The organism is Pantoea sp. X-Soil-TKNS-1280 (assembly GCF_059730475.1).
In genome coordinates, this window is sequence record NZ_AP035965.1 from 173,015 (window position 1) to 288,357 (window position 115,343).

Sequence of the window (115,343 nt, forward strand, 5' to 3'; positions counted from 1 at the left end):
GCGACCCGACCGGAGCGTTTTGCCCACGCGGCTGCAAGTGGTGTCGATATTGCCATCATTGATCTGGAAGATTCCGTATCACCCGCAGACAAAGTAGCGGCGAGACACACTGCGGTGACATTCATTAAATCCCACCGCCCGGCTGAGTTACCACTGGCGCTACGAATTAATGGCCTGGATACGCCGGCCGGAATTGAGGACCTCTGTGCGTTGTTCGACCACGGAGCACAGCCGGATTATCTGATCCTGCCGAAAACGGAGTCTGCAAGCCATTTACAGATACTGGACCGCCTGCTGACGTCTACCGGCTCACAAACCTCGCTGATTGGTCTGATCGAGTCTTTACGTGGTCTGAACGCAGTAGAAACCATAGCAACAGCCACGACCAGACTGACCGGACTGATGTTTGGCGCTGCAGACATGGCTGCCGATATCGGTGCAGCGACGAGCTGGGAACCGCTGGCGCACGCCCGGAGCCGGATCATCAGCGCCTGTTCTGCCAGTGGCATCGTCGCGATCGATGCGCCTTTCTTTGATATTCACGACCAGGAAGGACTTGAAGCTGAAGTCCTCAAAGCAACGGTGTTTGGCTTTACCGCAAAGGCTGCCATCCATCCGGCTCAGATAAGCGTCATCAATACGCTTTTCACCCCCACAGAAGCAGAAATCACGCGGGCACGTTCAGTCCTTGCCGAGAACGCCAAAGGTGTTGGCACCCTGAACGGCATGATGATTGATGAGGCTGTTGCCCGCCAGGCGCGACGCATTCTTACCCGCGCTGGCCTGTCAGCCTGATTTCAACAACCCGGAGAACAATATGGACTCTTTACTACCTGCTTATAAGGCGGTGGGCGAACGTCGCTTCCGCGAAACTTCTGGCCTCTACTGGGAAGATTTTATTCCTGGCGACGTGTTTGAGCATCGACCCGGCAGGACGGTGCTGGATACGGATAATGTGTGGTTTACCCTTCTCACGCTCAATATTCAGCAGGTCCATTTTGATGCGGCTTACGCCAGCAAAACGGAATGGCAAAAGCTGCTGGTTGATTCAACCTTCACGCTCGCATTGCTGACCGGAATGAGTGTGCGCACGGTGAGTGCCAAAGTGGTCGCTAATCTTGGCTGGAACAACGTCAAAGCCACCCATCCTGTCTTCGCCGGTGACACGCTTTATGCAGAAAGTACGGTGCTGGATAAACGTGTCTCAAAAAGCCGCCCCGGACAGGGGATCGTGACAGTCAGTACCCGCGGAATTAACCAGGAAGGTACTGAGGTCATGAGTTTTGAACGCACCATGCTGGTTTATCGCCGCGGGCATTCACCTGAAGAAGCAACCGGATACTGAGGAGTTCATTCATGGACATCAACGCTCTTTATGCAGAGAAACTCACCACACCTGATGATGCTGTCTCTGGTATTCCGTCAGGCTCGCGCCTGTCGATGGGAATGTATGCCGGAGAACCCCCAGCCTTGCTGAACGCCCTGGCGCAACGGGCAGAACGGGGAGAAGTCGGTGATCTCCGGGTGTATTACTACGAAACGGCTAAGATCGCTGGTGACACGATCCTCCGTTATGAATTGAACGATCGGATAAAGCCCTACAGTATGTTTGTCACTGGCGTGGAACGTGCCCTTATTCGTCGTGGTCTGGAGGATGGCGGACGTAAGGTCATTAACTATGTGCCTTCAAATTTCCACCAGGCTCCCCGCCTGTTGGCTGATGAAATTGGGATCGACACGTTCGTGCACACGGTATCTCCAATGGACCAGCATGGTTACTTCAGTTTAGGTACGGGTAATGACTACTCTTCACGCATCGCCCGTTCCGCGCGCAGGCTTATCCTCGAGGTCAACAGCCACATGCCGCGCGTGCAGGGAGATGGCGCAGAGATTCATATTTCCGAAGTTGATGCAATCGTTGAAAACAACGTCCCGCTTATCGAGTTGCCGATACGCGCCGCCAGTCCTGTAGATGAAGCGATCAGCAGCATTATCGCCGGGCTGGTCCCGGATGGAGCTTGCCTGCAAATGGGGGTAGGCGCGTTGCCTAACCTTGTCTGCGCTGCTTTGCGGGAAAGAAATGATCTCGGTATCCATACTGAAGCGCTGAATCCTGGACTGGTTGAACTGGTCAGGGCTGGGGTGGTGACAAACCGGCGAAAAAGTATTGACCGGGGCAAGTCAGTATTCACTTTTGCCATGGGGCAAAAGGCTATGTATGACTATCTGGACGGTAACCCTTCCGTGTTCAGCCGGCCGGTTGATTACGTTAATGATCCCCGCATCATCGCCCGGAACGACAATGTCGTCTCGATTAATGCCACCCTGCAAATTGATCTGACCGGTGCCTGTAATTCGGAACATATGCTCGGCCATCAGTACAGCGCGTCAGGCGGTCAGCTTGATTTTGTCCGAGGGGCATACGCTTCGAAAGGTGGCCGTTCCATCATTGCGGCTCGTTCGACGGCGGCAAAAGGTGTCGTTTCCCGCATCGTTCCCCGACTGGATGGTCCGGTTACGACTCCGCGTATCGATACGCATTTCATCGTGACTGAATATGGCAGCGCTAACCTTAAGGGTTTGTCATCCACGGAACGCGCCCTGCGTATCATCGAACTGGCCCATCCCGACTTCAGGGATGAGCTGACTCTTGCTGCCAGAAAAATGCATCTGATTTAAGGAGTTCATCATGGCCAGAACTGTCGCTGACCAGATGGTCAGAACCCTTCATGACGCAGGTGTTAAACGTATCTATGGCATTGTCGGAGACAGCCTGAACGGTTTTACCGATGCCATCAGGCGTCACGGAGAAATCAGTTGGCTTCATGTCCGACATGAAGAAGTTGCCGCATTTGCAGCAGGTGCTGATGCCCAGGTCACTGGTGAACTCGCGGTCTGTGCGGGAAGCTGCGGCCCGGGTAATCTCCATCTGATTAACGGGCTGTTTGATTGCCACCGATCCGGGGTTCCGGTTGTTGCCATCGCGGCACATATCCCATCACCGGAAATCGGCACCGGATACTTCCAGGAAACCCATCCTGAACAGTTATTCAGGGAGTGTTCAGGATACTGTGAACTGGTCTCGACACCGGAACAGATGCCCCGGGTATTTGAAATTGCTGTGCGTCGTGCCCTCTCAGAACGCTGCGTAAGTGTCATTGTTATCCCCGGAGATGTTGCGCTGAAACAGGCAAGCTTAGCGCCTGCGGCACCACCCGCAGGACTTTTGCCTTCGGCCTCGCTAACCGTGCCACAGGATTCCTCACTCAGAGCACTCGCATCCATGCTCAACGATGCCAGACGCATAACATTACTCTGCGGTAGTGGCTGTGCCGGTGCTCACGATCAGCTTATGCAGCTTGCTGAAACCCTGAAAGCGCCAGTGGTTCACTCCATGCGCGGTAAAGAACATGTTGAATGGGAGAACCCCTTTGACGTTGGCATGACCGGGCTGATCGGCTTCTCTTCTGGTTATCATGCAATGGAGAGTTGTGATTTGCTGGTTATGCTCGGTACGGATTTTCCCTACAGACAGTTCCTGCCGCAAAAAGCGAAGGTTGCCCAGATTGATATTGATGCTGCAGCAGTAGGCAGGCGGATTGCGGTAGACATCGGATTGATTAGTCACATCAGCCCGACCCTGACTGCACTGCTACCTTTGCTGCATGAAAAGCAGGACACAAGTCATCTTGATACCGCACTGAAGCATTACATGCAGGCACGTAAAGGACTGGATGCGCTGGCTAAAGAGAACGAAGGAGGGAGACTTCATCCTCAACTCATTGCACGCCTGGTCGATGACGCTGCAGATGATAATGCGATTTTCACCTGCGATGTCGGTCTTCCTACTGTTTGGGCGGCGCGTTATCTGACCATGAATGGTCGTCGGCGTTTACTTGGTTCCTTCTGGCATGGTTCGATGGCGAACGCCCTGGCTCAGGCCATTGGCGCACAAGCCTCCAGCCCTGATCGGCAGGTCATCGCGCTGGCTGGTGATGGTGGTTTTTCTATGCTGATGGGTGACCTGCTCAGTCTGTCCCAGCTCAATCTTCCGGTCAAAGTTATCGTGTTTAACAACAGTGCACTGGGTTTTATTGAGCTAGAGCAGAAAGCATCGGGTTTTCTTGATACCGGTACCGGGCTGAAAAATCCTGACTTTGCCGCTATGGCGCAGGCTGCCGGAATCAAAGGGATTCGCATCGAGAACCCCGAAGAAGCTGAAGGGAAAATAGCCGAAGCGCTTAATTACCCTGGTCCGGTCGTGGTGGATGCGGTGGTAAGTCGAATGGAGCTGGCGATGCCGCCAAAAATCACGACTGAGATGGCAAAAGGATTCACTTTGTACATGGTCAAAGCCGTACTTAACGGCCGGGCAGATGAAGTCGTTGAGCTGGCGAAAACAAACCTTTTACGATGACATTGTCACAAGCAAGCTCCGATTCCCGACCAGAACCGGAGCTTTTTTTATGCGCTAAACCCGCCATCAATGCGCAAAGCAGAACCATTGACGTATGCAGGTGCCTCTCCTGCCAGCCAGCTCACCATCGCAGCAATCTCTTCCGGCTCACCCAGTCGCTTCTGGGGATGCATGCTGCGAAGACGCTGCGCCAGGTCGCCCTCTGCCGGCGTCATATCTGTGGCTACCGGTCCGGGCTGCACATCATTAATGGTGATACCCCGCGAGGCAAGGTCCCATGCCAGTCCCCGGACCATGCGTTCTACGGCCGCTTTCGTCATGCCATAGACAGTCGAACCCGGACCTCTCGCGGCATCTCCCGCAATACTGCCAATGGTAATAATACGCCCGCCAGAGCGGATATAGGGTAAAGCCGCTTTGATGGCGACGAATGGCCCACGGACGTTCACAGCCAGCATCTGATCAAGGTCAGCAACACTGAAATCATCAATGATGCCGGTGACCAGTATCCCGGCGTTGTAAACCAGAATATCGATCCCCCCTGATTTTTCACCCGCCTGGTTTACAGCCTGCATCAACGCCTCAGCATTTCCGCTGTCGGCAGGGATAAAAAAGGGTGCGGCGTCTCCGGGAAAGGGTTCGCTGGCCGGATGCCTCGAGGTGTAGATTACGCTTGCCCCCAGGTCACTCAGCTGGCTGACAATACGGTGACCAATCCCTCTTGATCCACCAATCACCAGCGCGGTTTTACCTTCCAGTTTTCTGCTCACATATCACCTTACCGGAATGAACATTCCAGAATTAAACGCAGTTAATCTTGCAGAAACCTTTGTTTATCTCAGCGCCCGCAAGGCCATTGTTTTCATAAAACGCAGTTCTTCCCGGCTGGTACCTGCCCGACTGGCGATCCGCAACCCATTGAGCAGGACAGCAAGATAAGCCGCCATTTGCGGTGCCGTTTGCTCTGTTGTGAACTCACCACTTGCCTGACCACGCAGGATGGTCCCCTCAAACACACGCATCAACCGTTGCCCGGCCACCCTGTTTATCTGCGTAATCTCATCATCCTGAGTGCCAAATTCACAGATGGAGAGAATACCGAGACATCCCTGAGCAGCCGGACGTGCGATAAACTGTTCGATAGTGTCCTCAATTGCCTGCCCCGGTGAATCGGTGTGAATCAGCGTCGTGATGATTCCACTGACACTGTCATTCACATACATTGCCAGAGCCGCATCAAACAGCTGCTTTTTATCCCCGAAAGTATCGTAAATGCTCTGCCTGCTTAGCCCCATTGCTGACAAAAGCATTTCCATTGAGGTGCCGGCAAAACCATGTTCAGAGAACACGCTGATGGCATGATGCAGAACGTCTTCACGGTCGAATGCTTTACTACGGGCCATTACTCTTTCTCCGGGATGATGATTGAGAATCTACGCGGGTTTGCCCTTAGCAAGTTTTACCGTCAGTGCTTTCTGGAATGATCAGTCCGAAATTTTACACTTTAATCTCTTTCAGATGCTTGTAGACAGTTGCGCGCCCCATCGACAGCACATTGGCTATGTAGTCAGCCGAATTACGCACGTTAAATGCCCCCTGGTGGTAAAGCTCGGTGACCAGCGCTTTTTTCTCAACACGCGTCAGGGTAGAAAGCGAGGTTCGATGTTCAGCAAGCCACTGATGCAGGAAGGTATTTATTTTTTCCTGCCAGTCATGCTTAAACAGTTGCGCAGGTTGGGGTTGCAGGCGATTTACAGACAAAAACAGTTCCAGCGCGTTTTTCGCGTCGTCCAGCAGTGAGGTACTGAAATTAATGCAAAAGATGTAACCCGGATCGCCAGAGAGATTGGCCCTGATGCTGACCGAACGCATCGTCTTGCCATCCCAGTTAAGTTTTTCATACGGCCCTGTCAGCCGGTCCAGGTCATGCAGACTGAGTTCTTCCAGCCCGGCATCATCACCGATACTGCGTTTAGACAGGTTATTGGCCAGATAGGCAATTTTTCCGTCTCTGACATCATGGACAGCGACTTCAACCGAGGGGAAAAAAAGCGCAGCGATACCGTCAGCGATCGAACACAGAGTATTGAACTGCTCCGTCTTCATCTCAGACGTAAGGTCCTGTGATTTCACATGTTACTCCCGATACGTGTTATGCCGTCTACTGTAGCCGAAACCGCGACGGGTTTCCCTGATTAATGCAGACACTTCGTCTATTTGCAATCACCACGCCTGTATTACTTTCTGGTCAGATCAAAACCGTATATTCCGCTTAAATTTTATTAACTCCTTAATAATCATGAATATGATTATTGTTTCATGCCAGTTCTGCACCATACCTTCCTTTTAAAGCAATATACAAAAAGTACATAATGGAATATAAGTCCAGTAATCGATATATTTGAGACAAAAAGTCCATAGATGATTACCTGAACTGGCGCACACCCACACCGGAGGCCCTTATGCGCGCACTACCTGTTGTTTCTTCCCTTCTGTTACTGCTGTCCCTGTCAGCGCATGCCGCTGAACTCCCTGCCACGCTGCGGATTGGCACCGATCCTGGTTACGCTCCTTTTGAAAGCAAGGCAGCTGACGGTCGGGTAACCGGATTCGATATTGATTTGATGGATGCGTTGTGCGAACGAATGAAAACGCATTGTGTGGTGGTCGAGTCACCCTTTGACGCGCTGATCCCGTCGCTGAAGGCGAGGAAAATCGATGCCATTATGTCATCAATGTCTATCACCCCGGCCCGCCTTCAGGAAATCGATTTCACCGAAAAACTCTATTCCGCCAAAGCCCGCCTGATTGCCGTCAGAAATTCTGCCATTCAACCTACGGCAGCTGCGTTGAAAGGTAAAAATATTGGCGTGCTTCAGGGATCGATACAGGAAACCTATGCCAACAAATACTGGCGGACCGCAGGTGCTAACGTGGTGTCCTACCCGTCACAGGAAGATATCTATGCCGACCTGATCGCCGGACGTCTCGATGCGGCGTTTCAGGATGAGGTGGCCGGCAGTTTCGGCTTTCTGAAACAGCCATCAGGTCGCAACTTTGCTTTCGCCGGGCCGGCAGTTACAGATGACCAGATTTTCGGTGTGGGTGTCGGCATGGGTCTGCGAAAAGGCGATGAGGTGCTAAAACAGGCAATCGATAACGCCTTTAACCAACTGAGGCAGGACGGCACCTGGCAAAAACTCAATGCCCGTTATTTCCCTTTTGATATTTACTAAGGAGCCTGTATGGCCATTGATACCCGTGTGCTGTTCAGCGCCCCAACCGGCACTGGCATGCAGACAGAAACGCTGATGCATGTGTTTACCGGAGGTAAGAGTGAGCGTGCGGTCTATATCCAGGCCGGGTTGCATGCCGATGAACATCCGGGAATGCTGGTAATTCAACACCTGCTGACTCAGCTCAGTGAACTCCATAATCTTGATGCTTTAGACGGGAAGGTAACGCTGGTTCCTTATGCCAATCCCATCGGGATGATGCAAAACGTACTGGGCTGCTGGACCGGTCGGTTCAACCTGGCGAACGGGGAGAATTTCAACCGCAATTTTCCTGATGTCGTCGCCGGACTTGAGGCGCTGTCGCCTCCTTATGCTCAGCCTGAAGCGCTGTTCGCACAGATTCTGGCGGAAAAAGATCATGATGATGTCATCTTTGCGGCGAAAAAGGCGCTGTTACGTGAGGCCATCACACACGATGTCATTCTCGATCTGCACTGTGATACCGCAGGCATTCTGCATCTGTACACACATGAACGTTATCCGCAACGTGCCGTGACGCTGGCGGCAGCCATTGGCGCACCCGTGGTGTTACTGGAAAGCTTTGCCGGTGGGGGTGCATTTGATGAAGCCTGCACGCTTGGCTGGAAGTGGCTGGCTGAAAAAGGACTTTCCCCCGCTGCCCGCATCCCCTTTTCCGCCTCGCTGGAGCTACGGGGACAGGCTGATGTCAGCGATGAATTAGCGGCAGAGGATGCACGCCGGATCATCCGTTTTCTGAAAGCAGAGGGGATCATCACCAGTGGTGCTGAAGGTGTCGATGATCAGTCCAGGGAAAAGGTCAGCAGTTTTCCACTCGAAGGCGCAACACATCTCCCTGCTCCGGGTAATGGTCTGGTCGTCTGGAAAAAACAACCCGGTGAATGGGTTTCCCGGAATGAAATCATCGGTGAAGTGGTGGTTATGCAGGGAACTACCCGTGGGCATCGCCTGCCGATCGTCAGCCCCATTGACGGGATCATTCTGGTTCAGCCGTTAATGAAACTGGTCAGAACCGGACAGCGGGTAGCGCTCATCGCCGGAAGCACACCGCTGCCCGATCGGCGACAGGGAAAGCTGCTGATGCATTTCTGAGTTAATAATAAGCCCGGCTAAATTCAGCCGGGCCTTTTTCAGGCGCTCATCTGTTCCAGAATACTGAGTGCTATCTGAAGATCCTGCACTCCCAACCCGGTCAAATCTGCAATCGTGATGTCTGCTTCGTTCCGTTGATACAGTTCAGGTTGGTCCAGCAATGTCCCGATTTCATGCACCCTTAACTTCACCGTACTTTCTACCCGACTCAGTTCACCGTAGGCACGGCACTGGCTGGCAGAATCGACCATGATGCACTGGGCCATCTTCACCAGCGACGGATCCAGCTCCTGCTTACCTGGTGCATCGGCTCCGACAGCAGTGATGTGTGTTCCGGGGGCAATCCACGCTTTCTGTATCAGTGGCAGCGTCGAAGGCGTTGCCGTTACAACCAGCTGTGAATCCCGTGCAGCGATTTCTGCGTCCTGTGTGACCTGAATGTTCGCGTCCAGGTCAGACACCTTTTGCAGAAAACACTCAAGAGATGCAGCACTGCGCCCCCATACCATGACACTGCGACAGGATGTGACGTTCAGCAGTTGCCTGAGTTGTAATTCTGCCTGTAACCCGGTGCCGAAGATACCTATCCGTTCCACACGCGCAGGCATCAGAATTTCTGCGGCAATACGGCCTGCCAGCGCAGTACGCATTGCGGTCAGCCAGCCATGATCGTTCAGCAATACCCGGGGCTGACCGGTCACTGCCGAAAGCAGCATGATCAGTCCATCGTTACTGGCTAAACCCAGCTGTGGGTTGCGGTAGAATCCGGTCGATATCTTCACGCTGAAGCTGTCACCGCCGGTAACCCAGGCTGATTTGACACAGCAGTCTCCACCTGCCTCATCAAACAGAAATTGCTGCACTGGCGGCATCTGTACCCGTCCTTCAGACCAGGCGATAAAACCCGCTTTCAGTTTTTCCAGCGCGGGGTTTTCCTGATACAGCGCGCGGATTTCCGGCTCACTGAGGACTTTCATTGCACAGCTCCGATGAATTTCTCCAGGGAAATATTTCTCCCGCAAAGAACCACCGCTACGCGCTTACCACGCCAGATATCGGCCTGTTGCATAAATGCCGCCATCGCCACCCCCGCAGCGCCTTCAACCATACAGCGCTCGTGGCGCGCCAGGAGTTGCATGGCTCCACGGATTTCACTTTCACTCACCAGCACGCCTTCATCTATCACCCGCTGGCACAGCGGAAACGTAATGGTGCCGGGCTCCAGCCCGCCCGCCGTTCCGTCAGAGAGGGTATCGTGCTCCTCTGGTTCGACAATTTCACCTGCGCGCAATGAGGCGTACATCGCCGTTGATGCCGCTGGCCAGCAGCCAATAATACGGGTGGCAGGTGACAGTTGTTTCATCACTGAACCGATACCGGATATCAGTCCACCGCCCCCCACTGCCACGAACACGGCATCGAGCTTTGTTTCCTGTTCCAGCATCTCACAGGCAATGGTTCCCTGACCGGCAATGACAGCGACATCGTTATAGGGAGAAACAAAGGTGATCCCGGCGCGTTCAGCTGCACGCGCAGCCTCAAGCTCCACACTGAGCGCATCAGTTTCCAGCGTGATGACCTTTGCGCCATAAGCGCGAATCGCATCCAGTTTCAGCGGCGAAGCACTGGCTGCTGCATAGACAGTGACTGGGACGCCAGCCAGAGCTCCAGCGAGAGCCATACCCTGCCCGTGATTACCGGATGAAGCCGTAATCACGCCCTGCTCCTGCTGAGTCCGGGTCAGCAGGCGTATTTTGTTACTTGCACCCCGAAATTTGAATGAACCGGTATGTTGCAGGTGTTCGGCTTTCAGGAACAGCTCGCAACCATACTGCTCAGAGAGGCGGTGGCTTTTGTCGAACGGGGTCATACGCACCTGCGGACGCAATGCGATGTGGGCCTGTTTGCTGGACTGGCAGACGTCGGTTGGAAGTGACATGAGAACTCCTTGATATGTATTTATTGTCCAATATAGACATTTAGTACATTATGTCTACCAGCAATTTTTTCATCGCTTTTCAGGCAAAGGAGAACCCATGAGTCATTACACCCAGCCGGACTATCGTCGTTCGGCTCTGATCACCATTGACACACAGCGAGACACACTGGACGGGCAATTCCCGGCACCAGCGCTGCATTGCCTAATATCGTGAAACTGGCTCAGGCATGGCGTGAAGCCGGTTTACCCGTCGTGCATATCGTGCGCATCTATCAGAGTAATGGCAGCAATGTGGATCTCTGCCGACGCGAGGCGGTAGAAAGCGGCGCAGCTATCCTGCTGGAAGGTTCAGAAGGATGTGAACTTGCGCAACCCCTGTTGCCGGAGCCCGATATTCGCTTCGATAATGAGACGCTGCTGAGTGGCGGTATCCAGCATATCGGACCGGGTGAGGTGATTATCTATAAACCCCGCTGGGGCGCGTTCTATCAAACTCCGTTGCAGGAATGGCTGGCGGGGCAGCAGATCGATACCCTGATCTTTGCCGGGTGCAACTATCCAAACTGCCCACGCACCTCGATTTATCAGGCCAGCGAACGTGACTATCGCGTCGTGCTGGCAGAGGACGCACTGTCCGGGCTATATGAACAGGGACAACGCGAACTGACCAGGATCGGGGTGCAGTTGCTGAATACGGATACCATCGTTGAGGCACTGAAGCAGGCTTTAATCAGCTGATACGTCCTCTGGCTGCGCGCTGCGGCTAAATTGCCGGTACTGACCCGGGCTGTAACCCGTAGCGCGTTTAAACGCGATACTGAATGCGGTATCAGACTGATAGCCAATTCGCCAGGCCAGTTCGCTCAGACTTTCGCTGCTGTGGCGCAGTGCTGTTTTTGCCAGTAACAACCGCCAGCGAAACAGATAGTCGAGCGGTGTGTAACCAACCACCTTGCGAAAATGACTGGCAAACGCAGTTCTGGACATGCTGACCTCCGTTGCCAGTCCCTGTAGCGTCCACTTATTAGCGGGATGGGCGTGCATCATCGTCAGTGCACGCCCAATTTTGGCATCCGATAATGCGCCAAGCCAGCCAGTCGGTGATGTCGTACTCGCGATCCATGCGCGCAGAACATTCACCAGAATCAGCGCAGCCAGACTGCTGCGAGCAACTTCTCCGCCAATGCTTTCCCGGCTGACCTCCTGTCTCAGCAGATTCATCAGCAGAGACAACGCAGACGTATCTGACTCACTGGCTTTCAGATGGATCAGAGGCGGGAGATTATCCAGTAGCAGATCTGCCGCATCATGCTCAAAGGTAAAGCGCCCGCTGGCGAGACTGACGGGTGAGCAGGCCGCATCCTCGCTGCCGCTAAAACGCACCACCCCATCTTCATTTCGATAACGCCGATAGTTTTCTGGTCCATCGATAGGACGTGCCGAGGGATCGCTGGCGGAATAAAACGGGTTCCCGCTGGCCAGCAGATAGATATCACCGGACTGTATCCGCACCGGTTCAGCGCCAGTAATCCCCAGCCAGAACTCCCCGGACAGCACGCAGCCGAACTTGATGTGCTTATAAGCCGGAAAACGTAGCGCCCAACGCCCCGCTCCTTCAAAGCGCGAGGAGAACATGCTGTTAACCCGCAATGTTGAAAGTACGTCAGAAAGTGCATCCATTGTACTGTTGATAACCTTTTACGAGATTTATATTATTTAAAATACACCTCGCAGGCGAAATAATCCACAGCACTGACAATCAATCCGGAGCGGTTTCCCTGCTCCAGCCTGTGGAGAGTCCCATGAAAGCCTGGCAGCTCGATTATCTCGGTGGCCCGTTTAGATTAAACGATGTCCCTGTTCCCGAAGCCCGTAGCGGCAGTGTTGTTATCCGGATGCATGCCTCATCCCTGATGTCCTATATGCGCGATTATGTTGAAGGACGCCTGCCGGTCTATCGGGCACCCGACAAACCTTTTATTCCCGGCGGTAATGGCACGGGGACGATTCATACGGTAGGTGATAACGTCTGGCATCTGAAAGCCGGTCAGCGTGTCGTCATTTCCCCGCATCTGGTGGCGCATGAAAACGTAAGCTCCCCCGGACAAATTCTGCTCGGCGTAACCGGACAGGGAGACGTCGCTGGCAGGATGCTCAACGACTGGCCAGACGGCACCCTGGCAGAGTATGCGGTACTCCCGGCCAGTCTGGTCACCCCGGCTGATGGTCTCGATTTTATGAGCGATGCGCAGCTGGCGATGAGTATGCGTTACACGGTGCCTTATGGTGGTCTGCTGCGTGGACAGTTTGCAGCGGGAGAATCTCTGGTGGTATCTGGCGCAACCGGAGCTTATGGCGCTGCTGCCGTATTACTGGCTCTGGCAATGGGTGCCCGGCGGGTGATAGCCGTGGGTCGTCATGCTGCCAAACTGGATGCGCTGATTAAAGTGACAGGTTCCCGCGTAGTGCCCGTCATTGTCACGGGCCATCCGGAGACAGACACTCAACTTATCCGCGACCATGCTGACGGCGATGTGGATATGGCTTTTGATATGGTCGGGAATGCCGGGGACCCGGCGATGACGCTGGCCTGTCTCCGCAGCCTGCGCCACGGTGGACGTATCGTCCTGATGGGTAGCATGTCGGTCCCGCTTCCCCTCTCTTATACCGAACTGATGCTCAACAGCTGGGCCATCATTGGCAACTTTATGTATCCGCCAGCAGCTTATCGGCAGGTACTGAACTTCTTTCGTGCCGGGCTGCTCCCGCCCGACGCCATCACTTCCCTTAATTACAGTCTGGCGGATGTGCCTGTGGCGATGGACGCCGCACGGCAGGCGACCGGTCTGCAATCCGTTGTTATCAATCACCAGGAGTAACTCTATGCGTCTCGTTCACCATGCATTCCGACTATACCTTCCATCCGCTGAACTGGATGGAACTGTCGCGTTCTATGAAACCCTGCAGGGTATCCGCTGCGATAAACGCCTGAGTTTCCCGGAACGCGGCATTGAGGTTGCCATTGTCGGGGCATTTATTCTGCTTGCCGGCAGTAACGCTGCGCTGGAAGAGGTGCGCGACCCCCAGGCACTGCTGGTCGTTGATGACCTGGATGCAGCTCTGGACTGGCTTTCTTCTCAGGGGGCAACGCTGTTGCATGATCCTCAGGTGGCACCTGGCGGTCGAAACGCCACTGTCGCCCACCCGGATGGTCTGATCGCCGAATACTATCAGCCCGAGTTCTGATAAACGACGTCCGGGGTTGTTCACCCCGGCCCCGCATCAATAAAGAGGTCAAATCATGTCTCAGACCGTCCTGATAACCGGTTGTTCTTCCGGATTCGGCCTGGCAACGGCACAACTGCTCGCCAGCCGGGGCTGGAATGTCATCGCCACCATGCGAAAACCCGATATCACCCTTTTCCCACCGTCAGACAATTTTCAGGTGACACGACTGGATGTGGAAGATCCACACTCGATTACCACCGCCATCACAGAGGGAATCCGGCAGTTCGGCACCATTGATGCCGTGATCAACAACGCCGGATGGGGAATCAACGCAGTATTTGAAGAGATTCCCCGGACCAGTATTGAGGAAATTTTTGCGGTGAACCTGTTTGGCGTTATGGATGTTACCCGAGCCATTCTTCCCCACTTTCGCGCTAACAGAAAAGGCACCATTGTGAATGTCAGCTCCGGGGTGGGCGTTTTTGGTTTACCTCTCGCCACGCTGTACAACGCATCAAAGTTTGCTCTGGAAGGGTTTTCAGAATCCCTGTCTTACGAATTGGATGGACTGGGCATCAGGGTAAAAATCGTTGAGCCCGGCGCAGTCCCGGAAACCGCTTTTTCCCGCAAGAGCCGCGCGCGTTCCGCAGAATATATTGCAATTGGTGACTACGATCGTTTCCGCGCGGATATGGCACGCCTCTATCAGGGATTCCGCTCCCGAGCTGATGCCGATGCTGTTAATAAAGTCGCCACCGGTATCTGTGAGGCACTGATGGATGACAGTAACCAGTTGCGGTATGTGCTCACAGATGACATCAAGCCTTTCGTGAATGCACGGCGTGGTTCATCCGAAGAAGAATATATGGCTTTTATGCGCAGCGTATTCACGCCCGGTTCGGATGACTCACAGGATAAGTGATAAAATCCCGCGCCCTCAACGGCGCGGTGGTTAGCCTCACTCAAATGCTATCTGTAGCTTCCCGGGCTGGCGCGAGTGATACATCGCGCTGATGGCACAGGGAAGCGCATCGAAGCCCTGAACCGCATGGCTGTGTGGTTTCAACTGACCGGAAATCAACAACTGAGACAAGGCATCCTCAGCCTGAAGTCGCTGATGGTAAAACTGATCCACCGTCCAGACATGTGAGCGGATATGTCTTTCGGCGATACGCTTCTCCACTTCATCACTGAGGCCAAAGTTCTGGCGCATGGTCGGTCGTACCGCAGGAGCGCTGCCAATTGACGGTGCATAGTAGGACGCAGCCGAACCGTAAGAAAACAGGCGACTATGGCGATTCATCCGGCGGGTTACGCGTTCAGTCAGCTCTCCCCCGACACCGTCTGAGAACAGGTCGATCCCTTCAGGAAATGCCCGTTGCAGCAACCTGTCCAGCTCAGGTGAGGTGTAATCGATACAGTCATCAATCCCAAGCACTGATGTCACCCAGGTGCAGCGCTCTGCGCCTCCGGCAAAGCCCACCACCCGACATCCGGCAGCCCGGGCGATTTGTGCCACGATGGAGCCTACTGAGCCGGTAGTCGCTGCAACAGCAACAGTATCCCGCGCCAGCAGCGGTCCATTCTGCTGGAGGCCAAACCATGCGGTCATGCCAGAGGTGCCAAAAATCTCCATCAGGGTTGAGACAGGCCACATCCGTACCATCGCGGGTCTGAAAACGTAGACCCAGGGAGAATGGGTTCCGTTCAACGCCTGCACCAGCTGGTTCGCTTCAGAGAATCCCACCGGAGTATCTCGACTACTGATCACCTGGTACTCCTGCCATCCGGCCTGGCAGGCGATGATATCACCGACACAGAAAGCGGCATCGCGAGAGGCAACAACTTCCGCACAGGCGTAATTGTTCAAATCCGTCTCGCCAGGTTTAATCATGCCGCGCAGGATACGCAGACGTGTAGCAGAGTGGATATTAATCAATTTCACACGAATCAACGCTTCACCGTCTTTCAAAAACGGCATATCGCACTCTTTCATGCGGAAATGTTGCTCGTTCAGATCAGAACTATCAGTGATCCCGTCAACCACCCATTTACGGTAGGTGGCGGGCAGGAATGTGGGTGATGATATAGAGTCAGATGGCATAAGACAGGTTCTCCGCTGGCTGGAAAACCTTATGCTAACGTGCTCTGATATTAATTCGGATAACCAAAAGGCTGCATTTATTATTTGAGAGTACAGAAATGCAAACAGACCTGCTCACAGCTCATTATTTATTATTTGCTCAGAGATACGCCATAACTCACCGGCCAGCTCTGAGTCATTGAGTAAAGGATTTCCCTTTGCTACACGGCAATCCGCCCAGTATTCGCCCGATACCGATTCGGCAACCGGTGACGCAGCCAGCAGGCACTGCGTTGCCGCGCCCTGCCCGGGCGACTTCATAAAATGTTGTGCAATCATCATCACGGCTTTCAGCGGAAAGGCGAGGTTAGCGTTAAGCTTTGTGCCCGCCGTTGCGCCCGGATGGACCGAATTCACACTGATACCACGTGCACTGACCCGCCGGGACAGTTCTTTTGCAAACAACGCTGTGGCAAATTTGGACTGGCCGTAAAACGTGAAAGGTTTATAAAACTGCCTGCCGTACAGATTCGTAAACATCACCCCCTCCTTCGGGGCCTGCTGGATACTGGCGCTGGAGCTGCCAATAACCACCCTGCCGCTATTATCCGGTATCCGATCCAGTAACTGAGTCACCAGGTAAAAATGCGCGAGGTAATTCACCAGAAACTGCATTTCAACTCCATGCCTTACCTGAAGAGTGGGTGGTGCGGCTATCCCGGCATTGGTGATGATCGCATCTATCGACATGGGCAACCGGCGAATCTCCCGGACCGCTTTGCTGACATCATGCAAATCTGACAGATCACAACCCACAGCCAGATGATTACCTCCGGCGAGGTCAATCGCCTGCTGCGCTGCCTGGATGGTTCTTGCCAGACAAATCATCTGTGCGCCAGCATCAGACAACGCTTTAAGTGAAGCCAGACCAATTCCTGAGTTACACCCCGTCAGCAGAATGGTTTTACCCTTCAGGTCCAGTCCCGCCAGTACCTGCTGAGCGGTAGTCTTTGCATTAAACGAGGGAAACATTTCATTCTCCTTCTTTTAAATGCGGTGCCAGCACCACAGAAAGAGAAGCAGTCAGCGACTGACGAAATTCCTCTCTTGTCCGGCTGCCTGTCTTAATGCCGGTGGTCAGAAAATGGATCGTTTTAGCCATTCCCTCAGCGGTAAGGCCGCTTTGCGCCAGACTGACCATTAACGGAGATGATGCAATAGCATTCGCCAGTAACGCTTCAAATCGGCTTGAGAACTGATGCAACATCGCGCCGGCAAGATTGCTGCTGCTGGCCGCCAGATCATCCGCATCGGAAGTTCCCAAACCGATATGACTACCGGCCCATTCATCACAGGCCGTGATAAGCGCGAGAGCAAAAGGCTGTAGGGCTAATGCCTGTTCCGCGGCCGCAAGCTGGCGGGACAATGCATGATGTATGGTCGCGCTGAACAATTCTTCCTTAGAAGAAAAATGGAGATAGAGTCCCTGCCGTGAGATCCCCGCTTCTTTAGCGACATCTTCCAGAGAAGTTTTCCTGAATCCATGCCGGGCAAAAGCAGTAACGGACGCACTCAGGATGTGAGATTTACGATCTTCTGTCATTGGACTTACCGGCAATTGACTGGGTTTACAGAATTGATCATTTTTGTAAACATTGTCAACTCATATAAACCAACTATTCATCAACTCGGTAAAATCCGGAGTATGAAAGATAGACCGGCCATAGTATGAATCACGGATATACCGTGGTAACAACGGTGCTTCAGCCTCAGAAGGCAACTCAACAGGCCCCACCATGAGAGATAATACGACGAGCAGTAGAATTCATTTCTGTATTCAAACATGCGCTAAGCGAAAGGAAAAACAATGGCCTCTATCTAAACAGGGAGGCAGTTGCGATGGCTGCGGACGATAAAATGGCAGTTATTAACCAATGGGGTTATATATGATTTAATCATTGAAATATCATATTAAACATAATAAGTATTTACCGCACTTTTGCATTATATTGATTAACATAGCTTTAAGTGGCATAGCTACACTAACGTGACCGTTTCGAGCTACCTCATTATGATCCTGACCGGCCGGCATGCTGCTGGTTTACGTCGATAATGCGAACAGCCGCCCGCCTGATGCAGCCCCATTTTGTAAAATCAGCGTCCACGTTCACCTATTTTGGCCACTCGCGGCTATCTGGAGCAGCACGGCAAGCCGCTGGCATTTTACAGTGATAAAGCAAGTATCTTCCGCATTAACAACAAAAACGCGGCCGGCGGTAAGGGACTGACTCAGTTCGGACACGCAATAAACGAACTCAACATCACCGGCATCTGTGCTAACACCAGCTCAGCCAAAGGCCGCGTGGGGGGCGCCCATCTGACGCTGCAGGTGCAGGACCGAGTACTCCTCCCACAGCAGGTGTCGGGTGACACCTTTACGCAGCAGCTCCATATGCACGGTGGACCAGTCGGGATCTTCGGGTGCGCCGGGCTGGCTGTCAGATTCGGGGTAAAGAAGGCGTGCCAGCTGCACGCCGGATGCGGCCAATGCCTTCGCAGATGAGTTCATGGCCGATTATAACCGGCGCTTTGCGAAAGCTCCCCGGCACGATTTTGACGTTCACCGGCCGCTCGATGCGGACGACGATCTGGAGGCGATTTTTACCTGGCGTGAGCCACGCAAGGTCTCAAAATCGCTGACGGTCCGCTACGATAAGATGCTCTGTCTGCTTGAAGATAATGAGCAAAGCCGACATGCCATCGGTAAATACCCGGACTCCTGGCAGTATCCGGACGGCCGCGTCGAACTCAGGAGTAACGGAGACTTCCCTACTCTGCTTACGATCGCCTGTCTGAAGTTGACCAGGAGGCCATCATTGATAATAAGCGGCTGGGTCACGCGCTGGCGGTGGCTAAGCTGATGCAGGACAAACGCGATAATACGCGCTCGCAGGCCCTTCCTGCGGACCAAGGACCGACCCGCAGAATAAGAAAGACCCGGCAAAAAAACGGCAGCGTGAAATAAACGAAGACGATTTGCTGGAAGCCGTGGCTGATTTACAGACGCACAGTAAGGAGATTTTTGGCGGTTAAACCTGGCGTTTAACACAACCAGCGGACAACTCAGCTTAGCCTGAACCCGGTCATCTCTGCTTAGATTCAACATTAATTGTTACTCCAAAGCGCTAATGTCGTACGGAACAATTTACAGATTTCGTCCCTGAACTAGTCTTAAATTTCCTCAGGCTCAGCTCAGGATGCAGACTTTATGTTGGTGACCATGACAGATAAAGATCTTTACCGGCTTGGCATCATTCAGCGCGTTCACGACCACACTCTGCTGCAGCGTGAAGCCGCACGCCTTCTCGAACTCACGGTTCGCCAGGTGCAGCGTGTTCTGCGGCGTTACCGTGAGCATGGTGCGGCGTCGATTGTGTCTGCCCGTCGCGGACGTCCCGGCAACAACCGCATTCCCGACGATTCACGCTGCGCCGCTCTGCAACTGATCCGGCAACACTACGCGGATTTTGGGCCAACGCTGGCCACTGAGAAGCTGCTTGAACGACACGGCATTCCGGTCTCCGTTGAGACTGTCCGCAACTGGATGATCTCAGACGGACTCTGGCGGCCACATTCACGGCGTCAGGTTCACATTTATCAGCCACGACACCGGCGCGACTGTCTCGGCGAACTGGTTCAGCTGGATGGATCTCATCATGCCTGGTTTGAGGATCGCGCACCGAAGTGCTGCCTGCTTGTCTACGTTGACGATGCCACCGGTCGCCTGATGCACCTGCGCTTCTGTGATTCGGAGTCTGCATTCGATTATATGACAGCAACGCGGGAGTACATTGATCTAAATGGAAAACCCGTCGCATTCTACAGCGACAGGCACGCCGTTTTCAGGGTTAACGGTACGGATGCACGCCGCAGCGGCACCACGCAGTTTGGCCGGGCGCTGCGCGATCTCAGCATTGAGCTTATCTGTGCCAACAGCAGCCAGGCCAAGGGACGCGTTGAGCGCGCCAACCAGACGTTGCAGGATCGGCTGGTCAAGGAGATGCGACTGCATGACATCAGCTCTATCAGTGAGGAGAACCACTGGGTTACCGGCTTTATCGATGACTTTAATCGCCGCTTTTCCCGACCGCCTAAGTATCCGAAGGATCTGCATCATCCATCCGGTCTGCCTCCGGATGAACTGGACGATATCTTTGCCTGGCAGGACCAGCGGAAGTTATCAAAATCGCTGACTTTTCAGTACGATAAAATGCTATATCTGCTTGAACCCTCTGATGCGAACACCCGTATCGCCGGTGAAAAAGTCACCGTATTTGAATATCCTGACGGCAGGATCTGTTTCCGTTATGCCCACCGCGAGCTGTGTTATCAGGTTTTTGACAAGCTGGCCTGCGTGGATCAGGGTGAGATCGTCGATAACGGCAGGTCAGAGCCTGCCCCGTTACAGCGGGTCGGATAAGCGCCGCTCGCAGCTGGTACCGCTGGTACTGGCACGGGATGGGGCATTTTTTGTTGATTCGCAGAAAGGGGGGGGCTATGACCTGCAGAGCGACAGCGGACTCTACCTCGAACATACGCTTGGCTATGATCTGGGACGCTCAGAACGGAATTCGAACTGGCGGGACGGCATGGGAAATATTAAAGCGACGGTCAACACCGCTGTCGCGATTGGCTGGTCGGTCACCCCCTGGCTGACGCTGGAAGGTAAAGCAACCCTGCCGCTGAGCGACAGCCAGGGCGTGAATTACCAGACCTCCGCCACTCTAATCCCTCTCCAGACCAGCACCGATACAGTGGCATTCAGCACAGCGGCATTATTCGGCGACAGCCGGTATATGAACACGCTATATGGCGTCAGTGCCGCGCAAAGCCGCCGCACAGGCTACACGGAATATCAAGCGCCCGGTGGTTTTTATGGTGCGGATACCAGCCTGACCTGGAGTCATCAGTTCACCCCGCACTGGGGATCGCTGGTCAGTGCCGACTACATCTGGCTGGATAAGCATGCTAAAGAGAGTCCGATTGTATTCCGGCGTAATGAAGCGGCACTCACTCTCGGCGTATTGTATACATTCTGAGCAACCCGTTAGCCAGGGTGACTCAGGAACCGGGATATCACGGTATAGCCTGCTACTCATCTGCAGGCTATCGGGTTTCAAAGACTGATCATGATGAGCCTGTCTCAGGCTGCTCCATTGTCGTCATATGCGGCTGACATGTAACAACGCAAGCTGCCCCAGTCACTGAGAGAGACCAGCACGAGGCGGAAGCGGGAATAAACGCCGATTCACCGACATCCAATGTGAGTTCCTCGCCGCATTCATGACACAGGGATGCACTCCCCTCAATCACCAGCACAATCCCGGCGCTACTGGTCATTATTTTCTGGTTATCAACCGCAGAAAAAAGGCTGAACTGAAAATCCTCTACTGGCACCGGATACTGATCTCGTCCGTCTGTTCGCTGCGGCGTCATTAACAGCGATGAAGCGGGAGTTGGAATAAACCTGGTGCATTTGATGAGTTCGCAAGGGTTAATTTTCTTGTTGGTTAACCCCGCACGCAGTACGTTATCGGAACTGGCCATAACTTCAACCGCAGTGCCCTGTATATAAGCATGCAATGTGCCAGGATAGAGGAACATCGCCTCTCCGGGTTGTAACGTCACACAGTTTAGATACAGCGGAGCCAGCACACCAATATCATTGGGATACTGTTGATTTAGCGTCCGCATGATCCCGGCGAGTGGCGGTTCAAAACGTGCTGCACCGTTATTCACTATCTCAGCGATGGCTTGCGTTTTACTGTCCAGCGAGATTTGCATCAACGACTGGAAAAAGGTTTCCAACCCTTGAGGATTTTGTTGTTCCGCCAGGGCGTCTGCGATGCTATCCAGTTCCGGAATATTCAGCGCTTTGATATTTCCGACGATACTGGGCAGCTCGCGAAAACCATTCATTGCAACAAAGGGAGTGATGGCATAAACCAGTTCAGGTTTGTGATTGTCATCGTTGTAATCAGGATCGTCGGAAATTCCCATCTTTAGCGATTTTGCATACCCTTCTTCGGCAGCGGCCTTTTCCGGATGAACCTGTATCGACAACGCCTTGTCAGCCGCAAGGATCTTAAGCAAAAAGGGCAAATCACCAAATCGCTCGACGGTAGTCACACCCAACATCCCGATGCTATCCCCGGCGATCAACTCTGACAGTGCCAACGTTTCATTATTACAGACAACCTGTGATATCCCCGAGGGATGCACTCCCATCCACAATTCTGCCTGTGGTTGATGGTCCGGGTTGGGAATATTAAAACGCTGATTAAGCTCAGTGAGACTGCCCCAGGGATAGTTTTTAACGGCATTAATCAGACGATAGAAATGCTGCTGACTCATAAAGGCGTTGCCTCACTGGTAAACTGGTTATTCTGTGCCAGCGCTTTGAACCATAGTCCATTACGTTTGATGTAGCGCTCACCCGTTTCCAGATCAAGGCGGTAGAAACCATAGCGACGCTTGAAGGAATTAGTCCATGACCAGTTATCAATAAACGTCCATTGGTGAACACCAAAACAGTTAGCGCCATCAGCAATGGCCCGGTGCAACTGAATGAGATGCTCCTCCATCAAACGAATACGGAAACTGTCGTCAATCACACCATCAGACTGCACCGGGCCTTCTGATTCCAGATCCATGGCAATGCCAATCTCAGCCAGATACCATTTAATGTTGCCATAATTATCACGAATATTTTTAGCAATATCGTAAATAGCCTGAGGCAGAATTTCATTATTATCACGGTAAGGGTTAAATCGCCCTTCTGGATTAATATAATTTTCGAAATAGACGTCTGGCGAGAAATAGTCGAGAGTGTACTCTTCCTCCCGCGCTTTAACACGTCGTGGGACATAGTAATTAACACCGAGAAAATCGATAGTCGTTGAGGTGATTAAGGCAACATCTGCAGCCTTAACATCAGGTAAGCAGTGGTTTTCGGCCAGAATCTCGCACAGTTCTTTAGGGAATTGATTTTTTACCAATGGATCGAGGAAACTTCGATTAAAAAACAGATCTGCATACCAGGCTGCTTTTTTATCTTCCGGCGAATCATTACGGGTATACGAAGGCGTCAGATTTAGCACCACACCAATTTCACCGGCCAGTGCCATCTCACGATACACCGTTACCGCTTTAGCATGTGCCAGCATAATGTTAAAGGCAACCTGCGCGGCTAACTTACCCTCTTTTTTACATGGATAATGGAAATCATACAAATATCCACCCTCTACCGGAACGATAGGTTCATTAAAGGTGATCCAATATTTGACCTTATGCCCAAACAATTTGAAGGCGGTACGTGCGAATAATGCAAATAAATCAGCCACTTTAGCTGACTCAAAACCACCGTACACCTCCTGTAATTTCTCTGGCATATCGAAGTGATAAAGATTGATCATCGGCTCAATACCACTGGCGATCATTTCATCAAGATAATCATGGTAGAAACGAACAGCATCAGCATCTGGCTCTCCGGTTTCAAAATCTGCAATCAGGCGAGACCACTGAATCGACGTTCTGAAGGAATTAAAACCTAATGCCTTCATTAGAGCGACATCGTCTTTATACTTCGTGTAGGTTCTGCACACTTCATTCGGCCCAATCTGCTGGAAAAACCGCTGTGGTTCTGCGGCAAACCAGCTATCCCAGACTGAACGATGCATTTTTCCTTCAATACCTTCAGTTTGAGGACCGGATGCTGCTGCCCCCCAGAAAAAGCCATCCGGGAATTGATAGTGGTTCATTACTGCCTCCATAATAAATATGGCTGCGCCCTCAGGACGCAGCCGTTGCAATCATTACTCTGCGGTTACTTCAATCGATTTGATAAACATATATCCCCAGTCCCCGGCGAATTTGCCAAAACTGAGTGTATTATCTCCAGCGCTGAGTGTTACCGGAACGATTATTTCCTGCCCGGTTTCATTCGTCTGTGGAAATTCAACCCCCACCGGGGCACCATTATTTATGACGAATGAGTTCTTCTTCCCACCCCATTTGGCATTAAATTTCACATGCAGCAGGTAGCGCCCTTCCCACGGAACGGATAATTGCCAGGTGATTTTATCTCCCTCATTAGCGAAAGGACCGAGGAACCCATCGGCACCGATTACCAGTGGGTCTTTCTCTGTCTTCACTGCATCAATTTTGCCCTGCGCGACATTCATGGCTTTGCCATGAAAAGCGCAATAATCAGCAGGGATTTTTCCCTTAGCTTCACTCACCACAACATCAACCGTTTGGCTCTGACTCAGCAGGCCGTCACTGGCGGTAAAGGTCAGCGGGTAAGTGCCGGGTGAAGAGAACCAGGCACGGGTCTCTCCTTTGCCTGCATCACAGACATGCGCGCTTTGCTGCCCGTTGGTATTCCAGCTAAGGCTTACTTTTCGATCAGGCAGGTTATCGTCCGTCCAGCCTGCATGCAGTGACACGCCTTTATCAACAGAGGTCGTGAGTTGCTTTTCCAGCGTGACAACAGGAGCCTGATTCTTTTGCGTGTGGGTAACACTGATCACATTTGAAGGAGCAGAAGAACCACTCTCGTTTTTTGCAATAACACGGTAGTAGTACGTTTTACCCAGTTTTAAATCACGGTAATTGTCGCGGAACAGATCCATCGTGGCCGGATTCCATTCATTGATGCCATCAGAAATGTCGGTTCCTACTCGCTGCCACGGACCTTGCGCTGAGGTGGCGCGTTCAACATCGTAGTAACGCCCAACCGCAGACCCCATCCAGTTAATGGCAAAAGGTGATGTGGTTGCCAGCAAGTGGGGCGCGTCTGGTTTAGGTAAAGGGGGAATCTGCTGCAAACCGGCAAGCTGAGCAGAGGCTTTCCGCACCAGATTAACGACCTCCATTTCCTGGTTCGCCTTACCTTCGACCGGGAATCCCGGCAGGTGATAGCTATAGTGCCCGGTATATTCTTTATGCCAGTAGAATCCCCCCTCCTGACGATGGCCACGGAATCCCCAGATTAATCCCCCCACCGCCTGATTTCCCTTCACGTCGGTCTGAACAATTGCCTGCATGATGTCATTCAACTGTGAGTGATCAAGCAGGCCAAACTCTCCCACAAGGTAAGCTTTCTTCCCGCCTATCTGCTCAAGGTCTTTACGTACCTGGTCAGGGTGATTGTTACCGGCATTGGTGTAGTAATGGTTGCTGACAATATCGACGTTCGGGTCATTGAGGGCAAAATCGTTAATCTTTTTATAGGTGCCATCGACAATCAGTTGGTGTGGCGCCCATTTACGAATCCAGGCCGCCGTTTGGTGCAGAAACCCAGCGTTGGTATCCTCTAACTCGTTACCCGTTTCCCAGGCCATGATGGCTTTCTCGTCATAATATGGACGCCCCGTCACCGTATTAGTGCGGGTTACGACCTGACGAATGATGTCGAGATAGGCTTTATAGGTTTTGCTGTCAGTACGATAAAAATCCTCAGGCTTTTCATGATAGAACGCCGCCAACTGCTCGCGCCCACCCCACCACCACCAGTGATCAATAAACGGCAGAATAAGCCGCAATCCTTGCTTATCGGCTTCAGCAATCATGTTGTCATAAACTTTCATCGCCTTTTCATTCAGGCGTGGCATACCATCCGGAGTCGTCGGTGCCAGAATGTGGGTTTCACGCGCGCAGGCTTTATCATTTTCCTGCTGAACAGACAGCACATAGACACGCTGCGCTTTTGCCCCCGTCTGGACCATGGCCTTAATCCAGTTGGCCTGTTCTGCGGCGGTCGGCCACTTAAAGTATTGCCCCCAGCCTCGTGGGTCAGCTTTACAGACACCTCGCGCATCATCCTCTATACGATGTAGCTCGGGCGCTTCAATACCGGCAAAACGAAACACATGATTACCATCCATCAGTTGAGCGCCCTGACGGGTGATGAAGTGTTCAAAATGGGACTGCTCTGCGGCCATGGCGCTCATACTGCCGCAGGCAGATAGCAGCGAAACGATTAACAATTTACGGATAGGTTGTTTCATGGTCGTCTCTCCTTAGAACCACACTTCGGCTTGTACGCCAAAGTTCACCGTATCGGTATCGCCACTGCGGCTGTAGCCACCAGCAGAAATGGTGTTGGTGCTCCAGTCGTAAGTACCATCCAACGCATCGGATACGCCCTTATCCCATTTTGCGTAAGTCACGAAGAAACGAATTTGCGGGCGCGCCCAGAAGCCGGTGTCAAAGGTTAACGTCGGCGCGATAGTGACTTTAGTCAGTCCCCCCTTGCCTTTGCCATTCACACCTTTGTAGTTTTCGTCGTCCAGATACTCGTAGCCGAGTTCGTACTGCATCGCGAAGTTATCCGTGATTTGATGATACGGACGGATACCGGCAACCCAACTGGTTCTCCCCCAGCCATCGGTATTACTACTCCACCAGCGATAATTTTTATCCTTCTGGTAATAGGCAAACGTTGAGACGTCCACTGCCCCCAGCGATGCCATGCTATCGAGCACCACGCGCCACGACTGAGTATCTTCAAGGTTGGCCCATCCCCAACCGTTTTTGCCCAGTGAATCACCCGCCGCTAGTCCGCGTCCGTACTGCATCACGAATTTTGAATATCCCCCGGTCATCCCCCAGAAACCATCAAAGTTATAAACACCGGTCACGCCATATCCCTTTTGCGCCGCAGTGGGATAATCCTCATTACGATTCATCCGATGGCCGATCAACTCAATATCCAGCCCTGTCCCGGCGATCTTCTTGAACCAAAGGTTGAGTGAATAGTCATCCGGGTAACCTTGTTTACCTTTATCGACAGGATAGGCATCCGTTTCATCTGTGGGAGAAAAAGCATAAATACCGGCGTCGAAGTGGGCGAAGCCGAGATCCATATTGTCAAAACCACCGCCCGTACCATTGTATTGAATATATTCCCAGTCGAACTGGTGGCTGGATGTGTTCGAACTGCTATAGCGCTTACCTCCCCAGAACGTCATATTCGGAGCAAAATCAAGATTGCTTAATTCTGCGAAGCCTTCGCGAAACTGAACATCGTGACCATCATCATCCTGACAATTCCAGTCAGATGTACATTTGCTTTGGTGAGTAATATTCGCCTGGATTTTGGCAACAGCGCCTGTGGCCGACTTTAAGGTCACCGTTGGAATAAGTTCAATTTTAGTATCGTCCTCGTTACCAAGACGAAATTTCCCATCGGGCATCAAGCCTACGGAATCTACACGGTTACCATCTGAGTTCGCCAGAATGCCGGATCGAATGTAGCCATGTAGCGTGAAATCATAATCGTTTTCCTGTGCAACACTGGTGAACACCGGATTGATGAGTAAGGCCAGAGGTATTAATCGATTAAACCTGTTCATATTTTTCCTTTTTTGTTTTTAAGTGAAACCGCATCTGTGCACTGCGATCGGAAATTTACGAAACCAAAATGGAAATGTACATCCACATACGGAAAGCGCTTTCCATAAATGCAGGCCGAAATCACAAAATCCCAAATCATAGAGATGAAAATGTGAGATAAGTCACTTTTTATGGCGAAATTCGTGACTCAACCCGCTGCTTTCAGAGCGGGTTGAGAGAGAGATGCGTGATGCAGAGGGAATTATTTGGCTTCAGAGTCCAGCAGTTGCCGCTCATAGACTTTAAAAAAGGGGCGATAAATCATCCATGAATTGAAGAACGCAAACAGACACATAAACATGTTTTTCCAGCTTCCGTTTGCTGACCAGGCTGCCCCAAGCGGGGAAGGCATCGACCAGGGTAGCATCGCTACGGCACGGTCGAGAATGCCCAGGTTAGTCAGATACCATGCAATGCAGGCATTAATTAACGGGACAGCAATGAATGGCAATAAAAACAGTGGGTTAAGTATGATCGGAAATCCAAAAAGGATCGGCTCATTAATATTAAACAGGGAGGGTATTAAGCCAATTTTTCCCACACTTTTTAACTGCTGGGAACGGCTGCGCAATGCCATAAAAATTAACGGTAACGTTGAGCCAATCCCGCCAATCAACAGGTAAAAATCCCAAAACCCTTGCAGATAGATATGTGGAAGTGGTGTGACGCCATCAGCCAGGGCCTGTTGATTATCAAAAAGATAGGTCATCCAGAAGGGATTCATTATGCCGGTAATAATCAACGCCCCATGAATACCCACAAACCATAATAAGTTACAGATTAATAAGGAAATAATGATGGCTGTCAGTGTATCTGAAGCCACGATGAGAGGGCGCAGAGCTTCTCCGATCAGGTTGGGTAAAATCATCCCGGTTGTCAGCTGGAGAAATGCATTGATTGCGGTAATCGATAACAGGACAACCAGTAAGGGAGCAAGCAATTGAAAACCATTCCGTGTCATCACCGGGACCTCCTCCGGCAAGCGGATGCACCACCCTTTTCGGTAGAAAAATCTCATGATTTCAATACTATAAAAGCTTGATATTAAAGCACTAAATATTCCAGACCCACCAAGAAATGCGTTAGTTACGCCGGTGTCCTTAAAACCAATAAACACCAGAAAAGACAGGCATCCTGTCAGGCCAGAAAGGCGTTCGGGTAATTGATATTGTTTTGCCAGACTGGCACTTGCGCCAAAAGCAATGATTAACGCCACCAGGCCAACGGTCAACTCGAATGTTGGCAGCAGCAAAGGTCGGAGGGCCAAATAATAGCCGCCAAACCAGGAAAATGGGCTAATTGACACCGGCGGAAAGAGGAGTGGGACCATCAGACTGCCCACAATCACAAACGGCATAGCCAGCGCAAAGCTGTCACGCATCGCCGTAATGTGCTGACTTCGCGTCAAAATATTGGCAAAGGGGGTGATACGCTGTTCGATTAACGTCACAGCAACATTCATAAACTGAATGTTCATGGGCGGACCTATTTGCAGACGAGAAGTCCGCCGATCATCCCTTACATCCCAACAAAGTGAAAGCCTCCAACTGGTGATCATGTTCACATTTAATGGATTCATATACGGAAAGCGCTTTCCGTTTTTAATCCATGAAACTATAGTCCGGCTATCAGTTTTCACAAGACAGGAGTTTGACATGAAAAAAATCATGCTTTGTTGCTCTGCCGGTATGTCCACCAGCTTGTTGGTCAAAAAAATGCTGGAAGAGGCAAATAAGCGAGATCTGGAAGTAGATATCAAAGCCTTTGGGGTCGCTGAATTTGATGAGCAGGTGGCAAATTACCAGGTGGTATTACTTGGCCCGCAAGTGAAATACATGCAGAAAGATCTGCAAAAGAAAGCAAAAGACTATGGCATCAAAGTCGAGCCAATCAACATGATGGACTACGGCATGCAAAAGGGCGCGGCAGTTTTAGATTTTGCTCTGGCTTTAATCGAAGATAAATAAAGGATAACGATATGAGCACTCTGTACTCTAAATTAATCCGCGTCATAGAAGACAAAATCACGCCAATGGCCGGAGCTGTGGGACAGCAGAAATACGTCACATCAATTCGTGATGGTTTTATTCTTGCGTTACCATTTATGATTGTTGGCTCCTTCATGCTGGTATTTATATTTCCTCCCTTCTCGCCTGACACCAGCTGGGGTTTTGCCCGTGCCTGGTTGCAGTTTTCATTAGAACACCGCCAGAATCTGATGCTGCCCTTTTATCTTAGTATGGGCATCATGACGATCTTTGTTTCCGTCGGCGTGGCAGCAAGCCTTGCCCGACACCATTCACTGGATCCCCTGACCTCAGGCATGTTATCGCTGATGGGTTTTTTGCTGGTGGCTGCGCCGCTGAAAGACGGTAAAATGTCCACAGACTACTTTTCAGGTCCCGGTATTTTCACTGCCCTGCTGGTCGCCATTTATACCACTGAACTGTACGCCTTCCTGCGTCGTCGCAATATTACCATTCGCCTTCCCCCGGAGGTTCCTACTGGGGTTGCACGTTCGTTTGAGATCCTCATTCCGGTGCTTGCGGTTGTCCTGACGTTGCACCCTTTGAATCTGTTTATTGAATCGCAATTTGGCATGATTATCCCTGAAGCCATCATGTCACTGGTCAAACCCCTTGTCGCCGCATCCGATACCTTACCCGCCATTCTGATTTCTGTGCTTGTCTGCCAGATTTTATGGTTTGCCGGTATCCACGGCGCATTGATTGTGACCGGTATTATGAACCCATTTTGGATGGCAAATTTATCTGTCAATCAGGCGGCGATTGCCGCAGGAACCGTAATTCCACACATTTATGTACAGGGATTCTGGGATCATTACCTGCTAATCGGTGGCGTTGGCTCAACGTTGCCACTGGCGTTCATGTTGATGCGCAGCAAAGCGGTACATCTGCGTACCATCGGACGTATGGGGGTGGTGCCTGGCATGTTCAACATCAATGAACCGATTCTGTTTGGTGCACCTATCATCATGAATCCCCTGTTCTTTATCCCCTTTGTGCTGGTACCTATGGTCAATGCTACCCTGGCTTATTTTGCCCTTGATTTCGGTCTGGTAGCCCGTGTCGTTTCGATGACGCCCTGGACCACGCCAGCACCAATCGGAGCATCATGGGCTGCCAACTGGTCTTTCAGCCCGGTAGTCATGTGCCTGATTTGTATGGCTACTGCCGTCATCATGTATTACCCCTTCTTTAAAGCTTATGAAAAACAATTAATTGAACAGGACGGTGAGCAGAATCGTGCCGCAGAAACCGTGACGCAGTCAGAAACCGCTTAATTGAAACGATGTGATTTAGAGGACGCTATGGAACTGGAAGAACAGGTAATGGGTATCATCATTAACGCCGGGCAGTCACGCAGTCTCTGTTACGAGGCGTTGCGGAGTGCGAAAGAAGGCAATTTCGATGATGCGGATGAAAAGATGGTGCAGGCTCAGCACTTCGCGCGGGAAGCTCATCTGGTCCAGACCCAGCTGATTGAAGCCGATGAGGGTGAAGGCAAAACCAGGATGACGCTGGTTTTGGTACATGCCCAGGACCACTTGATGACGTCAATTCTGGCTAAAGAACTGGTCACCGAACTGATCGAAATTTACCGTACCCGCCATTGAGTTGAATACCTTGAAGAGAGGCACCGCCTCTCTTCCTGTTTAATAAGGAAAATATCGATGCTTCATCTTGGTCTGGATGTTGGTGGAACAAAAATGGAGGCTGTGCTGCTCAATGCGCAAGGTGAGGTTTTGCGACGTGAACGGCGCCCAACCTATAAGTCTGACTATCAGGGGTTTATTGATAATCTTGTTGATATGGTTACAGGCATCAGAGCCGATGTGAATCATGACTTTACAATCGGTATCTGTCTGCCAGGTGCGATTGATCCCTACACAGGGAACATTAAGAATTGTAACTGCCTGGTATTGAATGACCATAATCTCCAGCATGACCTCAGCCTGCGCTTTGAACAACCGGTGTTTCTCGTCAATGATGCGGACTGCTTTACGCTTTCTGAAGCCGTCGATGGTGCCGGCGCCGGTCATAATACGGTGTTTGGCGTGATTGTTGGCACCGGGTGCGGCGGTGGTGTGGTGGTCAACGGACAGTTATTGAAAGGTCCCAATGCCATTGCAGGAGAATGGGGTCATAATCCCCTGCCCGGCTGGACCGAAGCTTCGGATGGACCGGTACAACATTGCTATTGCCTCCATATGAATTGTATTGAGAGTTTTATCTCTGGCACTGGCTTCGTGCGGCGTTTTAATCAGAAATATGCCAGCAAATATGACTCGGAGACCATTTTCGCGTTAGCGGCTGCCGGCGAACCTTTAGCGCTACAGCATTACCATCATTTTATCGATTGTTTTGGCCGTAGTCTGGCATCCGTCATTAATACACTTGATCCCCATGCGATTGTCATTGGTGGAGGATTATCGAACGTGGACAGGATTTATCAGGATCTTCCTGTTGCCATCGAAAAATATATTTTTTCCTCGTCCTGTCACACTGCAATTGTTAAAGCGAAATTTGGCGATGCCAGCGGGGTGCGTGGTGCCGCATGGTTGCCAACAATAGGCTCGTCATTGTGATGACTACCTGAATAGCAACGAATATCTTCACGTTTATGATAGTATGAGGAGACGAGAGCAATAAAGACGATACCCATGCCTACTATTGATGACGTTTCAAAGTTAGCGAATGTTTCACGGGCGACCGTTTCAAGGGTGCTGACGGGGACGCGTGGCGTTCGGGATGAAAGCCGGGAGGCCGTCTTACGGGCGGTGGAAGAACTCAACTATCGCCCCAGTTTTGCTGCACAAACGCTTGCGAGCAATACTTCAAGCTATGTAGGTTTGGTGTTGCCTGCCAAAGAAGTTGAATTTAGTGCCACCTTATTACCGCAGTTATCGCTTGCGGTGAAATCACTCAACAAATCATTATTAATTCAATATGTCAGTGACGCGGCGGAACAGCAAAGCGTTATTGAAAGTCTGCAACATCAGTGTGTTGCCGTTGTGACATTGAATAATTCGCCCGGTGAAACTGCCGGTAACGTCATTGCGTTCAACGAGTTTTCAATCAAAGGTAAAGCCAGCCAGGGATACAATTACGCATTTGCGACAGAAAGCGCCTGCCGTTATGTCATGGGAAAAGGACACCGTAACATTGCGTTGTTGGTTGAGAGCGATAATGATATCGCCAGCCAACAGATGCTGGAAGGTTACCGCAATGTTCTGCAAAACTATTCCCTCCCCTTCAACAGACAACTGTTGATTACTGTAAATGACAATATTGAACCCGCATTACTTAAACTGATTAACAGTTTCACGAAATATACAGCGATTATCAGCAAAAGAGACAGTTATGCAGGTGAAGCGATGCGTTTATTACGTGAGTTCAATGTTGCAGTGCCGCAGGAGGTTTCACTGATAAGTCTTGAGGACTCTCCACTGGCGTCATTGCTTTATCCACCATTAAGTTGCATCGCTTATCCCGTTGACCAGATGCTTGACCTGTGCGTCCAGCGAATCCGGGCACTGATCGATGGCCATACGGTGTTTGAATCGGAAGGAAGAACATTTACCGGCCGTCTGGTTGCGCGCGCGTCAGTTATTGATATCAATTAATTTATCTTTTAAGCTCCATTTTTTATCCTGTGTACGCCCCTCATGATATTGAGGGGCGATTTCACAAGATCAGGCAACATTATATTTTGATGATAAATTGGCTACCCAGCACCCATGCCTCCTTGACATCTTTAACACCACCGGGGTTCACCAATAACTGAATATTAGGACGGAAAGTAAACCACGGAGTAATAGCATAACTATAATGCAACTCTGCGGCATACTCCGCTGTGCGTATCGGGGTCCAGGCCGGATCATCATAATCTGTTACACCCTTACGTTCATTAAGTAGCCTCGCACGCTCCGCAACTTTACTATTCACATGCATTTTACTGACACCGAATCCGATATAGTCCATCGGTCGGGTTGCAATCAGTCCTTTATAAACCGCGCCCACTTGCGTTTGATAATCCATGGTGGCTGTGTCCCGATCATTCATAGCAAGATGCCAGAAGAGTGATAAGCCTCTTCGGGTATCATCTTTCTCTGCTGTAACCTGTTGCTGTAAATAAATCCAGCCGCCATAACGTCCATCATGTACCTGTGCGGATTTTTTACTTAACACATAGGGATTGCCGTCACTGTCTGACAAAACATCGTTCGCATTCGCCGTATTATACCATCCGCCAAATTTGATACTTCCTGGTAACTTCTGTTGGCCCATTGAGGTTATGTATCCCATCTCCACCAGATACATATTCCCCTGTTTTCCGGTATTATCCAACTGAAAGCTACCGCTGCGAGTGGCGTAATTCGGGTTATAAAAAAACGCGGCGGTTTGCATATAGAATTGGGGTGTCAGATTGTAGCGTAAGCGAGTACCCCACTGACCAATTGGGGTATTATACCAGACACCGGAACCGTGCCCCGCCAGTGAGCCGCATAATGAGAGGTTTTGAAAGAAGCAACCATTGTTGTCAAAATCTTCACCCACTGGCATCAACCCCACTTTAAGGTCTAGCGCCTTATCGAACCATGACTGGCGATACCAGAATTGTGTCGCATGCCATGTCTGACCGCGTCCATAGTTGCTGTTGACCGAGGAACCGATCACGGGTGCACGGGGATCCTGAATCCGATCGCCGGTAAGGTCGCGCCCATTACGGTCAATGACTGAGACCTTAAATTCGCCATCCGTAATATTCGCAATTTTTTCAAGATCAAAATCGACACCAATAATATACTGGTCGCTGTAACGAACCGTTTTATCTCTGTTATACCCCCCGGATATATTTGATGTCACCATCGAACCATATTCAAATGTGAAGTCAACCCCTTCATTTTTAAGTTTAGTTCTCGCTCCACCCCAGTCCCCGGACATATATTTACCATTGTATGAAAACGGTGTTTCACTGGCATGCAAAAAAAACGGGAGAAAGGTTAAAGCCAATATACTGTTTAACACCCATTGTGTTATCTTCATTTCAATCCTCACCATGACTCTCAGGCGAAGCCAGTCCTCCACAGAAAATTTTCGAGAAGGAGGAGGTGGCTATTCCTGTTAATAGAGAGTTCTTATTATTTGGTTTTTTATAATTATCCGAGTATTTCGGGAGATTATGGGGAAATTTTCGCTCCCCCACAGGCTGTCAGGGGGACAACTCTTCCAGTGATTTTCCTTTGGTCTCAATCGCAAATAACCAGGTAATCAGCCCGCCAATCAGAGCGATCACCGCAAATGTGATGAAAACAAAACGAACACCAAATCCCGACATCATGAAGCCGACTAATATAGGACCAATTGAAGAACCTGCACGCAGCCAGGCACTGGAAAAGGCGGTTCCCAGGGCGCGTAAACGGGTTGGATAGAGTTCTGCGGCATAGAGGTAAAGTGAAAAAGCGATAGTTTGTAAAATTGCATAAGTCATACTGCCGAGAATCAATATTTCTATTGCCGATTTTGCACCAAGGATACATAAAGCAACGAGTGGAACGATAGCTAACAGGAATGCCCATGTATACCAGCGCTTACGCCCCACTTTATCAATCAGCAGTGCACAGATAACGGAGGCAACGACACCGCAGGATGAGGTGAGCCAACCGTAAGCCAGGCTGGTTTGAAGGGGTAAATCGAACCAGGTTTTATACAGCGTAGGAAACCAGGTAATCATACCGTTGTTTACGGTATAAACCGTCAACCAAAGTCCCCACAGCATGAAGGTGCGCGAACGGTAGAAAGGGGTAAATAAGCCTTTTACGCCTTCAACAGATTGTGCCTGAACCACGACAGGTTTGATCACCGGCTCCGGAAGCAGCATACCACGACGGCGTACTTCTGCTTCAAAACCGGCAACAATTTTCTCTGCCTCTTGTTGTCTGCCCTTTGATGTCAGCCAGCGAGGGGATTCTGGCATCATCCAGCGTAAAGGAACCGTCAGTGCGGAGGGAATAAGGCCAATCAAAAACATCACTTTCCAGCCGTAAACCGGAACCAGAAAAAATCCTACCAGTCCGGCAAACATCATGCCTATCGGGAAGATGACTTCATAAAGCAAAAAGAAGCGCCCCCGTTTTTTCGCGCCAACAAACTCATTGATGTAGGCACTCGCCACCGGCACTTCTGCTCCAATCCCCAGCCCCTGTAAAAAACGTATCACAAGAATGGACCAGCCATTCCAGGCAAACAGACAGGCGGCATCCATCACGACAAACATTACGATGGTGATTCGCAGTACGCCAATGCGACCGATTTTTTCAGCCAGGGAACCAAAAAATAGCGCGCCACACAGTTGCCCTATATAACTGGCCGCGATAATAAGTCCGACAAAGGCAGGCGTTAAGCCCCACTCCTGTGTGAGTTGAGGTAAAGCGAAAGCTATCGCGATGATGGTGTAAGCATCAAAAAATGTCGAAAGTCCAACAACCACTCGGATTGCCATCAACCTACGGGTGATGGGGAGACGTTCGAGCCTGGCCAGCAACTCTGCAGATTTGGTGTCAGAGTGGCCGGATATAACACATTCAGAGGTCATAACCTGAGTTGACATAGTGTTACCCTGTTCAATGATTAGCGGGCAAACACGCAATACAACGAATTTTATCGCCCGATATACAGACGGAAATTCACTTGCGATTGTTATATGAAATTGCGCCGGTTACAGAAAAAATCTAATATGACAACGTTTCTGCAATCGTTTTCACGCACGGCAATCGTGGCGAAAATGGTGGTTAAGTCAATCAGGCGAAGCACACAATTGTAAGGCAGTTCACAATCTGGACGTTTGCTCACCCCGAGAATGTGACTTCAGATATAAAACGTAAAATATCCTGCGGGATGTGATAATACCTAGGTATCAGAATGAGTCTGGAAACCACAACGTTGCAAACGTGATGGAGAAATCATCTCTTTTTCATTCACAAATGGCGCTTTCTGTTATTAAGTATCTTATTGAATGAGATAACTTTTTGGCATCAATCTCTGGAGTAACATATGGATCGGGAAAACGGGGGCAAAAACCAGCCCATTACCATGCGCGATGTCGCCCGGGCGGCCGGGGTAAGCGTATCAACCGTTTCACGTATTCTGGATGAACGGCTGCCAACATCCAGGAGCGAATCAGCGGAGAAAGTACGACAGGTTGCATTGGAGCTGGGTTATCGTCGTGATTACGTCGCATCCAGTTTGCGGCGTGGTGGAACAGGTACACTCGGCATACTTGTTCCGCGTCTGACTGATACGGTAACAGCCATGCTTTTTGAAGAGATAGCAACAGCCGCATCACGTCGTGGCTACTTTGCGATTGTTGCCACCAGCGGTGACGACCCGCAACAGGAGCGCTTGTCCGTTGAGTCACTGCTGGATCGCCGTGTTGATGGTTTGATTCTGTCCACATGCCGACTGGATGATCCCCTGCCCCAGGAACTCCGCGATCGGGAAATACCCCACGTCCTGGCACTGCGCACGGATGGAATCAGTCCGTCTTCAGTCGGTGATGATGAACTTGGAGGTTACCTCGCCACCCGTCATCTGATTGATTTGGGTCATACTGATATCGGGGTCATTGGCGGCCCTGACTTTGCCTCCAATGCCCTTAACCGGCGTCGAGGATTTGAAAGAGCTATGCAGGAGGCGGGGTTGCCCATCCACGCAAACTGGTGTTGTTCTTCCGATTTTAATGTTCAATCCGGGGAAGAAAAAGGGATGTTGCTACTGAATTGTTCTCCCAGGCCGACCGCTATTTTTGCCGTCAACGATGAAATTGCCATTGGTGTGGTTGCAGCAGCACACCATCTGGGAATAACGATTGGTCAGGATCTGTCTCTGGTAGGATACAATGATATTCCGCTGGTGAGACGTCTGCCTGTCACCCTGACCTCCGTCAGAACCCCACTCGAACATATCGCTACCAATGCCGTCGAAATGCTGATTAATGGTGTAGACCGTTCACTGATTCGTACTGTCATCCCTTCTTTGATCCCGCGCAAATCCACATCATCACTGCATAAATAAGCTTCTTTGATGATCGCTATGCCATGCTGAATGAGTAGCGATCATCGTTATGCGATCAGGATCTCAGCCAGCCTCGTAGCAAAATCAATTTTTGTGATATTGGTTGCAATTATGCCTGGTGCTTAATTGACTCAATAATTTTTCAGGTTCAATGTTTATGATGTGAAAACGATTGCAGTAACGATCTCACTCAAGTTGCATAAACTCTAATCACTAAATTAGTTATCTACATATCAAGGAGATATGACATGGCCAATATCGATCTTAGAGGTCTTACCCCAGCACCCGTTACTCCATTTACTCGCGATGGTCGTGTTGACTTCGATGCCATCCAACGTCTGGGTAGCTGGCTGGGAAGCATTGACGGGGTGAAAGGGCTGGTGGTCCTGGGACACGCAGGTGAAGGTACATTTCTGACCCAGGAAGAACAGGCCGCGGTGATTCGCGCTTTCGTGAAGTCAGTTGACAACAAACTGCCCATCATTGCAGGTATCACTGGTGAAGGTACTGAAGTCGCCGCGCTGGAAGCCAAACGCGCCGTTGATGCTGGTGCCGCTGCGGGTCTGCTCTATCCATCACACGGTTGGTTGCGTTTCGGTTATCAGGATGGTGCACCGCAAGACCGTTACCGTGTCGTATACGAAGAAAGTGGTCTTCCGCTGATTCTGTTCCAGTACCCGGATGTCACCAAAGCCACCTATAGCCTGAAAACATTACTGGATATTTCTGCCCAACCCGGTGTTTTCGCTATGAAGAATGGTGTTCGTAATATGCGCCGTTGGGATACCGAGATCCCAGTCATTCGCCGTGAACGTCCAGACTTACAAATTCTGAGCTGCCATGATGAATATCTGCTGCACACTGCCTTTGATATCGACGGTTTCCTCGTAGGATATGGCAATATTGCACCTGAACCGTTGATTGAACTGATCAATGCAGGTAAAGCGGGTGATTATAAAAAAGCGCGCGAAGTACATGATCGTCTGCTGCCAGTCACCAAAAGTGTTTATCACCGCGGCTCGCATATGGAAGGCACAGTGGCACTGAAACACGCCCTGGTCGCGCGTGGCATTCTGGAACATGCAACGGTACGTTCGCCGCTGCTGCCACTGGAAGCCGGGGCTGAAGAGGAGATTCATGCAGCGATGCGCGCGGCTGATCTTGGTCGGGCTATCTGACCAAAAAAATTCCTGTCGGCAACTCACCTGAAATATCCTTACTGTCGGCAGGAATACTGTGGTTACTAATTTATTAAACATGGTCAGTGACAACCACCTGAATGATAACTTCAGGTGGCCTGCCAGAGTCTGTAAACTGGCCAATAAAATCTATCAGACGACAGTCTCCGTATATCCGTGGTGAAATATCACCACGGTCATTCAGGAAGATAAATCATGTCAACTTTGGTTTTAAATTCCAGTCGTTCTGCCGCCGAAACTGCGACAAATTCTTCTGAACTGATTGCCAGAATAGAACGCTTACCCGTTACCCGAAAATTAATATTCATCCGTATTGTCACAGGTATCTCAACATTCTTTGACTCATATACCGTTCTTGCGATCGCTTTCGCAATGCCTGAACTTATTAGCGAATGGGGACTCACCCCTTTCTTTGTTGGACTCATCATTGCCTCAAGTTATGTTGGGCAATTATTTGGTGCGGTTTTCTTTGGTTCATTGGCTGAGAAAATTGGACGCCTTGGTGTTCTAAAGATAACAATTTTGTTATTTGTCACGATGAGCGCGGCGTGCTTGTTTGCCTGGGGTGGCTGGTCACTATTAATCATCCGTTTCCTTCAGGGAATTGGTATAGGCGCGGAAGTCCCGGTAGCCAGTGCTTATATCAATGAATTTATTGGATCCAAAAAAAGAGGGCGTTTCTTCTTGCTCTATGAAGTCATCTTCCCGGTAGGATTGATGTTTGCAGGTATTGCTGGTTACTTTCTTGTTCCTGAGTATGGCTGGAAAGCCATGTTCTGGGTAGGACTTATACCACCAATGATTGCAGCACCACTACGCTGGCTGATGCCTGAATCTCCACGCTGGTTAATCAGTAAAGGACGTCTCAATGAAGCTGCGGCGATTATCGGAAATCTTGAAAGTGAGGTTATTAAACGGGGTGATACGCTCGAAGAACCGGTGGTGAGACATTATGAAAAACCACAGCAGTCTGATTTAGGCTGGCGAGAGCTTTTCTCAGGTATCTATCTGAAAAGGACTTTAATGTTGTGGGGGTTATGGGTTTGTGCCTATCTGGTTAATAATGGGATGATTACCTGGTTGCCGACGCTTTACCGAACTGCTTTTCATCTGTCTATGCCTCGCAGTCTCGCTTACGGCTGGATAACCTCAGCAGCAGGGGTTATCGCATCACTGGCCTGCGCATTACTGATTGACAAAGTAGGACGAAAACGCTGGTATGGATTTGCTTTCCTTTTTTCTTCGCTGGCCCTGGCCGTACTCAGTATTAGCGGTGCATCTGCAGCAATAATGGTATTAATTTTTACCAGCCTCGCTTACGCCATTATGCAAACTATTACATTCTCACTGTATCTCTATTCAGCTGAACTGTATCCCACAAGATTACGAGCCATTGGAACCGGGTTTGGTAGCGCATGGCTGCGTGCTGGTTCAACATTAGGGACACTTATTGTCGGTTTAATTGTGGCAGGCCCTGGTGTGGAATACGTTTTCCTTCTATTTTCTGTCATAACCTTGGCTGGCGGCGTTATCACCTGGACTGCTGGGATAGAAACGAAGGGAGCGATTCTGGAGGAACTTTCTCCTTAAATATTAAATTATCAATAACCGGGTGTCATTGAAATAACTCCCGTGTCAATTTAGATTCATCACTGTATTAACCTCCCTACGAGGCGCATCATGAAATTTCTAAGTTTTTCTATTAATGGGCAAGAACGTTATGGACTGGCTGTCGAAGACGGTATTGTTGATTTAAAAACACGTTTTCCACACTGTTCGGATCTGAAGACATTTCTCGGCCAAAAGAATGTAATCCCGACTGGTGAGCTGAAGCAGCTCAATGTTGATTATCGATATGATGATATAACGTTCTTACCCGTCATTACTCAACCTAATAAGATTATCTGTGCCGGTATGAATTACCGCGAAAAACGTGTTGAATTTAACGAGAAAGACCCTGATCCGACACTGTTCATCCGTTTTGCTGATTCACAAACAGGCCATCTTTGTGGCCTGAAAAAACCAGAAATGAGCAATGAATTCGATTATGAAGGTGAACTGGCGATCATCATTGGCCGCAGCGGCTCTCATATATCCGAGGATAATGCTTTAAGGTATATCGCTGGTTATAGCTGTTACATGGATGGATCGGTTCGTGACTGGCAGCATAGCTGGTTTACTGCGGGGAAAAATTGGCCAGCAACCGGTGGCTTCGGTCCCTGGATGGTGACGTCCGATGAAATTCCCGACCCGCACAACCTGGAAATTGTGACACGTCTCAACGGGATAGAGGTTCAGCGTGACAGTACACGCAATATGCTTCATTCCATTCGTGAACTTATCGCGTATATCAGCACCTTCAGTGCCCTGTCCCCTGGCGATGTCATCCTTACCGGTTCGCCGGGTGGGGTCGGTAAAAAACGACATCCACCGTTATTTATGTTACCGGGCGATGTGGTAGAGGTGGAGATTTCAAGTATTGGCACCCTGATAAATCCTGTTGTCAGCGATGTAAGTTCAGAACAAGGGAACCTGTTGGTCCGGGCCTTTTGATGATGTTTATATGCCATCCACAGGCCTGAGTACTTGATAATATGTAGATTGTTTTTTTCTGAGAGGCAGCGAGATGGTACTGGTGCAGTTTCTTGTCGTTTTGGGATTCCTGTTTCTCGGCATGCGGATGGGTGGAATTGGTGTTGGCTTTGCGGGCGGAGCCGGAGTCATGATACTCAGCTTACTGGGCGCTTCGCCCGGTGAACTGCCCATGTTAGTCATTGTCTTTATCATGGTGGTGATTATTGCAATAGCTGCGATGCAGGAAGCGGGCGGTATTGATTATCTGGTACAGCTGACTGAAAAAGCACTGCGCCGATATCCTCGTCTGCTGGTTATCACTGCACCATTATCGACCTGGTTGCTGACCATGATGGCAAGTACAGGCCAGGTTTCATTTGCCTGTATGCCCGTGATTGTCGGTGTTGCGAGGGAGAACCAATTACGTCCAACACGGGCGCTGGCAATTTCTGTTGTGGCGTCGTTATTGGGCATAGTGGCATCCCCTATATCCGCAGCAGTAATCTTTTTCTCTGGAATTCTGGAAAAAAGCCATCAGGGCTGGGGTTACACAGAACTCATCGCCGTCTCAATTCCCGCTACCTTTTTGGGTATCCTTTGCACCTCATTGTTCTATCTGGTTTGGGACAGAATCAGAAACAACGATATTCTCATTGTTCCCTCCGACAGTTCAGCTAAAGAACGTTATTTTACGCTTTCTCATCCTCGGCCGGGGGCCGGGTCATCCGTTCTCATGTTTCTGGCAGGACTGATATTGGTCCTGATTTATGCCATTCTTATTAGTCCCCGCCTCGGCGTTATAGCGCATCCCATCCTGAGCAGTGGCGAGGCCCGCATTACCGTTATGATGGCAGTTGCTTTAGCTATCTCGATGTTCTGTCGGATTAACATCAACAACATTCCGTCTTCATCAATCTTTAAAACCGGAATGACCTCTTGCATCTGCATCCTCGGTGTCGCCTGGTTAGGTTCCACCTTCATGGACAGTAATCATGTCTGGCTGGAAAAAATGGTGTCGGGTTATATTCAGAATTCATCGATAATGTTGGCAGTAGTCATTATGCTGGCTTCATGTTTCCTTTATTCACAGGCTGCAGCCACGAAAATTCTCTTCCCGGTAGCACTCAGTATGGGAATTGCACCTGCGACGCTTGTGATCTGTTTTCCGGCAACCGCCTCACTGTTTATTTTGCCCAATTATCCAACGTTACTTGCCGCAATAGCGCTGGATGATACTGGCTCTACAAAACCAGGTGCGCATATCATTGACCATCCGTTTCTCATGCCCGGATTAATGGCTACCCTGCTGTCCATCTTGTTTTCCGCGTTATTCGCAATGATCATCAGTTAGAGATAGAAGTTGTTTTTACTTGTCAAGTTAATTTGTATTAACCACATGAGGAATGGATATGTATTAAGCTGGAGATATTCTTTTTTCTTAAGGTATTACTATGCATCGTTCAAACAGTATTTATGCCAGCGTCATAGAAGATCTTATCGTATGGATAGAGCATAACCTCAGTGATGACCTTTCCATTAAGACCGTAGCTAGTCGTGCCGGTTACTCCCACTGGCATCTCCAGCGTATTTTCAAAGAATATATGGATGTCTCGCTTGCTACCTACATTCGCCATCGGCGATTGGAGAAGGCGAAAATGGAGATTGTAGAAAATAGATATAAAATCCTCGATATCGCCATCAAGTATGGTTACAGCAGTCAGCAGGAATTTACACGCGTATTCAAACGGATTACCGGTCACTCTCCTGCCCAATACCGCAGAATCACCCTTGAAGAACGCTTCCAGTTAATCAATAAATCTCACACTCAGTCCGCAGGACGATAATTACTGTTTTCGGCAATGAGTGCAACCTTTAGTCCTGGTCGGAGATTCTCAATCTGTAATTCGAAGCCATGCAACCTGGCAACAGAACTTACAATTGACAATCCGATACCAGTCCCTGATACGTCGTACTTCCCATCTGCGCGGGTGTAGCGATTGATGATCTCATGGAGATTTCCGTCAGGTATTCCATTACCATTATCCTGTACCACAATGTTTGTTCTATTTTCTCTGGAAGAAAACAGCAACGTAATCATACTCCCAGAAGGGCAATATTTAAAAGAATTCTCCACAAGATTGAATATTGCTTCAAATAACAATCCTTTGTCAGCATAGATAAAACCATCACTGTCAAGAACCTGGAATTTCGTTCCTGTTTCGGCACTGTAAGGTTCGAAAATTTCCTCTATATCATTCTTTAACTCAGATAGATGAAAAAATGACATGCCGGAATATTTTGAACGACTCTCTATGGATGAAATTCTCTGAAGTGCAGCAAATCTTTTGAGGATTATCTCGATTTCACCTTCAGCGATGTCCAGAATTTTCCGCTCTTTTTCACCGGTAGTGATGGCTGTTAACTGAGAGATATCACTGATGACACCACGTAATCTGATCAGCGGCGAAAAAAGGTTGTGGGAAATATTCTTATTGATAGAAGAAATTTCCCCGGTCAGATTTTCAATATTTCCCAACATGACATTCACATGTTCAGCCAGTGTATCAATTTCATTATTTCCGGTCATACTATGAATCCGTTGACGAAAATCACCCTGACTAATAATTCGCGTAATTTCCTGAATTTTCCTCAGGTCTTTAACTGTTTTTGCACTACGAATGACACCAATAATTCCTCCACCAAGCGCCATAAAGGCCAGACATATTAAGGTGGCAGTAAAAAGAATAAGTTTAATTTCTGAAATAAGTTTTATGTCAACACCAAAAAACAAAATATCGCCATTTGCCAGATTTTTCCTGACCATCCTGATATCATTGGGTATTCCCTCAACCTTTGCCCGATAAGGTCTTACAAAATCTACACTGGAGGGGGGTTCAACTCGGAGATTTCCTGCAATATGCTTTCCTGCTGGGTCAAACAATCCGCCATAGAATACCTGTCTGTAATCGTTCTCCAGCCTGTCATTCAATGCTTGAATCATCTTATCTTCCGGGAGCAGCGAAAGTGTATTGACCTGACTAAATATTGCCTGGTCGTTCTGCTCAATGAGGATGCTTCTTGCCTGGTAGTAAACTGAAAAAGACAACAAAATAATACATAGCGCCGATACTGAAAGCGCAATTAATGACACCCTAAAATAGGTGGTTTTAAATAGATTCTTCATTGTCATCCGGTATTTTAAGAATAAAACCAGCACCTCTAAGGTTTATAATTTTCAGAGGTGATTCCAGCGCATCAAGCTTTTTTCTGAGATTATTTATATGAACATCAATGACTTTTGTACCGGGGTCAAATGTGTATCCCCAAACCGATTCCAGGATCATCGGCCGAGTAATGAGAATGCCATGGTTGCGCATTAGCATAGTCATCAGCCTGAACTCCACGCTTTTCAGCGGAATATAAACCTTACCGAAGCTGAGTGTCTTCTCTATAAGGTCAAGCTGAATACCTTCCACACTCAGGATACTGGTATCTGTTATCACTTTATTAAAGCGCAGATGAACAAGAATACGGGCGACGACTTCTTCAGATGAGAAAGGTTTAACGATGTAATCCTGACAACCGGCTGAAATACCGGAGACGCGATCCTCCACTGAATTCATGCCACTTATTATGATCACTGGCGTTTCGCTGTTAATAACGCGGAGTTTTTTTAGTAATTCAATGCCATCCAGATCCGGCAGTACACGATCAAGAGTAATCAGATCATAACGTTCTGTTTCAAGACAACTTATCGCCTCTGCTGCCGTCATCACATGCCGTGCTGTAATTCCTGCCTCTGTCAGTGCACGTATAATTTCACGGGCGAAGAATTCATCATCCTCGACGCAAAGCACACTACTCATGAATTATCTCCATACTGTCAGTTGCCGCAATCACTGGCCTGCAAAACTTCGCAGACCAGTTAACTGCGGGCTGACAGATTAAACCATAGTTCTACCCGGGAGCCATTTCTTCATCAGGCAGAAAAACACCGGGATGAACAGTACAGCCAATATCGTGGCACTTAGCGTCCCCCCGATGATACCTGTACCAATCGCAATACGACTGTTTGCTCCCGCACCCGTTGCGATTGCCAGCGGAAATACGCCCGCCAGAAAGGCCAGTGATGTCATCAGAATCGGCCGGAGACGGGAACAGGCCGCACGTAACGCCGACTTACCCGCAGCCATTCCGCTGCGATATTCACTCTCCGCAAACTCGACAATCAGAATGGCATTTTTGGAGGATAAACCAATAATTGTCAGTAAAGCGACCTGGAAGTAGACATCATTATAGAGTCCCCTGATAAAAATAGCGCTCAATGCCCCCACGACACCCAATGGGATCACCAGCATGACACAGAATGGCACACTCCAACTCTCATACAGTGCCGCCAGACAGAGGAACACGACCAGAATAGATATTCCATACAACGCTGGCCCACTCCCGGATGCAATTTTTTCCTGAAGAGAAAGTGCGCTCCATTCACCGATGGTACCGGGTGGAAGTGACTGCTGAAGTTTCTCCATCTCCGCCATCGCACGGCCAGAACTGATACCCTCGGCACCGGTGCCGTCAATTTCATAAGCGGCGTTACCGTTAAACCTCACCAGAGAATCCGAACCTCGCGTCCATTCCGCTGTGGTAAAAGCTGATAACGGGGCCATCTGTCCGCCACTGCCCCGAACAAACCATTTGTTTAGGTCATCCGGCCCTGAACGGGAATCAGCCAGCCCCTGCATATACACTTTTTTAACCCTCCCCTGGTCGAGGAAATCATCAATATAACTTCCTCCCCAGGCATTACTGATGGTACTGGTCACATCGCTGTTCGTCAGAGAAAGCACGCGTGCTTTAGTGAAATCGACATTCAAATCTAGTTGTGAGGTATCTGGCAGAGAATTACTTCTGACCATGGACAGCAGAGGATCCTCATGCCCTTTTTTCAGCAAAATATCTCTCAGACTCGCCAGTTTAGCGCGTGATGTACCATCGGTTGCTTCAAGCTGGAAGCTGAAACCATCTACCTGCCCCATTCCTGTTACTGCTGGAGGTGTGGAGACCACGATTCGGGCATTGATAATATCTCCCAACATTCCTTTTGCGCGTTCAGCGACAGCATCAGCGGTATTCTGTTCGCCATCACGCAGATCCCAGTCTTTCAGGCGAATAACCGCGATGCCAGCATTCTGACCGCTACCGCTGTAGTTGAAACCATTAACATTGAAAACATTGGTAATATTCTTCTTTTCGAAGGTTTCAAAATAATTTCGGATCTGATCGCCAACCTTCTGAGTCTGAGGTAATAGCGTGCCCGCGGGTAAGGTGTACTGGACTGTAAGATAGCCCTGATCCTCTCCAGGCAGAAAACTGGTGGGAATGGTGTGAAACATGAAAAGCACGCCCGCCAGGATGGCGCCGTATATCACGCACAGTTTTGCCGGTTTGCGGAATAGTTTCACAAGGCGGTGACTGTAGCGGGATTCCAGCCGGCTATATCCCCGGTTGAAAAGATGGAAAAACCCTTTTGACGGCGTGTCCGCATGGCGCAGAAATGTTGCACAGAGTGCCGGTGTGAATGTTAACGCAACGACCACCGACAACAGCATGGCTGAAATAACAGTGACAGAAAACTGGCGGTAAATGACGCCCGTTGATCCACCAAAGAAAATCATTGGCAGAAAAACAGAAGAAAGGACCACTGCAATGGCTATAAGCGCACCTGAAATCTGCGACATGGTCTTAATTGTCGCTTCTTTAGGTGGCAAATGTTCGAACTTCATGACCCTTTCAACGTTTTCAACCACGACAATTGCATCATCAACCAGCAGGCCGATAGCGAGCACCATACCGAACAGCGTCAAAGTATTAACGGAATAACCACAAGCCGCCAGTACACCGAAAGTTCCCAGTAGCACAACGGGTACTGTCAGCGTAGGGATTAATGTAGCTCGGATGTTTTGCAGGAAAACATACATCACCACAACCACTAATAAAATCGCTTCAAAGAGAGTTTTGACCACTTCTTCGACAGATATTTTTATAAACTTGGTGTTGTCTTTGGGATAAACAACGGTATAACCCTGCGGCATATTTCTCTGATATTCCGCGACCTTGCTTTTGATCAGATCGGCAGTATCAAGCGCGTTTGCTCCCGGTGCCAGCATCACCGCAATCCCAGCGGCCGGATAACCATTCATTTCGGCCTGGGTGCCGTACTGTTCGTTGCCGACACTGACTTTAGACACATCAGAAAGCCGGACTACCGATCCATCAGAATTCGTTTTAACGATGATATTTTTGAACTGATCCGCAGTCTGCAAGCGTGACATAACATTGACTGTTGCTGTCATTGTCTGCCCCTGCGCCGCAGGCTGTGCCCCAATGCTCCCGCCAGATACATCAGTATTCATTGACTGCACGGCAGTTTTAATGTCTGACGGCATCAGGCTGTACTGAGCCAGTTTGGCAGGATCGAGCCATATTCTCATCGCATGTTGCGAACCAAAGATTCTTACATCTCCCACGCCAGGCAAACGTGAAAGAGTGTCCTGCATATTACTGGCTACCCAGTCACTGAGATCGGAAGCCGTCGCTTTACGGGTTTTATCATATACAGCCATCATCAGAAGATAATCAGGCTGGCGTTTAATCACCACGATCCCCTGAGAAACAACCGCAGTCGGTAAGCGAGATTCTACGCGTGCGACCTGGTTTTGCACCTGAACCTGAGCAATGTCGGGATCGGTTTTCTGGTCAAAGTAGACGTCAATCTCAACACCACTTGTAGAGCTACTGGTACTGGTGAAATAAAGCATGCCGTCAAGACCGGTCAGCTGCTGCTCTACAACCTGAGTGACATTGTCCTCCAGAGTTTTAGCTGAAGCCCCAGGATACGTCATTGCGATCTTAATCGAAGGCGGCGCAATATCAGGATATTGCGCGATCGGTAAATTAAGCAGGGAAATAGCCCCGGCCAGCATGATCAGAATGGCAATGACCCACGCAAAGACCGGTCTTTGAATAAAGAAACGTGAAATCATGATGCCCCGGACTCCTTCGCCTTTTTGATGGTGACATCATCACCGGGAGATACACGGTTATTTCCTGCTGTAATGACACGGTCACCATTCTGAAGACCCTGGGTAACAATCCAGTTTCCTTTAAAGTCCCCATCCGTGAGGATATTCACCCCTTTAACTTTGCCGTCAGACGTCACGGTCAGCACCGATGCCTGACCGTTATGGTCAAAAGTCACAGCGCTCTGGGGGACCAACGCGACACTCTGATAGTGCATCCCCGGCAGTACAGCACGAACAAACATACCTGGCAGGAGAGAATGCGAAGGATTAGGAAACACGGCCCGTAATTTAACAGTGCCTGTTGAAGGATCAACAGCCGCTTCGGCAAGTTCAAGTTTTCCAGCCTGGGAATAAATGGTGCTATTCCCCAACATCAGACGAACCTGTTCATCCTTGCCACCATTCTCCATTCCGAGCTTACGCCACTGGTCTGATGGCTCCTGGAGATCGACATATATCGGATCCAGTTTACGAACATCGGTCAGTGAATCGGACTGATTAGCCGTTACCAGTGCACCTGGTGTCACCGTTGACACACCCGCAATACCGGAAATCGGCGAGCGAATTGTCGTGCGGTCAAGATTTATTGCGGCAGTCTCAAGATCGGCCTTTTTCTCCGCAACATTCGCAACATCTTGCTTGTAGGTTGACAGTGCATCATCAACATCCTGCTGGGAAATGACATGGCTGCTTATTAAACGGTCATAGCGCTGGTATTTCAGTTTTGCGGAAAACAGTTCAGCTTTTGCACTGTCCACCGCAGCCAAAGCCTGATCGTAAGCCGCTTTATACGAGGAGGGATCAAGGAGATAAAGCACCTGACCAGCCTGTACAAAATCCCCTTCCCTGAAAGCCCGTTTCTGAATAATGCCGGTAACCTGAGGCCTGACCTGTGAAATGAGTGTTTCACTGGTTCGCCCAGTCAGCGTCACTGATGTTGATATGGGTTGAAGGTGGATTGACTGAGCGAAAACAGCTTTTTTTTCGGTACCGGATGATACCTGCTCCTGTTTGCACCCCACCAGAGCAGCACACAGGAGCATGAGAGAAGTGAATTTGATCTCAGACATCAGCATTACCTTGAGAACACTTCTGCGGTGCCTAAATAGACATCAGAGTCACCGGGAGAATCCAGTGAGATGATTTTTATGCGCTGGCCGCCTAACTCTTTGCCTTTCATCTGCAGAGCATGAATAGCATCATCCATATCCCCACGAATACCGGATACAGAAACAGTACCGAGTTCCCTGCCAGCAGGTTCGGAACCCGGCTGCGCGGCGAACAAACTAAAACTGGGTGAAAGAAGTGCGAGGGTGATGACGAGTGTTGAGATTTTCATGTTCAACTCCTGATGAGTAAGGAAGATTTTTCATGAACATGATATTTCGACTCATCGGATTTGGAGATTTATTAAAAATTAACTTGACAAAAAATATTACTGTGATTGTCAATACTAAAAGGAAAGGAGGTTAAATTATTAATTAACCAGTTATTGGCAATGGCAATTAGAGTTAGATCACGTCTATGCTGATACAGTAAAGTTTGCTGGCGTTGTTATCTAACTGTTTACTTTTACTTGTCCCCCTTCTCCCGCATGTTCCCCTAGTCTGTGTAACTATGGCGGGTTTCGTCCTCTATAGCTGGATAATAGCCGGGGACTATCCCTTTATCAAACCACTGCTGATCAACGAACTCCCGGCGCAGCATGCTGACACGTGCATTAGCGCTATCTCCTTCTGGATCAATGTCGCATCTGCATTGCTGATGGCCTTGGTGCTAAATATTTCTCCGGCTTCAACATTACAGCCCGGTATACTCTTTATCTGTCTGCTCTCTTTATCGATGTTGTTGTTATTTATCCGCTATGTACATCAGGACAATGAGGTGAGTGATGTCAAGTGAAAAACTGAGCTACAAAGATGTCGGTGTTAACTACGATGTAATTGATCCGTTTAAGGTTTTTGCCCAGCAAGCTTCTGCGCTTACTGCTTCATCCCTTACCCATCACGGGTTTAGCGAAATTGCCGCTTCGCGCGGTGAATCCGCCTACCTGGTAGATCTCGGCCCACTGCTCATCGCCTCTATAACCGAATGCCTTGGAACAAAAATCCTTATCGCTGACAGTTATTATCAGCAAACCCAGAACAGCTAATATGCGGCTATCGCGCAGGATACGTTGGCTATGGCGATTAATGATCTGATTACTGTTGGTGCGTTACCTTTTTCCTGCCATGCCTACTGGGCAGCCGGTCACGAATCCTGGTTTAAGGACAAACGTCGTACTGAGGACTTGATCGCAGGCTGGCGGGACGTCTGTAAAAAATACAACCTTGCCTGGGGCGGTGGTGAAACTCCTTGTCTGAATAATGTCGTGCACGCGGAAACGATTGATCTTGCCGCTTCGGCGTTGGGCTATATTCACGATCGCAGACAACTTTCTGTTGGAGGTAACTTACAGAGTGGCACACAAATTGTTCTGCTCAGCTCATCAGGTATCCACTCTAACGGTGTCAGTCTGGCGCGCAGCGTGGCTGAACGATTACGGGATGGCTACCTGACACCACTGGCGGATGGTACTCCTTTAGGTGAAGCGCTACTGCAGCCAACTCACATCTATTCTGGTTTTATCGCTAAATTATTCGCTGCAGGTATATTCCCGCAATATATGGCTAACATCACCGGGCATGGCTTGCAGAAAGTGATGCGCTCACCGAATGCTCTCACTTATGTCATAGATCATCTTCTTCCAGTCCCGCAGGAGATGGCGCTGATCTGCGATGAAGCAAAATTGTCGGCAGAAGAAGCTTATAAGACCTTCAACATGGGAGCAGGTTTTGCACTTTTCCTCACGGAAGAAGCCGTTGAAACCGTTCTTGCCTTAGCCAACAATGAGGAATTTACTGCCTTGCATGCAGGTTATGTTGAAGAAGGAGAGAAAAAGGTTGTCATTTCACCGCTTAATATTACCTATCATGGCGATGATTTTAAGTTACGTAATTGAATATAACTACTTTCACCCTGAACAGGTAAACATCAGAAGTCCGGCCACAAAGTTAAAACGTGGTCGATTTCTCCGATGTGTGGTTTAGGAAATTTTGATAAGCAGCTATCGTGTCACGCCCGGTTGTCTCCTTTCGGTTTTATCTGACAACGCCACAGTAATTGCCTGAACTGCCGGCTTGTATAGTGGCTGCCTTGGACGTCTTTCTAAGAGTCAAGCCGTTATCGGGATGCTGTTGACCTGCCTGTTTTGATCTCGCAGTAATGTATAAATTTCGCATGAGATATATCGCTTCAGACAGCGTATGGCTTCCATTTTTGTATGTCCTTCAGCCACTCGCTTGTCTACATACTCCCTGGTTTTTGCGTCTTGCGGTATTCTTTGGCATCTGGCCTCAAGGATCCCAGTGCTCTGATAAGCTGCATGCGCGTCATATTTCTGTTAATCCGCGACTCTTATGCACTGAGCGGCGGTGTTTACGGTTACCGCAGAGTTCACGGCGATCTTCGTGAAATCGGAGAAGTATGCAGCAGAAATCGCGTTGCAGTTAGTTCAATGCATAACTCAAAGTGAAGAAATTTAACAGACGGTCTCTATGAGCCGCTTACCTATCGCCGGGGGCCAGATCTGCGACTTCGCCGTTCAATGTGAAATAGAAAGAGCGACCAGATAGCATCAGGAAGTCATCCCCTCCCCTTACTCCAGTACGCCATAAAACTGATCGCCTCATTGGCAACATGGCGCTCACCAGCCAGATAGCGTCTGAGGTGTTTTACCGCCGAGGATTCAGCTGCCACCCAGCCATAAAAGCGATTATTTTTATCCTCTGCACCACACCATAAAATCTCCTGACCTGTTTCATCAATAAATTCCTGATGAGAACTGAGTGCATAAGAAGGGAGAAATACATGCTCCTTTACCGCATTCAGCAACGCTTCACCATGAGGCAACTGCAACTTGTCGCGCGGTAAGCAATACACTTCAGCAAACCCGAATTCATTCAGGGCAAGGCAATCAGCCCGCGCTGGAACCTCAAGAAAAACCTGAAGTTTGGGTGGCGCGTTCAGCTCTGCCATCTGTCGCATGATATTCTTGACCGCGGGCAGAGCCGTCTCATCCGCGATGATTAACGCGTGTTCGACGCCGGCATGCGGTTTCCATTCGTAGCCGCCACTGTCAACAAGATGTGCACGGTTCGGTGCGACCATCTGCAAAACATCTCCCGGCGTGGCGCTGATTGCCCAGGCCGACGCTGGCCCTTCGGTCCCATGAACCACAAACTCAACTTCCATGCGAGTCTCCTCAGCATTGACGTTACGCAGAGTGTAAGTACGGACGATGGGGCGATCTTCTGGCGGCAGTTGTTGCAACTGCTGCCACCATGAACTCTCAGTATTGAGCAATCGGGTCGTCCCATTTAAGGACGGGAAAAGTATTTTAATGCGCTGATCTGGTCCATCCATTTTCATCTGCCGCACCTGCTCACCGGTGAATATGCAGCTCATCAGCGATGGAGAAAGCATCTTCTTATGCAACAGCCTGACATCAAATAAGCGATAACTGGCAACCTGAGCCATCTTCCTTCCTTTTCAACGCGCGCCATGAGACGTAGATCTTAATACTCGCCATGAGGCCACCATCAGAAACAGCAGCGATGCCACAAATGCACCTGCCAGCAGGCTATGTTGCCCGCTTACTGACGTCATTAACGGAACCAGCAAAGCGCAGAGACCATAACCCAGCGTGTGGCTGGTCGCGATCAACCCCGCTCCCTTGCCGATTGAGAGTTTTTGGTTAAGCAGGAGCTGGTATGCCGGCGTAGCCATTGCAGCACCAAATGAGGTCACTGCTATTCCAGCGTAAAGCGACGGCAGATTTCCGCACACCATCATGATCAAACCTGCGGCCATAACGACCGCAGCAGCCAGCAGCAGGGGTTCCACAGCCAGTCGTTGTGGCCGCACAACCAGGAATTGCGCCAGCAGCGTGCTCATGGCCGCCAGACTCAGCAACCAGGCGATATGGTGACTGATAGCATCAGATAACGTCACAATCTTACCCACCGCCGGTGCAAGGCCGATCTGCATCATGCTTATAGCTGCAGCGAGCAATAAAGCGAGACTCAGCAAGGGCAGCAGTCCCATATGGAAACACGTGGATTGATGCTGCGTTGTCGTCAGAGGCGGATCGTTATACTGACCACTGATCAACAGTAAGGCGATTAACGGTGCCAGCGCCATAAGCCAGATGGGAGCCAGTGGGTGAAAGCCCAGGACAAGCGCCGCCAGAGGGGGGCCCAGCAATCTGCCACAACTCAGCCCGGAACTGATGGTTGCCAGCGCCGCCATGCGCTTCTCAGAACCCGCGCGTTGCATCGCCCACGTTTGCGCGGCCGGAACCATGCCAGAGACAGTCAGACCATAGATCAGACGTGAGAAGATGAGTCCAACAAGTCCTGTTGCCGGGCCGATGATTTTTGCTGACAGACCTGATACCACCAGCGCCATCACGCTGAAACTCAGCAGGTAACCCACCAGAGAAGCGGTCACCACGAATTTACAGCCCTTCACCTCGGACACCCGCCCCCACCAGGAAGATGCCGGTAGAAAAAGCATGGAGCCAAACAGCAATAACCCCGCCCAAACTGAGAGTGTCAGGTTGGTCATTGCCACCAGCTGCGGCAGCATAACCAGTAAGCCATTCTGACCAATTCCAAGCAAACTGGCACATAAAGCCAGTAACCAATTGGATTTACTTATCAGTCTTAAATTAAACAGATTCGCAATAGATTCCATAAATAATGTAAAGACATCGTTAAAATCATGGGTATATGTGATTAATGATGTATGTAAATATTACAAAAACAGTTGCCAATGTAAATGAAATACTTATCATAACGATAATCATTATCAATTGCTGATTGAGATTGTCTTATGAATGATTTGGCCCATACCTCTGCTGTAGACGTAGCAGCACAGTGTTTTCTGAATGCACTTCTCCGGGAAACACGGGACTGGCAGTATGTTGCGGGCGCAGCGCATGACCAAAAGCAACACATCCTTCTGCCGCTTGCGTCAACTGAACAGATCTGCCTGCCACTACGATATTTCTCCCCTACTCAGCATCACCAGTATCAGTTTCCCGCCCTGCTCATCAGCCCGGCGTATCCCGAAGGACAATCTGTTAGTTTTGAGACGCTGGTATCGCTGATTCTGGCAAAACCCGCGATCCGTGCAGAGCTGAGCAGCAACATTACCGGGCGATTTCAGCAACGTGTTTATGAGAGCCACGCGCATACCTGGCAGGCTATCAACCTGCGCCATCGCTGGCCTGACTTACGACTACGCCCGCTGTCATTTTCCGAGGCCGAGCAGGCACTGCTGGTTGGCCACGCGTTCCATCCGGCACCCAAATCACACCAGCCATTCAACGAAGCTGAAGCTCGCCGCTATTTGCCCGATTTCGCTTCAAGCTTTCCGCTGCATTGGTTCTCCGTTGATAGCCAGTATGTCGCCGGTGAAAGCCTCGGATTATCACTGCGCACGCGTCTGCTGCGCTTTGCTGCGCAAAGCGCCCCCGACTTGCTGAGCCAGTTCACCGATACGCACTGGCTGATCCCTATGCATCCCTGGCAGGCACAGCATTTGCTGTCGCAGGCGTGGTGCCAGCAACTGGTCATCTGCGGCGCAGTTATCGATTTGGGTGAAAACGGCAGCGCATGGTTACCCACCAGCTCATCCCGATCGCTTTACTGCTCTGCCAGCAATGACATGATTAAGTTTTCGCTTAGCGTTCGCCTGACCAACTCGGTGCGCACGTTATCTGTCAAAGAAGTCAGGCGCGGTATGCGTCTGGCACGTCTGGCTCAGACGCCTCGCTGGCAAACACTCCAGGCGCAACATCCCACCATGCGTGTCATGCAGGAGGACGGCTGGGCAGGATTGCGGTCTGCTGATGGTGTCATCCAGGAAGAGAGTCTGATGGCGTTTCGCGTCAACCTGCTGTTCGACACCCCTCAGACTCAGACTAATGTTCTTGTCAGCCTGACCCAGGCCGCACCGGACGGCGGGGACAGCCTGCTGGCAGCAGCAGTAAAACGACTCAGCGCCAGACTGGGGTTGTCATTACGCCAGGCAGCACAGTGCTGGCTTACTGCCTACTGCGATCACGTCCTGCTTCCCCTGTTCAGCACAGAGGCCAATTTCGGACTGGTCCTGCTTGCTCACCAGCAAAACATCCTCGTGGAGATGCAGCAGGATTTACCGACGGGACTGCTGTATCGCGACTGTCAGGGTAGCGGTTTCACGGACAATGCCCGGAACTGGCTGGCGGAAATTGATGAAGCTGACGCAGAAAATTGCTTCAGCCGCGAACAGGTCTTGCGCTATTTCCCTTACTACCTGCTGGTGAACTCTACACTGGCTGTCACTGCGGCGCTGGGTGCTGCGGGTTTTGAGACCGAGCAGCAGCTGATGGAGACGGTGCGCGAGAAACTGGCCGCATTACGCCCCCGTGTTCTTGATAAGCAAAGCCTTGATTATGTGCTCGCAAGCAAACACTGGAACTGCAAGGGCAACTTCCATTGTTACCTCCACGATCACAACGAAAACACCATCGCCGACCCGGCAGTCATCTATTTCGACTTTCAAAATCCGTTCTACAGGGAGAATGCGTGATGCCGCAGGCCAATATTGTTCATGATAATCATGGTTTTCGGTGCACCCTGACCAACCAGCCTTTGCCATTAATGCTGGGGCTGGATAACAGTGCATCGTTACAGTTGATCGAAAATATGCCCGATGGCTGGCTTGCTGATGCGATTGACCAGTTGCTGGTTGCAGCACCGCATCTCAGCGGCGTTCATCTTCCCTGGGCGCAGTGGCAGCATGAATCCCAGGCACAGGCGCTGTTTGACGCCGTATCGGGTGATTATCTCGCGCGTGAGGTCTTCTGGCAGTTGCCGTTGTGGCTCCGGGGTGCAACGGCGGCTGCGAACGAAAAAATGCAGTTTGACCGGGAACGGCAGATTTATTATCCGGTGCGACCGGCCAGACCCGTCGGCGAGGTTTACCGCCGCTACGATCCGCAAATCAAACGGACGCTCAGTTTCCGCCTTGCGGATGTGGCTCAGGACGCGGAGCGATTCACCCACTGGATGAATACGCCGCGCGTTAATGCTTTCTGGGAGATGGCTGCCCCCCAGGCAGAGCTGGAAGCTTACCTGCACAAACAACTCGACTCGTCTTACTGCTACCCGCTGATTGGCTGTTTCGACGACCAGCCCTTTGGCTACTTTGAAGTCTACTGGGCGGCGGAAGATCGTATCGGCCGCCATTATCGCTGGCACACCTTTGACCGCGGTCTGCATATGCTGGTTGGCGAAGAAGCATGGCGTGGTGCGCACTTTATCCGTAGCTGGTTACGTGGGCTGACGCATTATTTGTTTCTGGACGAACCACGCACACGGCGTGTTGTTGCTGAACCTCGCTACGATAATCAGCGTCTGTTCCGTCACCTGCCCGTTGCCGGGTATCACACCAGTAAAGAATTCGATTTTCCTCATAAGCGTTCCCGTCTGGTTATCAGCGAACGCCAGCGCTTCTTCACGGAGGTGGGGCTGTGATGTGGGAACGCGTTAATCGCGAAATGATCGCGAAAATCCTCGCTGAACTGGAGTATGAACAAGCGTTGCCTGCCAGCGAGATAACACCCGATCGATGGGCAATCGCGGCTGGCACAGCGCGCTGGGAATTCAGCGCACGCCGCGGCATCTGGGGATGGCTGCATATTGATCCTGAGTCGTTGCACGGCGGACCTGCCGAAGCCGATGCGCTGCTGCGCCAGCTCGCCGTGGTGCTGGAAATGACCGATGCCCAGACCGCTGAACATCTGGAAGATCTCTACGCCACACTGCGCGGGGATTTACAGCTGCTGGAAGCACGTCAGGGAATGAACGCCGAAGGCCTGATCGGCCTCCCGCCGGATGAGCTTCAATGCCTGCTGAGTGGACATCCGAAGTTCATCTTCAATAAAGGCCGACGCGGATGGGGTATCGACGCGCTACGCGCCTATGCCCCGGAATATCGCAACGCCTTCCGCCTGCACTGGATAGCCGTCCGTCGCGACCGGTTTATCTGGAGCAGTGATAATGTCGGCGATATTACCGTACTGCTTGCCAGTGCCATGCAGGATGCAGAGCTAACGCGGTTCCACCAGCGCTGGCAGTCATTACAGCTGGACGACAGCTGGCTGCCGCTGCCCGTGCATCCCTGGCAATGGCAACAAAAAATCGCCCTCCATTTCCTGCCTGATATCGCCCGCGGGGAGTTAGTGGATTTGGGTGAGTTTGGTGACCACTATCTCGCCCAGCAGTCGCTGCGCACGCTGACCAACATCAGCCGCGCCTCACCGTTTGATATCAAGCTGCCATTGACGATTTACAACACCTCCTGCTATCGCGGCATTCCAGGCAAGTACATCGCCGCCGGGCCGCTGGCATCAGGCTGGTTACAGCAACAGTTTGCCGCGGATGAAACGCTCCGCGCGACAGGCGCACAGATTCTTGCCGAACCGGCAGCCGGGTATCTGGCTCATGCAGGCTACGCGGCATTGCCCGGTGCACCTTATCGTTATCAGGAAATGCTCGGCGTCATCTGGCGGGAAAATCCCTCCTGTTATTTGCAGGATGGCGAGCAGGCGGTGCTAATGGCCGCGCTGATGGAGACGGATAATGCGGGACACCCTCTGATTGCTGCGTGGATCAGGCGCTCAGGACTGGATGCAGAAAGCTGGCTCCGCCAGATGTTTACCGTCGTGGTCATCCCCTTCTATCACCTGATGTGTCGCTACGGCGTGGCGCTGATAGCACATGGTCAGAACGTGACCCTGGTGATGAAGGACAATATTCCACAGCGAATTTTTCTCAAGGATTTTCAGGGCGATATGCGGCTGGTCGATAAAGACTTTCCGGAAGCCGCGTCTTTACCCACAGCCGTAAAGGACGTGACCGCGCGCCTGAGTGCAGACTATCTGATTCATGACTTGCAGACCGGACATTTCGTCACCGTATTGCGCTTTATTTCACGCCTCACGTTGCAAACCGGCATCAGCGAAGCGCAGTTCTACCGGCTGCTGGCGAATGTGATCCGGCAATACATGGATGAACATCCTGAGATGGCGGATCGCTTCGATCTCTTCGATCTGTTTAAGCCGCAGATCATCCGCGTTGTCCTCAACCCGGTAAAACTCACTTTTTCTGAACATGACGGCGGCAGCCGCATGCTGCCGAATTACCTCACCGATCTTGATAACCCTCTGTATCTGGTCACCCGGGAGTCAGCAAAATGAAGACGTATGATTTCATTGGCATAGGTATTGGTCCCTTCAATCTTAGCGTCGCCGCCCTGGCTGAAGGGCTGGAAGGCTTCAGTTCCCTCTTCCTCGAACGCAAACCTTATTTCGCCTGGCATCCGGGTATGATGGTGCCCGATTGCGCCATGCAAACCAGCTTCCTCAAAGATCTGGTGAGTGCCGTCGATCCAACCAATCGCTACAGCTTCGTTAATTATCTGGTACAGCGAAAAAAGTTCTACCGCTTCCTGACGACCGAGCAGCGCACGGTATCCCGTGAGGAATTTTCTGATTACCTCAGCTGGGCCGCTAATAGCCTGAGTAATCTGGCGTTCAGTCAGCAGGTGACGAAAGTCAGTTTCGATGACACAACACGGCTGTTTACCATTGAGACCACTCAGGGCAAATACCAGGCCCGCCATGTATGCCTCGGTATCGGAAAGCAGGCAAAAATGCCCGGCTGTGTCACTGAGCAGAGTGACCGTTGCTTCCACGCCAGCGAAATGATGCTGCGCAGGCCGAATCTGCAAGGTCAGCGCGTCACCATCATCGGTGGTGGACAGAGCGGAGCCGATCTGTTTCTCAATATCTTCCGCGGCGAATGGGGGCAACCGGCTGCGCTGAGTTGGGTTTCGCGCCGGAATAACTTCAATGCGCTGGATGAAGCCGCCTTCGCCAATGAGTACTTCACCCCGGAATATCTCGAGAGTTTTTCCACGCTAAACGAAAGCGCACGTCAGCAAATGCTGAATGAACAGAAAATGACGTCGGACGGGATAACCAGCGAATCGCTGCTTGCCATCTATCGCGCGATGTATCACCGGTTTGAAGTCTTGCGTGAACAACCGTGGGCGCATCTGCTGCCATCGCGTACGGTCACCCATGTTGCTGCACAACAGAACCCGCTGCAGTTGACGCTGTGTCATCAGCTCGATCACGGCGAAGAACAGCTGACAACCGACGTGGCGGTTTTCGCCACCGGTTACAGCCCGGCACGCCCTGCCTTCCTGGCACCGATAGCACACCGCTTCCAGCTGGACCGGGATGAAAGTTTTCACATCAACACCGATTTCACCCTTAACTGGGACGGCCCACAGAGTAACAACCTGTTCGCCGTTAATGCCGGGATGCAAAGTCTTGGCATTGCAGAACCCCAGCTCAGCCTGATGGCCTGGCGCGCTGCACGCATTCTCAATCGCGCACATCCAGATGCCCCCTTCGAGCTGGCTACCACCCCTGGCGTTATCCACTGGCGTACACAGCCGCCTGCGGTTCATGGTCAGGATCATCCACACACCGTTAATGCAGTTCAGTACTGAACATTTTCTCGGGAAAAAAATAAAAAATGAAACAGCCGTATCTCTGGGTTTTAAAACCGTGTTTGCTCGCCATGCTCTCTTCCAGCGCCTGGGCGGAAGAGGCAAAAGATGATCAGATGGTGGTCTCTGCCAGCCGAACGCATCGCAGCGTCGCGGAAATGGCGCAGACCACATGGATTATTGAACAGGCCGAAATTGAGCAACAGGTTCAGGGCGGTAAAGAGCTGAAGGAAGTACTGGCGCAGCTCATCCCCGGAATGGACGTCAGCAGCCAGGGACGCACCAACTATGGTATGAATATGCGTGGTCGTTCCATCATGGTGATGGTTGACGGTGTCCGCCTCAACTCGTCACGCAGCGATAGCCGCCAGCTGGACTCCATCGATCCTTTCAACATTGAGCGCATTGAGGTGATCTCTGGCGCAACGTCACTCTATGGTGGCGGCAGTACCGGTGGACTGATCAACATCGTGACCAAAAAAGGCCAGGCCGGAACAGAAGCTGAGTTCCAGACCGGGATGAAGAGTGGCTTCAACAGTCACAACGATCATGATGAGAATGTGGCAGCGGCCATCAGCGGCGGTACCGACAAAGCTTCCGGCCGTTTGTCAGTGGCTTATCAGCGCTATGGCGGCTGGTATGACGGCAACGGTGATGAGGTGATTATTGATAATACCCAGACCGGACTACAGTATTCCGACCGTCTGGATATCATGGGCACCGGTACGCTAAATATTGATGAAAACCAGCAACTGCAACTGACGACACAATATTTTAAAAGCGAGTCCGACGGCAAACACGGTCTTTATCTGGGGGAAAATTTCTCGGCGGTTACCGGCTCAGCAAACGCCTGGAATGCCGGGAACCTGAATTCAGATCGCCTGCCCGGCACTGAACGTCATCTGATTAACCTGCAATATTCAAACACGGATTTTCTCGGCCAGGATTTAGTGGCGCAGATCTTTTATCGCGATGAGGACCTGACGTTCTACCCCTTCCCGACACTCAGCGGCGGACGCGTCACCAGCATCGGTGCTTCACAGCAGAAAACCGATTTCTACGGTGGCAAGCTGACCATTAACAGCAAACCGGTTGATGCGCTGACCCTGACATATGGTGTGGATGCGGAACATGAATCCTTTGATGCGAATCAGCAATTTTTTGATCTGAACACCGCGGCCCAAAGCGGCGGGATGACACTGAAAAATGCCTATAACGTCGGGCGTTATCCGGGTTATAGCATTACCAACCTCGCGCCCTTCCTGCAATCAAGTTATGACTTTGCTGCCATCACACTGAGCGGCGGTGTTCGTTATCAGTACACCAAAAACAAAGTGGATGATTTCGTGGGTTATGCTCAGCAACAGGCAATCGCTACCGGACGGGCGACATCGGCAGACGCGGTTCCCGGAGGTTCGACCGATTACAATAACCTGCTATTCAATGCCGGCATCCTGGGACGCATTACCGAACGCCAGCAGGTGTGGTTCAACTTCTCACAAGGTTTTGAAATCCCCGATCTGGCGAAATATTACGGTTCAGGCACCTACCAGCTGGCGAACGGTCATTACAATCTGACTAACAGCGTTAATGTTAACGATTCCAAAATGGAAGGAATTAAAGTTGATGCTTACGAGCTTGGCTGGCGCTTTACCGGCGATAACCTCCGTACCCAGCTGGCGGCCTACTATTCACTGTCTGATAAAACCATCAGCATCAATAAAACCGACATGACCATCAATCTGGACGATGACAAACGCCGGATTTATGGGGTCGAAGGGCAGATCGATTATTTCTTCAGTGACAGCGACTGGAGCACCGGTTCCAACTTCAACATCATCAAATCGGAAACCCGTGTAGACGGGAAGTGGGAAAAACTCACGGTAGACAGCGCCAGCCCGTCCAAGGTGAGCGCATGGGTTAACTGGGCACCGGGGAACTGGAACCTGCGGGTGCAGAGTACGCAAACATTCGATGTTTCCGATGCGGATGGCAAGAAAATCGATGGCTATAACACCGTCGATCTACTTGGCAGTTATGACCTGCCGGTGGGGAAACTCAGTTTCAGCGTCGAGAACTTACTGGATAAAGACTACACCACGGTATGGGGCCAGCGAGCGCCAGGGTTATATAGCCCAACTTATGGCGACGCCGGTCTTTACACTTATAAAGGCCGGGGCAGAACCTTCGGCTTGAATTACTCCGTACTGTTCTAATCCTCCAATCAGGTATCCGCATTGGCGGGTACCTTTCTTAGGCTTTCGATTTACTCTCTTATTATATGTTCTCGCCGTTACGCAGCACGATTAAGCGTTACCATTTAGCGATGTACATATTCTAAAACTTTCCTGAGATGATATCTGGAATATGATTACCCACTATTGTAAGTGTTGCTTATAAGGGGTGGGGAAATGAATGATGCGTGAAGGTAAGGTAATTGTTGTATCAGCGGTAGCATTTTGTATGCATTTTTCTGCTGCTGCAGGACTGAATTTTCTAAGCAATAATACAAACAACACTGTGTAAATCTGGCGGCGAACCCGGATCCTGACGCATAATACTGAGTGCGCTGCTTGCTGATGCCGATGACCTCATTTTACACGGCAAGCCCGGTAAATTGTTAATAGAGAAACAACGGATAATGAGTTCAACGGTCTATACCGCGCATTTAAAAGCGCCAGATCCTCTGGTTTATAAGTTGGGAGCCTGTGAAAACAGCAGTGATGTTGCCAGTCAATTGATTGAAGCATTCAACACTCATCAGCCAGAAAGGGAATATTTGGCGATGGCACAGGGGCAAGCATCCGTGTTTGCCTACATGATGACCGGCCAAAGCGCCATGGCACTGCTCGAACGCGAAATGACCCGTTTTGAAAGCGTGCCTTACCGTAAACTGCTCGGCACCCCGCCATTCGCTATCAGGGTAGCGATTTGTGCACCGGTTTCTGCCTGTGTGTATGTGCAGCGGGCAAATCCATTGCCGCACATTACGCTGCAGCAGCTTAGTAAGGTATTTACGCGTGGCAATCCGGCGGGAGATTACTCCTCATGGGCTCAGCTGAATGCCGCTAATGCTGGCAGCCTTTACCCGCTGCGTTTGCCCGATATCGCGCCACTCAACGTATTCATGAGTCAGCATCACTTTAACCAGCGTCAGCCGGGTTGGAGTGGTGAATATGTCAGCACTACCGATGAGCTGCTCGAAAAACTGGCCAGCATGCCCACGGCGATTGGCATTGCTGAAGCGGGCCGTGAAAATTCACATATCCGCGCGCTGCCAATCTCTGACGAAGAGGGTCGGCTTTATGACGCAAGCCTGCATAATATGCGAAGCGGTGACTATCCCCTTACCCGCTATCTGCACCTTTATCTGCCAAAAGATCGACACGGGATTATCAGCCAGCCGCTGATCGATTTTGCCAGTTTTGTGCTGTCAGCTGCGGGACAACAAATCATCAACACACAGTCTCGCTATGCGTCTCTTTCTGACGATATGGTCAGCCACCAGTCCAACCTTTTGGCTAATTGCTTATGAATACTGCTACTACAACGCTGCCGATTATTGGTAATGACGGCATGGATTCGCTGGTTACACCATGGTGCGAACTTTTTCAGCGCCAACATCCAGAAATTCTGTTCACCTGCACCATGGAAGGTTCCTCAACGGCGATTATGGCGCTGGCGGCGAATGCCAGTTGGGTTGCGCCCATCTCTCGTTCTCCCTGGCAGTATGAGCTGGATGCATTTTTGCAGGTGAAAGGCTATGCCCCAACCTGCATCCACGTCGGCTATAACGGACATGGCCCGCGCAAGGATGCAAAAAACCCACCCGCTTTTTACGTTAACCAGCGTAACCCGTTACAGGGGCTGACGATGGCACAGGTGCGTGCCCTTTTCGCCAGGGGAAATCCGCAGGGTGAGATCAGCATGTGGTCACAACTGGGTTTGCAGGAAGAATACCAGCATCGGCGCATTCATCTGTATGGCCTGCACGACGACGGTAAATATGCAACGGCATTTCGTCATCTGCACCTGCAGGGCCTTCCTTATCCGCCACACTATGAACCTCTACCCGATCGTCAGGCGGTGCTGGAAGCAGTGGCGAATGACCCGTTTGGCATCGGCGCAGTGGGGTGGTTTAATGCCGCAGCATTTGCAAAGCAGGCGAGGATTGTGGCGCTGGCGGCTGATGACCGTATGGATTACATGCTGCCAGAGTTAACCAATGTTGGCCGGGGAAACTATCCGTTATCCAGTTATGTTTCGCTCTATTTTGATCTGCCGCCGGGTCAAAAGCTCAACCCTGAACTGAAGACGTGGCTGGCACTCACCCTCTCCTCAGAGGGACAAGCCATCGTTGCTGCCCAGACGAATAGTGCCGAAGGCTATATTCCACTGGAGCCGTCCATGCTGGACATTCAGCGTCAACGCCTCGCGCAATTTTAACTTCGTCATGACTTATAGTGGATTTGTGAAAACGCCCCGCCCAACAGCCAAACGCAAACAGCAGGATATTTTTACCGAACGCTTTGAGGCGCGGCGGGAGCATCATCTAATGACTCCGGTCCAAACAGATCATGCCTCAATTAACAATCACCGCCGAGCCGGAGATCAAAACATTCACCAGTATGCCCGGTTTAAAATCAGCACGCGTCACCACTTTAACGGTTATGGTCTGAACACTGGCATTAATCAGCAGCGTCAGTGTTGAAAAAAAACCTGAAAAATCGATATGCATGATTGTTGCCACTGCATCACTTTGCCGGGCATGGCAAGGTTCAATACGCAGTTGCTCAGGGCGTAGCATAACCGTGTGGCAGCCATCAGCGGGCGCATCAGGCACATCTATATCCCCTAAAGCCGTATACGCCTTTGCGTCGCGAATTTGGCCCGGCAGAAGAATGGCGTCACCCAGAAAGAGCGCCGTCTCCTGATTAATTGGATTGGAATAGACCTCTATTGGCCGTCCAGTTTGAGCAAAACTGCCCTGACTGATGACAGCGATTTGAGTCGCAAAAGATAATGCCTCATTTTGGTCGTGAGTCACTAATATTGCGGCCACTCCCGCTTCAGTTAACAATTCGGCGGTAGCTTTGCGCGTAGCATTCCTTAACCCGGCATCGAGCGCCGAGAAGGGTTCATCCAACAGCATTAAAGCGGGTTTTTGTGCTAATGCCCTTGCCAGAGCAACGCGTTGTTGCTGACCACCAGAGACTTCATGAGGCCAGCGTTTCGCCAGGCTATGATCCAGAGCAACCCGCTCCATCAACGCATGAACCTGCTGCTCTATTTCTTTTGACGTCCCTTTCAGCCCCCATGCGATATTTTTTGCGACGCTGAGATGCGGAAATAATGCACCTTCCTGTGGAACAAACCCTATTTTACGGTGATGAGGGGGAACAAAACTCCCTCCGGTGAATAGCGGCCTATCATTCAGTATGATCCTGCCACTGTCGGGTATTTCAAAGCCGGCAATAAGACGAAGTAGCGTGGTTTTGCCAGAACCCGATGGGCCGACAATCGCTGTTCTGCTGCCAGAGGTAACACTTAAATTGATGTTATTTAAAACCTGAGCAGTGCCAAATTTTTTTGAAATATTTTCCAGCAATAACATCTCAATGTCCCATTAGCTTTTGCGAGTGAATATACAAAACCCCGGTAAGAGGCAAAGAAATTAATACCATTAAGAGCGCATAGGGAGCCGCGGCCACATAGTCAATTTCACTGGTTAAAGACCAGAAACCCATCGCTAAGGTTCGTGTTCCAATGGGTGAAAGAAGCAGCGTTGCGGTAAGTTCAGTGCTAATACCCAGAAAGACAAGTGCGGCGGCAGTGGTTGCCCCAGGCGCAGCCAGTCTCATCGTAATTTTAAACACCGCCATCGCAGGTGATGTGCCGAGGCTCTGTGCGACCTGTTCAAGTTCGACTGGTGCCTGAGAGACCCCTGCTCTGAGATTTATCAGTGCTCGAGGTGCAAACATCAGCAGCCAGGCCAGGAACAGCGTGATGTTGGTTTGATATACAGGCCGGGCATAATGGATAGTGACGGTCACCAGAGCAAGCGCAATTACAATCCCCGGCAAGGCGCTGGCAATGTAACTACAGTCCTCCAGCAGGCGATAGAGACGAGCAGGATAGCGCACCACCAGCCATGAAATGGGTAGGGCAAAAGCGGTAGTTATCATTGCACCCTGCAACGCCAGGGTAACGGTCTGACCCAGTGCGCTCCATAATTCTGCGCTGATAAAATTATTGATACCGCCAATCCATAGCCAGCGAGCGAGCGCCAATGTCGGCGTACCTAATGCCAGGGTGACCACCAGCGTGAAGCATGCTAATGCAAATAATCCTGAGAGCGGTGTCAGTTTGCGTTTGAGCTGTTTTCTGGCCGCCCCACTTCCAACCCGGGCATAGCGTGCTTTACCGCGCGCCGCCGTTTCAACAACCATAACCATCAGGCAACATAGGGCGAGAACACCGGCAAGCATGTTGGCCATCGGTCCGTTAAATGCCGATTGGTATTGATCATAAATAGCGGTTGTGAAGGTATCAAAGCGAATCATCACAAACAGACCATACTCAGCCAACAGGTGCAGCGTGACCAGCAAAGCTCCGCCACAGACTGGCAAGCGCAGCTGAGGCAGGATGATGCGAAAGAATATTTTCACCGGACTGGCACCCAGCGATGCAGCGACATCCTCTAAACTGGGATCAAAACGCCTCAGCATTGCCGCGACAGGCATGTAGATAAAAGGGAAGTAAGCGAGTACCGCGATAAATGTTGCCGCGAATAACCCATTCATTGCGGGAAAAAAAGTGACCCACGCATAGCTTTGCACAAAGGCAGGAATAGCCAGCGGTGCCACCATGAGAACCGACCAGATACGGCGGCCCGGTAAATTGGTTTTCTCAGTTAACCACGCCAGAAGAGTACCCAGTACCACACAGGTGGGAACGGTGACGGTGATTAGCCAAAAAGTATTAATCAGCAGTTCACCCACTCTGGGGCGGAAAATGAGCGCCTTAACGGTTTTCCATCCAGCGTCTATCCCTACGCTAATCACAAAACCTAAGGGTAATAGTGCCAGCAGTGCAATTACCATCGCCAGAACTGTCAATACCACATGGAATCTGGATGTGATTTTCATTCTGGTAAATTTACAACGGCTTGATGTTAAACCTGTCATCGGGCGCTCAAAATTTCACGGTTAAAGAAGTCCGGCTTCGATCATTAACTGACTCACTCTTTGGCTGTTGAGTGAAGCAGGATCAACTTTAGGGGCATTCAACTCGGATAATGGAACCAGTTTGGTATTTGATGCCAGTCCATCTCCCACCGCATACTCAAACGCATTGTTGGTTCGCAGCATTTCCTGGCCTTTTTTTCCGGTAATCCATTTAATAAATGATTGTGCCTGCTGCTGATGTTTACTTGAGGCTAATACACCGCCGCCAGAAATGCTGACAAAAGCGCCGGGATCCTGATTTTTGAAATAGTGAAGCGCAGTATTTTTACTGTTTTCGCCGGTTTTAGCCTGGTCTACAAAGTAATAGTAATGGTAGATAATTCCACCATCGATCTGCCCAGCATTAATGGCTTTTAAAACAGTGCTGTTGCCTTTATAGGGCACAAAGTTGGTTTTCATTGCTTTGAGCCAGTCGAGCGTTGCGGCTTCACCTTTCAATGAAAGCATGGCGCTGACAATGGCCTGGAAATCTGCGCCAGATGGAGATGCAGCCCAGCGCCCCTTCCACTCAGGTTTGGCCAGATCCATCATTGATGGCAGGAAGTTGTGATTTGGCTATCCTGGCAGGGTTATAGGCAAATACCGTGCTGCGCGCAGCGATGCCAATCCATTTGCCATGTGAAGGGCGATATTGTGCCGGGACCTGTTTTAATGTTTCTGGGTCAAGGGGTGAAAACAGTTTAGCGTTATCCACCAGGGTCATGGCAGGTGAGTTTTCAGTCAGGAAAACATCAGCAGGTGATTCCTTGCCCTCCTGAACGATTTGATTACCCAGTTCAGTATCTCCGCCATTGCGCACGGTGACCTTGATACCGGTTTCTTTGGTAAACTCATCTACCCATGACTTGGTCAGATTTTCATGCTGCGCATTATAAACCACAATACCGCTGTCATTTTCAGCAGCGTTGGCAGAGGAGAGAGAAATCAGGGAGGCAATGACAAGAGCGATCGAACTAAGTGGCAATAAACGATTCATTTTGATTCCTTGTATTGAAATGCTTAGTCATTAATTGGCACGGCGCAAGAATCTAAACATCCTTACACGAGAATGAGAATTGAAATTATTATCAAATGATCGATTTGGAATTTATATTCGGAAAACTCAAACTCATAAGAGTTAAAAACTGGATTTAACAATAGAACTATCACTAAACTTAAGAAAACCTTAGGGCCAGTGAAAATATACTGTAAAAATATTCATAAGGCTTAATCATATCCTTATCTCACTGCCACTCTACAACGGTACTTCTTCTACGCTTTATTTAATGCTTATCCTTTCGGTCAGTATCGTCTTAATGTTTCCTTAAACAATAATGATAATAATTATCACTCAATCATCAAGGAGTGAAAAATGATACGCCCTCTGTTAGCACTGACCCTGGCAATACCTTTGGCCTCCTTCGCCAGCACTTACCCCCTGACCCTGACTGACGTTGATGGTCAAAAGGTTACGTTAACTCATGAACCACAGCGTGTTGTTTTGCAGGATGGCAGGGACATACTCGCTTTGGCTTTGTTGGACAGGCAATCGCCTTTTCATAGAGTGGTTGCCTGGAACAACATGCCCAAAAAGCAAGATATCCAGTCCTGGGATCTGTTGAGAAAAACCTGGCCTGAAGCCGAAAAAATTACTGACATGGGTTTCAGTGATCAAGGAGAGATAAATCTTGAAACTGTACTTTCCAAAAAAACAGACTTAGTTATTGCCCAGTGGCGCGCAAAGCCTGCGCTCAAACAAACTGGCGTGTTAGCAGCATTGGCAAAGTTAAACATCCCCGTTCTGTTCGTTGATTATGAGCTTGAACCGGTAAAAAACACCAAAAAAAGCATCGAATTATTAGGTAAGGCCCTGAATAAAGAAAAAGAGGCTGAGTCCTACGCCACTTTCTACCAGGAACGTCTCGATGCAATATTGTCAGCCGCAAAGTCCATGGATAAAACTCCAACCGTGTTCATTGAACCTATTGCCGGTAATACAGAAAATTGCTGCTTTACTCACTCTCATAATGGATGGGGCGGACTTGTCGAAGCTGTAGGGGGGCGTAACATTGGTTCTGAATTGTTGCCCGGCAATGCTGGATTCGTTTCACTCGAAAAAGTCATTTCAATGAAACCTGATGTTTATATTATGTCGGGTTCCAGGCGACCCAACGGTAACGTTCTCCCCTTCGGATACGGCGTAACCCCCCAACAAGTGTCTGTAGTCTTCAACAAACTTAAGAACAGACAGGGGTTAAACCAGATCCAACCGATTCAGGATGGAAATGTTTACGGTGTCTATCATCATTTCTATAACCACCCTTATAATATTATCGGAATGGAGATCATTGCAAAAGACCTCTACCAGGGAAAACTTAATAATCTTGATCCACTTAGTGACTACCATCATATCATTCGTGACTTTACTAAACTTCCTGACGAAAACATCATCCTAAGCTACCCATAATTGTTAAACGGGGACATGCTGTATATTTTTGAAAAATACAGTATGTCTATATTTTATGAGGGATTGAATCGGCATTATCATTATCTACAATTATGCCAGAATAAAGCCTGTGCATCAGATAGTTATTTCTTCTGTATGCTGATGGTGGCGTTTTATATTTCCGGCTAAATACTCGGGTGAAAGATTGATGAGATTCAAATCCGTACCTTAAGGAAATGGTCAAAATAGATTCATATCCACTGACAAGGTCTTTCGCTGCAAAATAGAGCTTCCTGTCAAGAACATATCGACCCAGGCTCTTATTAGTGTATTTCATAAATTCACGTTGTAAGTGCCATTTAGAATAGCCAGATATTTTAGCTATGTCTTGAACCTTCAGTGGATTGTTAATATTCTCATCAATCCACTCTTTTATTTCTTCAATGATTACTTTCTTCATCTTGCCCTCATAGCTTTAAATAACCACTCAGAGTGCAACTTAAATTGAGTAAGTGGTTTTTATTATTTATAGCCTCTGGGTTGAGATGAAATCAATTACCAAAACATTACAATGTGGACATATATGTCACTTGTAAATTTTAGATACACTTGCAACACGTAGCAGACAATTCAAATTTCCATCTAAACATTAATGATGTGATTAACTCCGCCCATATTTTTGTGAGAATGCCACCATTATTTTAATGAGAATTTTACTAATAGTTATCGACTTTGACGGGATCGTACGATATTCCCCCCCTAAATGATGAGCATCATCCCCGCAATAGACACCAGGAAGAGGTTGCGCAACTCAACAGAATCAACAATAGGCATAAGGCTCTCTGCTTATTGTTGATGTTGAAGGATTTATTTGGAACAATCAGACAGCAATCTGCAAGCCATGGGAGGTAGAAAATGTCAGCAACACCTTATTATATCGCACTGATACTCGTCTTTTGTGTCGGACTTTTATGGGTAAGCCTGCTGCTGGACCTGTTTGGTATGCGATACTGGATGCATTACGTCACACAAATCCTCGAAGAGAACATTAAAAAGCCTATTGTTAACTGATCGAAAAATAACATTATTATCATGTCCTTTGATTTAACTGCTGCTGTTAGTTCTGCATACCCCAACGTTTAATCGTCAGCCTTTCAAGTGTGGCAAACACCAGCCCCTCGACCAACAGACCAATCACGGTGACCGTCACCAGACCTGCAAATACCCGGTCGGTGTACATTTCATTGCGATTTTGGAAAATGTACCAACCCAGCCCCCCGCTGCCACTTGATGCGCCAAATACCAGCTCCGCTGCAATCAGCGTTCTCCAGGCAAATGCCCAACCAATTTTGAGCCCTGACAGCAGGGCCGGTAACGCAGCCGGAATCAAAATCCACGCGACATAACGCCACCCCTTCAGTCCGTAGTTACGGCCTGCCATTTTCAGCGTTTCGGAAACGCCCATAAAGCCGGACCAGGTGTTGAGCGCCATCGGCCAGATCACCGAATGCACAATCACGAACACCAGACTGGCATTCCCCAGACCGAACCAGAGCAGAGATAACGGCAATAGAGCAATCGCTGGCAGCGGGTTAAACATGGCGGTCAGTGTACTCAGCAAATCGCGGCCAATACGCGTTGATATTGCAAGTGCGCTGAAAAGCAACGCCAGCAGGGTCCCCAGGATGTAGCCTTTCAGCAGCAGGCTTACCGACAGCCACGCGCGATTCGGCAATTCACCACTGGCGATATCCTCACGCAGTGCGGTAAACGTCTGCCAGAAACTGGGGAACATCAGGTCATTGTTTTGCCAGCGCGCCGCCACTTCCCAGATAATCACCAGCGCCAGCAATAACAACGATTTTCGCAACCAGGTCTGATTCCCGAGGCGCACGCGCAAAGGTAACGGCGTGGCCAGTGTAAAATCTTCCAGCGGTGTTAACTCGCGCTGATACTCAGGCCGGATAGGTGGCTGGTTGTTCATGACGATCCCCCCTCGGATGGCCCTGTGATGCTATGACTGGCATGGCAGGTTGCGGAAATAATAAATCATGAATCCGGGTAACATCTGCCTGAAACACCGTGCCACCAGAATCCGCCATTGAATACTGATGACAGTTCAGTTCGGCTTTTACCCTTCCCGGATGCGGTGACAGCAGTAAAACACGGCTGCCAACAATCAACGCTTCCTCGATTGAATGGGTAACAAAAAGCAGCGTAAACCGCACGTCTTCCCACAGGTGCAACAACTCTTCCTGCATTTTGCGCCGGGTTAGCGCATCCAGCGCCGCAAAGGGCTCATCCATCAGTAAAACCTGCGGGTGCAGTGCCAGCGAGCGCGCAATGGCGACCCGCTGCTTCATGCCGCCGGATAACGTATTGGGATAGGCATTACGAAACGCCCCCAGTCCGACTTTTTGCAGAAAATACTCAGCGCGCTCTTTGGCTTCGGCCCGCCCTGCCCTGCGACTGGCGATCAGCGGGAAAGCAACATTTTCCAGCACTGTTTTCCACGGCGGTAATTGATCAAACTCCTGAAAGACCATCATACGGTCAGGACCAGGCTGAGTGACTGTCTCACCGGCAAGACGGATGGAACCGGATACCGGAGTCAGAAATCCACCAATGGCTTTCAGCAAGCTGGATTTACCGCACCCTGACGGCCCAAGTAACACGAAGCGGTCAGCAGGCCAGACATCAAAACTGACATCGTGCGTGGCCTGAATCAGACGTTCATGGGTGCGGTATTGCAGGTTAACCCCCTCAACCTGCAACAGCGGCGGCGGTAATGTCGCAGACAACTCAGACATATCAACTCCCCGGTAAGATATACGCTTCACTGAAGAAATAATCCTTCCAGGAAACCGCTTTATTTTTCAGTACGCCCAACTGATAAAGCTTGTCGGCATAAACAAAGGTTCGTTCTGGCGTAATGGTGAAGTTATTCTCCGGGTCCTCAATCATTTTCTGGATAAAGGCCACGGGTAGTTTTGAGTTTTCAGCGCGAATATAGGTTTGTGCCGCCGCTGCTTTATCCGCTTTAATTATCTTTTCGGCTTCGGCTAACGCCTCAAAAAATGCGCGGTACGTTTTCGGATTTTCATCATGAAATTTCGAGGTGGTATAAAGCAGATTAAACGTTCCCGGACCACTTAATACGTCGTAGGAACTTAATATTTTATGAATATTTGGGTGTTCCAGCGCCTGATACTGGAAAGGAGGACTGGAGAAATGCGCTGTAATTTCCGAACCACCGGCGATCAACGCCGCGCTGGCATCAGGGTGCGGCAGGCTTACCGTAATATTATCAAAACGCTTGTAGTCCGCGTTGCCGTACAAACGTGCCGTTTCTATTTGCAATGTACGGGACTGGAACCCGACGCCAGCAGCCGGTACGGCGATGCGGTCTTTGCTGCTCAGATCCTTCACGCTTTTCACTGCCGGATTGTTACTCAGCAGGTAATTGGGCATTGAACCGAGTGCCGCAATCGCCTTAACGTTTTGCTTCCCTTTGGTACGATCCCAGAGCGTCAGCGCCGGTGGCACCCCGGCGGCAACCACATCCAGTGAACCGGAAAGCAGCCCCTCATTTAACCCGGTAGCACCTGACAGTGTCCGCCAGTCGACTTTGATATCCAGCCCGTCTTCCTTGCCGTGCTTCTCGATAAGTTTCTGGTCCCGCACCACATCAAGGATCAGATAGCCGATACCGTACTGCTGGGCGATACTGATTTGGCCCTCAGCGTGGGCAGCGCCAGACCCGAACAGGCTGCCGACCAGCAACAAAGGGATGCCAACACGAGGCAAGAAAGAAGCAAACCGGTTACCTGGCAATAAATTCATTTTAATTCCCTTAAGTAATAAACTAAATCATTAAGCGCATCGATGTAATGAGGGCTATGCAATAAAATGAGTTTCGTTTTTTGATAAAGAGAATTAATTCTGAAGCCATCACTCCGCATTAATAAATCATTTTTTGGAATATATTATTCCTGCAACAGCGCCATCGCGTTTCCTGCGGATACACATAACCAACATGCCTGTATCGCTTTGCGGATTCTGAATATAGAAATTCATTTTATATCGTTATGCAAATAAAGCACTAGCGCTATAGTGCGCGGACAACGTTTATCCAGATAAAAGAGAAATGACACAGAGCACTCTCCTTATCAGACTCTGCGCCGTTGTACCAGCTGCGCCAGCCCGGTACATAACAGGTAATAAACCAACCCGGTAAACACAAACAACGCCGCAGGATAAACCTGCACCCGATTGTTGACCTGGCCTGCCAGCGTCATCAGTTCCGGCACGTTGAGGATAAAGGCCAGCGAGGTATCCTTGATCAGGTTGATGCCGATGCCAGCCAGAGAGGGTTGAATATTGCGCAGCGTCTGCGGCAGCAGGATATGCCACAACAGTTGACCGTCTGAGAATCCCTGGCTCTGTGCCGCCTGGTGTTGACCCGGTGGTAACGCCTGTAATCCGGCTAACGTGCTATGCATCACCGAGGCCGCCGTGAACCAGGCCAGCGCCAGCGTCACGGTCAGTGCGCCCGGCATATCGCTGCCGGTCAGCGCGGGTAGCAAATACCAAAGCCAGAAGATCACAAAGATCAGCGGGATGCCACGAATAAGCTCAGCCCACAGAAACAACAGTGAGCGCACCGCCCCACGGCATCGCCAGGCGAGGCACGCCAGCGCCATACCGCCCGGGAATGCCAGCAGCGCGGCACCGATAGCCATCAGCAAGGTCAGGAGTACCCCGCCGGGTTCGCCGTTGGCGAGGTTCCCCCACAGCAAATACCCGAGGTTATCGACGATAACTTGCAAGCCGCCGTTCATGGTTCACCTCCCATAAGGCGACGGCCAGGTTCCAGCCATCCGAGGGCAAATCCCAGCAGCACGCCGGTGACCAGATACAACACCGTTCCCACCGCGAAGGCTTCCAGCGCATGGGCGTTATAACTGTCTACCTGGCGTACCTGATAGGTCAGTTCGGCAAAACCGATCCCGCTGGCGAGCGACGAGAGTTTCATTAAATTCAGGTACTGACCGGTTATCGGCTGCCAGGCATTCACCAGCCCCTGCGGCAACAATATCCAGCGCAGCGCCGTTGCGGTGGAAAATCCCTGACTGACCGCCGCTTCGCGCTGCCCGTCCGGCACGGCAGCTAACCCGGCGCTGATCTCCTCGACCAGAAAGGCGGAGATGAAGAACCCTAACCCCCATGCTGAGCACAGAAATTCCGGCGTCAGCCAACTGACGTCACCAGGTAACAATGCGCCGGGATGATCGTCATTGATCCAGTCGCGCCAGACACGCGGCAACAGATTCCAGGCGGAAAAATACCAGAACAGGAACTGGACCAGAATCGGGGTATTGCGGAACAGGGAAACCCACAGCGCAACGCCTCGTAACGCCAGCGCATGACCGTTGAGACGCAGAAACAACAACAGCACGGCCAGCACTGTTGCCAGTAATGCGCCGATGACACTGACCCACAGGGTAGTCACATAACCATTCAGGAGCCACTGCAAAGGCTGCCCGCTGAGCACCCCATGCCAGTCGAAATGCAGCTTCATGAGAAAAAGTCCTGATGCAGGGGATCCAACACTTTTTTCAGAAAGCGCTGGGCACGCGGATGGGTCGGCTGACGGAAAAAACGTGCCGGAGATGCCACTTCAAGAATCTCCCCGCCATCAATAAACACCACCCGATCAGCAATCTCGCGTGCAAATTGCATCTCGTGCGTCACCACAATCATGGTAATGCCACTCTGTGCCAGTGATTTCATCACCTGCAACACTTCGCCAATCATCTCCGGGTCCAACGCGGAAGTTGGCTCGTCAAAAAGAATGATTTGCGGCGACGAGGCCAGCGCCCGGGCAATCGCCACACGTTGTTGCTGACCACCCGATAACTGGGACGGAAGATGCGAGGCTTTATCGGCCAGTCCGACATGGACCAGTAACTCGTGGGCCCGCTGCTGCGCCGCCGCTTTTTTCCAGCCATGCACCACCTGGAGTGGCACGCTGATGTTGTGTAATGCGGTCAGATGCGCGTACAAATTAAACTGCTGGAAGACGAAGCCGATTCGACTACGCAACTGGCGTAAACCCGCGCCCGACAAGCCTGCCGTGGGGCGGTTATCGACGAAAATTTCACCCTCGCTAAGATTTTCCAGTTGGTTGATCAGACGTATCAGCGTCGATTTACCCGAGCCGGATGGCCCGATGATCGCCACCACTTCGCCCGACTCAATATGCAAATCCACACCACTCAGTACCTGGCGGTCGCCGTAGCGCTTACCGACACGGCGAAAGGTAACACTGGCTTGCTGCAGATGTGAAAAATCCGCAGCCTGGGCCGCGGATACCGCTGTTATAAGGAACATGGGCGTTTACTTCGCTTCAATCCTGAAGTTACGGGGTGAAGGTGCTGGCGTACCCGGACCAAACCAGGTGTTATAGATCTGCGCGGCCTGACCATTTTTCTCCAGCGCCAGCAGCTCATCATTGACGACTTTCAACAATGCGGGCTGGTCTTTTTTCACACCCACACCAATTTCTTCTTTACTAAGCAGAGTCGGCAGGATTTTGAAATTGGCCTTATCCGGTGCCGCTGCCAGCAGCCCGGCGAGGATGGTGCTGTCCTGAGTAATCGCCTGAACATTACCGTTGCGTAACGCCGTCAGCGCCAGCGGAATATCGTCATAGGCAAGGACTCTGGCCTGCGGATAGCGTTGATGCAACGCCTGTTCACCGGTTGTGCCCTTCACCGCACCAATTCGCGCGTGGCTGTATTTATCCAGCTGGTCGGGTGATGTTGCCGGGACAAGGAACTGCTGACCGGTCACAAAATAGGGGATGGAGAAATCGATAACCTGGGCGCGTTCCGGGGTAATGGTGATATCGGCGACAATCAAATCAGCCTTGCCAGATTGCAACAGTGGGATGCGGTTAGCCGGATTGGTAGCGACCAGTTTCAGCTTCACGCCCAGCGATTTAGCGAGGGCTTTAGCAAAGTCCACATCGTAGCCCACCAGTTCATGACTTTTGGCATCAATGGAACCGAACGGTGGATTTGCATCGAAGGTCGCGACCTTGATTTCACCGGCGGCTTTGATATCCGCTAACTGATCGGCACTGGCGGCAGCGGAAACTAACAGCGTGGTCAGGAACACCGTTGTTAATATTTTTTTCTTATGTGTTGCTTTTTGGTTGCTCATAAAAGTCCTTTAAAATCAGCGCATGTGTGTACCTGCTACGCTCCCACATCCGTGTGGGGGAAACAAAGAATAAAAAAAACTTATGAAATGTCAGAAATGAATAATCCTTCAGATAGCGCAAGTTCCAATGCGTCACTGTTACCCCTCGCTCTCAGTCAGTGATCCCCGGGAAACACCCGCGAGCCGAGGAAATCAACGAAGGCCCTGACCTTGGGTGAAGGATGCTTGCTGGCTGGCCACAGCACATGAAAAACACCCGTACGTTCTGCGTAATCGGTCAGCACGGCACGCAAACGTCCATCCGCCAGAAGCTCCCTGATCGCGAACACCGGTAGATAGGCAATACCCAGGCCCTGCAAGGCGAAACATACGCGAGTCTCGATATTGTTGCAGATCATCGAAGTCGGCAGCGTCAATCTGGGCTCATCGGCAGCCCAGCGCAATACCCAGGGTTCCAGTTTGCCACTGTTGGGGAAGCGATAATGCAAACAACTGTGTTCAAGAAGGTCAACAGGTTTGTCGGGCACACCTCGTCGCGCCAGATAATCGGGCGACGCCACCAGTAGCGAACGGAAGGTGCCAAGTCGCCGGGCAGACAGCCGCGAGTCGGTGGGATCGCCGGTCCTGACTACGGCATCGAACCCCTCCTCAATCACATCGACCAGCCGATCGGTGAAATCCAAATCCAGCTCAATTTTCGGGTATTCACGCATGAATTCGCCGAGTACGGGCAGCATCAAGGGGCTGACCAGCGGCAAACTGACGCGCAGGCGACCCCGCGGCTCAGTTGTTGCCTGCGACAGTTCCAGTTCTGCTGCTTCGATTTCAGCCAGAATACGTCTGCTGCGCTCCAGGAATAGTGTGCCTTCGGCTGTCAGTGTGACGCTGCGCGTGCTGCGATGGAACAGACGCACCCCCAGCTTTTCTTCCAAACGCACCACGCTCTTACCGATGGCTGAAGCCGATACACCCAGCAGGCGACCAGCTGCAACAAAACTGCGTGTTTCTGCTACCTGTACAAACACCACGAAGCCATTGAGGCTATCCATAGAGCACCTTAATTACGGACATAATGTTCCGGTCAAAACGAAACTGTACCCTACTTTTTCTCTAATCACAGGTAATCTACCCTGCCGTACAGGTTCATTAATGAAAGGAATTACCTGTGACAATTTCACCTGTTTCGCTGAGTATCGGCGCTGCGCCAGGCAATCTGTCTGCAAATATCCAGACCGTTGTGCAACTGGCGCTGGAGCAACAAAGGCTGGTCGGTACTGTGGTCCTGGTGGCCCGTGATGGCCAACTACTTTATCAACAGGCCGCAGGCTGGGCCGACCGTGAAAGCTGTCGGGCGATGACCGTGGATACAATTTTCCGTCTGGCATCGGTAAGTAAGCCCATCACTTCAACCGCAGCGCTGGTCCTGGTTGCTCAGGGGCACCTCGACCTCGACGACAGCATCGACCGTTGGTTGCCTGAATTTCGCCCGGTCCTGCCGGATTGTCGTCCCGCGCGAATGACGGTACGGCAACTGCTCAGCCATACGGCAGGACTGGGTTATCGCTTCTTCGAGCCTGATAGGGAGGGGCCTTATGCGCGAGCAGGCGTGTCCGATGGTATGGATGCCACTGATATCAGCCTGGAAGAAAACTTACGTCGTATCGGCAGCGTCCCTTTGCTATATCAGCCCGGCACAGCCTGGGGTTACTCACTGGCAACTGACGTATTAGGCGCGTTGATCGAACGAGTGCAGGGTGTGCCGCTGAATGTCGCTGTCGGCCAGTTGGTCACTCGCCCACTGGGCTTGAAGGATACCGATTTTTTCGTGCACGAAGCACAACGTGTGGCGACCGCCTACGCCAATGGCACGCCCCTGCCACATCGACTGAGAGAAGGCGAAGTTGTACCTGCTTTTGAGGATACGATCGGCATCTGCTACAGCCCTTCGCGCATTTTCGATCGGCAAGCGTTTCCCTCTGGAGGAGCAGGTATGGCTGCTACGGCAGGCGACTTTCTGCACCTGCTGGAAACCTTACGCCAGGGCGGTGGCAACCTGCTGCCCAGTGAATTGATCGCTGAAATGGAACGGGACCAGACGCAAGGCTATGCATTGCCGGCCGCGCCGGGGTTCGGATTCGGTTTAGGATTCTCAGTCCTGCGCGACCGGAAATTGGCGATGTCGCCAGAATCCGAAGGAACCTGGCGCTGGGGCGGTGCCTACGGCCATTCATGGTTTGTGGATCGAGCACAAGGACTCAGCGTAGTTGCCTTCACCAACACCTTGTATGAAGGCATGTCCGGGCGCTTCGTCACCGATCTGCGCGATGCGGTTTACAGCGCACTGGAGGTAAGGTGATGACGGATACCTCTGCACGCATGTCTGCGATTACGTTTCGTTTCGGTTCCATGCTGATTCAACCTGCTCATTGGTTAGTTGAAAATGACGGCATAACCGGCAAGGTGGTGGTTGCGCGGTCCGGTGAAGACACAGAACGGCGTGTGCGGAGGAATGTACAATGAGCACCGCTGCATATGAACCCTTACCGCTGACCTCGCTACTGGCGCTAGCGACAGCTGCTTTCATCACCATCCTGACCGAAGCCCTGCCGGCTGGTTTGCTCCTGCCAATGGCACAAAGCCTGGCGGTGTCTGAAGCATGGATTGGCCAGACCGTCACCGTCTACGCCATGGGTTCGTTGGTGGCAGCTATCCCGCTGACTACCTCAACGCAAGGTATGCGACGCCGCCCATTATTGTTACTGGCGATAACGGGATTCGTTATTGCCAATTCCGTCACGGCGTTGTCCGGCAGCTACACGCTGATGCTGGTGGCGCGATTTCTGGCGGGCGTGTCGGCTGGGCTGCTTTGGGCGCTGCTGGCTGGGTATGCCGCGCGCATGGTACCCGAACATCAGCAAGGCCGGGCCATTGCCATTGCGATGGCCGGTACACCATTGGCATTAACGATCGGTGTCCCGGCTGGAACTTTACTGGGCAATGTGATGGGTTGGCGCACCTGTTTCGGCCTGATTAGTGCTTTGGCGCTGCTACTTATGGCGTGGGTACGCCTTAAGCTACCTGACTTCGCCGGACAGGCAGCAGGCAAGCGACTTTCCCTTGGGTATGTTTTCACCCTGGCAGGTGTCAGGCCGGTATTGTCAGTCGTGCTGGCATTCGTGCTGGCACACAATATCCTCTATACCTACATCGCACCGTTTCTGGCTAAAGCAGGCATGGCCGAACAAACGGATTTGGTGCTATTGGTATTCGGTGTTGCGTCGTTGCCCGGGATCTGGATCGTCGGCGTTTTGATTGACCGCTATTTGCGCGCGTTGACATTGGTCAGCACCATTTTGTTTGGCCTGGCCATGCTGGTACTGGGTATCGGTGCAGGTATACCGGGTGTGGTGTACCTAACAGTGGCTGCATGGGGGCTGGCTTTCGGCGGTGCCGCAACCCTCTTCCAGACGGCGTTGGCGAAAACAGCAGGAGAGGCTGCAGATATCGCACAGTCTATACTGGTCACTGCCTGGAACATGGCAATAGCCGGTGGCGGCATCGTCGGAGGTGTACTGCTGGAACGACTGGGGGCCAGCGCGTTTGTGCCGACCATGCTCGTATTGTTGTCAACAACACTCGTGGTCGTTTGGCTGGGCAAACGACATGGTTTTCCCGTTTCTGAAGTTACGAACAGTGATGCCCGATAATTTGTATGTAAGGTCGCCATAGGCGACCGATTACACGGGATATCTCTCGACTAACGATCAGTCATGAATTTTCACGCCAAGACAACCGCGGACAAATTCAGGATTAAAGTGTTTTACTGCCTCACCTACGTAGCCTAAATCAAGTGAACCAATTTGAGCCATTTCGTTATCCGTCAATGAGAAATCCCAGATAGAAAAGTTCTCTTCAATACGCTCCTGACGAGTGGTTTTAGGGATGACGGTGACACCACGTTGCACATTCCAGCGCAGGATAACCTGAGCAATGGTTTTTTTATGGGCTTCGGCAATCCTCTGGAGGATTTCATTTTCATAAGGCTGATGCCTTCCTCCGCCTAATGGCGCCCAGGCTTCAGGCTGAACGTTGTAGTACTTCATGGTTTCAAGCGCTTCAGGTTGTGCAAAGTAAGGATGTAATTCGACCTGGTTCACCATTGGCTTAATTCTGACTGTTTCGCAGAAATTTACTAAAACGTGAGCGTAGAAATTGGACACACCAATCGCTTTCAGTTTCCCTGCTTCATAAGCGTCTTCTAATGCACGCCACGCGCTGAAATAATCGCGCATTGCCTGATGCAGTAAATAGAGATCAAAGTATTCTAAACCTGATTTTTTTAACGATGCTTCAATGCCTGCTTTGGCCGTATCGTAACCAGCCATGTCTTGTACCCACAATTTAGAAGTAATAAATAACTCCTCACGGGTACACAAACCTTCAGCGATGGCTTCACGCACGGCATCACCAACGGCGTCTTCATTGCCGTATACGGCTGCGGTATCGATAAGACGATAGCCTGCACGGATAGCACTTAACACGGACTGTTTACATTCTTCTTTATCGGTTACTTTAAAAACACCAAAACCAGCCATTGGCATCTTAAGGTTATTGCTTAATACTGAATATTCCACTGTAGAGTTCCTCCACGAAATTAATGGCATCATTCTAAAATAAATACACCTGCAGGGTTAATACGTGAAATCTGATTGCACTTATGCAGAAAATTCATCAATTCGACCCTCGCTACAATGAAGAAGGCTCCAATACAGAGCGCTTCATTGCCCCGGTGAGGTTATCCAGCAAGTTCCTCAGTATTTGTACAGCCAGCATGACGCTCTGCAGATTGTAATAAAGCGCAGCGTCATTCTGGATCAAATACGCTTCAAACTCTTTATTACGCAGTAGGACCAACGTCTGATTAATCAGCTCGCGCAGATGGTTGCAGTTGTTCATGTATACGTCCAGAGACTGATATATGCCATCTGTCAGTTGCTGTAGCAGCGTATTAACCTGCTCAAATTTGATCAATATCTCCTGATGGTGCTGCCCATAAAGAAGGAATCCATCGATGTCCATTTTTTGTCCTTTTATCAGCTCATCACCCATCAGAAACTCTGCCAATCGGCGTCATTTCCCTTGCTGATCGAGAGAGTTTGCCTGATCAACGGCTTTGCGGACGCGACTGGCGGTTTGGCAACTTCACTTTGCTGAAAAACTGGCACTTCAGTGTTTGTCAGGGTGAACTGATTAACCAGTCCGAGCAGCGTCTTTGCCTGCTCCTGAAGAGAGACTGAAGCGGCGGAGGCTTCTTCAACCAGTGCCGCATTCTGCTGTGTGACATCATCCATTTGGCTGATTGCGAGATGTACCTGTGTAATGCCTGTGTTCTGCTCTTCCGCAGCGGCAGCTATTTCGCTCACCAAATCGTTTACCTGCCGGAAAGCCCCCTTAAGATTGGTCATATTGCTTTCGACGGCTTCCGCCTGAATCGCACCCGATTCAACCAGGCTATAGGAGGTATCGATTAGTTGCTTTATTTCGCGGGCTGCCTGTGTTGAACGCTGTGAAAGATTGCGCACTTCCCCCGCAACCACTGCAAACCCTTTACCATGTTCACCCGCCCGTGCGGCTTCTACCGCTGCGTTTAAGGCAAGAATATTGGTCTGAAATGCAATGCCTTCAATCAATGACACAATCTCAGTAATTTTTTTCGAGCTGTTCCTGATCTCTCCCATCGTATCCAGCATGTTTGACAGAGATGCGGCACTGGCATCGGAAAGTTCGGATGCGTTACCTGCCAGCAGGCTCGCCTGCCGGGTATTGTCCGCAGTTTGCCTTACTGTTTCGCTCAACTCTGCCATGCTTGCTGCTGTCTGTTCCAGCGATGCAGCCTGCTGTTCCGTTCGGGAGGAAAGATCCTCATTACCTGCGGCAATTTGTGCCGACGCTGAACTCACTAAATGGGAGGCCGAACTGACCGAATTAAGCGCCAGACCGACACGTTTAAGCAGCTGATTAAATGAACCTGCCATTACACCAATTTCATCTTTGCTACTTTCATCAGCAGCGATGCTCAGATCCAGATTATCACCGGTATGATTCATCACATCGCCGATTCGTTTTAGGCTCCTGCGTATCCTTAAAAGAGTCAGAGTTGCCAGCGTGCCAAGAAGCAAAATAGTTAATGTTATCCCCACGCTCATGGACCATACCGTTCGCTGGTAGATATTATGGTTGACGGTTCGCAATCCATTTCCCAGCGTTATATTCAGCTCCAGCTGCTTGCGATAATTTTCCTGAAGCATTTTGATAGAACCTCCAATCCCATTCTCACTTTCAAGCAGGCCTAAAGTCACATCGTCCTGATGTGACCGTGATGCCCGGAGAAATTCGGGCAGACGCGTCTCTACCTGACGCAGTATCACAAGACCGTTCTCCGTCATTTTCTTGTCTTCATCACTTGATATGTCGTTTTCCAGGTAATAATTAGCGAGCTTATTAATATCAGAAATTCGCTGTGTAATATTACTTTCAATAGGAGGCATGCGGGTGTTATCAGTCTGGCTCTGGTGTTTATACAATGTCAGCGAGAGTTTATTGGTGCGATCAATAAGCTCACTCAGGTCCTTTATGGAGGGTATTGCGTTTACCTGTACATACTCAAAACGATCCTGAAATCCGGTCAGTATGCGGATGGCCAGGACGCCGGTTATAATTAATGATGCAGATAGTAAAATAAAAGTCAGAGCAAGCCGCTGGGATATATTCATCATTCTTACCTTTTGGAGGTTAATAAATTTCACTGCCGATCCATCGGCAAAAGGTGCGAAAAAATTACTTCAAATTAAATGGTTGAATTGCGCCTTTTCTCTCAATTTTCTTGATTTGCCGGAGGCAGGTATCAGGCAATGTGGCGACCTTATTTCTGAAGAGCAGAAGTGCGTGCAGCCATCCATTGTCGATATTGCGCGGGTGACATCTCCATGATCTGATTAAATGCTTTACGAAACGCGGTATCCTCAGAATACCCGCAGTTCCTGGCTATCTGTTGAATGCTGACGCTGGTACTGATTAGCATGTTGCAGGCTGATTCAATTCTGACTCTGGTGATGAATTCTTTCGGGGTTTCCTGCGACAGCACCTTAAGCCTTCTCTGCAAGGTCCGTTCGGTAGTGTTAAGCGCGACAGCCAGTTCTGCTGCCTTGATGGATGGGTTCTGAAATCGAATAATCTCCTGAGCACGAAGCAAAAAAGCAGAGCCAGAGTTGATGGAACCTGGGGATGTGCTGAGATATTGACGCAAATGGTGGTTATCCGCGAGGGACATTTCTGATGCGAGAGTTGCCACCTCGGTCCCTGCTCCCTTTTCAATGACACTCAGAGCCAGTGATATCCAGGAGAAACATCCGCCAGTGGTAAGAATGCCGCTATCTTCCTCAAGCGTTTTTCCTCGTACTGGTATCGCTTCAGGATAGCGTTCTTTCAGCATATGGCTGACCCACCACGTAGTGGTATATGACCTTCCGTTGAGTAATCCCGCCTCTCCTAAAATAATCGCGCCAGTTCCCGTAGCGGCAATTACAGCGCCATTTTCATGTAACTTCTTAAACCAGGCGGCCGCCAGTCTGATGTTATCTATATTTAGCGGTTGCAGGTCTGGTCCAAGTAACATACCCGGGGCAATGACCACATCGGGTTGACCGGCAGCCTGGAATGAACTGTCAATGTGAATGAGTCGGCCTTCCGTATCCCAGACGGGAGCACCATCTGAACTTACAATGAGGGTTTCAAAGGGTTTATTGGGAAATCTGATTGCATGAGCCGGAGAAGCAGCCAGGGCCTTGTTAGCGATCCAGAATAAATCAGCCATGCCTGCAATAGCAGAAAGTACACTGCCCTCCAGGGCGAGTATGGCAATACGCATTGGTATCTTCCTTTTTAAATTGTCGTAATTTGCGTGAAAAATGTCACTTTTTATCAGCTGCTTTTCTTTCTGTTTATCCTGCACGTCTTCAGATACAGGAATGTTCTCCGTCCCGTTTTTTTCATCGCCCTATCTTCACTTCATCTCCGGCAGGTTTAGCCGCGATTATATAGCTCTCCAGCTTAAGCTGGGGTGAGCAAATTCTGTCCAAAGTGCATGGTTTTGATGGTTTATCTAATGGGAAAGTGTCAGATACTGTATCAATAAATGACATCAATAGTATTCAGTCTTTTTTTAGTGAGTCCAATGCAAAAAGAAAACAATCGTGATCTATCGTCGTAAAACTGACGATGGAATTCAGACGCAGTGCATATTAAGTTAGAACGTAAACCCAGAGAGAATAAATTTTTAGGTTTCATTTTATAATGCTTTCAATATTACAATCTGATTCAAACGAACGGCAGTAACCGTCAAAATAATGACTACCTCTTGAATTACCGGTGAGAAGATAAACTCGCCACGGATTCTTATCTGCGCTTCAAACGGAACGAGATATAACCAACGAAACGACGAGAGAAATGAATGCATTGTGGATACCAATTTCCGCGCTCCCTGGCATTGGCCTTTTCGCGATGGGCATAATGAGCAACTGCTACAGGCAGTCCACGGCAGGCTGAAGTTCTCAAACGCTGAAGTGTGCCTCCAGGCGGCCTGCTCCGGGTTAGGTATCACCCGTCTCCCCTCCCGTACCCATTCCTGAACGTTATGAGGTGCAGCCGCTGGGATTATTTGCAGTTTTCCCACCCACCAGTTGGCAATAATTTCCAAAATGGAAATAAACATGCCCTTTTGAGGCGGATAATACTCTCTCCGAAAAGAAGGTACATTCTCCTTATCAACTACCTGAGAGGATATAACCATGACTGATAACCGTACCACCCCTTACGCTGCCCTTATCATGCGCATCGCACTGGGCATCCTGTTCCTGGCCCATTTCGGTCTGAAGTTCTTTGTTTTCACACCAGCCGGGACAGCAAAATTCTTCGCATCACTCGGCCTGCCCGGTGGACTGGCCTATGTCACTATGGCCGTAGAATTTGTGGGTGCCATTGCACTTATCCTCGGTGTTTATGCTCGCGTCGTGGCTGTACTGTTAATTCCGGTTTTACTGGGTGCTATCTATAGCGTCCACGGTCCGGCTGGTTTCTTCTTTACGAATCCGAATGGTGGCTGGGAATTCCCTGCTTTCTGGATTGTGGGTCTGATCGTTCTTGCCCTGACGGGTGACGGTAAATATGCCCTGAAGCCAACCTTCCACCAACGTTAATGGACTCTCCAGAGTCACCTTAAGAAATTTAAAAGACCATAACGTCAGCCAACACTATCCTGATAATCAGTGCTGCAAAATCAGGAGCGGCCACCATTGTCGAATGCCGGGTGTGAGGAGACCAAATGATGCATTTTCGAACCATGCGGAATTATTGGCAAATCTCACCTGAGCATTTGTTGTTCTCATTGCAAGTCATCGTCGCTGTGCTTCTCACCGTTCTCATTTCTGATGCGTCAGGAATGACTTATCCCGGCTGGGCAGCGTTGAGCAGCTTCGCCGTGATGAAAAACACCACCTTTGATAGTTTCGTGCGTGCCATTCAGCGTGTACTGGGAACGCTGGCTGGTGGCGGCCTTGCATTAATTTTGTTGCCCCTCGTCGCTCACAATCCCATTGCGTTAACGCTTTTATCTGCGCTTACAGGCGGAATGACGGTTTGGCTGGCAAATGGTTCTGCCTTTTCGTATGCATGGGTGCTTGGCGGTGTGACGGCCATAATGGTGATGTCAGAAGCGCAGCACACCTTCGACATCCACCACTTAAAAATCTTTATCGCAGCAAGGGTGGCAGAGGTCGCATTAGGTTGTTCAATATGCGTACTGACTCACCTGCTATTTAAGCCACTACAGCGATTTCCAGGTCTATTGGTTCCTGCCTCTGCCGTTACGCCTCCCGGTCACAAAGAAAAACTAAAGGCCCGGGTGAGGATATTGTTGGCTTTTCAGGGGGGTGTGACGGTCGCCATCGTTACCGTCCTTCTCCTCACGTTTAATCTTGCTGGTTTTTGGCAAGCGATCATCACTGTGCTGGCGTTACTCACTCTTCCGGAAGGCGTAACAGACACAAATCAGCAGGTGATATCGCGTATGAAACAGCGATTGCTCGGTTGTCTTACCGCGGCGCTGGCCAGCTTAGTGATGATGCCGGTATTACAGGGAGCGCCGATACCGTATCTGATAGCACTTGTCTTCGGGCTTGGCGTGGGTTGCATCCTGCAGCAGGGTGCAAAGGCAAGTTACTTTGGCAGACAATTCACTGTTGCCTGGCTGATTGTTTATATTCAGGATGAAGTCTGGCGCACAGAGCCGTCCATTGCGGCTACCCGAGTGGCCAGTATTATTATCGGTATTGTATTACTGGCTTTAACGATGTCGTTAAGTGCCCGTTTTTTGCGATCCGCTGCATCCTGAAAGGTGATGATTGCACCCCAGCCATCTCTGGCTGGGCAATTAAGCTACATACCCTCTGACAGATTTTCATATCTTTTGGAATGATGCTTCCCTTGCTTTTGTGGGACGGCATCCGGGTAATTTTCAGCAAAAATACCCCGTAATGTTTTCACATCTTTTTTGTAAACCAGGTCATGCTGGACAAAAAACTTTGTCCCCTGTTTGGTCTCTAATGCGGCCATTGGAGAGAACATAGCCTTCAGACCTGAGTCCATGTAACTGGTCATCGAATTGCGCTCAGCAATCTGATGCAGCGTATCTTTATAGCTATAACCTTCCTTTTTCATCGCATCGTCGAAGGTTAACGCCGTATAACCATACATGCAGTTGTCCTGGCTCATTTCGCCTTGTGAACTGCAATTAACCCATTGATTTTGCATAGTAGAATCAACATGCCTGCTGACTTTTTGCGCTTCTGCGCGATTTGCAGGCATCGGAGCAGCAACAGCGAATGATGAAAAGAAGGTATAAAGGGGTAATGCCACTAACAGTGGCTTGATTAAAAATTTGCCGGTTAACATGCTTTTCCTTTGGGTACTGACAGGAAGGGTAATGCCGTCACAGTACCACTTACCCATGCAACCAACAGTAAAATACATGTTTACTTGCAAAATTCAGGTAAGAGAAATCGGGCAACGGCAGAGATAGCAAGTCCTGAAGAGTTACACTGTCACGCGAGAGTGATAAGGTTGTTCCCGCAATGGCAAATCCTGAACGGGAATTTCAAGCTGAAATTTTATGACTAACAAATGAAGCATCAATAAGTTAACGGTTTGTATGAGTGGGAACCCTGTCGCTCCTCTTCCTGGAATGTCAGAGAAAACCCTCCCTGCCGATAACTCAGCTGGCATCACTATCCAGGAAAAAACCAAGCCTATGTTGACCTGCTTTTCTATCGCCAATTATCGTTCAATCTGCGATCTCACCCTGCCGTTAGGGCGGCTGAACGTCATCACCGGTGAAAATGGCAGCGGGAAATCCAATCTCTACAAGGCGCTGCGCCTGCTTGCCGAAACAGCAAAAGAGGGGGTGATCAGTTCTCTGGCTGAAGAAGGCGGGCTGACTTCAACCTACTGGGCCGGACCAGAAACGCTGTCGCCTGGCATGAGGCGTGGAGATGTGCCGATTGAGGGTGGGCCGCGCCACAATGTGCTGCGGCTGAAACTGGGATTCGCCAGTGACCATTTTGGCTACGCCATCACACTCGGCCTGCCCACCCCGAGTTCATCAGCCTTTGCTCATGATCCGGAGATCAAACGCGAGGTCATTTTTAGCGGTCCTTATTATCGCCCCGCCTCCTCCTTAGTCGAGCGGAAAGGCAATCTGATTAAGGTCCGGGAGGACCGGCAGTGGCAGGTCGTCTCTCAGCAAATACCGGTGTATGGCAGCATGTTTGATCAGCTGGCGGACCCTCACGCTGCCCCTGAAGTGTTCCAGGTGCGTGAAACGATCCGCAACTGGCGCTTTTACGATCATTTTCGCACGGATAAAGATGCACCCGCCCGCCAGGCACAACTGCTGACGCGTACCCCCGTCCTGCATCATGACGGGCGAGACCTGGCATCGGCGCTTCAGACGATCATGGAAATCGGTGATCGGCACGCGCTGGCCCATGCGATTGATGACGCTTTTCCCGGCAGTCGTCTCGAAGTCATCCACCATGCCGGGGGACGCAGCTCGCTGGCCTTCCACCAAAAGGGACTGTTACGCCCTCTTTCTGCTGCCGAGTTATCGGATGGCACGCTGCGGTTTATTCTCTGGGTTGCGGCGCTGATGACGCCGCGTCCCCCGGAACTGATGGTACTGAACGAACCGGAGACCAGCCTGCATCCGGACCTGTTGCCCGCACTGGCACGGCTGATTCTGCAGGCATCGCAGCACACGCAGATTTGGGTGATATCACATGCCAACCGGCTGGTGAACGCGCTGATGCGTGACCCGGAGTGCCACATGATCGAACTGGAAAAAGAGCTGGGGCAGACCCGAATCAAGGGACAAAGCATGCTGGACGTGCCTGCCTGGCGATGGCCTGACGAGTGATAATCAAGTGAACGTCATGGCCCAGGTGATCACTCCGGCGGCCACCGTGGTAAAGGTTAATGCGACAAGAAAAAGAATATCGACGAACTTTTCCAGCTTATGATTGCGCCGCTGGTTGCGGGTACGCAGCGCCCAGTAGGACATAATAGTGGTCACCAGATACAGAATGGCATTGACGGCCAACATATCGTCACCCAGCGTATCCTCCCGCCTTAAGGCGGTAATCACCTGAAAAATACCGATGACGGTGATACAGACACCGACCATCGCAGCCGAAGCGGTGAAAATATGCACACAGATGTCTTCGTCGAGCCGGTTATTGGTTTTTGGTTTGATCATCACAGTCACCTTAAAAAGAGCAACGTTCGATTTCTCAAATACGGGCGATTAACTGTACTCTTTTAAGGTTAACGGAGACAGAGGAGGCGGAATATGGCTAGCGGCTGGTCTGGCGATGGTGCGGTTCAGGATCAGATTGACGCCACTGTCGATGATGCGGTTGCCAGGGCGCGCAGTCACCTGGCACACGGCGAAAGTGCCGAATATTGTGATGAATGCGGTGAGCCCATCCCCGAGGCGCGTCGGCTGGCCTTACCCGGCGTGCGCTATTGCATTAAATGCCAGAGCGAGCGTGATAAGCGCGAGGCAAGCCACAGCGGATACAACCGACGCGGCAGTAAAGACAGCCAGTTAAGATAAGCAAGCTGGACGACCGCGGTCGTCCAGCCGTAACGCCTCAGCGTTGATAAAGATGCACGATCTCTTCGGACAACTCGCGCGCCAGCAGCGATGTCATCAAATGGTCCTGGGCATGCACCATAATCAATGACATCGGCTGACGAGCTTCGCCCGCATCCTGTTCAATCAACTTGGTTTGCATTTTATGGGCCTGGCGGGAGAAGGTATCCGCTTCCTGCAACAGGTTTTTCGCCGCGACAAAATCCCCCTGACGGGCCGCCTGTAACGCCTCAAAACACAAACTGCGCGACTGACCGGCATTGACGATGATTTCCATTACCGCTTCTTCTAAATCGATCATGATGTGGACTCCTGCTCACTGAAACCATTATTCGCGGCGGTTGCGGCAAACCACTCCCCGCTTTTTTTCACGGTACGCTGCTGGCTGGCGAGATCGAGCTGCACAAAGCCGTAGCGGTTTTTGTAGCCGTTGCACCATGACCAGTTATCAATAAAGGTCCACATATGGTAGCCAAGGCAGTTGCTGCCCTCACTTATCCCCTTGTGCAGCCATTTAAGGTGATCGGAAATAAAATCGATGCGGTACTGATCGTCAATCTGACCCTCTGCGGCGAAGCGCTGCTCATTTTCGACCCCCATGCCGTTCTCTGAAATAAAGCAACGTGGATTGCCGTAGTTCACCCGCAGATTGGTGAGAATGTCATAAATACCTGGCGCGTAAATCTCCCAGCCGCGATACGGATTCATCGTGCGGCCCGGCATCTCATAATGGTCAAAAAACCATTCCGGCATTAATGGCGAGGCGGGGTTCACCGCACTTTCCCGGCATTTAACCCGACGCGGCTGATAATAATTGATACCCAGCAGGTCAATTTTACCGGCCGCAATCAATGCGCTGTCACCCGGTAAACAGGCTGGCAGTTGATCGTATTGCTTCAGCAAAGCCACCAGATCCGCCGGATATTCTCCCAGCAGCACCGGGTCGAGGAAGCTGCGGTTAAACAGCAGGTCCGCATGGTGCGACGCATTAAGATCGGCCGGATGCTGCGAACGCGGGTATGACGGCGTCAGGTTAAGGATGATGCCGATTTCTCCGCCATAACCCCTTGCCCGATATGCGCGCACCGCCGAGGCATGGGCCAGCACGGTGTGATAAGCCACCGTTGCGGCGCGCCTGAAATCGACCACGTTGGGATAGTGGAAATCATAAAGATAGCCGCCCTCAACCGGCACGATCGGCTCGTTGAAGGTGAACCAGTGCAGTACCCGATCGCCAAACAGATCAAAGCACACCTTAGCGTAACGGGCGAATGCCTCCACCACCTCACGGCTCTCCCAGCCCCCTTTCTCCTGCATCGCCAGTGGCATATCGAAATGGAACAGAGTGAAGAAGGGTGTGATGCCCTGCGCCAGCAGTTCATCGATGACGCGATTATAAAAGGCCACCGCATCAGGATTCACTTCACCGATTCCGTCAGGAATTAAGCGCGACCAGCTCAGCGAGGTGCGAAAACTGTTGTGATTCAGCTGGCGTAATAAGGCGATATCCTGCTGCCAGTGTTGATAAAAAGTCGAGGTCTGTGCGGGGCCGACCTTCTGATGAAAGCGCCACGGTTGCTGCTGAAACCAGTGATCCCAGATGGTGGCACTTTTCCCGCCAGACAGACTCGCTCCTTCGGTTTGCAGGGCCGAACTGGCGCTGCCCCACCAGAAATTCTCAGGAAACTGATACTTCATTACGCTTATCTCCGGTTTTATGAGTCAGAGGGGCCACGGTGTTGTCCTGGGCTTTTTGTTCTTCTGTCTTCAGCAGCGAACGTTCATAAGCGCGCAGGAAAGGTAGGTACATCAGGGCCGACATCACCATGCAAATCAGGCACATAATCACCGGGCTGATGGCCCAGTTGGCAGCCCATGAGGCGCCAATTGGCGCGGGTGTTGTCCAGGGCGTGAGCGATACCACCTGTGCCAGCCAGCCCATTTTGGTGGCCGTCCAGGCGAGGATGGCGTTGATCATTGGCACGCAGACAAAGGGAATAAACAGCATGGGATTCATGATGATTGGCGCGCCGAACATAATCGGTTCGTTGATGTTGAAGAAGCTCGGCACAATGCCCATCTTGCCGATGGTGCGCAGATGGGTCGCGCGGCTGCGTAACAACAGAAACGCCAGCGGTAAGGTCGAACCCACGCCGCCAATCAACAGATAGTGATCCCAGAAACCCTGCAGATAGATATGCGGCAGCGCCGTGCCTGCCGCCAGTGCCGCCTGGTTGGCTGAGAGATTTGCCATCCAGAACGGGTTCATAATTCCGGTCACGATCAGCGCACCGTGGATACCGGCGAACCAGAACAGCTGGCACAGCAGCACCGAAAGTAAAATCGCGGGCAGAGAATCTGACGCCGAAACCAGTGGCCCGAGCAGGTGCATGATCGCTTCGGGAATAATCATGCCGGTCTGCGCCTGAATAAATAAGTTCAGGGGATGCAGGGTGCCAATGATCACCACTACCGGAATCAATATTTCAAAGGAGCGGGCAACACCAGTGGGGACTTCTTTGGGCAAGCGGATGGTGATGTTTTTCTGCTTAAGCCATGCATAGACCCGCGTTGAATAAATGGCGGTGATCAGCGCGGTAAAAATCCCCTGTCCGGAAAGATAAGCGGTGGAGATGGTGCCGTTCGAGTAAGGCGCGGCGACCAGCAGAAACGCCATAAATGCCAACAGGCCCGACATCACCGGATCCAGTGAGAACTGCCGCCCGAGGCTTGCGCCGATCCCTACCGAGATAAAAAATGTCATGACGCCCATGCTGAGGTAAAACGGCAGCATCAGTTGTTCGCGGTAGGTCGCGGAGAAATCCAGCCAGGCACGGGCAAAACTGTTGGTCGTCGTGGCGGAGAACGGCGGGAAGATAAAGACCAGCATGAACGAACCGATGATCATAAACGGCAGCGCGGCAGTAAAGCCATCGCGGATCGCAATGATGTATTTCTGTTGCCCGAGACGTCCGGCTAACGGCGTTATCGATTGCTCGATAACGGTAATCATCGACTGATATAACGAGCTCATACCATCACCTTTTTAGTGAGCTGCCTCAATAAGCGACAGCGCGTAATCCAGCACTTTGTCACCGCGCTGCATACCGTAATCCATCATCTCGATTGGCTGGACGGGGATCCCCGCGCTGGCTGCTTTATCCGCCAGCGTTTTCAGCATGTATTTCACCTGTGGCCCCAGCAAAACCACCTGATAACGTGAAAATTGCTCGTCAAATTCGGTCACCCCATAGGCGGCGATATCGACAGCCAATCCCCTTTCCTGCGCCACGTCCTGCATTTTGCGCACCAGCATGCTGGTGGACATCCCCGCTGAACAACACAACATAATCCTGACCATCGTTATCCATCCTTCAGTGATATGCCTCAATGTGGTTATGATTGGATACCATACGGAAACCGGTTTCCATCAAGGAGCCAATGAAATGTGATAGTGGTCAATTTATTATTCATTGGTGGTTTTTTTATTAGATTCCCATCACAAAATACCGGCAATATGGATGTGTTTTATGCTGAAATGGAAATCCGGTTTCCATCCAGAATCGAAATCGCTATACTGCCGCTGGCGAAAGTTTGTTCAGAGTGTCCGGGGAGAAAGATGTCTACGATCAACGATGTATCGCGCTTAGCTGGGGTATCAAAAGCCACAGTGTCTCGGGTGTTGAGTGGTTCACGCGGCGTGAAGGAAGCCAGCCGCCTGGCGGTGCTAAAAGCGGTGGACGAGCTGAAATATCGGCCTAACGTCATTGCTCAATCGTTGTTCAGCCAGTCCACCGGTTGCATTGGAGTTATCTGCGCGCAGGAAAACATCAATCAGACCACCGGCTACCTTTACGCGCTGGAAAAACAACTGAGCCAGCATCAAAAACATTTGCTGTTGCGCTTTGCCAGCAGCAAAACCGATGTGATGAATGCCCTTGATGAGCTGACCTGCGGGCTGTGTGATGATGTGCTGATCATTGGTGCCCGCTTTCCCCTCGATATTCAGGACGATAATGTCATCCTGGTGGATTGTGCCGAAACCGCATGGCCAAATAGCCTCCAGTTCGATCACGCCTTCGCCGCCGAAACCGCCTGTAATTACCTGATTAGCCAGGGGAAGCGGCAGATTGCCTTGATCTATCCTGATGCCGGAAATGCCGGGGAACAGGTGTTATTCGGTTATAAACTGGCGCTGGAAAATAACCTCCTGCCCTATAATCGTAATCTGGTGCTGATGGATTCGCCCTCTTCGTCGGTGGCGCTGCAGGTGCTGCTCAACAATGCCAGCACCCTGAATTTTAATGCCCTGTTAGTGGCAAACGATCAGGAAGCACAACAGGTGATGACGCAGCTACAGGCATTTAATAAATCGGTGCCGGGCGACATCATGGTGTTTAGCCTGGCCGGTTCTGTTCATTTGCCAGGCCTGCCCACCATCCCGGCGATTGAATATTCAATGGATGCGCTGGCAACCCGAATTGTGAGCTGGCTGACGAAAAAGACCCAGGACATGCTGGGTTCTTATACGCTACGGGGAGACCTGTTCGTTCCCCGTTAACACATCAAACTCAGAGGGGACGGTAAATGACGCAGCAATACCCATACAGGCTCATGAAGAAACCGGCTCCTCCCACCTTCCCGGATGTAACAACGCCGGTGATCCCGGATGAAGTGATGCATCAACGCCTCGCGAACGTTCTCTCGGCGATGGGCGCACAGGGACTTGAGTTTCTGGTCATCTATGCCGACAAAGAACATGGCGGCAACTTTGAATATCTCTCCGGTTTTATTCCCCGCTTTGAGGAAGCCTTGCTGGTTATCAGCGCGCAAGGAACACTGACCTGGGTCATGGGCAATGAAAACCTCAAACTGGTGCCGTTCGCCCGCAACGCAGGGAACTGCCTGCACGCCCCCATTTTTTCTCTGCCGAATCAGCCGATGGATGGCGATCAACCGCTACACAAGCTGCTGGAAAGCTGTGGTATCACTGCGTCGTCACGTACCGGTATTGCCGGCTGGAAGTTGTTTAGCGGCCTGAGTGCGTCAAAACAACTGTTCGATGTCCCGGCATTTGTCGTGGATGCGGTTTTTCAGGCGTGTGGCGGTAAACATAACGTGATTAACGCCACCGGACTGTTTATCTCGCCGGAAACGGGCGTCCGTATCCATAACAGCGCAGCTGAAGTGGCATTCTATGAATACGGTGCCAATCTGGCGTCCACCTGCCTGCTCAACGCGCTCGATGCCATTGAGGTTGGTAAAAGTGAAAAGTCGATTGGGCAGTTGCTGGCCGCCTCGGGACAGCCATCGAGCGTGATCTCCATTGCCGCCACCGGCGATCGTTTTACCCACGCCACGCTTTATCCACGCGATAAAGTCATCGCCCTGGGTGATAAGTTTTCACTGACGGTAGGTTACAAAGGCGGATTAAGTAGCCGCGCAGCCTACGTTGTCGCCGCAGCAGACGAATTACCCGCCGAAGTGGCGGATTATCTGACACGCGTGGCCCAGCCTTACTATCATACCGTCGTCACCTGGCTTGAAAGTCTCCGATGCGGCCTGACGGGTGGTGAGTTGTACCAGATTGTTGAGCATGTGCTGCCAAAGGACCGCTGGCACTGGCATCTCAATCCTGGCCACCTGGTGGCGGATGAAGAATGGCTATGTTCACCGGTCAGCAGTGGCTCCAAAGCGGTGCTGGGCAGCGGCATGCTGTTGCAGATCGATATTATTCCTTCCGTCAATGGCTACGGTGGGTGCAGCATTGAAGACACCGTTGCGCTGGCGGATGCCCAGCTACAGGCGGAGATTGCAGAAGCCTGGCCGGAGGTCTGGCAGCGTATGCAGGCGCGGCGGCAATATGTTGAGGATGTACTCAATATCGAGCTGCATCAGGATGTGTTATTGCTGTCAAATACGGTGGGTTATCTGCGCCCGTATCTGCTCAGCAAGTCTGAGGCGCTGGTAAAAGTGGCGAATTGAAAAGAGTCGCACCGCTGGGCCCTATACCCTTCTTCCGTGCAGACCCATCATTAACGTTTTCGCGCAAGATGGGCATACAATTAACGTTTTCGTGGTGTTATTAGGGGATTTTGTCAAAAGGAAGAAAAACCTTAAAACCTGCTCCACCTAATTCACTGCTCTCATATTTTACATATCCGTGATGGGCAAGAGCGATGGCTTTCACGACAGCCAGACCCAGGCCTGTCCCACCACTGTCACGCGAGCGGGAATGATCCAGGCGACTAAAAGCATCAAAAATAGAGCCGATCTTGTCCTCGGGAATACCCGGCCCCTCATCTTCAACACTGATGATCACCCCGTCAGCATGCTGCTGACATGCCAGCAAAACCACACCAGGCACTGCATAGCGACGGGCATTATCCAGTAGCGCAAGGATCATTTGCCGGACGCGTGCCGCATCACATCTGAGGTCAACTGAATCCACTTTCGTAATCACAGAGAGATGTTTTTCACTCATGGCGGGTTTGACCAGCTCGACAACGCTAATGAGCTCCTGTGCAATGTCCAGCTTCTCGGCGCGTAAGGAAAAGTGTTCACTGGCGGCCAGACTTAAGGTACGCAGATCTTCGATCAACCTTGCCAGTCCTTCCGTCTGCCGCACGAGATTTTTAAATAACGCCTGCTCCGGCGGGAAGATGCCATCGGCCAGTCCCTGAAGTCTGCCGCGCAAAATAGTGACTGGCGTTCTGAGCTCATGTGCGATGGCAGCATTCCACGTCACGATTTCACCAGAAGCCACCTCAAGTTTTTCAGCCATGATGTTGAAATCATCGACCAGGGCAGCGGTTTCCGAGAGTCTGCGGTCCCCGGCATCGGCTCTGGCACTCAGTTCACCACCGGCGATACGTCGTGCACTATCGGCCAGGGATTGCAGTGGATGGAGAATCTTTTTTGCAAACCTGACTGCGGTAATGACAGCCACGATAATCGAAAGCCCGACAGATATGCCAAGTTGCACCCAGTCCGACGTAGTGGCGACATACTCGAATTGCTTCGCTTGTTCGCCAAATACCATCACCGCGAGGCCGACCCACGCATAGTAGGTAATGAAGGTGATGAGCAATGAAGAACAGACGAGCTGTATCATTAAAATAATGAGATGTCGACTTAACCCTGAGCCTTTCATGTTAATCCCCCAGCCGATAGCCGAAACCGCGCACACTTTCGGGGATGCCCGACAAACCGGCATCTTCTAATTTTTTTCTCAGTTTACTGATATGGCTATCAACGGTTCTTTCCAGCGTTTCTCCCTGGGGCAGGCACGACTCAAGAATCTCCAGCCGACTAAAAACTTTTCGCGGCGCTTCGGCCAGGCGTTCAAGTATTCTGAATTCAGTTGAAGTAAGACGAGAGGCGATATCCTCACCGGAATGACGCAGAATAATTCGGTGCTCGTCATGATAAAATTCAATTTGGTTATGAACAGTGACTCTGGGTTTATTTTTCTTCTGAGCATTCCCCGTGCGCCTTAATATTGCCTGAGTTCGGGCAACGACCTCTGCCGGATTAAAGGGTTTGACAACATAGTCGTCTGCACCGATGCGCAATGCCGATAATTTATCCGCATTGTCATCATTCGCTGTCAGCATCAGAACAGGCGTATCGCCACGACGGCGCAGTTCGGTAAGCACCTGCCAGCCGTCCATCAATGGCATGCGAATATCCAGAATAACTAATGCCGGTTGAGTCTTATCGTATAAGTCCAATGCCTGCTTACCGTTAGCAGCGTGCAACGTTTCAAAACCACTTTGTTTTAAATAGGCGATAACAATGTCGGCGATTTCCGCATCATCTTCGGCTAACAGGATTAAAGGCGTCATATTCATTTGATTACCTTATTGCATCAGACCGTCGCTGTTAAGAATAATATTTTTATTTTTCATCTCCACGCAATCTACATAATACCTGCATCCTTCCTCAATAAACACCGCGTACCCTCCCCGTTTTGCACTATCACATTACTCACCGGGTTGAAACTTTATGAAGACAAAGGGACTGGCATTAATCGTTGCAGCCGCCATTTTAACGACAGCGGGCTGCAAACAGGAAGAAACCGCGTCAGGCACCCCGCCGCAACCTGTGCAGGTTGCCGTCACCACGCTCCAGCCCGCAGAGGTTTCGCTGGTGCGCACCTGGCCTAGTCGTATCAGCGCCATTAAAACCGCGCAGATAAGACCGCAGGTGGGAGGGATTGTGGTATCCCGCTTGTTTTCTCAGGGTTCAGACGTCAAAACCGGGCAGCCACTTTTTCAAATCGATCCCGCACCTTTTGAAGCGGATGTTCAAATGGCTAATGCAGCGCTGGTTAAGGCCGAAGCCACCTACCGGCAACTCAGGTCCCGAGCAGAACGGCTGAAACTGTTGCAAAAAACAGGCGCAGTGAGCCATCAGGATTATGATGATGCCAGCGCCAATAGTGCCGGTGCCGCAGCAGACGTCGCGCAGGCACGAGCCACGCTCGAACGGAGAAAGCTGGAATTAGCTTATTCAACGGTGCGGGCGCCGATTGATGGTCGTATCGATCAGGAATTTGTGACCGAGGGAGCGTTAGTCAGCGCTTCCGATACCCAGGCCATGGCCACCATCCAGCAAACGCGAAGCGTATATATCGATGCCCGTCTTCCTGCCGCTGAATTACGAGGTTTACTGACGCATAACCAACGCGAATCACAAGTTACGGTATCGCTGTTGGATGAGAATAATCATCCTTACAACGTCAGGCCGCGATTACTTTTCTCAGGCATCAACGTGAATAACGAAACGGGTGATGTGGTGTTACGCGCGGAAGCTGAAAACCCGCAGGGGGAGCTGATGCCCGGTATGTTTGTACGCGTCAAAATTAGCCGCTTGCTGGAAAATAATGGCATCGCTATTCCGGAAAAAGCTATTCAGCATGCGCAGGACAATACCTATGTCTGGCTTGAAACAGCCGAAAATAAAGCCGAGAGAAAGCAGATAGAAATTGGTGATCAGTTCAACGATAAAAGAATTGTATTAAATGGCTTAAAGGCTGGGGATAAATTGATCATCGAAGGAAAGGAGAAATTACAGGATGGCATTCCAGTGGAATCTTTGAGCGATAAAAACGGCGCTTGATGCCAGATTTTATTTAATCATTATACAGGAATTCTGATGCCACAGTTTTTTATCAACCGCCCGGTATTTGCGTGGGTCATTGCGCTGTTTATTGTGTTATTTGGTCTTATCACCATACCTCAATTGCCCATTGCACAGTATCCTTCGGTTGCACCACCAAGTGTATCAATAACGTTGAATTACCCTGGGGCTACACCTCAGACGATGAATGAATCGGTTATCTCGCTTATTGAGCGAGAATTATCAGGTGTTGATGACCTGCTTTATTTCGAGTCATCAAGCGATACGTCAGGAATGGCGACCATCACCGTCACTTTCAAGCCAGGTACAAACATCAAACTGGCGCAGGTCGATGTCCAGAACCAGATTAAAACCGTTGAATCACGTTTACCGCAGACTGTCAGACAAAATGGCCTGACGGTTGAAGCGGCATCATCTAACTTTTTGATGATGGTCGGGCTGACATCACCAGGTGGAAACTTCTCGGAGGCTGACCTCAGTGATTACTTTGCGCGTAACGTGACCGAAGAATTGCGCCGCGTTGCGGGTGTCGGCAAAGTGCAGGCGTTTGGTGCGGAGAAAGCCATGCGCATATGGGTTGATCCGGCAAAACTCATTTCCTATCGTCTGACCATTAGTGACATCAGTGCCGCCATCAGCCAGCAAAACGTGCAAATAGCGCCAGGCCGGATTGGTGATGCTCCAACCGTCCGTGGACAGCAAACCGGTTACCCGCTTACCGTACGCGGTCAGCTTGGCACACCTGTCGAATTTCGCCATATCGTACTCAAAGCCAATGTTGACGGTTCGACTGTCACGCTCGGTGATGTCGCCAGGGTAGACCTCGGCTTACAGACCTATTCTTTTGCGGTACGTGAGGATGGTCAGTCTTCGACGGCGGTGGCGATCCAACTGTCACCGGGTGCTAATGCGATACAAACATCCCAGGCCGTGCAGGACCGTCTGACTGAAATGGCGAAAGCCTTGCCTGACGGGATGAAATTCACCGTTCCGTTTGATACCTCGCCCTTCGTTAAAATTTCTATCGAGAAAGTCATCCATACCTTTATCGAGGCAATGGCGCTGGTGTTTATCGTCATGTTCCTGTTCTTACAGAACATCCGATATACCTTTATTCCTGCTATCGTGGCCCCCGTCGCGCTGCTGGGCACCTTCACCGTGATGATGTTATGCGGCTTCTCGATAAACGTACTGACGATGTTCGGTATGGTACTGGCGATAGGGATCATTGTTGATGACGCTATCGTCGTGGTCGAAAACGTAGAACGCCTGATGTCTGAAGAGGGTCTTTCACCCCGGCAGGCTACGGAAAAAGCGATGCGTGAGATTACCGGTGCGGTGGTCGGGATCACGCTGGTATTAACTGCGGTATTTATTCCCATGGGATTAGCCAGCGGGTCGGTCGGTATTATTTATCGCCAGTTCACCCTTTCGATGGCTGTCTCTATTCTTTTCTCCGCATTTTTAGCATTGAGCCTTACCCCGGCACTGTGTGCTACGTTGTTAAAACCGGTGACGCAGGAATCTCATCAAAAAGGGCGTTTCTTCAGCTGGTTTAACCGTAGCTTTGATCGCATGTCAGATCGCTTCGAATCTCGCTTAACCCGTCTGCTGAAAAGAACCGGCAGGATGATGCTGATTTACGGTGCGCTCTGTGGCGTGTTGTTTTATGCCCTCACCAGACTTCCCTCGTCCTTTCTGCCTTCGGAAGACCAGGGATATTTCATGACGTCGATCCAGGTGCCTTCTGATGCCACATTAGAAAGAACCGGAGAGGTGGTGAAGAAGCTGGAAAATGCTGTCGCTGAGCGTCCGGGTATTCAACGTAACCTGTCGGTGCTTGGATTCAGCTTTTCTGGTTCCGGTGCTAACTCGGCGCTGGCGTTTACCACCCTCAAAGACTGGGGAGAAAGAGACGGTGCAACCGCACAGGAAGAGGCAGACCATTTACAGGCAGTGATGTCCGCTGTACCGGATGCAACGGTAATGAGTCTCCTGCCGCCTCCGATCGCGGAATTAGGCAATTCCACCGGCTTTACTCTGCGTCTTGAAGACCGCAGTGGCCATGGAAATCAGGCGCTATCTGAGGCCGTCAACCAGCTGTTAATCAAGGCAGCACAAAGTAAAGTCGTGACTGACGTGTATGTCGATGGCCTGCCTGATGGGACAAGCATCGATCTCAGTATTGATCGCCAGAAAGCGGAAACGCTGGGTATTGCATTCAGTGATATCAGCCAGACACTTTCCGGTGCGATGGGGTCATCCTACATTAACGATTTTCCCAATCTGGGGCGTATCCAGCAGGTGATTATTCAGGCTGATGCTCCGTATCGCATGCAGCTGAAAGATGTGCTGTCACTGTACGTGCGTAATAAGTCCGGCGGCATGGTTCCGTTGTCGGAAGTGGTGCGTGGCGAGTGGAAAACGTCCCCCTTACAGATGGTCCGTTATCAGGGCTATCCCGCATTTCGTATCGCCGGGAATGCCGGGCCGGGATATTCAACCGGTGCCGCGATGGTTGAAATGGAAAAGATTGCGGCTGAGCTACCCGCTGGATTTGCCCTTGAATGGACCGGTCAATCGTTGCAGGAACAACAATCCGCCTCTCAGGCTCCTATGCTGATGTTGCTTTCCATGCTGGTGGTATTTCTGGTACTGGCCGCGCTTTATGAAAGCTGGGCTATTCCGTTATCAGTCATGCTTGTCGTGCCACTTGGATTACTCGGTGCGGTTATTGCGGTGTTTATACGAGATATGCCGAATGATGTTTTCTTTAAAGTCGGGATGATCACTATCATTGGTCTTTCAGCTAAAAACGCCATCCTTATTATTGAATTTGCCAAACAGATTTATGAGGAAGAAGGCAACCTGATTAAATCAACGATTCGCGCGGCTAAGATGCGATTGCGTCCGATTTTAATGACGTCATTAGCTTTCACATTAGGTGTTGTGCCTTTAATGCTGGCTGTCGGAGCGAGCGCCACCACGCAACATGCAATAGGGACAGGGGTATTTGGCGGCATGATCAGCGGTACATTGCTGGCTGTTTTCTTTGTTCCGGCCTTTTTTATCTTCGTCATGACCTGGGTTAACAAAATATCCAGCGCCATCACGAAAAAACCCTGAATCGCAGGTCTTTTTAACAGCGCGCCCCCACGGCGCGCTGCAATAAACCGGAGGAATCACATGGTCATTCATAAAGATACAGTGAATGAGTTGATGGTCTGGATAGACCGTAATATCCATCTCCCGCTGGTAATTTCTGCCGTTGCCACCAAGGCAGGCTATTCAAAATGGCACCTGCAACGACTCTTTAAAAGAGAAACGCAACAAACGCTGGGAGAATATATTCGTAAAAGGAGAGTCATTCTGGCCGCATCCGAACTCGCGTCCTCTCATGGTTCGATTCTTGATATTGCACTTAAATATGGTTTTGATAGCCAGCAATCTTTTACCCGGTCTTTTACGAAATATTTTCAGGAACCACCGGCAAGGTGGAGGCGTGAACACTATTCACCTGAACTTTATTAATCCACCAAATAATAACGTCAGCGAGGAAAGCATGAAAAGGCAACCTAAGCCAAAAGCCATTATTAAGACTTCACTATGGGGAATATGCAGTTTACTTGCCTGGACAGCACATGCAGCTGTTACAAACAACACCAACAACTTAGCCACCCGGTTGCAGAATAACTCACTGGCGGTGAAAAATTCGATAATCTCCAATGTGAGTACTCAGCAAAATAACAACGCAAGAAGGTTACAGATACAAATGCGCATCGATAGCCTGAGAAATGAAATTGGCGCAGCCAGAGACCGGTCATCGCGCAGTAGCAAAGAAAATCAACTTAGACAATTGCAGCAACAACTGATGAATATTAAATAGTCTGCAAAATGGGTATTGGGATGCGATGCCCTTCAATGTGGCATGCACCCTTTACAGGCACCCGATGCGCAACCATCGGGCGTGATGAACGATCATTGGGCGGAACTTAAGGCAGAAATGAGCAGATTAAGCAGTTGCTCGTTTATCGACTCCGGGCGCACCAGCAGAATAATTTTGCGATCGTAACCGCCGCCCACCGAGGTTTGCACCAGGTGCTGCGAAATCGCGGCAAGGCCCGGCCAGCGGGGCAGCAGGCTCACTCCCATCTTTTCTTTTACCAGCAGGGAAATCGCTTCGATTCCATCCAGCTCCAGTAACAGGCGGGGATGCAGGTCGTGATCATTCAGATACTGCTGTGCCAGCCGCCCGCCCCAGGAGTTGGGGTCATAACTGATATAAGGCAGCGTGCTGAGGGCGTGGGCAACATCCTGCTCCAGCGGTGCGCTGGACAACAGCATCAGTTCTTCGTGATGCAGCGGTTGCCAGCGGTAGCGTTTCGGGATTTCAAACGGTGGCTGGACCATAATCGCCGCATCGATAGCCTCACGAGCCAGCGCATCGTACAGCGTAGTGGACGTGCCGGGAATGATCTGCGGCCTGACATCCGGTGCCTGCCGATGCAGCGTCAGCAAGGCTCCGGGCAAAATCCCGGTCAGCGCCGTTGAGATGGCACCAATCTTCAGCGTCCCGCTCAGTGCATTGGCATGTACATCGCTACTCAGTAGCTCCACCTCACGCACGATACGCCTGGCGCGGGTCAGCATCGCCATCGCGGCATCGGTAGGTCTGGCGGTGTGCCCTACCCGGTTCAGCAACGGTGTGTCGAGTTCCCGCTCCAGTACCTGAATACGCTGACTCACCGCTGCGGCGGTAATCCCCTGACGACGCGCCGCTTCGGCGATGGAACCGCATTCAATGGCGGCAATCAGGCTGGCAAGGTACTTACTATCCAAAGCTATTCCTTACGATTGAATGCATAAAAACATGCTAACGCTTTTGTACGTGATTTGAGATTCTGCCTCAATCTTTAAATGGAGACAGAACATGAAATCTGCATTTCACCTTGCCTATCACGTCACCGCTCTCGATGAAAGCCGCCGTTTTTACGGTGAGTTACTGGGTTGCACCGAGGGACGCAGCACTGACACCTGGGTCGATTTCGACTTTTTTGGTCACCAAATATCCCTGCATCTCGGTGAACCCTTCGCGGTGACCAACACCGGTAAGGTGGGCGATCACATGGTGCCAATGCCCCATCTGGGACTGGTGCTGGAGATGACAGAATGGGAACCGCTGGCTGCCCGACTGCAACAGGCTGGCGTTGCATTCATCCTGCCACCACAAAAACGCTTCGTCGGTGAACCGGGTGAGCAGGCGATCATGTTTATGCAGGATCCGTCAGGCAACCCGATTGAAATCAAAGGATTTTCTGACTGGGACCGTGTGTTTGCTAAATAATCGGGTGGAACTTAGCACGCCTGCCGTTGCACACGCATCATCCTGAATTACATTGGCATTATTATTGCATTTCTTTGGTATGCCAAAGAAATTGCGCCGTCGCGCGCAGATATGATCACATTACGTAAGGGTTAAGGATGTCTCAGCAAAATATCGACAGCCGACTGGCGAAACGCGTCTCGCGCATTGGGCTGTCAATGACGGTCAAAATCGCGCAGCGCGCCCGCGAATTGCAGGCGCAGGGTAAGAAAATTATCAATATGGGTGCCGGTGAGCTGGATTTTGATACCCCGGAATACATCAAGCTGGGGGCCATCAAGGGCATCCTTGAGGGTCAGACCCGTTATACCAACGTCGGGGGCACCACCGCACTCACTCAGGCGATTCAGCAAAAATTCCAGCGCGAAAACCAGCTCTCCTATGAACTGAGCGAAATCGTTGCTGGCACCGGTGCCAAGCAACTGCTGTTCAACGCCTTGCAGGCGACCGTCGATGAGAGCGACGAAGTGATCATCCCGGCCCCCTACTGGGTATCCTACCCGGATATGGTCAGGCTGGCCGACGGCACGCCGGTTACTGTCACCACCACGGTTGATAGCGGGTACAAAATTACCCCGGACCAGCTCCGCGCTGCTCTTACAGCGCAAACCAAATGGCTGCTGATTAACTCGCCAGGTAATCCGACCGGGGCGATTTACTCGCGTGAGGAATTGCAGGCACTGGCTGACGTACTGAAGGACTATCCGCGCGTGCTGGTGCTGTCTGACGATATCTATGAACCGCTCACCTACGATGTGCCGTTTATTTCCTTTGCCACGGCGGCACCGGAGCTGAAAGATCGCACCCTCACGCTAAACGGCGTATCTAAAGGCTACGCGATGACCGGCTGGCGTCTGGGATATGCGGCGGGTCCGGAATGGTTGATCAAGGCGATGGAGAAGATCCAGGCGCAAAGTACCTCGAACCCGAGTTCCGTTAGCCAGGCTGCCGCCGCCACTGCGCTGATGGGCGATTCCTCGTTTCTGACCGGCTGGCGTGACATCCTCGTCAAACGCCGCGACGAGGCATGTGAGATTCTGGCCGCCTCTTCCCTGCTGCATCTGGAAAAGCCGCAGGGTGCATTTTATCTGTTTGTCGATTGTCAGCCAGCTCTGGGGAAAACCCTGGCCGATGGCAGTGTACTGGCGGATGACCTCGATATCGCCCGCTTCCTGATCGAGCACGCCAGCGTGGCAGTGGTACCTGGTAGTGCCTTTGGCATGTCGGGTCATTTCAGGCTGGCCTTCAGCATCGCCAGTGAAGATGTCACTGCGGCCTGTAAGGCGATCGTCGCCGCGATGGAGACATTGAAATGATGCCTGCTACCCTGCCAGAGCCGGATCTGGCGCTGGCCGAAACGTTGTTTGCCCAGCTGCGTGAAATGAGTTTTGACGGCAAAGGCATCACCCGCGATGCCTACGGCCCCGGCGAGCAGCGCGCTCATGATCTGGTCAGCCAGCTTGCCCGCAAGCTGGGCTTTGAAGTGATGACCGATGCAGCGGTCAACCTTTATATCATCCTGCCCGGCGCGGACCGCCATGCGCCGAAAGTGGTGGTCGGTTCGCACCTCGACTCAGTACCCGCCGGGGGTAACTACGATGGCGCGGCTGGCGTGCTGGCTGGTCTGGCGATTCTGGCGGGCTGGAAAGCGGCAGGCCTTGTGCCACCCTGCGATCTGATGCTGATTGCGATTCGCGCTGAAGAAAGCGCATGGTTTCCTATCTCCTATCTGGGAAGCAAGACGGTGCTGGGACAACTGACCCGTGCCGACCTGGCGATTCTGCGCCGGGACAACCAAATCTCCATCGCGCAGCACATGATCAACTGTGGCGGCAATCCCGATAAGGTGGTGGATGAGCCACCGCTGTTTGAGCCAGCACAGTTGCGAGCTTTCCTGGAAATCCATATTGAACAGGGGCCGGTCCTGGAAAGCGCGGAGATCCCGGTCGGGATCGTCAGCGGCATTTGCGGCAGCTTGCGCTACCGTTTTGCCCGGGCATACGGACAATACGCACATTCCGGTGCCTGCCCTTCGTGGTGCCGTCAGGATGCCGTCATCGCCGCCGCAGAGCTGGTGAGCGAAATGCACCGTTACTGGCATGAGCTGGAGAAAGCCGGACACGAACTTACCGTCACCTTTGGCCGCTTCTTTACCGATGCCGTCGATGCCGATATGAGTAAGGTCAGCGGGCTGGTGGATTTCTCAATTGATTTTCGCTCGCGTAATGCGCAGACGCTGCAAACCATCGATGCGCATCTGCAACAGACGGCCGCAGCAATTTCGCAGCGTCACGGTGTGCGGTTTGATTTCGGTGAGCAGAGTCGCAGTACCCCAGCCCTGATGGATCCGGGGCTGGTAGTGGCGTTGCAGAATGCGGCAGATGATCTGGCGATCAACACGCAAGTGATGCCGAGCGGCGCGGGCCATGATTGTGCGCAGTTCGTGAACTGCGGTGTACCCGGCGCGATGTTGTTTGTCCGTAACCAGAACGGCAGCCACAATCCTGATGAGGCAATGGAGTTCTCAGATTTTGCGCTTGCCGTCCGGGTGCTGAATCAAACTCTGTTTACGATGATGTTCAGGGATCAGAACTGACTCAGACGTTTGATAATGCCCTGACGGACGTTATCGATATGCGCGGCAACCAGACTTTGTGCCAGATCTGGCTGGTTGTCGCGCAGTGCCTGAATAATTTGCAGGTGCTCGCGATGGCCAGCTTCAAAGCGTTCCGGCACTTCGCTTAAATTAAACATATGCGTTTTCAGGCGCAGAGTTTTGATGTAATCAGCCATGGTTTTGTTGCCGCTGTAAAAAGCGATAGTCTCATGAATGCGCGAATCCGCAGCCCAGTCCTCTTCCGTATCCGGCACTTTCTTGATCAGCAGCCCTTCGACCAGCGTCTGAATCGCGTCCAGCTCGCTCAGCGGAATTTTACCTGTCGCCAGACGTGTCGCCTCGGCCTCCAGCACACGCCGGATATGCAGGGTTTCAATTAACTCCTGAATCGAAAACTCTTTAACGACCGGCGTTCTGCCGCCGTTACGTGCGATAAACCCTTCATTTTCCAGCCGGTTCAGCGCATTACGCACCGGTGTACGGGAGATATCCAGCATCTCTGCCAGGCGTCGTTCCTGCAACACGGTGTTGACCGCAAATTCACGGCTGATGATTTTATTCAGGATGGTTTCATAGGCTTTCTGGCTTAAATTCTGCTCGCCGTCATCCGCCTCTTTTAATAACTGGTCAGCCAGCGCCATGATTGATCACCCGCATAATTTTCCCTTCCCCGCCATTGTCGTGGCCGCTCGATTACCGTTAACGGCGATGATATGAGTTTTTATCTTCACAGAGAAGCCCTGGCGCATTCCGGATGCGCTCAGGGCCGGTCGAGGATTATTGCGGCAGTGTCAGTACCGGATTCTTCGGGGCAGGATCGAGACCGACAATCGCTGTCGTCAGGCGGGCAAAGGTCCCGTCACTTTTCATATCAGCCAGCGCTTTGTTCACCGCCGCCACCAGGTTGGGTTTGCCTTTGGCGAAAGTGAAGCCTTTCTGCACCTGGCTCAGGTAGCCGGGCACCTGCACGAACGGCAGGTGGTTATGCTCGATCAGGTAGGCGTTGCCGATGGAATCGTTAATCACGCCGTCGAGATTACCATTGATCATATCCTGCACCGCAGAGGTGATGTCGCTGTAGTTTTTCAGCTGGGCACCGTGTTCCTCGGCCAGTCGGGCATAGGTGGATGACACCTGCGCGCCGATTTTCTTACCTTTAAGATCATCCGGCGTTTTGATACTGGTGTCTTTCGGAGCGAGGATTCGCCCGCCGGATTCAATCCATGCATCGGCAAATACCACGGATTTCTGGCGTTCCGGGGTGATATCAATGGCAGCCATGCTCATATCAAACTTGTTGGCCTGTAAGCCGATCAGAATCGAGTCCCACTTGGTGACCACTGGCACCAGTTTCAGGTGCAGGCGCTTAGCGACTTCGGTCATCACCGCGATTTCCAGACCCGAGATTTGGCCGCCTGGGCCGCGCATGCTGTACGGCGGTGCCGTGCCCTCGGTGGCAACGCGCAGTTCGCCCGGTGTCAGCAGCTCCAGCTTTTTATCCCCTTCCGCAAAGGCGGCAGTCGAACTCAGCAGTGAAGTGAGCAAAAGACCGCAAATAAATGACTTCAATTTCATGCAAAAACTCCCATTAAGATGATGGTGTGGTAGCAAAACAAGGCAGATTAAACGTATCTCTCCTGGCGACGTTCCAGCCAGCCAGTCAGTCGCGTCAGCAAGGTGGTCATCACCAGGTAAATCACGGATGCTGCGATGTAAAATTCAAAAGGACGGAAGGTGCTGGAGATAATGGTCTGCGCATATAAGGTCACGTCCATCACGGTAATCGTCGAGAGCAGCGAAGTGTTTTTCAGCGCCGAGATCGCCTCATTGGTCAGCGATGGCAGAATGATGCGGAACACCTGCGGCAGAATAATGCGGCGCATCACGTCACTTTTGGACATACCCAGCGCGTAAGAGGTCTCGATCTGGCTTTTCGGAATGGCATTCAGCCCGGTGCGAATGATTTCAGCGACATAAGCGCCACCGTTGAGCGCCAGTGCAATAACACCAGCAAAAAAAGGCGAGAAGCTGAGGCCAAACTGCGGCAGGCCGAAATAGATGATAAACACCTGAATCAGCGCCGGCGTGCCGCGAATAAACCAAATATAAAATTCAGCAATTTTTTTCAGTGCGACGATGTGTGATCGCTTTGCCAGTGCGGCCAGCAAACCAAATACCCAGCTAAGGACAATGGTCAGCACGGTAATACCCAGCACGATAATCGCGGCAGTCAGAAAGCCGCTGCCATAATCCTGAAGATCCTGATAAAGCTGCATCATGCGGCGTTTCCTTTAATAGCTTTAATATCGTCGTGTAAAATGCGGCTGAGGAACTGGCGCAGGCGCGGACTTTCCGGCTCGGCCAGCACTTTTTCCGGGGGACCGTCAACCGCCATCACGCCCTGATCGAAGAACAACACGCGCGACGAGACTTCCCGCGCAAAGGCGATTTCATGGGTGACCAGCAGCATGGTCATGCCCTCTTCGGCCAGCATCGCAATCAGGGCCAGCACCTCGCCCACCAGCTCGGGATCGAGCGCGGACGTTGCCTCATCAAACAACATCATTTTGGGTTTCATCGCCAACGCACGCGCAATGGCCACGCGCTGCTGCTGTCCGCCAGACAGACGCGCCGGATACTGAAATCTTTTTTCAAACATGCCCACGCGGTTCAGTAACTCCTCGGCAATTTTTACCGCTGCACTGCGCGTCATTTTTTTCACCCGCATCGGCGCTTCAATGACGTTCTCCAGTACCGTCATATGTGGCCACAGGTGATAGTTCTGGAACACCATGCCAATCTGCTGGCGCAGCAATTGCAGTTGCTGCTGGTCAGGCTGGGCGCGGGCGCCATCGCGAAAATCAAACGAAAACTCGCCGAAATCCATAAAGCCGCTCTGCGGCATTTCCATCACGTTCAGGCAGCGCAAAAAGGTGCTTTTGCCTGAGCCACTGGCGCCGATGATCGAAACGACCTCGCCCTGATGGACCTCAAGCGCCACGTTCTTCAGTACGTGAAGATCGCCAAAACTCTTGTTCAGCTCGCGGATTTTCAGTAAAGGCTTAATGGCCTCGCTCATACGGGGACTCCTGTGCGTTATTCAGTACTTAGCCATAATGTTTTTTCTTGGCATTCCAAAGAAATGCAAAGAGAATGCCAATAATGTTAAACACCATCAGGGAAACTCAATGAAACAGATATGCTGGGCACCACACCCGATAAACTCATCAGGAATCAATTACCTGGAAGAAAATGGCCTGGCCGTTTCCAGCGAAAATTCACCCGAAGATCCGCAGCAACGTCAGCAGATCGTGGCGGCCATTTTTCGTAGCGGAAAATTCACGCGCACGATGATGGAGCAATTTCCGCACCTGAGAGTCATTGCGGTGCACGGCGTTGGAACGGACGGCATTGATCTCGACGCCGCCACCGAAAACGGCATCGTGGTACTGAATACGCCAGGCATGAACAGCCGCTCGGTGGCGGAACACGCCCTCGCCCTGCTGTTTGATCTGGCGAAACGCCTGACCGTTTGTGATCGTGCCATCCACCAGCAGCAGTACATGGCGATAAAATACACGGGCGGTTTTCAGGAGATTTATGGCCTGACGCTGGGCATTGTCGGTTATGGCGCAATCGGGCAAATTCTGGCCCGCATGGCTGTGGCGCTGGGCATGAAGGTGCTGGTTCACACCAGCCAGCCAGCGGAGGTGATTGCCCAGGCGGGATGCAGTAAGGCTGATGATTTAACCATCCTGCTGCGTGAAAGTGATTTTGTCTCCCTGCATGCCCCTGCCACCGCCGATACTTATCACCTGATGGATCGCCAGCGTCTGGCGCTGATGAAACGCAGTGCCTGCCTGATCAACACCAGCCGTGGTTCACTGATCGATGAAAGCGCGCTGGCCGAGGCGCTACACCAGGGCGAGCTGGCGGGTGCGGGTCTTGACGTCTTCGAACAGGAGCCACTGGCATCTGATTCTCCGCTGATGAGCGCACCGAACCTTATTCTCACCCCGCATACCGCCGCCTCTTCGGATAGCGCAATGCGCAATATGGCGCTGGCAGCGGCACAGGGGGTGGTGACGGTACTGAATAATCAGCCGCCACATTCGCTGATCAATCCGGTAGTCTGGTCAACGCGGCGTCAGTAATTCGCGGTACTTCAGCCTTTCGCGGCCAGCACCTGCGCCATCGGGGCAAACCGGATGCCCCGTCCTTCCAGCAGGCTGCGAACGGCGCGGGCCATATCTACCGCGCCGGGCGAGTCGCCGTGTACGCAGAGCGAGTCGATCTCCACCGGAAGGGTGCTGCCGTTTACCGTGGTAATGGCGGATTGATCGATCATGCGCAGGATGCGTTCGCTGGCGAGTTGTGGATCGTGCAGCACCGCGCCGGGTAGCTGGCGCGAAAGCAGATTGCCGTTTGCAGCGTAAGCGCGATCGACATAAATTTCTCTTATGACCCTCAGCCCCTGCTGCACGGCGGCCGCCTCGGTGCACATCCCGGGCATCACCACCATAATCAGATCCTTATCCACCTGATAAATAGCTTCTGCCACTGCCTTCGCCCATTCGCTGTTTTCCGCCGCCATATTGCCGAATGCCCCATGGGTTTTGACGTGTTGCAGGGAAAAGCCCTGACTTTCCGCCAGCGCCTTCAGTGCGCCGATCTGGTAGATCACCATGTTGCGGATCTGCTGTGGTGTGAAGCCGTAGATCGGCCTGCGGCCAAAACCGGCCAGATCGAGGAAGCCAGGGTGGGCACCCACTGCGACGTTTTTTTCCCTTGCATGTTGTAACGTTGTGCACATCACATCCGGGTCACCTGCGTGAAATCCGCAGGCGATATTGGCGGAAGTCACGATCGAGAGCATCTCCTCATCCGCTCCCATCTTCCAGACGCCGAAGCTTTCTCCCATGTCACAGTTCAGGTCAATCAACATCAAAATTCACTCCAGGCTACTGATATTCATCTGTTTATTCAGGCAATAAGTATTTAATCTGACAGCGTTTATTGACAACATTTTTATGGTATGCCAAAAGTATTCCATGATGCAAATAACGAAAATGTATGTCAGGACGCAAACGTGAATGAAGACGTCATGCCGCTGAGCTGGGCGATTCAGACCATCGCCGATCAGGCGGTGAATATCGATTTTGGTGAAGTGATTGACGCGCGGGTGAATCAGCGCGTGACGTCGTTAGCGGCAGCCATCAGGCAACAAAACATAGCGGGCGTCACCGGTTGTATTCCGACCTACCGATCGCTAACGGTGACTTATGACTCGGTCGTTATCCGCCAGAGGGAACTGATCCAGGCTGTAGAGTTGCTGCTCAACACGGACGTGCTGCACACGCCGCCGCGTAAGTGCTGGCTGATACCGGCTTGTTACGGCGGTGACTACGGCATCGATCTGGCAAGCTCAGCGACCACCCTGGGCCTGACACCCGCCGAATTGATTGAGATCCACAGTGCCCAGCCCTATCGCATCTATATGATTGGTTTTATGCCGGGTTTTGCTTATCTGGGTGGACTCGATCCGCGTTTACACCTCGCACGACGGACATCACCGCGCCAGGAAGTGCCCGGCGGCAGCATCAGTATCGGCGGAGTTCAGTCGGCTATCGGCTCCGTCGCTGCGCCCAGCGGCTGGCATTTGCTGGCACGAACGCCGGTAAAAAGTTTCGATCCACAGCGTGAGCAGCCTTTTTTATTTAACGCGGGCGAGGAAGTGCGTTTTATCCCCGTCAGCGAACACGATTATCAGACGTTACTTGCCGATCGACACTACCAGCCTGAATGGAGCCTGCTGCCATGAATGATTTCGAGGTGCTATCACCAGGCGTCATGTCAACCTTGCAGGACAGCGGGCGCGTCGGTTATGAGGATCGTGGCGTGCCACCTTCGGGGGCGATGGATGAATTAAGCTTTGCCCTTGCCAATGCGCTGGTGGGCAACGCCGCCAACACCGGCGCCATCGAATTTACGCTAACCGGGCCGAGGCTAAAGCTGTGCGGTGATGAACCCTGCATCTTCGCCATTACCGGCGATGCGGTAGCGACGTTGAACGAGACGCCCTGCCCGACTTATCAGTCCCTGCAAATGCTGCCGGGTGATGTTCTGGTCATTCAGCGCCTGCGCTCTGGGGCGCGCGGTTATCTTGCCGTCGCCGGGGGTTTTGCGGTGCAGCCGCAACTGGGCAGCGTCGCTACGCTTGTCAGAGCAAAGCTGGGTGGCTTTGACGGACGTCCGCTACAGAAAAATGACCGGTTACCGCTGGCGGTCCCGACACGGCAGGGACGTCCAGGCCTCCGCACCGACCGTATTTTTCCACAGATGGAGAAACGCCCGGTACGGGTGATCTGGGGGCCGCAGGACAGTTATTTTGATGATGCCGCGCGCGCACGTTTTCAGTCCCAGACTTATACGTTATCCCCCCAGTGTGACCGTATGGGGTATCGCCTGCATGGCGAGCCACTTAACCACACCCGGGGTTTCAATATTATTTCCGATGCCATTGCCCATGGCAGCATCCAGATTCCTGGCGACGGCTTGCCGATCGTGGCAATGAACGATCGGCAGACCACCGGCGGATACCCGAAAATCGCCACCGTGATTCGGGCCGACCTGGCGCGCCTGGGCCAGTTGAAACCGGGCGATGCGGTGCGTTTTGAAGCGGTGTCGGTTGAGAAAGCGGAAGAGATCTGGCGAGGTCGCCAGGCGATTTTAAACGAAAAACGGGCCGCGCTGGATCAGCAGTGATTGCCCGTCGCTGAGTAACAAGGAAACGATGATGTCTCTGATTACTAACCTGACGAAAGGCGTTTATGTTATTGCGGTCACGCCGTTTTTGCCGGATGGCGCTATCGATCGCAGCAGCATCGACAGCGTTACCGACTTTTACTTTGACCAGGGTGCGGATGGCCTGACGATCCTCGGCATGATGGGTGAAGCGCCTAAGCTGACACTGGAAGAATCGGTTGCAATTACCCGCCAGACGCTGAAACGAGCAGCGGGCAAACCGGTGATTGTCGGCGTGTCTGCGCCAGGGCTGGCGGCGATCGGTGAGCTATCGCACCGGGTAATGGAGGCTGGGGCTGACGGGGTGATGGTCGCTCCCCCTTCAGCACTGCGCACCGACGAGCAGATCCTCAACTACTACCGCAACGTCATCGAGACGTTGGGGCCAGACGTGCCCGTGGTGCTACAGGATTTCCCGCTTGCCAGCGGCGTACAAATGTCGTCAGAGGTGCTTATCAGGCTGTTCGCCGCGCATCCGAGCATAGTGATGCTGAAACATGAGGACTGGCCAGGCCTGCAAAAGATCAGCGCTATTCGTCAGTCGGAAGCAGACGGCAGTCGTCGCGTCTCCATCCTGTGCGGCAACGCGGGGATGTTCTTACCAGAAGAGATGGCGCGCGGTGCCGATGGTGCAATGACCGGTTTCGGCTATCCGGAAATGATGGTTGAAGTGACACGGCTGGTCAGTAACGGCCAGCGCGATGTAGCGCAGGATATTTTTGATGTGTACCTGCCGCTGATGCGCTATGAGCAACAGCCTGGTCTTGGGCTGGCAATCAGAAAACACATTCTTGCGCGCCGTGGTGCCATTGCCCACGCCTCACAGCGCCGTCCCGGCAGCGTGCTCAGCAGTGCAGCGATCAGCGAGGTGGAATACCTTATCACCCGCCAGGAAGCGAAGCTGGCACAACTGCGTTAGTACAACCTGGCAAAGCCTGGCGGGGGGATGAGTACATTCAATTCTTCACTCAACAATCATGCGAACAGTTTTGCCTGTGTGCTGTACCATGCCCACCAAAGCATCAATGGTAAATTTGTCGGTTTTTTGGTTTACAGCATCAGAAAGCCGAGGGCGAGAAACATGCAGCAATTTAGCCGCTTCGACTTGTTTGTGTC

At 51.2% G+C, this 115,343-nt stretch carries 104 protein-coding genes and 5 pseudogenes (2 of these 109 running past the window's edge); 54 read left to right on the forward strand and 55 right to left on the reverse strand.

Annotation, left to right across the window (positions count from 1 at the left end; all coding sequences use genetic code 11):
- The 4 genes in view from ripC to poxB are tightly spaced (at most 22 nt apart) and all read left to right on the forward strand, a layout consistent with a single transcriptional unit that may run on beyond the window.
- Positions 1–795: the 3' portion of an itaconate degradation C-C-lyase RipC gene (ripC, locus tag AC6I8X_RS25955; RefSeq protein WP_497841923.1), read on the forward strand. The gene continues 48 nt to the left of window position 1, outside the view; the window shows 795 of its 843 coding nt (coding positions 49–843); its start codon lies beyond the left edge, outside the window; the stop codon is at positions 793–795.
- A 22-nt stretch (positions 796–817) separates the two neighbouring features.
- Complete coding sequence (gene ripB / locus AC6I8X_RS25960) at positions 818–1,345, forward strand: (R)-specific enoyl-CoA hydratase RipB/Ich (protein WP_497841924.1); 528 nt, start codon at positions 818–820, stop codon at positions 1,343–1,345.
- A gap of 11 nt (positions 1,346–1,356) precedes the next feature.
- A complete protein-coding gene (gene ripA, locus AC6I8X_RS25965; protein ID WP_497841925.1) occupies positions 1,357–2,679 on the forward strand; it encodes an itaconate CoA-transferase RipA/Ict in 1,323 nt (440 codons plus the stop codon).
- 10 nt (positions 2,680–2,689) lie between these two features.
- Positions 2,690–4,417, forward strand: coding sequence for a ubiquinone-dependent pyruvate dehydrogenase (gene poxB / locus AC6I8X_RS25970; RefSeq protein WP_497841926.1), 1,728 nt, complete (start codon positions 2,690–2,692; stop codon positions 4,415–4,417).
- 47 nt (positions 4,418–4,464) lie between these two features.
- On the opposite strand, the gene AC6I8X_RS25975 is transcribed toward poxB, so the two are convergent.
- From AC6I8X_RS25975 to AC6I8X_RS25985, 3 genes are all read right to left on the reverse strand, one after another.
- Positions 4,465–5,187: an SDR family NAD(P)-dependent oxidoreductase gene (locus tag AC6I8X_RS25975; RefSeq protein ID WP_497841928.1), complete on the reverse strand. Its 723-nt coding sequence runs from the start codon at positions 5,185–5,187 to the stop codon at positions 4,465–4,467.
- 63 nt (positions 5,188–5,250) lie between these two features.
- Positions 5,251–5,820 (reverse strand): TetR/AcrR family transcriptional regulator, encoded by a 570-nt coding sequence (locus AC6I8X_RS25980; protein ID WP_497841929.1) that lies wholly within the window; start codon positions 5,818–5,820, stop codon positions 5,251–5,253.
- A 94-nt stretch (positions 5,821–5,914) separates the two neighbouring features.
- Positions 5,915–6,523 (reverse strand): helix-turn-helix transcriptional regulator, encoded by a 609-nt coding sequence (locus tag AC6I8X_RS25985; protein ID WP_497839405.1) that lies wholly within the window; start codon positions 6,521–6,523, stop codon positions 5,915–5,917.
- 356 nt (positions 6,524–6,879) lie between these two features.
- On the opposite strand from AC6I8X_RS25985, the gene AC6I8X_RS25990 reads away from it, so the two are divergent.
- Together AC6I8X_RS25990 and AC6I8X_RS25995 are read left to right on the forward strand one after the other, a co-directional pair.
- Positions 6,880–7,653 carry an ABC transporter substrate-binding protein gene (locus tag AC6I8X_RS25990; protein WP_497841930.1) on the forward strand — a complete coding sequence of 258 codons (774 nt, stop codon included), beginning with the start codon at positions 6,880–6,882 and terminating at the stop codon, positions 7,651–7,653.
- Between the two features lie 9 nt (positions 7,654–7,662).
- Positions 7,663–8,784 carry a M14 family zinc carboxypeptidase gene (locus tag AC6I8X_RS25995; protein WP_497841931.1) on the forward strand — a complete coding sequence of 374 codons (1,122 nt, stop codon included), beginning with the start codon at positions 7,663–7,665 and terminating at the stop codon, positions 8,782–8,784.
- 38 nt (positions 8,785–8,822) lie between these two features.
- On the opposite strand, the gene AC6I8X_RS26000 is transcribed toward AC6I8X_RS25995, so the two are convergent.
- Together AC6I8X_RS26000 and AC6I8X_RS26005 are read right to left on the reverse strand one after the other, a co-directional pair.
- On the reverse strand, positions 8,823–9,761 hold the full coding sequence (locus AC6I8X_RS26000) for a Rossmann-fold NAD(P)-binding domain-containing protein (protein WP_497841932.1): 939 nt from the start codon (positions 9,759–9,761) through the stop codon (positions 8,823–8,825).
- The gene (locus AC6I8X_RS26005; protein ID WP_497841933.1) at positions 9,758–10,723 is read right to left on the reverse strand and encodes a threonine/serine dehydratase; all 966 of its coding nucleotides are present in this window, start codon (positions 10,721–10,723) and stop codon (positions 9,758–9,760) included. The genes AC6I8X_RS26000 and AC6I8X_RS26005 overlap by 4 nt, the downstream gene beginning before the upstream one ends.
- A 198-nt stretch (positions 10,724–10,921) precedes the next feature.
- Between AC6I8X_RS26005 and AC6I8X_RS26010 the strand changes: the two genes are divergently transcribed.
- Positions 10,922–11,461 (forward strand): cysteine hydrolase family protein, encoded by a 540-nt coding sequence (locus tag AC6I8X_RS26010; protein ID WP_497841934.1) that lies wholly within the window; start codon positions 10,922–10,924, stop codon positions 11,459–11,461.
- Here the strand turns inward: AC6I8X_RS26010 and AC6I8X_RS26015 are convergent.
- Positions 11,450–12,403, reverse strand: coding sequence for an AraC family transcriptional regulator (locus AC6I8X_RS26015; protein WP_497841935.1), 954 nt, complete (start codon positions 12,401–12,403; stop codon positions 11,450–11,452). The two genes, AC6I8X_RS26010 and AC6I8X_RS26015, sit on opposite strands and share 12 nt — an antisense overlap.
- Positions 12,404–12,525: 122 nt before the next feature.
- On the opposite strand from AC6I8X_RS26015, the gene AC6I8X_RS26020 reads away from it, so the two are divergent.
- From AC6I8X_RS26020 to AC6I8X_RS26030, 3 genes are read left to right on the forward strand one after another with little or no spacing between them, the layout of a single operon-like run.
- On the forward strand, positions 12,526–13,602 hold the full coding sequence (locus AC6I8X_RS26020; RefSeq protein ID WP_497841936.1) for a zinc-binding dehydrogenase: 1,077 nt from the start codon (positions 12,526–12,528) through the stop codon (positions 13,600–13,602).
- Between the two features lie 4 nt (positions 13,603–13,606).
- A complete protein-coding gene (locus tag AC6I8X_RS26025; RefSeq protein WP_497841937.1) occupies positions 13,607–13,969 on the forward strand; it encodes a VOC family protein in 363 nt (120 codons plus the stop codon).
- A 55-nt stretch (positions 13,970–14,024) separates the two neighbouring features.
- On the forward strand, positions 14,025–14,873 hold the full coding sequence (locus AC6I8X_RS26030) for an SDR family oxidoreductase (RefSeq protein WP_497841938.1): 849 nt from the start codon (positions 14,025–14,027) through the stop codon (positions 14,871–14,873).
- A 36-nt stretch (positions 14,874–14,909) separates the two neighbouring features.
- On the opposite strand, the gene AC6I8X_RS26035 is transcribed toward AC6I8X_RS26030, so the two are convergent.
- The 3 genes from AC6I8X_RS26035 to AC6I8X_RS26045 form a co-directional block, all read right to left on the reverse strand.
- Positions 14,910–16,055 (reverse strand): MDR family NADP-dependent oxidoreductase, encoded by a 1,146-nt coding sequence (locus tag AC6I8X_RS26035; protein ID WP_497841939.1) that lies wholly within the window; start codon positions 16,053–16,055, stop codon positions 14,910–14,912.
- Positions 16,056–16,169: 114 nt separating this feature from the next.
- The gene (locus tag AC6I8X_RS26040; protein ID WP_497841940.1) at positions 16,170–17,066 is read right to left on the reverse strand and encodes an SDR family NAD(P)-dependent oxidoreductase; all 897 of its coding nucleotides are present in this window, start codon (positions 17,064–17,066) and stop codon (positions 16,170–16,172) included.
- A gap of 1 nt (position 17,067) precedes the next feature.
- Positions 17,068–17,637, reverse strand: coding sequence for a TetR/AcrR family transcriptional regulator (locus tag AC6I8X_RS26045; protein WP_497841941.1), 570 nt, complete (start codon positions 17,635–17,637; stop codon positions 17,068–17,070).
- Positions 17,638–18,164: 527 nt separating this feature from the next.
- Here AC6I8X_RS26045 and AC6I8X_RS26050 point away from each other — a divergent pair.
- The 3 genes and pseudogenes from AC6I8X_RS26050 to AC6I8X_RS26060 form a co-directional block, all read left to right on the forward strand.
- Positions 18,165–19,127 (forward strand): annotated as a pseudogene (locus tag AC6I8X_RS26050) (transposase family protein); the annotation flags it as partial.
- Between the two features lie 187 nt (positions 19,128–19,314).
- Positions 19,315–20,481, forward strand: a pseudogene (locus AC6I8X_RS26055) (ISNCY family transposase); the annotation flags it as partial.
- The gene (locus AC6I8X_RS26060; RefSeq protein WP_497841942.1) at positions 20,459–21,133 is read left to right on the forward strand and encodes a MipA/OmpV family protein; all 675 of its coding nucleotides are present in this window, start codon (positions 20,459–20,461) and stop codon (positions 21,131–21,133) included. The pseudogene AC6I8X_RS26055 and the gene AC6I8X_RS26060, both read left to right, overlap by 23 nt.
- A gap of 88 nt (positions 21,134–21,221) precedes the next feature.
- On the opposite strand, the gene manA is transcribed toward AC6I8X_RS26060, so the two are convergent.
- The 5 genes from manA to AC6I8X_RS26085 form a co-directional block, all read right to left on the reverse strand.
- On the reverse strand, positions 21,222–22,448 hold the full coding sequence (gene manA / locus AC6I8X_RS26065; protein WP_497841943.1) for a mannose-6-phosphate isomerase, class I: 1,227 nt from the start codon (positions 22,446–22,448) through the stop codon (positions 21,222–21,224).
- Complete coding sequence (locus tag AC6I8X_RS26070) at positions 22,445–23,854, reverse strand: glycoside hydrolase family 1 protein (protein WP_497841944.1); 1,410 nt, start codon at positions 23,852–23,854, stop codon at positions 22,445–22,447. The genes manA and AC6I8X_RS26070 overlap by 4 nt, the downstream gene beginning before the upstream one ends.
- Before the next feature lie 54 nt (positions 23,855–23,908).
- Positions 23,909–26,104 carry a CBM35 domain-containing protein gene (locus tag AC6I8X_RS26075; RefSeq protein ID WP_497841945.1) on the reverse strand — a complete coding sequence of 732 codons (2,196 nt, stop codon included), beginning with the start codon at positions 26,102–26,104 and terminating at the stop codon, positions 23,909–23,911.
- 12 nt (positions 26,105–26,116) lie between these two features.
- Positions 26,117–27,451 (reverse strand): maltoporin, encoded by a 1,335-nt coding sequence (locus AC6I8X_RS26080; protein ID WP_497841946.1) that lies wholly within the window; start codon positions 27,449–27,451, stop codon positions 26,117–26,119.
- 242 nt (positions 27,452–27,693) lie between these two features.
- Positions 27,694–28,968 (reverse strand): PTS sugar transporter subunit IIC, encoded by a 1,275-nt coding sequence (locus AC6I8X_RS26085; RefSeq protein WP_497841947.1) that lies wholly within the window; start codon positions 28,966–28,968, stop codon positions 27,694–27,696.
- A 178-nt stretch (positions 28,969–29,146) separates the two neighbouring features.
- Between AC6I8X_RS26085 and AC6I8X_RS26090 the strand changes: the two genes are divergently transcribed.
- From AC6I8X_RS26090 to AC6I8X_RS26110, 5 genes are all read left to right on the forward strand, one after another.
- The gene (locus AC6I8X_RS26090; RefSeq protein ID WP_497841948.1) at positions 29,147–29,458 is read left to right on the forward strand and encodes a PTS sugar transporter subunit IIB; all 312 of its coding nucleotides are present in this window, start codon (positions 29,147–29,149) and stop codon (positions 29,456–29,458) included.
- A gap of 11 nt (positions 29,459–29,469) precedes the next feature.
- A complete protein-coding gene (locus AC6I8X_RS26095; protein ID WP_497841949.1) occupies positions 29,470–30,795 on the forward strand; it encodes a PTS sugar transporter subunit IIC in 1,326 nt (441 codons plus the stop codon).
- A gap of 27 nt (positions 30,796–30,822) precedes the next feature.
- Positions 30,823–31,128 carry a PTS lactose/cellobiose transporter subunit IIA gene (locus tag AC6I8X_RS26100; RefSeq protein ID WP_497841950.1) on the forward strand — a complete coding sequence of 102 codons (306 nt, stop codon included), beginning with the start codon at positions 30,823–30,825 and terminating at the stop codon, positions 31,126–31,128.
- Positions 31,129–31,185: 57 nt separating this feature from the next.
- Positions 31,186–32,100 carry an ROK family protein gene (locus AC6I8X_RS26105; RefSeq protein ID WP_497841951.1) on the forward strand — a complete coding sequence of 305 codons (915 nt, stop codon included), beginning with the start codon at positions 31,186–31,188 and terminating at the stop codon, positions 32,098–32,100.
- Between the two features lie 75 nt (positions 32,101–32,175).
- Positions 32,176–33,138 carry a LacI family DNA-binding transcriptional regulator gene (locus tag AC6I8X_RS26110; RefSeq protein WP_497841952.1) on the forward strand — a complete coding sequence of 321 codons (963 nt, stop codon included), beginning with the start codon at positions 32,176–32,178 and terminating at the stop codon, positions 33,136–33,138.
- A 79-nt stretch (positions 33,139–33,217) separates the two neighbouring features.
- Here AC6I8X_RS26110 and AC6I8X_RS26115 read toward each other — a convergent pair whose 3' ends face one another.
- Together AC6I8X_RS26115 and AC6I8X_RS26120 are read right to left on the reverse strand one after the other, a co-directional pair.
- Positions 33,218–34,555, reverse strand: coding sequence for a carbohydrate porin (locus AC6I8X_RS26115; protein ID WP_497841957.1), 1,338 nt, complete (start codon positions 34,553–34,555; stop codon positions 33,218–33,220).
- 172 nt (positions 34,556–34,727) lie between these two features.
- Complete coding sequence (locus tag AC6I8X_RS26120; RefSeq protein WP_497841958.1) at positions 34,728–36,110, reverse strand: MFS transporter; 1,383 nt, start codon at positions 36,108–36,110, stop codon at positions 34,728–34,730.
- Positions 36,111–36,568: 458 nt separating this feature from the next.
- Here AC6I8X_RS26120 and AC6I8X_RS26125 point away from each other — a divergent pair, with 458 nt between their 5' ends.
- The 6 genes from AC6I8X_RS26125 (at position 36,569) to AC6I8X_RS26150 (ending at position 43,205) form a co-directional block, all read left to right on the forward strand.
- Positions 36,569–37,588 carry a LacI family DNA-binding transcriptional regulator gene (locus tag AC6I8X_RS26125; RefSeq protein ID WP_497841953.1) on the forward strand — a complete coding sequence of 340 codons (1,020 nt, stop codon included), beginning with the start codon at positions 36,569–36,571 and terminating at the stop codon, positions 37,586–37,588.
- Positions 37,589–37,836: 248 nt separating this feature from the next.
- On the forward strand, positions 37,837–38,766 hold the full coding sequence (locus AC6I8X_RS26130; protein WP_497841954.1) for a dihydrodipicolinate synthase family protein: 930 nt from the start codon (positions 37,837–37,839) through the stop codon (positions 38,764–38,766).
- A 216-nt stretch (positions 38,767–38,982) separates the two neighbouring features.
- Positions 38,983–40,377 (forward strand): MFS transporter, encoded by a 1,395-nt coding sequence (locus tag AC6I8X_RS26135; RefSeq protein WP_497841955.1) that lies wholly within the window; start codon positions 38,983–38,985, stop codon positions 40,375–40,377.
- A 90-nt stretch (positions 40,378–40,467) separates the two neighbouring features.
- Positions 40,468–41,340 carry a fumarylacetoacetate hydrolase family protein gene (locus tag AC6I8X_RS26140; protein WP_497841695.1) on the forward strand — a complete coding sequence of 291 codons (873 nt, stop codon included), beginning with the start codon at positions 40,468–40,470 and terminating at the stop codon, positions 41,338–41,340.
- Positions 41,341–41,413: 73 nt separating this feature from the next.
- The gene (locus tag AC6I8X_RS26145) at positions 41,414–42,712 is read left to right on the forward strand and encodes an anaerobic C4-dicarboxylate transporter family protein (protein ID WP_497841696.1); all 1,299 of its coding nucleotides are present in this window, start codon (positions 41,414–41,416) and stop codon (positions 42,710–42,712) included.
- 100 nt (positions 42,713–42,812) lie between these two features.
- Positions 42,813–43,205 (forward strand): helix-turn-helix domain-containing protein, encoded by a 393-nt coding sequence (locus tag AC6I8X_RS26150; RefSeq protein ID WP_497841697.1) that lies wholly within the window; start codon positions 42,813–42,815, stop codon positions 43,203–43,205.
- Here the strand turns inward: AC6I8X_RS26150 and AC6I8X_RS26155 are convergent.
- From AC6I8X_RS26155 to AC6I8X_RS26175, 5 genes are all read right to left on the reverse strand, one after another.
- Complete coding sequence (locus AC6I8X_RS26155; RefSeq protein ID WP_497841698.1) at positions 43,187–44,545, reverse strand: sensor histidine kinase; 1,359 nt, start codon at positions 44,543–44,545, stop codon at positions 43,187–43,189. The genes AC6I8X_RS26150 and AC6I8X_RS26155 overlap by 19 nt on opposite strands.
- Positions 44,529–45,227 (reverse strand): response regulator transcription factor, encoded by a 699-nt coding sequence (locus AC6I8X_RS26160; protein WP_497841699.1) that lies wholly within the window; start codon positions 45,225–45,227, stop codon positions 44,529–44,531. The genes AC6I8X_RS26155 and AC6I8X_RS26160 overlap by 17 nt, the downstream gene beginning before the upstream one ends.
- 78 nt (positions 45,228–45,305) lie before the next feature.
- On the reverse strand, positions 45,306–48,407 hold the full coding sequence (locus tag AC6I8X_RS26165) for an efflux RND transporter permease subunit (protein ID WP_497841700.1): 3,102 nt from the start codon (positions 48,405–48,407) through the stop codon (positions 45,306–45,308).
- Positions 48,404–49,516, reverse strand: coding sequence for an efflux RND transporter periplasmic adaptor subunit (locus tag AC6I8X_RS26170; RefSeq protein ID WP_497841701.1), 1,113 nt, complete (start codon positions 49,514–49,516; stop codon positions 48,404–48,406). Before AC6I8X_RS26170 ends, AC6I8X_RS26165 begins: the two co-directional genes overlap by 4 nt.
- A gap of 5 nt (positions 49,517–49,521) precedes the next feature.
- Positions 49,522–49,785: a YdgH/BhsA/McbA family protein gene (locus AC6I8X_RS26175; RefSeq protein ID WP_497841702.1), complete on the reverse strand. Its 264-nt coding sequence runs from the start codon at positions 49,783–49,785 to the stop codon at positions 49,522–49,524.
- A 552-nt stretch (positions 49,786–50,337) separates the two neighbouring features.
- Between AC6I8X_RS26175 and AC6I8X_RS26180 the strand changes: the two genes are divergently transcribed.
- Together AC6I8X_RS26180 and AC6I8X_RS26185 are read left to right on the forward strand one after the other, a co-directional pair.
- On the forward strand, positions 50,338–50,598 hold the full coding sequence (locus AC6I8X_RS26180) for a hypothetical protein (RefSeq protein ID WP_497841703.1): 261 nt from the start codon (positions 50,338–50,340) through the stop codon (positions 50,596–50,598).
- A 30-nt stretch (positions 50,599–50,628) separates the two neighbouring features.
- Positions 50,629–51,447 (forward strand): AIR synthase-related protein, encoded by an 819-nt coding sequence (locus tag AC6I8X_RS26185; protein ID WP_497841704.1) that lies wholly within the window; start codon positions 50,629–50,631, stop codon positions 51,445–51,447.
- Between the two features lie 213 nt (positions 51,448–51,660).
- On the opposite strand, the pseudogene AC6I8X_RS26190 reads toward AC6I8X_RS26185, so the two are convergent.
- Positions 51,661–51,828 (reverse strand): annotated as a pseudogene (locus AC6I8X_RS26190) (IS110 family transposase); the annotation flags it as partial.
- Positions 51,829–51,906: 78 nt separating this feature from the next.
- On the opposite strand from AC6I8X_RS26190, the pseudogene AC6I8X_RS26195 reads away from it, so the two are divergent.
- A pseudogene (locus tag AC6I8X_RS26195) lies at positions 51,907–51,990 on the forward strand (IS3 family transposase); the annotation flags it as partial.
- Positions 51,991–52,130: 140 nt separating this feature from the next.
- On the opposite strand, the gene AC6I8X_RS26200 reads toward AC6I8X_RS26195, so the two are convergent.
- Positions 52,131–53,024: a siderophore-interacting protein gene (locus AC6I8X_RS26200; RefSeq protein ID WP_497841705.1), complete on the reverse strand. Its 894-nt coding sequence runs from the start codon at positions 53,022–53,024 to the stop codon at positions 52,131–52,133.
- A 12-nt stretch (positions 53,025–53,036) separates the two neighbouring features.
- A complete protein-coding gene (locus AC6I8X_RS26205; protein ID WP_497841706.1) occupies positions 53,037–54,242 on the reverse strand; it encodes an MFS transporter in 1,206 nt (401 codons plus the stop codon).
- 138 nt (positions 54,243–54,380) lie between these two features.
- Between AC6I8X_RS26205 and AC6I8X_RS26210 the strand changes: the two genes are divergently transcribed.
- The 7 genes from AC6I8X_RS26210 (at position 54,381) to AC6I8X_RS26240 (ending at position 64,562) form a co-directional block, all read left to right on the forward strand.
- Complete coding sequence (locus tag AC6I8X_RS26210) at positions 54,381–56,123, forward strand: IucA/IucC family protein (RefSeq protein WP_497841707.1); 1,743 nt, start codon at positions 54,381–54,383, stop codon at positions 56,121–56,123.
- Positions 56,123–57,070, forward strand: coding sequence for a GNAT family N-acetyltransferase (locus AC6I8X_RS26215; protein WP_497841708.1), 948 nt, complete (start codon positions 56,123–56,125; stop codon positions 57,068–57,070). The genes AC6I8X_RS26210 and AC6I8X_RS26215 overlap by 1 nt, the downstream gene beginning before the upstream one ends.
- Positions 57,070–58,794, forward strand: coding sequence for an aerobactin synthase IucC (gene iucC / locus AC6I8X_RS26220; RefSeq protein ID WP_497841709.1), 1,725 nt, complete (start codon positions 57,070–57,072; stop codon positions 58,792–58,794). The genes AC6I8X_RS26215 and iucC overlap by 1 nt, the downstream gene beginning before the upstream one ends.
- Positions 58,791–60,116: a lysine N(6)-hydroxylase/L-ornithine N(5)-oxygenase family protein gene (locus tag AC6I8X_RS26225; RefSeq protein ID WP_497841710.1), complete on the forward strand. Its 1,326-nt coding sequence runs from the start codon at positions 58,791–58,793 to the stop codon at positions 60,114–60,116. Before iucC ends, AC6I8X_RS26225 begins: the two co-directional genes overlap by 4 nt.
- Before the next feature lie 26 nt (positions 60,117–60,142).
- On the forward strand, positions 60,143–62,332 hold the full coding sequence (locus tag AC6I8X_RS26230; RefSeq protein ID WP_497841711.1) for a TonB-dependent siderophore receptor: 2,190 nt from the start codon (positions 60,143–60,145) through the stop codon (positions 62,330–62,332).
- A gap of 425 nt (positions 62,333–62,757) precedes the next feature.
- A complete protein-coding gene (locus AC6I8X_RS26235) occupies positions 62,758–63,651 on the forward strand; it encodes a PstS family phosphate ABC transporter substrate-binding protein (RefSeq protein ID WP_497841712.1) in 894 nt (297 codons plus the stop codon).
- Entirely contained in the window at positions 63,648–64,562 is a 915-nt protein-coding gene (locus AC6I8X_RS26240; protein ID WP_497841713.1) for a PstS family phosphate ABC transporter substrate-binding protein, read from the forward strand. Before AC6I8X_RS26235 ends, AC6I8X_RS26240 begins: the two co-directional genes overlap by 4 nt.
- Before the next feature lie 136 nt (positions 64,563–64,698).
- Here the strand turns inward: AC6I8X_RS26240 and AC6I8X_RS26245 are convergent, their stop codons facing one another.
- From AC6I8X_RS26245 to AC6I8X_RS26255, 3 genes and pseudogenes are all read right to left on the reverse strand, one after another.
- The gene (locus tag AC6I8X_RS26245) at positions 64,699–65,730 is read right to left on the reverse strand and encodes an ABC transporter ATP-binding protein (RefSeq protein ID WP_497841714.1); all 1,032 of its coding nucleotides are present in this window, start codon (positions 65,728–65,730) and stop codon (positions 64,699–64,701) included.
- Position 65,731: 1 nt separating this feature from the next.
- A complete protein-coding gene (locus AC6I8X_RS26250) occupies positions 65,732–67,264 on the reverse strand; it encodes an ABC transporter permease (RefSeq protein ID WP_497841959.1) in 1,533 nt (510 codons plus the stop codon).
- A gap of 60 nt (positions 67,265–67,324) precedes the next feature.
- A pseudogene (locus AC6I8X_RS26255) lies at positions 67,325–68,339 on the reverse strand (iron ABC transporter substrate-binding protein).
- Positions 68,340–68,714: 375 nt separating this feature from the next.
- Here AC6I8X_RS26255 and AC6I8X_RS26260 point away from each other — a divergent pair.
- Entirely contained in the window at positions 68,715–69,809 is a 1,095-nt protein-coding gene (locus AC6I8X_RS26260; RefSeq protein WP_497841715.1) for an ABC transporter substrate-binding protein, read from the forward strand.
- Positions 69,810–69,855: 46 nt separating this feature from the next.
- Here the strand turns inward: AC6I8X_RS26260 and AC6I8X_RS26265 are convergent, their stop codons facing one another.
- The 9 genes from AC6I8X_RS26265 to AC6I8X_RS26305 form a co-directional block, all read right to left on the reverse strand.
- On the reverse strand, positions 69,856–70,248 hold the full coding sequence (locus tag AC6I8X_RS26265; protein ID WP_497841716.1) for a helix-turn-helix domain-containing protein: 393 nt from the start codon (positions 70,246–70,248) through the stop codon (positions 69,856–69,858).
- Between the two features lie 657 nt (positions 70,249–70,905).
- On the reverse strand, positions 70,906–71,772 hold the full coding sequence (locus AC6I8X_RS26270) for an ABC transporter permease (RefSeq protein WP_313686964.1): 867 nt from the start codon (positions 71,770–71,772) through the stop codon (positions 70,906–70,908).
- The gene (locus tag AC6I8X_RS26275; RefSeq protein WP_313686966.1) at positions 71,744–72,598 is read right to left on the reverse strand and encodes an ABC transporter ATP-binding protein; all 855 of its coding nucleotides are present in this window, start codon (positions 72,596–72,598) and stop codon (positions 71,744–71,746) included. The genes AC6I8X_RS26270 and AC6I8X_RS26275 overlap by 29 nt, the downstream gene beginning before the upstream one ends.
- A 1-nt stretch (position 72,599) precedes the next feature.
- Positions 72,600–73,631, reverse strand: coding sequence for an ABC transporter substrate-binding protein (locus AC6I8X_RS26280; RefSeq protein ID WP_497841717.1), 1,032 nt, complete (start codon positions 73,629–73,631; stop codon positions 72,600–72,602).
- Between the two features lie 326 nt (positions 73,632–73,957).
- Positions 73,958–74,629 (reverse strand): amino acid ABC transporter permease, encoded by a 672-nt coding sequence (locus AC6I8X_RS26285; protein ID WP_497841718.1) that lies wholly within the window; start codon positions 74,627–74,629, stop codon positions 73,958–73,960.
- Positions 74,626–75,369, reverse strand: coding sequence for an amino acid ABC transporter permease (locus AC6I8X_RS26290; RefSeq protein WP_497841719.1), 744 nt, complete (start codon positions 75,367–75,369; stop codon positions 74,626–74,628). Before AC6I8X_RS26290 ends, AC6I8X_RS26285 begins: the two co-directional genes overlap by 4 nt.
- The gene (locus tag AC6I8X_RS26295) at positions 75,366–76,181 is read right to left on the reverse strand and encodes an amino acid ABC transporter ATP-binding protein (protein WP_497841720.1); all 816 of its coding nucleotides are present in this window, start codon (positions 76,179–76,181) and stop codon (positions 75,366–75,368) included. The genes AC6I8X_RS26290 and AC6I8X_RS26295 overlap by 4 nt, the downstream gene beginning before the upstream one ends.
- A 6-nt stretch (positions 76,182–76,187) precedes the next feature.
- Complete coding sequence (locus AC6I8X_RS26300; RefSeq protein ID WP_497841721.1) at positions 76,188–77,015, reverse strand: ABC transporter substrate-binding protein; 828 nt, start codon at positions 77,013–77,015, stop codon at positions 76,188–76,190.
- Positions 77,016–77,170: 155 nt separating this feature from the next.
- Entirely contained in the window at positions 77,171–78,064 is an 894-nt protein-coding gene (locus AC6I8X_RS26305; RefSeq protein WP_313686976.1) for a LysR family transcriptional regulator, read from the reverse strand.
- 116 nt (positions 78,065–78,180) lie between these two features.
- On the opposite strand from AC6I8X_RS26305, the gene AC6I8X_RS26310 reads away from it, so the two are divergent.
- Entirely contained in the window at positions 78,181–79,371 is a 1,191-nt protein-coding gene (locus tag AC6I8X_RS26310; RefSeq protein WP_497841722.1) for a serine hydrolase domain-containing protein, read from the forward strand.
- Between the two features lie 160 nt (positions 79,372–79,531).
- A complete protein-coding gene (locus tag AC6I8X_RS26315; RefSeq protein ID WP_313689330.1) occupies positions 79,532–80,722 on the forward strand; it encodes an MFS transporter in 1,191 nt (396 codons plus the stop codon).
- 57 nt (positions 80,723–80,779) lie between these two features.
- Here AC6I8X_RS26315 and AC6I8X_RS26320 read toward each other — a convergent pair whose 3' ends face one another.
- The 4 genes from AC6I8X_RS26320 to AC6I8X_RS26335 form a co-directional block, all read right to left on the reverse strand.
- Positions 80,780–81,649 (reverse strand): aldo/keto reductase, encoded by an 870-nt coding sequence (locus AC6I8X_RS26320; RefSeq protein WP_313689332.1) that lies wholly within the window; start codon positions 81,647–81,649, stop codon positions 80,780–80,782.
- 112 nt (positions 81,650–81,761) lie between these two features.
- The gene (locus AC6I8X_RS26325) at positions 81,762–82,124 is read right to left on the reverse strand and encodes a hypothetical protein (protein ID WP_313689335.1); all 363 of its coding nucleotides are present in this window, start codon (positions 82,122–82,124) and stop codon (positions 81,762–81,764) included.
- Positions 82,124–83,788, reverse strand: a complete 1,665-nt coding sequence (locus tag AC6I8X_RS26330; protein WP_313689340.1) for a methyl-accepting chemotaxis protein — start codon at positions 83,786–83,788, stop codon at positions 82,124–82,126. Before AC6I8X_RS26330 ends, AC6I8X_RS26325 begins: the two co-directional genes overlap by 1 nt.
- 149 nt (positions 83,789–83,937) lie before the next feature.
- Complete coding sequence (locus AC6I8X_RS26335) at positions 83,938–84,942, reverse strand: GlxA family transcriptional regulator (RefSeq protein WP_497841723.1); 1,005 nt, start codon at positions 84,940–84,942, stop codon at positions 83,938–83,940.
- A gap of 919 nt (positions 84,943–85,861) precedes the next feature.
- Here AC6I8X_RS26335 and AC6I8X_RS26340 point away from each other — a divergent pair.
- Both AC6I8X_RS26340 and AC6I8X_RS26345 read left to right on the forward strand, forming a co-directional pair.
- The gene (locus AC6I8X_RS26340) at positions 85,862–86,269 is read left to right on the forward strand and encodes a DoxX family protein (protein ID WP_313684775.1); all 408 of its coding nucleotides are present in this window, start codon (positions 85,862–85,864) and stop codon (positions 86,267–86,269) included.
- Positions 86,270–86,394: 125 nt separating this feature from the next.
- The gene (locus tag AC6I8X_RS26345) at positions 86,395–87,462 is read left to right on the forward strand and encodes an FUSC family protein (protein ID WP_497841724.1); all 1,068 of its coding nucleotides are present in this window, start codon (positions 86,395–86,397) and stop codon (positions 87,460–87,462) included.
- 44 nt (positions 87,463–87,506) lie between these two features.
- Here AC6I8X_RS26345 and AC6I8X_RS26350 read toward each other — a convergent pair whose 3' ends face one another.
- Entirely contained in the window at positions 87,507–88,022 is a 516-nt protein-coding gene (locus AC6I8X_RS26350) for a hypothetical protein (RefSeq protein ID WP_497841725.1), read from the reverse strand.
- A 355-nt stretch (positions 88,023–88,377) separates the two neighbouring features.
- On the opposite strand from AC6I8X_RS26350, the gene AC6I8X_RS26355 reads away from it, so the two are divergent.
- Positions 88,378–89,541 carry an AAA family ATPase gene (locus AC6I8X_RS26355; RefSeq protein ID WP_497841726.1) on the forward strand — a complete coding sequence of 388 codons (1,164 nt, stop codon included), beginning with the start codon at positions 88,378–88,380 and terminating at the stop codon, positions 89,539–89,541.
- 3 nt (positions 89,542–89,544) lie between these two features.
- Here AC6I8X_RS26355 and AC6I8X_RS26360 read toward each other — a convergent pair whose 3' ends face one another.
- Complete coding sequence (locus AC6I8X_RS26360; protein ID WP_313684767.1) at positions 89,545–89,880, reverse strand: hypothetical protein; 336 nt, start codon at positions 89,878–89,880, stop codon at positions 89,545–89,547.
- 93 nt (positions 89,881–89,973) lie between these two features.
- On the opposite strand from AC6I8X_RS26360, the gene AC6I8X_RS26365 reads away from it, so the two are divergent.
- The gene (locus AC6I8X_RS26365; RefSeq protein WP_299446895.1) at positions 89,974–90,240 is read left to right on the forward strand and encodes a DksA/TraR family C4-type zinc finger protein; all 267 of its coding nucleotides are present in this window, start codon (positions 89,974–89,976) and stop codon (positions 90,238–90,240) included.
- A gap of 37 nt (positions 90,241–90,277) precedes the next feature.
- Here the strand turns inward: AC6I8X_RS26365 and AC6I8X_RS26370 are convergent, their stop codons facing one another.
- The 4 genes from AC6I8X_RS26370 to AC6I8X_RS26385 are packed head-to-tail and all read right to left on the reverse strand — an operon-like array spanning position 90,278 to position 93,640.
- On the reverse strand, positions 90,278–90,580 hold the full coding sequence (locus AC6I8X_RS26370) for a PTS lactose/cellobiose transporter subunit IIA (protein ID WP_299446892.1): 303 nt from the start codon (positions 90,578–90,580) through the stop codon (positions 90,278–90,280).
- Positions 90,577–91,977, reverse strand: a complete 1,401-nt coding sequence (locus AC6I8X_RS26375) for a glycoside hydrolase family 1 protein (RefSeq protein WP_497841727.1) — start codon at positions 91,975–91,977, stop codon at positions 90,577–90,579. Before AC6I8X_RS26375 ends, AC6I8X_RS26370 begins: the two co-directional genes overlap by 4 nt.
- On the reverse strand, positions 91,958–93,313 hold the full coding sequence (locus AC6I8X_RS26380; protein WP_497841728.1) for a PTS sugar transporter subunit IIC: 1,356 nt from the start codon (positions 93,311–93,313) through the stop codon (positions 91,958–91,960). Before AC6I8X_RS26380 ends, AC6I8X_RS26375 begins: the two co-directional genes overlap by 20 nt.
- 12 nt (positions 93,314–93,325) lie before the next feature.
- On the reverse strand, positions 93,326–93,640 hold the full coding sequence (locus AC6I8X_RS26385) for a PTS sugar transporter subunit IIB (RefSeq protein ID WP_299446884.1): 315 nt from the start codon (positions 93,638–93,640) through the stop codon (positions 93,326–93,328).
- A 258-nt stretch (positions 93,641–93,898) separates the two neighbouring features.
- Here AC6I8X_RS26385 and AC6I8X_RS26390 point away from each other — a divergent pair, with 258 nt between their 5' ends.
- Together AC6I8X_RS26390 and AC6I8X_RS26395 are read left to right on the forward strand one after the other, a co-directional pair.
- Positions 93,899–94,840, forward strand: a complete 942-nt coding sequence (locus tag AC6I8X_RS26390; protein ID WP_299446881.1) for a LacI family DNA-binding transcriptional regulator — start codon at positions 93,899–93,901, stop codon at positions 94,838–94,840.
- A gap of 26 nt (positions 94,841–94,866) precedes the next feature.
- Positions 94,867–96,264, forward strand: a complete 1,398-nt coding sequence (locus tag AC6I8X_RS26395; protein WP_497841729.1) for a M24 family metallopeptidase — start codon at positions 94,867–94,869, stop codon at positions 96,262–96,264.
- A 100-nt stretch (positions 96,265–96,364) separates the two neighbouring features.
- Here AC6I8X_RS26395 and AC6I8X_RS26400 read toward each other — a convergent pair whose 3' ends face one another.
- Complete coding sequence (locus AC6I8X_RS26400; RefSeq protein ID WP_497841730.1) at positions 96,365–97,432, reverse strand: ATP-binding protein; 1,068 nt, start codon at positions 97,430–97,432, stop codon at positions 96,365–96,367.
- Between the two features lies 1 nt (position 97,433).
- Positions 97,434–98,132: a response regulator gene (locus tag AC6I8X_RS26405; RefSeq protein WP_497841731.1), complete on the reverse strand. Its 699-nt coding sequence runs from the start codon at positions 98,130–98,132 to the stop codon at positions 97,434–97,436.
- A gap of 253 nt (positions 98,133–98,385) precedes the next feature.
- Between AC6I8X_RS26405 and AC6I8X_RS26410 the strand changes: the two genes are divergently transcribed.
- From AC6I8X_RS26410 to AC6I8X_RS26425, 4 genes are read left to right on the forward strand one after another with little or no spacing between them, the layout of a single operon-like run.
- Positions 98,386–99,402, forward strand: a complete 1,017-nt coding sequence (locus AC6I8X_RS26410; RefSeq protein WP_497841732.1) for an efflux RND transporter periplasmic adaptor subunit — start codon at positions 98,386–98,388, stop codon at positions 99,400–99,402.
- A 36-nt stretch (positions 99,403–99,438) separates the two neighbouring features.
- On the forward strand, positions 99,439–102,549 hold the full coding sequence (locus tag AC6I8X_RS26415) for a multidrug efflux RND transporter permease subunit (RefSeq protein ID WP_497841733.1): 3,111 nt from the start codon (positions 99,439–99,441) through the stop codon (positions 102,547–102,549).
- 60 nt (positions 102,550–102,609) lie between these two features.
- On the forward strand, positions 102,610–102,954 hold the full coding sequence (locus AC6I8X_RS26420) for a helix-turn-helix domain-containing protein (RefSeq protein ID WP_313684748.1): 345 nt from the start codon (positions 102,610–102,612) through the stop codon (positions 102,952–102,954).
- A complete protein-coding gene (locus AC6I8X_RS26425) occupies positions 102,926–103,309 on the forward strand; it encodes a hypothetical protein (protein WP_497841734.1) in 384 nt (127 codons plus the stop codon). Before AC6I8X_RS26420 ends, AC6I8X_RS26425 begins: the two co-directional genes overlap by 29 nt.
- A gap of 92 nt (positions 103,310–103,401) precedes the next feature.
- Here AC6I8X_RS26425 and AC6I8X_RS26430 read toward each other — a convergent pair whose 3' ends face one another.
- Positions 103,402–104,262 carry a LysR family transcriptional regulator gene (locus tag AC6I8X_RS26430; protein WP_497841735.1) on the reverse strand — a complete coding sequence of 287 codons (861 nt, stop codon included), beginning with the start codon at positions 104,260–104,262 and terminating at the stop codon, positions 103,402–103,404.
- Positions 104,263–104,353: 91 nt separating this feature from the next.
- Between AC6I8X_RS26430 and AC6I8X_RS26435 the strand changes: the two genes are divergently transcribed.
- The 3 genes from AC6I8X_RS26435 (at position 104,354) to AC6I8X_RS26445 (ending at position 107,402) form a co-directional block, all read left to right on the forward strand.
- The gene (locus AC6I8X_RS26435; RefSeq protein ID WP_497841736.1) at positions 104,354–104,767 is read left to right on the forward strand and encodes a VOC family protein; all 414 of its coding nucleotides are present in this window, start codon (positions 104,354–104,356) and stop codon (positions 104,765–104,767) included.
- A gap of 137 nt (positions 104,768–104,904) precedes the next feature.
- Positions 104,905–106,122 (forward strand): pyridoxal phosphate-dependent aminotransferase, encoded by a 1,218-nt coding sequence (locus AC6I8X_RS26440; protein WP_497841737.1) that lies wholly within the window; start codon positions 104,905–104,907, stop codon positions 106,120–106,122.
- On the forward strand, positions 106,119–107,402 hold the full coding sequence (locus tag AC6I8X_RS26445; RefSeq protein WP_313684735.1) for a Zn-dependent hydrolase: 1,284 nt from the start codon (positions 106,119–106,121) through the stop codon (positions 107,400–107,402). The genes AC6I8X_RS26440 and AC6I8X_RS26445 overlap by 4 nt, the downstream gene beginning before the upstream one ends.
- Here the strand turns inward: AC6I8X_RS26445 and AC6I8X_RS26450 are convergent.
- From AC6I8X_RS26450 to AC6I8X_RS26465, 4 genes are all read right to left on the reverse strand, one after another.
- Positions 107,393–108,064: a GntR family transcriptional regulator gene (locus AC6I8X_RS26450; protein ID WP_084879076.1), complete on the reverse strand. Its 672-nt coding sequence runs from the start codon at positions 108,062–108,064 to the stop codon at positions 107,393–107,395. The two genes, AC6I8X_RS26445 and AC6I8X_RS26450, sit on opposite strands and share 10 nt — an antisense overlap.
- Before the next feature lie 136 nt (positions 108,065–108,200).
- Positions 108,201–108,998 (reverse strand): transporter substrate-binding domain-containing protein, encoded by a 798-nt coding sequence (locus AC6I8X_RS26455; RefSeq protein ID WP_084879075.1) that lies wholly within the window; start codon positions 108,996–108,998, stop codon positions 108,201–108,203.
- Between the two features lie 47 nt (positions 108,999–109,045).
- A complete protein-coding gene (locus AC6I8X_RS26460; protein WP_497841738.1) occupies positions 109,046–109,702 on the reverse strand; it encodes an amino acid ABC transporter permease in 657 nt (218 codons plus the stop codon).
- Entirely contained in the window at positions 109,699–110,502 is an 804-nt protein-coding gene (locus AC6I8X_RS26465; RefSeq protein WP_299446838.1) for an amino acid ABC transporter ATP-binding protein, read from the reverse strand. The genes AC6I8X_RS26460 and AC6I8X_RS26465 overlap by 4 nt, the downstream gene beginning before the upstream one ends.
- Before the next feature lie 109 nt (positions 110,503–110,611).
- Between AC6I8X_RS26465 and AC6I8X_RS26470 the strand changes: the two genes are divergently transcribed.
- The gene (locus AC6I8X_RS26470) at positions 110,612–111,577 is read left to right on the forward strand and encodes a hydroxyacid dehydrogenase (RefSeq protein WP_497841739.1); all 966 of its coding nucleotides are present in this window, start codon (positions 110,612–110,614) and stop codon (positions 111,575–111,577) included.
- 11 nt (positions 111,578–111,588) lie between these two features.
- Here AC6I8X_RS26470 and AC6I8X_RS26475 read toward each other — a convergent pair whose 3' ends face one another.
- Entirely contained in the window at positions 111,589–112,368 is a 780-nt protein-coding gene (locus tag AC6I8X_RS26475) for a LamB/YcsF family protein (RefSeq protein ID WP_299446832.1), read from the reverse strand.
- 144 nt (positions 112,369–112,512) lie between these two features.
- On the opposite strand from AC6I8X_RS26475, the gene pxpB reads away from it, so the two are divergent.
- Genes pxpB through AC6I8X_RS26490 form a run of 3 tightly spaced genes read left to right on the forward strand, consistent with a single transcriptional unit; the run spans position 112,513 to position 115,146 of the window.
- The gene (gene pxpB / locus AC6I8X_RS26480) at positions 112,513–113,244 is read left to right on the forward strand and encodes a 5-oxoprolinase subunit PxpB (protein WP_332669459.1); all 732 of its coding nucleotides are present in this window, start codon (positions 112,513–112,515) and stop codon (positions 113,242–113,244) included.
- Positions 113,241–114,188, forward strand: a complete 948-nt coding sequence (locus AC6I8X_RS26485) for a 5-oxoprolinase subunit C family protein (RefSeq protein WP_497841740.1) — start codon at positions 113,241–113,243, stop codon at positions 114,186–114,188. The genes pxpB and AC6I8X_RS26485 overlap by 4 nt, the downstream gene beginning before the upstream one ends.
- A 31-nt stretch (positions 114,189–114,219) precedes the next feature.
- Entirely contained in the window at positions 114,220–115,146 is a 927-nt protein-coding gene (locus AC6I8X_RS26490; RefSeq protein ID WP_497841960.1) for a dihydrodipicolinate synthase family protein, read from the forward strand.
- Between the two features lie 45 nt (positions 115,147–115,191).
- Here the strand turns inward: AC6I8X_RS26490 and AC6I8X_RS26495 are convergent, their stop codons facing one another.
- On the reverse strand, positions 115,192–115,343 hold the 3' end of the coding sequence (locus AC6I8X_RS26495; RefSeq protein ID WP_497841741.1) for a helix-turn-helix domain-containing protein. It continues 184 nt past the right edge of the window; only the last 152 of its 336 coding nucleotides appear in the window; the start codon falls outside the window, past its right edge; its stop codon occupies positions 115,192–115,194.

Bases quoted from the DNA above. Each gene is read 5' to 3' on its own strand.
- ripB (WP_497841924.1), top strand. From the start codon at position 818: ATGGACTCTTTACTACCTGCTTATAAGGCGGTGGGCGAACGTCGCTTC.
- ripA (WP_497841925.1), top strand. From the start codon at position 1,357: ATGGACATCAACGCTCTTTATGCAGAGAAACTCACCACACCTGATGAT.
- poxB (WP_497841926.1), top strand. From the start codon at position 2,690: ATGGCCAGAACTGTCGCTGACCAGATGGTCAGAACCCTTCATGACGCA.
- AC6I8X_RS25980 (WP_497841929.1), bottom strand. From the start codon at position 5,820: ATGGCCCGTAGTAAAGCATTCGACCGTGAAGACGTTCTGCATCATGCC.
- AC6I8X_RS25985 (WP_497839405.1), bottom strand. From the start codon at position 6,523: ATGAAGACGGAGCAGTTCAATACTCTGTGTTCGATCGCTGACGGTATC.
- AC6I8X_RS25990 (WP_497841930.1), top strand. From the start codon at position 6,880: ATGCGCGCACTACCTGTTGTTTCTTCCCTTCTGTTACTGCTGTCCCTG.
- AC6I8X_RS25995 (WP_497841931.1), top strand. From the start codon at position 7,663: ATGGCCATTGATACCCGTGTGCTGTTCAGCGCCCCAACCGGCACTGGC.
- AC6I8X_RS26000 (WP_497841932.1), bottom strand. From the start codon at position 9,761: ATGAAAGTCCTCAGTGAGCCGGAAATCCGCGCGCTGTATCAGGAAAAC.
- AC6I8X_RS26005 (WP_497841933.1), bottom strand. From the start codon at position 10,723: ATGTCACTTCCAACCGACGTCTGCCAGTCCAGCAAACAGGCCCACATC.
- AC6I8X_RS26015 (WP_497841935.1), bottom strand. From the start codon at position 12,403: ATGGATGCACTTTCTGACGTACTTTCAACATTGCGGGTTAACAGCATG.
- AC6I8X_RS26020 (WP_497841936.1), top strand. From the start codon at position 12,526: ATGAAAGCCTGGCAGCTCGATTATCTCGGTGGCCCGTTTAGATTAAAC.
- AC6I8X_RS26025 (WP_497841937.1), top strand. From the start codon at position 13,607: ATGCGTCTCGTTCACCATGCATTCCGACTATACCTTCCATCCGCTGAA.
- AC6I8X_RS26030 (WP_497841938.1), top strand. From the start codon at position 14,025: ATGTCTCAGACCGTCCTGATAACCGGTTGTTCTTCCGGATTCGGCCTG.
- AC6I8X_RS26035 (WP_497841939.1), bottom strand. From the start codon at position 16,055: ATGCCATCTGACTCTATATCATCACCCACATTCCTGCCCGCCACCTAC.
- AC6I8X_RS26040 (WP_497841940.1), bottom strand. From the start codon at position 17,066: ATGTTTCCCTCGTTTAATGCAAAGACTACCGCTCAGCAGGTACTGGCG.
- AC6I8X_RS26045 (WP_497841941.1), bottom strand. From the start codon at position 17,637: ATGACAGAAGATCGTAAATCTCACATCCTGAGTGCGTCCGTTACTGCT.
- manA (WP_497841943.1), bottom strand. From the start codon at position 22,448: ATGAGTCAGCAGCATTTCTATCGTCTGATTAATGCCGTTAAAAACTAT.
- AC6I8X_RS26070 (WP_497841944.1), bottom strand. From the start codon at position 23,854: ATGAACCACTATCAATTCCCGGATGGCTTTTTCTGGGGGGCAGCAGCA.
- AC6I8X_RS26075 (WP_497841945.1), bottom strand. From the start codon at position 26,104: ATGAAACAACCTATCCGTAAATTGTTAATCGTTTCGCTGCTATCTGCC.
- AC6I8X_RS26080 (WP_497841946.1), bottom strand. From the start codon at position 27,451: ATGAACAGGTTTAATCGATTAATACCTCTGGCCTTACTCATCAATCCG.
- AC6I8X_RS26085 (WP_497841947.1), bottom strand. From the start codon at position 28,968: ATGAACATTCAGTTTATGAATGTTGCTGTGACGTTAATCGAACAGCGT.
- AC6I8X_RS26090 (WP_497841948.1), top strand. From the start codon at position 29,147: ATGAAAAAAATCATGCTTTGTTGCTCTGCCGGTATGTCCACCAGCTTG.
- AC6I8X_RS26095 (WP_497841949.1), top strand. From the start codon at position 29,470: ATGAGCACTCTGTACTCTAAATTAATCCGCGTCATAGAAGACAAAATC.
- AC6I8X_RS26100 (WP_497841950.1), top strand. From the start codon at position 30,823: ATGGAACTGGAAGAACAGGTAATGGGTATCATCATTAACGCCGGGCAG.
- AC6I8X_RS26105 (WP_497841951.1), top strand. From the start codon at position 31,186: ATGCTTCATCTTGGTCTGGATGTTGGTGGAACAAAAATGGAGGCTGTG.
- AC6I8X_RS26110 (WP_497841952.1), top strand. From the start codon at position 32,176: ATGCCTACTATTGATGACGTTTCAAAGTTAGCGAATGTTTCACGGGCG.
- AC6I8X_RS26120 (WP_497841958.1), bottom strand. From the start codon at position 36,110: ATGACCTCTGAATGTGTTATATCCGGCCACTCTGACACCAAATCTGCA.
- AC6I8X_RS26125 (WP_497841953.1), top strand. From the start codon at position 36,569: ATGGATCGGGAAAACGGGGGCAAAAACCAGCCCATTACCATGCGCGAT.
- AC6I8X_RS26130 (WP_497841954.1), top strand. From the start codon at position 37,837: ATGGCCAATATCGATCTTAGAGGTCTTACCCCAGCACCCGTTACTCCA.
- AC6I8X_RS26135 (WP_497841955.1), top strand. From the start codon at position 38,983: ATGTCAACTTTGGTTTTAAATTCCAGTCGTTCTGCCGCCGAAACTGCG.
- AC6I8X_RS26140 (WP_497841695.1), top strand. From the start codon at position 40,468: ATGAAATTTCTAAGTTTTTCTATTAATGGGCAAGAACGTTATGGACTG.
- AC6I8X_RS26145 (WP_497841696.1), top strand. From the start codon at position 41,414: ATGGTACTGGTGCAGTTTCTTGTCGTTTTGGGATTCCTGTTTCTCGGC.
- AC6I8X_RS26150 (WP_497841697.1), top strand. From the start codon at position 42,813: ATGCATCGTTCAAACAGTATTTATGCCAGCGTCATAGAAGATCTTATC.
- AC6I8X_RS26155 (WP_497841698.1), bottom strand. From the start codon at position 44,545: ATGAAGAATCTATTTAAAACCACCTATTTTAGGGTGTCATTAATTGCG.
- AC6I8X_RS26160 (WP_497841699.1), bottom strand. From the start codon at position 45,227: ATGAGTAGTGTGCTTTGCGTCGAGGATGATGAATTCTTCGCCCGTGAA.
- AC6I8X_RS26165 (WP_497841700.1), bottom strand. From the start codon at position 48,407: ATGATTTCACGTTTCTTTATTCAAAGACCGGTCTTTGCGTGGGTCATT.
- AC6I8X_RS26170 (WP_497841701.1), bottom strand. From the start codon at position 49,516: ATGTCTGAGATCAAATTCACTTCTCTCATGCTCCTGTGTGCTGCTCTG.
- AC6I8X_RS26175 (WP_497841702.1), bottom strand. From the start codon at position 49,785: ATGAAAATCTCAACACTCGTCATCACCCTCGCACTTCTTTCACCCAGT.
- AC6I8X_RS26180 (WP_497841703.1), top strand. From the start codon at position 50,338: ATGTCAAGTGAAAAACTGAGCTACAAAGATGTCGGTGTTAACTACGAT.
- AC6I8X_RS26185 (WP_497841704.1), top strand. From the start codon at position 50,629: ATGGCGATTAATGATCTGATTACTGTTGGTGCGTTACCTTTTTCCTGC.
- AC6I8X_RS26200 (WP_497841705.1), bottom strand. From the start codon at position 53,024: ATGGCTCAGGTTGCCAGTTATCGCTTATTTGATGTCAGGCTGTTGCAT.
- AC6I8X_RS26205 (WP_497841706.1), bottom strand. From the start codon at position 54,242: ATGGAATCTATTGCGAATCTGTTTAATTTAAGACTGATAAGTAAATCC.
- AC6I8X_RS26210 (WP_497841707.1), top strand. From the start codon at position 54,381: ATGAATGATTTGGCCCATACCTCTGCTGTAGACGTAGCAGCACAGTGT.
- AC6I8X_RS26215 (WP_497841708.1), top strand. From the start codon at position 56,123: ATGCCGCAGGCCAATATTGTTCATGATAATCATGGTTTTCGGTGCACC.
- iucC (WP_497841709.1), top strand. From the start codon at position 57,070: ATGTGGGAACGCGTTAATCGCGAAATGATCGCGAAAATCCTCGCTGAA.
- AC6I8X_RS26225 (WP_497841710.1), top strand. From the start codon at position 58,791: ATGAAGACGTATGATTTCATTGGCATAGGTATTGGTCCCTTCAATCTT.
- AC6I8X_RS26230 (WP_497841711.1), top strand. From the start codon at position 60,143: ATGAAACAGCCGTATCTCTGGGTTTTAAAACCGTGTTTGCTCGCCATG.
- AC6I8X_RS26235 (WP_497841712.1), top strand. From the start codon at position 62,758: ATGAGTTCAACGGTCTATACCGCGCATTTAAAAGCGCCAGATCCTCTG.
- AC6I8X_RS26240 (WP_497841713.1), top strand. From the start codon at position 63,648: ATGAATACTGCTACTACAACGCTGCCGATTATTGGTAATGACGGCATG.
- AC6I8X_RS26245 (WP_497841714.1), bottom strand. From the start codon at position 65,730: ATGTTATTGCTGGAAAATATTTCAAAAAAATTTGGCACTGCTCAGGTT.
- AC6I8X_RS26250 (WP_497841959.1), bottom strand. From the start codon at position 67,264: ATGAAAATCACATCCAGATTCCATGTGGTATTGACAGTTCTGGCGATG.
- AC6I8X_RS26260 (WP_497841715.1), top strand. From the start codon at position 68,715: ATGATACGCCCTCTGTTAGCACTGACCCTGGCAATACCTTTGGCCTCC.
- AC6I8X_RS26265 (WP_497841716.1), bottom strand. From the start codon at position 70,248: ATGAAGAAAGTAATCATTGAAGAAATAAAAGAGTGGATTGATGAGAAT.
- AC6I8X_RS26270 (WP_313686964.1), bottom strand. From the start codon at position 71,772: ATGAACAACCAGCCACCTATCCGGCCTGAGTATCAGCGCGAGTTAACA.
- AC6I8X_RS26275 (WP_313686966.1), bottom strand. From the start codon at position 72,598: ATGTCTGAGTTGTCTGCGACATTACCGCCGCCGCTGTTGCAGGTTGAG.
- AC6I8X_RS26280 (WP_497841717.1), bottom strand. From the start codon at position 73,631: ATGAATTTATTGCCAGGTAACCGGTTTGCTTCTTTCTTGCCTCGTGTT.
- AC6I8X_RS26285 (WP_497841718.1), bottom strand. From the start codon at position 74,629: ATGAACGGCGGCTTGCAAGTTATCGTCGATAACCTCGGGTATTTGCTG.
- AC6I8X_RS26290 (WP_497841719.1), bottom strand. From the start codon at position 75,369: ATGAAGCTGCATTTCGACTGGCATGGGGTGCTCAGCGGGCAGCCTTTG.
- AC6I8X_RS26295 (WP_497841720.1), bottom strand. From the start codon at position 76,181: ATGTTCCTTATAACAGCGGTATCCGCGGCCCAGGCTGCGGATTTTTCA.
- AC6I8X_RS26300 (WP_497841721.1), bottom strand. From the start codon at position 77,015: ATGAGCAACCAAAAAGCAACACATAAGAAAAAAATATTAACAACGGTG.
- AC6I8X_RS26305 (WP_313686976.1), bottom strand. From the start codon at position 78,064: ATGGATAGCCTCAATGGCTTCGTGGTGTTTGTACAGGTAGCAGAAACA.
- AC6I8X_RS26315 (WP_313689330.1), top strand. From the start codon at position 79,532: ATGAGCACCGCTGCATATGAACCCTTACCGCTGACCTCGCTACTGGCG.
- AC6I8X_RS26325 (WP_313689335.1), bottom strand. From the start codon at position 82,124: ATGGGTGATGAGCTGATAAAAGGACAAAAAATGGACATCGATGGATTC.
- AC6I8X_RS26330 (WP_313689340.1), bottom strand. From the start codon at position 83,788: ATGAATATATCCCAGCGGCTTGCTCTGACTTTTATTTTACTATCTGCA.
- AC6I8X_RS26335 (WP_497841723.1), bottom strand. From the start codon at position 84,942: ATGCGTATTGCCATACTCGCCCTGGAGGGCAGTGTACTTTCTGCTATT.
- AC6I8X_RS26340 (WP_313684775.1), top strand. From the start codon at position 85,862: ATGACTGATAACCGTACCACCCCTTACGCTGCCCTTATCATGCGCATC.
- AC6I8X_RS26345 (WP_497841724.1), top strand. From the start codon at position 86,395: ATGATGCATTTTCGAACCATGCGGAATTATTGGCAAATCTCACCTGAG.
- AC6I8X_RS26350 (WP_497841725.1), bottom strand. From the start codon at position 88,022: ATGTTAACCGGCAAATTTTTAATCAAGCCACTGTTAGTGGCATTACCC.
- AC6I8X_RS26355 (WP_497841726.1), top strand. From the start codon at position 88,378: ATGTTGACCTGCTTTTCTATCGCCAATTATCGTTCAATCTGCGATCTC.
- AC6I8X_RS26360 (WP_313684767.1), bottom strand. From the start codon at position 89,880: ATGATCAAACCAAAAACCAATAACCGGCTCGACGAAGACATCTGTGTG.
- AC6I8X_RS26365 (WP_299446895.1), top strand. From the start codon at position 89,974: ATGGCTAGCGGCTGGTCTGGCGATGGTGCGGTTCAGGATCAGATTGAC.
- AC6I8X_RS26370 (WP_299446892.1), bottom strand. From the start codon at position 90,580: ATGATCGATTTAGAAGAAGCGGTAATGGAAATCATCGTCAATGCCGGT.
- AC6I8X_RS26375 (WP_497841727.1), bottom strand. From the start codon at position 91,977: ATGAAGTATCAGTTTCCTGAGAATTTCTGGTGGGGCAGCGCCAGTTCG.
- AC6I8X_RS26380 (WP_497841728.1), bottom strand. From the start codon at position 93,313: ATGAGCTCGTTATATCAGTCGATGATTACCGTTATCGAGCAATCGATA.
- AC6I8X_RS26385 (WP_299446884.1), bottom strand. From the start codon at position 93,640: ATGGTCAGGATTATGTTGTGTTGTTCAGCGGGGATGTCCACCAGCATG.
- AC6I8X_RS26390 (WP_299446881.1), top strand. From the start codon at position 93,899: ATGTCTACGATCAACGATGTATCGCGCTTAGCTGGGGTATCAAAAGCC.
- AC6I8X_RS26395 (WP_497841729.1), top strand. From the start codon at position 94,867: ATGACGCAGCAATACCCATACAGGCTCATGAAGAAACCGGCTCCTCCC.
- AC6I8X_RS26400 (WP_497841730.1), bottom strand. From the start codon at position 97,432: ATGAAAGGCTCAGGGTTAAGTCGACATCTCATTATTTTAATGATACAG.
- AC6I8X_RS26405 (WP_497841731.1), bottom strand. From the start codon at position 98,132: ATGAATATGACGCCTTTAATCCTGTTAGCCGAAGATGATGCGGAAATC.
- AC6I8X_RS26415 (WP_497841733.1), top strand. From the start codon at position 99,439: ATGCCACAGTTTTTTATCAACCGCCCGGTATTTGCGTGGGTCATTGCG.
- AC6I8X_RS26420 (WP_313684748.1), top strand. From the start codon at position 102,610: ATGGTCATTCATAAAGATACAGTGAATGAGTTGATGGTCTGGATAGAC.
- AC6I8X_RS26435 (WP_497841736.1), top strand. From the start codon at position 104,354: ATGAAATCTGCATTTCACCTTGCCTATCACGTCACCGCTCTCGATGAA.
- AC6I8X_RS26440 (WP_497841737.1), top strand. From the start codon at position 104,905: ATGTCTCAGCAAAATATCGACAGCCGACTGGCGAAACGCGTCTCGCGC.
- AC6I8X_RS26445 (WP_313684735.1), top strand. From the start codon at position 106,119: ATGATGCCTGCTACCCTGCCAGAGCCGGATCTGGCGCTGGCCGAAACG.
- AC6I8X_RS26450 (WP_084879076.1), bottom strand. From the start codon at position 108,064: ATGGCGCTGGCTGACCAGTTATTAAAAGAGGCGGATGACGGCGAGCAG.
- AC6I8X_RS26455 (WP_084879075.1), bottom strand. From the start codon at position 108,998: ATGAAATTGAAGTCATTTATTTGCGGTCTTTTGCTCACTTCACTGCTG.
- AC6I8X_RS26460 (WP_497841738.1), bottom strand. From the start codon at position 109,702: ATGATGCAGCTTTATCAGGATCTTCAGGATTATGGCAGCGGCTTTCTG.
- AC6I8X_RS26465 (WP_299446838.1), bottom strand. From the start codon at position 110,502: ATGAGCGAGGCCATTAAGCCTTTACTGAAAATCCGCGAGCTGAACAAG.
- AC6I8X_RS26470 (WP_497841739.1), top strand. From the start codon at position 110,612: ATGAAACAGATATGCTGGGCACCACACCCGATAAACTCATCAGGAATC.
- AC6I8X_RS26475 (WP_299446832.1), bottom strand. From the start codon at position 112,368: ATGTTGATTGACCTGAACTGTGACATGGGAGAAAGCTTCGGCGTCTGG.
- AC6I8X_RS26485 (WP_497841740.1), top strand. From the start codon at position 113,241: ATGAATGATTTCGAGGTGCTATCACCAGGCGTCATGTCAACCTTGCAG.
- AC6I8X_RS26490 (WP_497841960.1), top strand. From the start codon at position 114,220: ATGTCTCTGATTACTAACCTGACGAAAGGCGTTTATGTTATTGCGGTC.